A 115,343-nucleotide genomic window follows, 5' to 3' on the forward strand; every position below is an offset into this window, starting at 1 on the left:
CCGGGTTCTCGCCGGCCAGATGCCATTTGCCGATGTACCCCGTCTTATAGCCGGCTTCGCGGAAATAATGCGCCAGCGTCTTCGTCCCTTCCGGCAGCGGGATCGAATTGCGGAAGCAGCCCGTCGTCGTAGGGTACAGTCCGGTTTGCAGCGCGGACCGGGCAGGTCCGCACACCGGCTGGCATGTAAAAGAATGGTACAAGTGCGTGCCGGTGGCCGCCATACGGTCGAAATTGGGAGTGAGACCGAGCGGGTTGCCGTGCGCGCCGGTCGTATCCCAGCGCTGTTGATCGGTAAAAAAGACGATGACATTCGGTTGTGTATTTCTTTTCGCCATGACCCGTACACTCTCCTCTACCCGTTTGCTATTATTTTACATCAATCCGTCTATCCATGTAATAACATGGAGCATAACTCTTACGCATCCCGCGCGCAGCGGAAGCCAAGATTGCCGGTTGAGCTGTCCGGCGTATTGGAGCTGCGCGCCGCCACCCGGTACCGGTTGCAGTACGACTTGTGGCACAAATACGATCCGCCCCGCATGACGCGATTCGTGCCGCTGCCCGGGCCTTTCGGGTTGCTCGCCGAGCCGGCCGCTGCCGCCGGTTTCGGGCTAAACCAGTCGGCGCACCATTCCCAGACGTTGCCCACCACGTTGTACAAGCCATAACCGTTCGGAGGAAACGAACGCGCCGGTGCCGTGCCGATGTAGCCGTCGCTCGCGTTATTTTTGTCCGGGAACTTCCCTTGCCATATGTTGCACAAGTACTCGTCGCCCGGTTTCAGCAAATCGCCCCACGGATACCGCTTCTGCACCAGTCCGCCGCGGGCGGCGTATTCCCACTCCGCTTCCGTCGGCAGCCGCTTGCCCGCCCACTCGCAATACGCGGAGGCATCGTTCCACGACACATGGATAACCGGATGGTCCATCCGCTCCTTGATGCGCGAGCCCTCGCCCTCCGGCTGCCGCCAGCTTGCCCCTTGGACGCCGAGCCACCAGGGGATGCCGAGAACGCTTGCGGCATCCGCCTTGCGCACGGCGTCCGGCACAAACAAATGAAACACATAAGACCATCCGAAGCGTTCCGCCTCGGTCACGTATCCCGTATCCTGCACGAAATCCGCGAATTCGGCGTTGGTCACCGTCGTTGTATCGACGTAGAACGGGGAAAGCTCCACCTCGCGGACCGGTCCTTCGCCGTCGGCCGGAAAGCCTTCCGCATCGTCGGTGCCCATAAGGAAGGTGCCGCCGGCAACATACGCCATCGACGGCGCTGGACTCTCAGCGATGCCAGCGTCGGTTACTCGGGAGGGCGAAGCTTCAAGATTGCGCTGAAGCTCTTCCCCGTTAAGCCGTTGAATCTCGGCAGCAGCCGCCGGCTCGGCTTCCATTCCTTCATTTATATGACGATGACGTCCGACGGAGCAGCAGGAATGCTGATGTACATGTTCCGCCACGGTCAAGCCCCCTCCTTCGCCCCTGCGATTTCCCGATGCGCAGCGCCGTGTTCTTGAGCGCCTCGAATCTCCGGATTCCATACCTCATGCCGCTCCAGACCGATTTGTTTGCCCCATTGGGCGAGCAGGGCCTGATCCGCATGCCGCTGCAATGAAGATGAGATCAGCGAATCCGGGTCCCAGCCCTGCAGCACAAGTCCGGTCAGCCGCTGCACAAGATCCCGGTACTCTTCGCGCTCCGCCAAATTCGTCGTCTCCTGAGGATCGCTCCGAAGATCGAACAACTGCACCGGCGGATAATTATGGAAGTAAATCAGCTTGTAATCGCCCTGCCGGACCATGCGGATCGCGGAGTCCTGCGGCGTCAGCAGCTCGACGAACACCGGCGGTTCCTGCTCCCACACCGTGCCTGCCCGATCGTCGCCGAACAGCAGCGGTGACAAGTCGTTCCCGGCCAAGGAGGACGGCGCCGGCGATTGCGTCGCTGCGAGGAAGGTCGGTGCCAGGTCGACGAGACTAACCGGCGTATCGATCGCTGCGCCCTTGACGATTACGTCCGAACCGCCGAGCCGCAGCGGATGCCAGATCATCGGTACGCGCAATGCGCCTTCATAGAAGCTGCGCTTCCAGAACATGCCCTTGTCTCCCGCCATCTCTCCGTGATCGGATACGTAGACGATCCAGGTGTCGCCCGGCAGCGCCGCCGACGCTTCGACGATTCTCCCGACCAACTGATCGAGCCGGTTCACGAGACCGATATAGTTGGCCCTTGCCTCGAACTGCAGCTCCGGCGTTATTTGCTCCGCCTCAAGCCGGCGGAACCAATGCTCCAGCCAAGGATGGCGCGGGAGCGAGTCGGGAGGCATCGGCGTGTCGTTCACCTTCATGGCCTGAACCGCCTGCTCGTACTGCTCCCGCGGGCTGATGAACGGGTGATGCGGGCCATACAGCCCGACCGTGATGAACAAAGGCCTCTTCGCATCGCTTGAGCGCTCGGATACGTATTGTTCATACGCCTGCGTCACCTGCTCGTCGTAATGGATCACGGGACTGTTCCCGGGCCCAGCCGTCACGATGGAGCGCAAGCCTTGGCCGGAGGTCCCCTTCAAGTCGCCGTACGCCGTAGACGGCCCTCCCAAATACGTCGGCGTTATATCGCCGACGAGCCGGCGCTCGTACCCGTGCCGCTGATCAGGCCCGACGAAGTGCATGCGACCGCACAGCACCGTCTCATAGCCGCCGAGGCCAAGGCCGTGCACAAACGTCGGAATGTCCGACGCCAAGTGGTCGCTGTTGGCGAACACGCCGGTCTGATGCGGGTAACGTCCCGTCAGCATCGACATGCGGGACGGGACGCAAAGCGGCGCGTTGCAGTACGCATTCGTAAACCGCACCCCTCCTTCTGCCAGATGGTCGAGGTTCGGCGTACGGACGACGCGGTTGCCCGCGCTGCCCATAAAGTCGCCCCGATGCTGGTCGGATACGATAAATACGATATTCGGCTTGCTCATCGAACGGTCTCCTTCCGTCAATCCCTGTTTATTTCAACGCTTTGTAGTCGTCCGCCGTATAGTCTTTCTTCGGGTCCCAGTTCGGAAATTTGAAATCGTTCAGACTGACGCTGCCGCCGGCCGCTTTTACTTTGGTCACCGCTTCCTCCAGTCCTTTGTTTAGCTTGTCGTTATACGCTTTGAGCGAACCGGCCGCATCCTTTTGCGCCCCGGACAGCACCGATTGCAGTATATCGTTGAAGCCTGGCTTCACCTTCGGCTGATCGAGCGAACCTAGCTCCACGATGACTTTGGCGGTTTGCGCATTCCGCACCGCATAATCCGGTCTCACCCTCAATAAATCTTTATGAAGCTGCATGAACGTATTGAACTCGGGATAAGGATACAGCGCCTTATTGTTATTGATACTGTCGATCGGCGTCAGCGCCACGCCGCTTTTCAGATAGCGCTCGTAGAACATCGGGGCCGTGAACCCATTCTCGAGAAAAATTCCGACTTCCTTCGGGTACTTCGTCTTCGACGAAATCATATAGCCGGTCGGGTTGACCGGGACGTAGTAGTACGTCGGCTTGCTGCCATCCGGCGTCGGCACTTGGGCGAGGCCGAAGCTCGCTTCCGGCGTATCGCGCTTGACGATCCACATCCGCGCCCTGCCGTCGATGAGAAACGCCGCCTTCCCTTGGCCGAACAGGATCCCGGCTTCCGCCCCTTTCAGCGTAAACGACGAAGGCAAAATGCTGCCGTCCTGCTTCAGCTTAAGCAGAAAATCGAACGAATCGAGCGTCGCCTTGGAATCATAGGCGTATTGGCCGGATTTGTAATTGAAGCCGCCGGCTACCTCAGGAGACACCCCCGCCGCCAAAGCGTTGACGAAGTTCACGACGCCGGAGCTGCCGCCGGATTCGCCGCCGCCGAACACGACGCCGTAGACGTCGCCTTTTCCTTTGGCCGTTATCGTCTTCGACATGTCCCTCAGCTCGTCCCACGTTTTCGGCGGCTTCTCCGGATCGAGTCCCGCCTGCTTCAACACGTCCTTGTTGTAATACAAAATCGAACCGAGCTGCGGGCCTGTAAGCGGCCAGCTGTACGTTTTTCCGTCGATCACGTTGACGCCTTCCACGAAGCTTCCCGGGAAAAAGCGGTTCTTCCAGCCGTCCGACACGAGCCCGTCGAACGGAAGAACGTGCCCGTTCGCCACGAATGCGCGAATATCCGAGCTCGACGGCGTCTGATATATATCCGGCATATCGCCCGAGGATATCGCCGCCTGAATCGCCGTATTGTACTCCGCAGCCGGCATAAAGCGGGCCTCTACGCGAATCTTCCCTTTATATTTCTCGTTGAACTCTTTGACCATCTGCTGTCCGGGACTTTCATCCCCTTTCAAAAAGTCGCTGAGGCCCCACAACGTGATCAGCGCTTCTTTCCCATCTCCGGCCGCTGCGCCGTTCCCATCCGCAGAACCCGAGCAGCCCGCCGCGATCAGCAGAGCTGCGCCGATCATACCTGCCATAACCGATGTTTTCCAGTTGTTATTCATACTCTCTCCATACCTCCGCATGATTCGTTTTGTGTCTGTTATGCTTTTACCGCACCGGCGACGCCTTCGATAAAATATTTTTGCAACAGCAGAAATACGATTAAGATCGGTATCAGCGAAATGCTGGCCGCCGCCGCCATTCCCGTCCAGTCGAGCGTATTCTCCCCAACGAATTGAAACATGCCGACCCCGAGCGTACGCAGCTTCGGCTTCCCCAGCGTAAAGACGAGCGGCATCAGGAACGCGTTCCAGGTGAACATAAACTGCATGATCGCGGTCGTGGCGATAATCGGCTTGGAAAGCGGCAGCATAATTTGGACGAACGTCCGGATAAAGCCGCTCCCGTCCACCTCTGCCGACTCTTCCAACTCCTTGGGCAAGCCGCGGAAATAGGCGACGAACAGTAAAATAAACAGCACGTGCCCCCCTCCGGCCTCGGCCAAAATGACGCCCCACAGCGTATTGTTCAAACCGAGCTGATTGACCAGCGTATAGATGGGAATGATCGTATAGCCTTTGGGCATGAACATGGTGGCGGTGATGGCCGTAATAAAGAACAGCCTGCCCTTGAAGCGGTACCTTCCGACCGCATAACCCGCCATCGAGCAGACGACGATCACGATCGTGACGACCGCCACCGTAACGAACACCGTATTCCAGAAGTAAACGGAGAAATGCGCCGTTTCCCATGCCCTGTGGAAGTTAGCGAACTGAAACTTTTCCGGCAATAGCGATAAGCCTGAGCTGATATATTCTTTGTTTGTTTTGAATGAAGCCATCATCATCCATATAAACGGATAAATCCAGACGAGCCCGAGCCCGATCAGCAGCAGATGGACGAGAAGGATCAGCGGCGAACGTTTGGCGCGTTGTTTGGTCATGTTGTTCCCTCCCCTTGGGTTTTGCCGGCCTTGCGTCCCCCCGCCAGCTTAACGAGCAAGCCGAGCGCGAGCGAGATGAGCATGACGACGATACCGTACAAGACGCCAGCCGCCGAGGCGAACCCGACCCGCGCTTCGCCTTTGCCGGAAAAAGCATAGCGGTATATATACACGTCGACCATATCGGTCTTGAACGCCGGTCCCCCGTCCGTCATCGCTTTGACGAGATCGAACACATGCAGCGCATTGACCGACGACATGAGCAAGATCACACTCCCGACCGGCAGCAGCAGCGGAATCGTAACGTAGCGCAGCATTTGCAGCGGGCCGGCTCCGTCGATTTTCGCTGCCTCGAACACATCCTTCGGCAGCGATTGAATACCGGCCAGCCAATAAATCAGCTTCATCCCGAAGCTTTTCCATATGCCTACCAGCACAACGACCAGAAACGCCGTATCGACCGATCCGAGCCAATCGACGGGAGCGCTCAGCAGTCCGATCCGCATCAGCACCTCGTTGACGAGCCCTTTATAAGCGCCGAATATAAACCGCATCACCAGACCGACAACCGCCGTCGTCGTGACGACCGGCAAGAAGTAGATCATGCGGTAAAAGGCCTTTCCCCGCAGCCAGCCGGCATTGAGCAGCAGCGCCATCAGCAGCGCCAGCGGCACCTGAATGAGGACGACGTACAGCATGAACGTCAAGCTGTTGCGGAACGCATTCCAGAAGATCGGATCCAGCAGTGTCTCCTTGAAGTTGGCGAAACCGACGTAATCCCGGAGCGGGCCGAAACCGCTCCAATTGAAAAAGGCGTACACATAACTCATGATGATCGGATACAACGTGAACAGTAAAAATAAAACGAGCTGCGGCGCAATGAACAATAAGCACCATAGCTGCCTGCGCGTCCGATAATGCACAGGCTGCGGCTTCCTGTCCGCTGTCTTTCTTTCCAACACGTAAGCCATCGGATGTCTCCTTCCCCTTCGAGCAAGTAATACAAAAAAAAGACGCAGCTCCACTAAGGGAAGCGCGTCTCCGGCGGTCCGGTCAACTGCACATTAAATTCGTTAATTCCTATATGCATTATCGGATTTTATATAGGGAATGGTAGCACCACCGCCGCTTGTTTGTCAACAACTTTGCAAAAAACTTTTGTGCCGCCTTGGAATCAGCGCACGATCCCCTCTTGCGCATGCGGCAAAAAAACGAAGGGATTCTGTCATTCATCATGACGAAACCCCTTCCTGTTCTTGCTTCCTGTGCTGCCGCCAGCATGTCTGATCGCATTATTTCGTTGTATCCGGCTTCCCGACGACTTTCAGTTCTCCCATCCGCAGCGTCTGGCCGCCGGCGTCTTTGGAATTTTCGGCGACGACCCGGGCGTAGACGCGATTCTCGTAGTATCCCGTTGATTTGGCCACATTGAGCAGCGGCAGCGGCCACGTTCCGCCCCAAGCGTACCCGTTGCGGCGTTCGTCCTCGATCTCCATGACGCTGTACTTGATGACGCCGTCCCGGCCGGAGAACATTCCCTTGTTCGTGCCGATTTCGTAGAACCGGTACCACACGGAGCTGTTCGCCGCCGGTACGAAGTTGTTGCCGCCGGCCGTCTTCTCCCACTTCGTATCTTTGACCCGCGCCGCCTCAAACCATTGCAGCGCCGCATCGATCGACTTGCGCACCGCCTCCGGAGGGTTCGGGATCGACATCAAGTATTTGACGATGGCCGCCGACTCCGAGCCCGAGATAGAAGGATGCTCGTAATCTCTGCCTTTGCGCGGCTCGTACGTGACCGGATCATGCTGCGCGCACCAGGCTGTCAACACGTCGCCAGCTCGGATCTGCGATTTCAAGATGTACTCGGTGGCGCGGTCCAGCGACTTCTGAATGCGGCTCTTCCGCTCGGCATCGATCACATCCGTATCGAACGGATACTGGCTCTGCCCGATGAACTGCAGTACCTCCACGACGTGCATCATCGCGTTATCGTTAAACGTGACATCGTCGGAATAATTGCCTCTAGCGGGATACACTTGCGGCCAGCCTCCGCTCGGATACTGCATGTTCAGCAAGAAATCGACGCCCTTGCGAACCGATTCTTTATATTTCGCCTCTTGGGTCTCCTTGTACATCAGAGACAAAAACAGGAGCTCGTTCGTCGTCCCATCGTTGTCGATCGTCCCGAGGTCGCCGCCGCTTTTCGAGTGCCACGTCGATTTCGGCCCGCTGCTCCACGGCTGTCTGCTGCGCTCCTCCAGCGCCTTGTCCCAACCGCCCTCGGCCGTCTGCCACGTGAGCAGGTTGTCCGCGCGCTTCCGGTCGGCGGCTTCGCTGCCGGTATAGTATTTGGCGGTTAGCAGCGCAATTTTCCGCGGATCCTTGACCTCCGGCCTCGGGAGGGTCGCATCGGCGTTCAGCTGCTGCTCGATGTCGAAGACGGCAACTGTGCGGTTGTCCGCATCAGCCCGTGTGCTTGTTTGCCGGACCGTCAAAAACCGGGTCAGCTTCGGGTCAAGCTCGCTCCACGTGCCTGCCGCTCCCACGAGCGAAATATCTTTCGGATCGAAGCTCGCCAGCTTGCCGCTGAACGTCACCTCGACCTTGCTTGCGCCGACTGCCTCCGCCTTGACGATGTGCAGCGGCTCCTTCGGCCCGCCGGCCGCGCTCCCGGTTTCCTGCGTGACCGTGCCTTGGCATGCCGACGCCGTCAAGCAGAACGCGAGCAGCGCGCCGATCCATTTGGCTGCGCGAAGCGCGCGCAGCCCTTGCTTAGATGTTTCTATCACAAGACCGCCCCTATTCGTCACATCATTGAAATCCCTTGCAAGCCCTTTCATCTTTTCCAATGCAGCGAGGGCCAGCGGCCTGCATCGGGCATCCGTTGCGCCGCCGCTCGGCAAGGTATTTCCATTATAAAGTACATGTTGCCGATAATCTTTACAGATCAACGTCCGAATCGGGCAAAAATTTCAAATCTTTGTCTTGATGCAGATCCGCCTCCCCGTACCACGCCAAACAGCCTCCTGCAGCCACAATGACGTGGAAGCGGGAGGCTGTTCGACCTTATCCTCTCTCCAGGCCGCTCGGAAATCCGCGCGGATCTTCGTTTGTCGGAACGACATCCGACGTATGAATATACCAGTCGAGCAGCCGGGATTCAAGCTGCGCCTGCACCTGGCCATACGCTTCCTTGCCGTACACGTTGTCCAGCTCCCGCGGGTCGCGGTGCAGATCGTACAGCTCATTCGTATCCGCAGTCCGGCGAACGAGCTTGTAGTCCGCCGTTCGGATCATCGAAGCGCGGCATACGCTCTCCGGATGATCCTGCTGCTGCTTGCCCTTCGGGTAATAAATATGGCCCTTATCCCGTGCGATGCCGCCGAACATCCGCTGCGGATCGCCTTCGAAGCAGTGCGGCTCCCGCGTATCGTAGCCGCCTTCGGCGAATACGGCCCGGTCCGGGTCGCCCGCCTCCCCTTGCAGCTGCGGCACAAGCGATTGCGCGAAATGATTATGCGCAGCCGGGATGCCGGAAAGGTCCAGCACCGTCGCCATGATGTCGAACAGCTCGACCTGCTCCTTCACGACATGGCCGGCCGCGCCGCCGGGGCTGCGAATGATGAGCGGCACTCGCGTCAGCGTGTCGTCCAGGCCGCTCGGCCACTTCTCCACAAGCCCGTAATCGCCGGCCCAATCTCCGTGGTCCGAAGCGACGATGACCGTCGTCGTCTCCGCCAAGCCGCTCTCTTCGAGCGCCCGAAGCAGCTCGCCCAGCCAATGATCCGCATGGCTGATCATGCCGAGGTACACCGCATGAATTTTTTTCAACAGCGCGTCGTCCGCCCGGTCCAGCCGCCGGTATTCCCGAATGAGCCGGTAAAAGCTCGGCTTGCCTTCCAGCTCCGCCGGGCGCAGCTCCGGAAGCGCATCCGGATCGTACAGATCGTGGTACGGCTGCGGCGCGGCATACGGCGGATGCGGCATCGCCGTCGGCAAATATACAAAGAACGGGCTTTCCTGCGCCTGCGGGGAATGCAAAAAGTCGATCGCTTGCTTGATCTTGACCGCCGTTTCCGTTCCGGCTTCATCCCCGCCTCTCGGCTCGAACAAGAAGCTGTAATATGCCGGATCGTCCGCCGCGTGCGGGTTATCCTTGCGGAAATGGCCGCCCTGCCCCGTCAGGTGCTTACCCGCATCGTCCGCTTGATTCGGCTCGCCCACTATTTCACGGATGTATTCCGGCGAATACAGATCGTTTTTACCGAACCATTCGATCCGGTAGCCGACTTCCTTCAAGTAGCGGAACAAGCTCGGCTCATGAGGGCGCAGCAAATGCCACAGCGTCCGGTGCCCCGCTGTGTGCGGATACCATCCCGTCATCAAGCTGCACCGGGACGGCGTGCATACCGTATGCTGAACGTGGCACTGCTCGAAGCGCACCCCCTCTGCGGCCAAACGGTCCAGATGGGGCGTCCGGACAACCGGATGGCCGTAACAGCCCAAGCTTTCGGCGCGCATTTCATCGGGAAAGAATAACAAATAGTTCATTTTCGGCTTCGACATCTTCTTCATCCTCTCCTTCAGGTGTAGGCGTATTCAATGTTTTCGTGGCGAATCGCTTTATTTGGCGCCGGTCTGCGTCCGGTCCGTATTTTTCAAGGAGGCGATCTCTTTATCTATATTGTCCGCAGCGCTGCGCAATGCCGAGTTCACATCCGCACGGCCCGCGGCGACATCTTTGGCCGCTTCGTTGATCCGTTTGATCGCCACGTCTTTATCGAACTCGCTCGGCGGGTGGAGGAGACGGGGCTTCGTCTTGAATATATTCGCCGTCCGCTTGCCGGCCAAGCTGTCCAGCTCCTTGCCGAATTCGTCGTTCAACTGAGCGTTGTCGAGAACCGATTGGCGGCCCGACCGCGATACCGTCTTCTGCACTTCGTCGGACAGCATCAAGCTCATAACTTGCCATGCCTGATCCTGCTGTGCGCCAATCTTGGACAGCATCATCGAATGAATATCGATTTCCCGGCCGGTTCCGAGCGCTTCCGGGAAATTCGGCAGCGGCGCAACATCCCAGTTGAGCGGATTCCCCTGCTTCGCCAGCTCGTGCAAAGGCCCGATCAGCCCGCCGAGCCAGTTCGGCAGCATCGCCAGGTTACGCTCCTGCATGAACGCTTTATTGCCGTAAGCATACCGGTCCCCCTCGCCGATGTAACCCGGAATGCCGTACGATTCCTGCAGCAGCCGGAACACTTTAACCCATGCTTCGCCTCCGACCGCTGCTTTGCCGCTGGCCGGATCGATTAAGGGCAGCGACAGCCCCCGTGCGACGTTCATCGGTTCCGTCAGGTCGATGCCAACGTACTTCGTCCCGTTATCGGAACGGGTCAGCTGCCTGCCGAGCTTAAGCGTCTCATCCCATGTCAACCCCTCTCCCGGATACTCCAGGCCGAACTTGTCGAAGATATCTTTATTATAAAATAAAGCAGCCGTGTTTAACGAGAACGGAAGCGCAACCAGCTGCCCCTGATCCGAATACAGCCGTATGGAGTCCGTGATCACTGGCTGGATCCGGCGCAAATCGAATGCGTTTCTTTTGACGGCATCGTCCAGGCTTTGCACGACATTCAACCCGAGAAAGCGGAAATACGACGGATTGCTCGTAAAAATAATATCGGGGAACGTCCCAGCTGCCAGCAGCTCTTCCGGCGTCGCTCCTTTTTCGTCTGCGATCAGGCGCAGCGTATACTGCGGGTATTTCTTGCGGACCGGCTCGACGAAAAATGTCTGAAATTCGGTATCGGTCAAATTCAATCCCGACTTGTATACGGTAATCGTCGCAGGGGCGTCTTGTGTGCCGCTTGCCGCCAGCTCCCGTGCAGACTCGCCGCCGCAGCCGAGAAGCGGCACCATCATCCCCGTCATCATCAAACCGGCCGCTATCGTCATTTTCATATAACCGCGCCTCCATAATTTATTATTCTTATTTGTTTACTTGGTATAAAGGCCGTAAAAAATCCCCGTTTCCTTGTGACGCACTTCCTGTACGCGGTAGCAGCGATGCCGTCGGAACGAAAAAAGACGCTATCCCCTGAGGGATAACGTCTCCAATGGATTGGTCGACATGTCATTTCAAACGGTACCAATGTTCATGAACTTGTTAGGATCGTAGCACCCGCGCCGATCCGTTGTCAATATGTTTTTGCAAACACTCTTTATGGAATAGCCATTCGAGGACAGATGTTCGTTTCGACATGATTTCTGTAAAATATTAGAGGATAATAGCGAATGATGTCGAATCTTTATCCAAAGAAGATAACCCCGACGGGAGAACAAGCGATGATCCTTCATAAAGGCAAACGAAGAATCCGGCTCGTATATTTATTAACGGGACTTGTATTCTTATCAGTACTCGGAACTTCGCTGGTTCAAATTTTCGCCGCGTATCGAGCCGAGAAGCTTTCGCTTTACGAAACGACGCTCGGCATGAACCACGAAAGCGCACAAAAAATGGCTGTTACGATGAACACACTTTTTTTGACGATGAAAAACAGCCTTCGCGTCACCGCGGCTCAACTGGAAGTCGAGCAGCCCCAGATATTGCAAAAACAACTGAATCTATTTACCGATAGCAGCGGCTATTTCAACTCGGTCGTCTATGTGGATAAAGCCGGCACGCTTCAAGCGATATCGCCGGTATCTTCCGGCAATACGGGGCTGTCCCTGACTTCCGAAGCGGTAAAAACCGCTTTGGAGCTTCGCATGCCGACCATATCGAGGCCGTATATGAGCACGACCAATCGCCTGATCGTCCTCATGACGAACCCGATCTACAATGACCGCGGGGAATACATCGGATTTTTGGGCGGCACGATTTATTTGCGCGAACCGAATGTGCTCAGCAGCATATTCGGCACGAATGTGTACAGCGATTCCGGAAATTATGTATTTGTCGTCGACGGCACCGGCAATATTATTTACCACCCCGATCAAAGCCGTCTTGGAGACAATGTGAAAGGCAATGCGGTTGTCGAAAAATTGATGCAGGGGCGGCATGGTGAAGAGCTCGTCGTCAATTCCAAGGGCGTCTCGTTCCTCGCGGGCTACGCCAACTCCAGCGAGAACGGCTGGGGCATCGTCGTACAGACGCCCCTCTCCGAGATCGAGTCTATCTCGCTCAAGCTTATCGGCAATATGCTGCTGTACTCGCTGCCGCTGTTCGTCGTCTTTTGGCTGATCACCTTATGGCTCGCCAAGACGCTGGCTGCTCCGTTCTCTTCGCTGACCGATATGGCGCGTGACCTATTGAACGGCAAACGGTATGATCGTTTTCCGAAAGAAAGTCATTGGAACTACGAAGCGCATCATCTGAATAAAACGATACTGCTGGCGATCGAGGCGTTCCAGCGGCAGGAAGCGCACTTGCACAGCGAAGCGCAGACCGATTCGCTGACCGGCCTGGCCAACCGACGAACGATGGACGCACGGATGGGGCAATGGGTTCAGGATGGCGTTCCGTTCTCCGTCATCGCGATGGATATCGACGATTTCAAAAAAATCAACGATTCGTACGGGCATCCCGTCGGCGACGAAGTGCTGAAGCTGCTCGCCAAAATCATCGTGTCGCTGGCGCGCAAGGAAGATTGCTGCTGTCGGACCGGAGGCGAGGAATTCATCGTACTGCTGCCGGATGTACCGATCGACGCCGCCTTCCGGATAGCGGAAAAAATACGTCAAAAGCTGCGCATCGAAGACAATCCGACCGGCCTGCCCGTCACGATCTCGCTTGGCGTGGCTGCCTACCCGGATGGCGCGGCGAGCGCGAAGGACGCGATCCGCAACGCCGACTCCGCGCTGTATGCCGCCAAGCGAAGCGGCAAAAACCGGACGGTGAAGTATACCGCCGGTTCCGCCTTCGGCGAAAATTCCTGAGCCGTATAAACAAGCGAGCGCTTCCCGCCGGATCATGCCCTGGCGGGAAGCGCTCGCTTCTTGTTGATACCGATAAACGGCTAGACGACAGGCGCTTCCATATTCATGAGCGCCCATTCTTCGCGGGAAGGGCCGTATACGCCGGGAACGGCAAGGCCCGCCTGGCGCATCAGCACCGTCATCTGTCCGCGATGGTGCGTCTGGTGGCTCAGGATGATCGAGAGCGTCAGCCCATTCGGCCATTGCTCGCCGAACATATTGCGCATCTCGCGCAGCGAAGCGTCGGTCCATTGCGTCTTGACTGCTTCAAGGAAGGCCGAGCTGGCCTTCCGGTAGCTGTCCGCGATCACTTGCGCGGAAGCCGGTACCGCCGTCCCTTCGTCAGGCGCTTCGAACGCCAGCCCGGCGTGGGACGCCATGCCGTGCACGGACGTCACGATATGCCAGGCGATGCGCCCCAGCGTCCGGTCCTGCGGCGATACTTCCTGCGCCAGCGAAGCATCCGTAAGCGCGTCCAGTATTTTCTGGGTCGAAGCGCTCTCCACGCTCCAGCTTTGCTCGAAATCCTGTATCGAATGAATCATCTCACAACAACCTCCTCGGATGGGCATATGAAACAGGTTCTCCTATTTCCATATACTTGATTCGACGCGAACGTACTTTCTCCTTCTTATCTGCCCTTTGTTTCTGCATCATTTATCCAAACTTGATGCTTCGCCGCTCAAATCCAAGAACCGTCCATGACCGGACGGTTCTTGGGCTAAGCTTATTCATACATAGGAGGGGATGGAACCATCGCTGCCTGCCCGCTTGTCCGGCCGGATTGGAACCGGCCTTCCTTCATTCCTTAGGCGGAGACGATCTTCCCGCAGCCCTCGAACGGGTAATCGATCGTTATTCTTCCCGCTTCGCAGTCGCCGATGCCGCTGTACAGATCCGCCCGGCCGTCTGCCCGCATGACGATGCCCGATGTGAAGGCGCAATCCGTCAGATGCGGCTTTTTGGCCGGCCCGTCCGGATAGCATGCCCGGGTGCCGATCAGCTTCAAATCCTTCGCCTCGTGCTTGGCCGGGTCGAACACAAACGAAATGTTCGTATACGTCTTGATTTCCTCTCCGTCCGGCTGCGTCCACTTGCAGCATTTGTGCCCGATCACACCGATCATCCCGCTCTCCAGCAAGTACGCCTGATTGCACCCGCCCCATTCGTCCGGGCCAAAGAGACCGGTGATATACGGCGCGGATTCGATGACCTCGCCGGTCAGCGCCTCCAAGCTGTCGATGACGGTGAAGCCGATCATCGACTCGCTGCCGTACCGCCTGCGCGTTTCTTCGCCGCGCGGCCGCGAGAAGACGCCGATCCGGCCGCTGCCCATGTCAACCAGGCGAATGTCCTTCATCCGCTGCGGTCCTGTCGTAAAATAGTACATGTCGGCGAGGTCGTCGCCTTTATAAAAATAGCCGAAATACGTATCCACCTTGCCCCCGTTGTAACGCACATGCGTTCCGCCGAGCACCAGCTGCCCTCCGACGACGCTGACGTACGGATCTTCCAGCTGGTAAATCGTGGAGTCCGGGACAAGGGTCCATTCGTCCTGCCCCGTCCGTTCGAACAGCCGGACCCAAGAGCGCGCCCATTCGCCTCTCCGTTCGACCCGGCCGTATATATACAGCTTGCCGTTCCACTCGAACGGAATGGAAGGATTATATACATCGTATCCCTCCACCCCGCGGAACGTCAGCTTTACGCTATCGTAAATTCGCTTCTCGCGTTCAAATTGTTTCTGCTGTTCCAGCAGCTTCATTGGCTATCTCGTCCTTCTATGGAAGATTTGCCGGATGCCCCTCTCCATTCCCGGAACTGCCTTACATACTCCGCGACCACCCGGTCCAGACCGGCTGACTTCATCCGGTCAAGAGCCGCCGGGAACGCCTCGTCGTAGGCCAGCACCCCCATGTAGATCGGCGTGACGCTTGCGGCCGCTTCCGACATGACGTTCGCGTATTCCGCCTTGACCGGCGTCGGATCGAAGATGAAATTGGCGGCGACGCTGTTCTGCGCCTGATCGTTCGGCTGGTACAGCACCCGGTTGTTGGCAGGCAGACCGCTCACCTTATTGGTGCGAATGAAATGAATATTGCCCAGCTGCGTCTCCGAGCCGCTGTATCCTTTCAGCTTCTGCACGTCCCGTTCGCCGTCCGTCGTGTAATGCCTGCCTTCGAAGCCGTATTGAATCAGATCGTAATTGTCCTGACTCGCATAAATCCAGTCCAGGAATCGGACCGCCTCATCCGCATGCTTGCTCGTCACCGGCACCGCGTTCGAGTTTTTGATCGTCAGCGGCCGCAAATAAGGCTTCTCGGGGCGAAAATAAACGGCGTCCACATCTGTATTGACCGCAGCCGGATTTACCTTCCGCAACGCGCCGAGGCTTCCGCCCGTGCCGAAGTATACGAACCATTCGCCGCTGTCCAGCTGCGCTTTGACCTGCTCCTGCTTCATGACGAGCAGATCGGGATGAAGCAGCCCCATCGTATACGCCTTGCGCATAAATTCGGCGTCCTTGCGGAACTCCGGCGTCTCGATCCAGGACAGCACGTCGCCGGACTGGTTCACGTAGAAGAGCTTGTCCTTCACCGTGAACGGGAATGAATCGTAAGCGCGGTGCAGCACCGTCGTATGCACGGCGATCGGGTCAAAATCACCCTTGACCGGCAAATACGGCTTGCGCTTCCCTTTCCAGTTGTTCATGACGACCTGCATCGTCTGCAGCAGTTGTTCCGGCGTTCGCGGGACGTCCAGATGATTTTGCCTGAGCATATCGAGTCGAATGTCGAATTGCCCTTCGCTCGCCATCTCTACCCAATACGTCGGCACGGTGTACGTCTTCCCTTCCGCTTGCGCGCCGTCCCACATGTCCTGTGGAATGGCCTTCTTCAGATGACTCCCGTACTTCTCGACCGACGCGGTAATATCCGCCAGCGCGCCTTTACCCATATAAGTCGAGAAGGGCACCCGGTCCTGCATAATATGAAACAGATCGAATTCCTCTCCCATGGAGAGCATCAGATTAATTTTTTGCTCCCAGACGTCGGGCGGGATAAACCGCTGCTCCACCTCGACGCCGATACCGTCATCGGCCAGCTTCCTGTTCACGGCGGCCATCACTTCCATGTGGTCCCGCGATTCCACGCCTGGCACCACGTATTTGATCTTCACCGCGCCTCGGGGCGATTCCCCCGCCGGAACGTTCCCGGCGCGTCTTGCCGGCTCCGAAGCATCGCCGGAGCAGCCGGACAACAGCGTAAACACAAGTACCGCGGCTATTGCAATCGATATAATTCTGCTCAATCGTAACGCCTCCTTGTCAGGCTGTCCTTCCGCTCCGGCGTACTACCGGATTTCCTGCTTGCCGGGGCGGCCATAAGCCCCACCCGGACTGTCCAGCAGCTAAAGCTGCGTGATTGTTGGAACGGCCGTCCACAGCCCCCGTCCCTGGAAGCGCATCGCCATTCTATTTACCGGCCTGCAATATCATCTCGGCAACGACCGGATAATGATCGCTCGCATACAAGCCGTTTCTCCTGTAATCGTCTATCCCCGCCTGTACGGGGGTTACGTTCCCCCGATACAAGATCCAGTCAATCCGGTTGCCGGGACCTCCGCCCTCCGGAGACTGGAAGCCGTTAAATGTCCCCAGCTTCTCCCCACTGATAACCGGTGCAGACTTCAGCGCATCGGTGAAACCGGCCGTTTCGATCAAATAACGGTAAGGCGGATGGATCAACTTGCTGTTGAAATCTCCGGTTAGAATCACGGGCAGCTTCGCATCGAACGCTTTGGCTTTCTCCGCGATGAGCTGTGCGCCTTTGCTCCGGGCTTCGGCCGAAATATGATCAAGATGCGTATTTACAAAATAAAACGATTGCTTCGATGCCTTCTCGGACAGCTTGACCCAAGTCACCATCCGCGGAAGCGTGTTCCCCCATGACTTCGAACCGATCTGCTCCGGCGTATCGGACAACCAATAGTTGCCGGATTCCAGCGCGTCGAACCGTTCCTTATTGTAGAACACAGCCACATGCTCGCCCTTCTGCCCACCTTCGCGGCCTACCCCGATGCGGCCGTATCCGCGCAGCGCCCGTTCCAAGTCCTGCACCTGGACGAGCTGGCCTTCCTGGGTGCCGAGGATGTCCGGCTTCTGCTTCTCCAGCAGCTCCTTGACTAAGGGAAGCCGCTTGGCCCACGACTGCTCGTCATTATTGTTCATTACCCGCAGATTGAACGTCATCGCTTTGATCTTGAGGCCTGCCGCAGCCCCGCTCCAATGCGTCCCCTGCAGCCATAGCAGCGAGGCGCAGGCACACAGAACGATCGCCGCGGCAGCAGCGTAAACAAGTGTCATCCTTCGTCTTTTCATCTGGACCTTCCTTGCTTTCCGCTTACTTTAACAGCATCGTTTCAATTTTTTTATTAACCGACTCCTCGGCTTCTCTCAGGGCGGTATTGACATCTTTCCCTTTCGTTACAACGTTATTTAGGGCTGTCGCCAATCCGTTAATTGCTTCCGTATCATATAGCGTCGCATCGTAAATCGCCATTTGCGTCTTGAATACCGCCTGGATATTTTTACCTTTCATATATTCCAAATCCTGTGCAAACGCGCCTTGAATTTTTGGATCCTTCATCACGCTCGTTCTGCCGTTTTTGGACATATCCATCTGCACTTCGTCGGAAAGCAGGCTTGAGATCACACGCATCGCATCATCTTTATGCTTGCTTACCTTCGATACCACCATAATATGCTCGTCAGGACTCATGCCGATCTTCGGTGCTTCAGGCCATACAGGAATCGTGACCATATCCCAAAAATCCGGCGTCTCGGACAAAGATTTCAATAAATTCCCATCCGGTGTCATTGCCAATATCCGTTCTTTGACGAACTGATTCGTGCCTTTGCTCTTTGGCGCGATAGTTCCATTTCCCGGAATTTCATAAATGGAAACCATTTGGTTCATTACTTTTCTCCATTGCTCCGAATTGATCAATGTACGATTCGTCTTGCCATCGACGAGCGGCAAAGATAGCTGTGCTCCGAGTCGTTCCGTTACGTTCGGCTCCAGACCTCGGTATTGAACGCCGTTGTCGAGCTTGGTTAATTTTCTCGCAAGCTCCGTCGCTTGCGGCCAAGTCATGCCATCCTTCGGATAAGGAACGGCAAACTTATCGAATATTTCTTTACTGTAATATAATACCGCAAAATTTCGATAATAGGGAAGCGCGGTAAGGTCGGAACGCCTCGATCCAGCCTTGACCGCCTCAACCGCGCCCGCCTCGAACCGGCTCAAATCGATTCCGTGCTTTTGGATAAGCGGTTCAATCGAATCGAGCAAATCGAGCTGGGCAAGCTGCGGGAATCCGTTAATATTGTTCGTGATGATCAAGTCCGGCGTTGCGCCCGAAACGACGATACTTTCAAGCGTATCATTCCCATAAATGACTCTTTCCGCTGTAATCCACGGATATTTCTTCTTGACCGGCTCGGCAATATAACGGTTGAACTCATCCTCCGAGAAATAACCGGAAGATTTGATCCCTACCTGAATCGTAACCGGATCATGCTTTTCTTCCTCCTTCGCGCCCGCTGCCGGTGTCGGTGCCGTGGACTTGCTGCATCCCGCGAACAAAAGCGCGCTAACCGATAACAAACATATCCCCGCCGACCACCTGATACTTATAAACGGCATTTTGTTTTTTACTGACTGATCCATTCGATGACACTCCCTTTTCTCATTGTTTGCCAACCATGTGAATCACGATGGAGTCATTTGCATCCCGGTCTACAGCCCCTGCGCGTGTTGCGGTTGCCCGGTCAGTATGAAGCATGCTTCTGCACGGAGCTCCGCCTGTTTCGTTAGGCTGTGCCCTCGCCGGTCAGCGGAATCTCGACGTCCAGCTGTACCGGATAATGATCGGAAGGGTATCTGCCGTTCTCGTTGTAATAATTGATCTCCACCGAGTGAATCTTGCCCGCGTTTTTGTGGAAGATCCAATCGATATGTCCGCCTGTCGTCTTGCCCTCAAACCGGCCAAACGTGCCGTCGTTCACGAAGCTCTTCCCGGCTTCGACCCAAGTATCGCGAAATTCCGATTGGCTCAGGATGCTGTAAGCGTTACCCGTTTCCTCCGTATTCAGATCGCCGCCGATAAATACAGGCACCTCGGGCGAGCACACGATCCGGGATACGCGTTCGAGAATAAGTCTGGACGCCTGCTCCTGCGCCGCCTGCTTCAATGCATAATGCGTATTGAAATAGTAAAATTCAGCCCGTTCGTCGCTCGTCGTCCGAAACCTCGCCCAGGTGCAGATGCGGGGATAATCCGCGTCGAGCGTACTGCGGCTGCCGGCGGCATCTGGTGTCTCGCTGAGCCAAAACTGGCCGGACTCCAGCACGTCGAACCGATCCGACCGGTACATGATGTTGCAGTATTCATTGTCCGTGTTGCCCATACGCGATTCACCGATCGACGCATATCGTCCCGCAAGATGGCTGAGAAAATATTGAATCTGCACCTCATACGCCTCCTGCATCCCGATCAGATCGGGAGCGAACCCGTCGATCGCCTTCACAGCGATGTCCTTCCGGTTGTCCCAGCTGTTGATCGTACCGGCATCGCCCTTTACGTTGCGAATGTTGAAGGTCATCAGCTTCAAGCGCACCGGTTCGCCTCCTTCCGTCTGTGCTGCCTTGCTTTCCATACTTCCGTTCCCCCTTTGTTTCGTCTTGCGGCTTTGCATTCACAGCGTATCCAACCCGCTGCGCCAAGTAAATTATGAATGCCTGCACTCGCTTCCATTTATCCGTTTTACCGCTTTTAATTCGAAGCACTTGCTTTCAAAATCCGGCAAACAGGCGTTTTTCCCGCTCCAAGTATTGTGTCCTTCCCGTCCTGTGCATTAAAATGGTCTGGAATCGCCGATGCCGCATCCCGCCTTCCGGGACCGCCCATTATTCCGACAGGAGGGATTGGCCTTGTTCCAGTGGAAACGAATGAGACAATACAAGGTATACCGCAAGCTGATCGTTTCCTATATTTTGCTGGTCACCTTGACGGTGTCGCTCGTGTGCAGCCTGCTGTTTTATGTGTTCTCCTCCAATGCCGTCAAAGAGAAAGACCGGCAGGCCAAAACGCTCTTGACGCAAATCAGCTACGCATCCGACGTGGTGAACAATCAGATCATCAACATCGGCAACGAAATGATTAATGATCATACGGTTATCTCCTATTTCAACGAGGATGACGATAAAATACGCAACTACGAAATATTCCGGCAGCTCTCCAAAATTCAGGCAATCTACCCGTTTATCAAAAGCATCGGCATCTACAAGCCGGCAAACGGCTCCTTGCTCGATACAGCTGGCATTCCCGTCGATACCGAGGCGCTGGCGCAAAATACGAAAAAATATATGAGCTTCTACCCCCGGAAAGTAACGGTGGAGGGAGCGAACGGCAATATGCCGTACAGCCTTATCACGTTCGTCCTGTACCCGGACTTTTCGATGACCTCTCCTTCCAAGTCGGTTATTTACATGAACATGGACGAGCAGTATATATTGAACACGATCCGCAACATTAGCAAAATCGATCACGACGTAAACACGTTCGTCATGAATACGCAGGGACAAGTGCTGTCCCATACGGACTCCTCCTTATTCCTGCAGGACTTGTCCGGCGAGAGCTACATCAAGCGCATCTTGAGCGAGCAGCAAGACGAGCACAGCTTCATCGCAGAGATCGAGAACCAGAAGCAGCTTGTCACCTACGTGAAGTCGGAAGGCTTGAACTGGTATTTCGTCAGTGTCAACCCGTATAACCAAATCGTGGCCAACATTATCGAGCTGCGCAACATTACGCTGTTGACCGGCCTGCTGCTTGTGCTGGTCGGCTTCGTCATTTCGCTCTATTTGACCCGAACGATCCATAACCCGATCAAATCGCTGATCGGCGGCGTCGCCCAAGTGAACGAAAGCGCCGGCACGTATTCGAAGCTGGATGAATACCAGATTTTGGCCGATGCGTTCTCGCAGTACAAAGAAAATGAAGAATCGATGAAATTCAATCTGCATAAATCGTCACGGGCGATCAAGGAAACATACTTGCTGCATCTGTTTAAAGGAAGCATGGCGGAAACGTTCGCGCCGGAGGAATGGATTCAGCGGATCGAGGACGAGCTTGCGGGGCCCTTCTATGCGGTCGTCGTCTTCAAGATCGACAACTTCGCCAAATTCAAGGAAAGGGAAGATTTGAAGGATCAGGCGCTCATCCGCTTCGCGATCTGCAATATTGCTCAGGAAATAATGCAGCAGCGCGGACAAGCCGACCTGCTCGTCACCGAGGAGAACGAAATCGCCATGCTGAAGCCGTATGCCAAGGAGGAGACGCAGCGCGAGCTGCCGGCCGTCGTCGCCGACATTCAATCGGTCGTCAAATCGTACTTCAAGCTGTCGATCTCGGCCGGCATTGGGGATACGGTGGGCGCCAGAGGCGCCGTCCATCTCTCGTACAAATCGGCGCAGCAGTACGTGAAATTCCGTCTGTTCTACGGGCATGAATGCATCCTGGACGCGAAGCGGACCAAGCAGCATTTCATGGTGACGGTCAAATACCCTTATGCACTGGAGAAGCAGCTCACCGAAGCGGTCATGCTGTGCAACGAAGCTGCTATTAAGAAAAAACTCGGCGAATTCGTCCAGCATTTGTCGGCCGGAACGTATTATCAGGGGGTCAACTACTGCAGCCAGCTGATGATCTCGCTGTTCAAGCATTTTGAACAAACCCGTTCGCTGCCGGAAACGAATTTCAATCAATATTTGGAGAAGATCTCAGAGATTCACAGTTCGGAAACAATCGAGGATATTACGCAGATTATTACCGATTTCCTGTTCAAGGTATGCGCAGCGCTGGAGGAGAAAAACAACCACGCTAACGCGCAAAAATATAAAAGCCTCATCGAAGAGGTGCAAAAATATATTCGTAAGCAGTATACGAATCCGGGCCTCTCACTGGAGGTCGTTGCCGATGTCGTCGGCTTGTCCCCCGGGTACCTTGGCAAGCTGTTCAAGGGAAACACGCAAATGTCGTTCAACGAATACGTCAATAAAGTGCGACTGGAAAAAGCGAAGGAGCTGCTGTCGACGACCAGCGAGCCCGCTTCGCGTATTTGCGAGACGGTAGGCATATATAACGTGACGTATTTCTCCACCCTGTTCAAGAAAAACTTCAGCATGACGCCGTCGCAGTACAGGGAATGGGCCGCCGGCCGTCGTTCGTCCGGGGAACCGGAATAGCCCAGCACCGCCGCAGCCCGCCGGCTTAATCCATATAGAGGCCGCCATTCACATGCATGCATGTCCCTGTGACGAACCGGCTCTCCTCGCTGGCCAAAAAAGCGATCGCCCCCGCAATGTCATCCGGCTCGGCAATCCGCTGCAGCGGCGTCATCGCTGCGATTTGCTGCTTCACCGCCTCCGGCGTCACGCTCGACGCCTCCGTCCGGACCAGTCCCGGCGAGACGACATTCGCCGTTATGCCGTAAGGGGCGCCTTCCAGCGCGACATATTTGGCGAACGCGTTAAGCGCCCCTTTGGCCGTGCCGTGGGCTGCCATATAAGGCAGTGCGACGTCAGCGGCATCGCTCGAAATATAGATGATTCTTCCATAGTTTCGGGCCATCATAGAAGGCAATACGGCATTCGTTAACGTAAAGGCCACCTTCAGCTCATCGTTCATCTTTTGGGCGAACTCCTCCCACTGCATCGCCGTCAGCGGCTTCATCGCGAATGACATATGCGCGTTGTTCACCACAATATCGATGTCTCCCAGAGTCGCCTGAACGCGAGCCACCGCCGCCTTCACTTGTTCCGGGTCGCGCACGTCGGCCTGGACCGGCTCCGCTTCGCCGCCCGCTTCCCGGATCCGATCGACCAGCGCCTGAGCTGCATCGGCCTGCCGGACGTAAATCACGGCCACCTTGGCCCCCAGACGGGCCAGCGACAGCGATGCGGCCGCGCCGATCCCTCGGCTCCCCCCCGATACGAATGCGACTTTTCCATTTAAATAATTCATTTCTCGTTCCTCCCCAGTCATGTGTTAGTCTGTCGGCCAGCGTCGGAAGCGATGCTTATCCCGGCTTGACGATCATTAAAACAATCAATACCGTACCCAGAATCGATGCCGTGTTGTACAGCCGGTTCGCTTGGGCGAGAAGGGCCATATAGCCAAGCGGATTGCCCGGATCGGCCTCCTTCTCGTGCCCGTCGTTCAACGCCTGAACCAGCCGGGTTAATACGGGACCGAGCATGCCCACCGCGACGACCTGAATGAGCACGTACAGCACAAGGGACAGCCAAATCCATAAATCCGAAAATGTCCATCCCGATACGGCCACGAGCGCGAGACCCGACAGCACCGCAATCGACCCGCCGATTTTCGGAAAATAGTTCAGCAGTTTGAACATCGACAACGACTGCAGAAGCTGCTCCTTGCCCTGCTTCTTGCGGAGCAGCAGATGGCCGAAATACGTCGGCCCGATGCCGAGCACCGCGGAAAGCACATGAATCGTTATAAGCCATGCCAAGATTGAGTTCCTCCCTATCTTTTATTGCGACAAATTCGCCAACCGGCCATCCTCCCGTGAAGAGAAGCGGCCGCATCACCTGTCATTGAATGTACCATGTCGAATGTCGGTCCGATATTATACGATCGTATAGTTTATCGTGCGGGGCATATCAAAAAGCCCATACCTCGTATCAGGTATGAGCTTCTCCGTACAGGATGGACGCCAAGGCCCGCCCTTTCGGGCAATCGGCGAACGGCGCCGCCCGGAGCCGGCCTAGGATGGCCGATGACCGGCCAGCAGCTTGATCAACTGGCTTCGCCCCTTTACGTCGAGTTTGCCGTAAACGGAGCTGACATGTTTTTTGACCGTAATTTCGCTGACATACAGCGCTCTGGATATTTCCGCATTGGTCATCCCCTCCAGCACGAGGGCAGCGACCTCCCGCTCCCGGCTGGATAACCGCATTTCATATTCGCGGGGCATGCGCCGCTCTTCCGGAAATCCGCCCTTCTGCAGCAAAAATCGGAGAAATTGCTCCAGCTTCTCCCCGCGCGTATCGAGCACAAAGGTCGGCGTAGGCGTCCGTCCGTCATAATGATGATGCATAACCCCCGGCGCCTGCCGGAACCCGAGGCTCAAATGGGCATCGCGAAAAAAATCCATTGGCGGCGGGGATGTGATAAAAATACCGCCCGAGCACATGTATGAGAACATCAAATACATCGTTTCCGTGATCATATCGGGATTTTGCCAATCCCCGTAATCGATCGTCCGTATGAACCATCCCGCCGGGTCGGTCGGCTCGGCCTCCAGTTCCACGAGCTCCTTCGTCTTCAACGAGCTCAAATAAGGACTTGCGAACGGATCTTTGCGCAGCGCCGGAAGCGTCTCCTTATGAATCGGGACGATGACGGCCACCCCCATCGTTCTTCCGTCGGTGGAACGCAGCAGCATCGCCGCTCGCCCATCGAGCTCCGCCCAGGCCCGCAAATCGAGATGCTTGATCGTATAGGTCATCTCTTCCTTGCCGACAAACTCGTCAAAGGCTTGCTCCGTCTCCGGGTCCATTCCGCTCAGCGTCAGCGGAGTCGCCTGCTCCAGCCGGCGGCGCAAATAAGCCTCGCCTTCGCTCAAATTGGACAGCGTCAGCGGCTCCCACACGTACCGGCCTCGGGCGTAAGATAAAATAAGCGCGCGCTGCAGCGGAGTGCCGCTGTAATAAAACAGCTCACCCACCTCCCACGCGGTATTCCGGTAAGGGGCCGCATCGCGAATCCGGGCCGCATAATATTGCGCCGCCCGGCTCCGGAGTTTCTCGAAACGCGCGGGCATCCGCTCCTCCAGCTGCTTGCGCATCGCCAGGCGCATCAGGTCGTGAAGCATCCAGCCCCGTTCCGTCTTGCGGACAAACGACAGCGAGATCAGCCGGTTGAACGTATCGCCATCCAGCTCTTCATCCAGTATCGTCTGCAGCACCTCGTGATTCATGCGCAGCAGGACAGATGCCGCCTCGACCATCTTGCGCAGGCGGGGATCCGGCACTTCGCGCAGCCACGCAGCGGCCAGATGATCGAACCATTCCGACTCATCCGCTCCGTTTACCCAGTCCGAATGGGAGGATACATCGGCAGCGAGCGCCAGCGCCAGCGGATGACCGCCCGTTTTGAACCATGCATGCTCGATTTGCCTTACGTCCGTCATGCCGCATTGCCGCAAGTACACGGCGCTCTCGTCCTTCGTCAAATGCCCGAGCGGCATGAACAACAGGCGTTCGCGCAAAGCGGGAGACAGCGCCCACGCCCCCTTCAGCTTATACCGGCCTGCGATCAGCAGCATAATCCGATCCGGAAGCCACGGGATCAACCGATCCCGAAGCCAGCCGTCCAGCTCGCCCATTTCCTCATACGTATCAAGCGCAAGCACCACCTTCGTTTGCGAAGACAGCAGCTTCAGCCTGTTCAAGCAGGCGGTCAGCGCATTCGGATGCAGCGCCGGATCGCCCGCTGAAGCCGGCAGCCGCAGCAGCAGCAGCAGCTCCCGGCAGAACAGCTCTCCCTGATGAATAAAATCCCGGCTGTCCATATAGACCATGATGGCCCCGGCCCGCTGCGCCTGCCGGCGGAATGAATCGATAAGGAAGCTTTTGCCGATGCCGCCTGTGCCGTATATATTCCATATCGTCCTGCCTTCAGCGGATTCGCCTGACAAATACCGCTGAAACAGCGCAAGCTGCTCGCCCCGCCCGCAGATCACCTGATCCAAACGTTCATCCATCGCGCTCATCGGCTGCGGCGGAAGCGATAAAGCGGTTAACTCCCCGTCCTTTTCCATGTTCACCCTTCCTTCGCGAATCCAATGATCCCGGATGAAATTGCAACCCTATAGTAACACATTTGGGTGCAGGTTCAAGCGCATTTTGAACAGATTCGCGAAGCTGACGGAAGAACTGCTGAACATCCCTTCCCGGTCGTCAGCGTACGATGGAAAGGGATGCCGGATCGATCCTGCATGCTTATGAAAGTCGGCGTGCCGCCGTCCCTTGCTATGCCGTCAATAAATTTTGATCGAGGACGTTTTGTCGCTCCAGCCTTCCGGCGTCAGCGAGGAGTCATCCTCCGTCCTCGTTAGTACGGCTCCCTGGAATTGATCGTCCCAGTACAGCTCTACCGTCACGCCCCCGAATACCCTCAGCGACGTGATGTCATCGTTGCCGATGCCCGCTTCCTCCAGCTGCGCCAGCGTATAGCTGCCCTTCGGTAGTGTCACCGCATAGCCCCCATAGCTGCCGTCCTTGTAGAAGGTCGCCCCGGCCGTCAAACCGTATGCTTCCAGCTCATAAATGCGGGCGGACGTATCGCCGCTTTTTGCAGCCCCGTCCGTAATGTACAGCCGAATGTACCGGCCGAACGCATTCGCGCGATGCGTCGTCACGTTGGCGATATTGCCGGTGATGGCGACCGCATCCGTCCAGTTTGCCGCATCGTCGCTGACCTGGATTTTGTAGTCTACCGTATTCATGGCGGACGATTCGCCCCCGGCCCCCGCATGCTTGACAATAAAATGATACAGGTTGTGACGGCTCCCCAAATCGACCTGCAGCCAGTGAGGCTCCGGGCCGGTCGCCGCCCATTTGCTGTTCCCCGCCACGGCGCCGTCCACCGCCTTACCCGGGCTTTCGCCGCTTACCGCGCCGTCCGCTGTCGCACTCCGGTTCCGCGCGACGTTGACATGATCGTACAGCTCGATTTCCGCGATCTGAAACTTGGACCCGCCGCCGCTTGTGAAATCGAAACGGATATATTCGTAGCCGGCGCTGTTGTTGAACGTATATTCCTTCGTCTGAAAGCGCAGCGGGAACGATTCGTTCGTCCGCGTATCGAGCGTCGTCCAGTTCACGCCGTCATGGGAGCCCTTCACCGTCCAATCTTTCGGATCGCGGATCCCTGCATTATCGTTGGCCGACGTCAAGCGGTACCGGTTGATGGCGAATTGGCTCCCGTTAGCGAACCGGTACTGCACCCAGACCGAGCCGTGCGGCACGTAAAATTTGCTCGTCTTGGCGTCGTCGAACGCTTTGGCGACCTCTTCTCCGCTAGGGCTGTCGGTATATTGCGCCGTCGCCGTGCCCGCGCTTGTCCGGTCCGGCATCGGCTCGCCAGTCAGCGGAATATCGACGTTCAGCTGCACCGGATAATGGTCAGACGGGTATCGGCCGTTCTCATTGTAGGTGTTAATGTCCAAGGAGTTGATCTTCAGCGCGTTCCGTTGAAAAATCCAGTCGATATGCCCCCCTGTCGTAGAGCCGTCGTAATTGCTGAATGTAGAGTCGTTCACGAAGGGTTTGCCTGCATCGCTCCACGTATCGTTGAAATCAGAACCGTTCACAATCATGTAAGCGTTTCCGGTTTCCTCCGAATTGAAGTCCCCGCCGATAAAGACGGGCGCGTTCGCCGACGTTACATAGTGGGCGATGCGCTCCAGTATGAGGCCGGCCGCCTGCTCACGGGCTGCGCTTTTGAGCGATAAATGCGTATTGAAATAATAAAATACGGCCCGTTTGTCGCTCTTCGACTGAAATTTGCCCCATGTGCAAATACGCTCGTGATCGGCATCGTAAGAGCTTTTGCTGACGACATCGGGCGTCTCGCTGAGCCAGAACTGCCCCGATTCGAGCACGTTCAATTTATCCGACCGGTACATGATGTTGTTATATTCGTTGCTCGTATTGCCCTGGCGGGATTTGCCGATGGAAGTGTAGTTCGGGCCGAGCTGGTTAAGAAAATATTGGATCTGCACTTCGTACGCTTCCTGCATGCCAATAAGATCCGGACCGAAGGTGTTGATGGCGTTCACCGCTATACTCTTCCGGTTGTCCCATGCATTGACCGTTCCGTTGTCTCCATTCAAATTGCGAACGTTGAACGTCATGAGCTTCATGCCCATCGCCTCTTGGCCTGCCGCGTTCGCTTTCGGCGGCACTCCTATCATGCTGCATATCAATACGACGAGCAGTACCGCCATCCCAACAGGTTGTTTCCCTTTCCTTGCCATACGTCCACTCCTTCTGCTCAAAATTAGGCGGGTGCACCCCCACACTCCAAACCGTACTCAAACCATGGCAGCTTGTAAATTTCAAAACGCCGCACTCGCTTTCACAAATCGGCTGCCTGCCTTCCACTGGTCCGCACACATTATCGAATTTCGGCAAACCGCCATGCCTGGCGGTCCGCTCTATTGTGCCGCGGTCCGGCCTCGTTTATGATGTAGTCGAAATTGCCGCAAAGGCAACCTTCAATTCACCCGGAAAGCAGGAGAATGGGAATGAGACCGTATCCGTTACAATGTGCAGCGCAATGGAAAGAACGCGTATGGGGTGGCCAGTCGCTCGCGCAGTTCGGCTTGGACATGCCGAAAGGCACGATCGGGGAAGCGTGGATGATCGGCGATCATCCGAACGGCACGACGTCCGTCCTCTATGGCGAACTGGCCGGATGGAGGCTGGACCGCATTCGCGAATCGTACGGCGAAGCGGTCTTCGGAAGAAAGGGCATCTCGGAGAAGACCGGCCGTTTCCCGCTGCTGATCAAGCTGCTGGACTGCCAAGAGGATTTATCGGTCCAAGTACATCCGGACGATCTGTACGACCGTCTGCCCCCGGGTGAGCTCGGCAAAACGGAAATGTGGTATGTGCTCGCCGCAAGCCCCGGCGCCAAAATCATATACGGTCTGAAGGACGGGGTAACCCGCGAACGGCTTGCGGCCGCCATCGAGACGGACCGGATAATGGATTGCCTGAACGAAGTGCCGGTGGAAGCCGGCGACGCGTTCTACATACCGGCCGGAACGGTGCATGCGCTCGGTTCGGGCATGGTGGTCGCAGAAATCCAGCAAAATTCCGACAGCACTTACCGCCTATACGATTACGGGCGTCCGGGCCTCGACGGGAAGAGGCGGGAGCTGCATATCGACGATTCGCTCCGCGTGATCGCCTATGAAGGAAACGATGCGGCTTGCATGAAGACCGCGCTGCGGCGGGCCAACGAATGGCTGACGCTGGTCCGCTCGCCCTACTTCGTCACGGAGAAAGGACAAGTGGAAGGAGAATGGACGCTCAGTACAAGCCCGGACAGCTTCGTCATTCACATCATATGCGAAGGCGCGGGATCGATCCGCTATGCGGACGGCGAAATTCAAGTCCAGCCGGGCGAATGCTTCCTGCTGCCGGCAAGCCTCGGCGCCTATCGCCTGACCGGGAGGATGACCGTGCTTCGCAGCTATTTGCCGTAATCATGATAACAATAAAGGGGTGTATTGCATGAACTTGAAGGAACGCAGAATCGCATTCGAAGCGTCCAAACGAATCTACGAGAGCGCCACATTAACGTTTCGCGGGGCGGACGGCTACGACGTATACAACACCTCCATTCCATTCGAGTCGGACGGGAGACGGCTTCTGTTCGGCCGGGTTGAGCGGCGTGAAGAGCTGGCGCGTTCCTGGGTGCGATTATTCGAAGAGACGGGCAAGGACACCTGGTCCGTCGTGCCCGGCAGCATGGTCTATACGCTGGAAGATCCGTATATAAGCCGGATCGGGGACGAGCATGTGCTCGGCGGCACGCACGTCCAATACGAACGATGCCGCTTAAGCGGCTATTGCGGTTATTTTTATCGGGGAACGCATATTCACGATATGTATTACTTTACAACCGGACCGGAAAAAATGAAGGACATTCGTCTTGTCGAGTTGAGCGACGGGCGCATCGGCGTCTTTTCCCGTCCGAAAGGAGACGATCTGATCGAGAAATACGGCAGCCGGTCGATGATCGGATTTGCGATCATCGACAACTTGAACGATTTGTCGCCGGAGGTCATCGCCGGCGCCCCGTATATTCCCGGCATATTCGGGATAAACGAATGGGGCGGCGTCAATCAAGCTTACCTGCTCGACAGCGGGAAGCTCGGCATCATCGGGCATATATGCTACAAAGACCGGGACGCGAACGGCGTAGAGCTCAAGGTGTATTTGAACATGTCCTTCGTACTCGATCCGGCGAAACGGGAAGCTTCGCATCTCCAGATCATTGGCAGCCGCAGCTGCTACCCCGCAGGGCCCGCGAAGCTGCCAAGTCTGGAGGACTGCGTCTTCGCCTCCGGCATCGAGATGAGAACGGACGGGAAGGCGGATTTGTACAGCGGCATCGGCGACTGCGAGACCGGCCGCATCACGATCGACGATCCGTTTGCCGGCCATGGGGCGATCGCGCGGCGAGAGGAGCTGCGGCATGAACGGGTATAAGCTGCTGGCGCTGGACATGGACGGCACGCTGCTGAACCGGAAGCACGCCATCTCCGCCGATAATCGCAAATGGATTCACCGGGCCATCGACAGCGGCATTACGGTCATGCTCGCGACGGGCCGCGAGTCGCAAAGCATTAAGCCTTACGTGGAAGAGCTCGGTCTGACCTCGCCGATCGTATGCGTCAACGGCAGCGAAGTATGGCAGGCACCGGACCAGCTCATGAGACGCCATGTGCTGAAGACGGAATGGGTTGCCGAGCTGTACAGTCTGTCCAAGGAATATGATTGCCGGTATTGGGCTTATACCGTGGACGAAGTGTTCACGAAGGAACGCTGGCTGGAGCGGATCGACCCGCAGGATGGACGGCAATGGCTCAAATTCGGAATTCATTGCGACAACCCTGGCCGTCTGGCGGAGATCCGGGCAATCCTTGCCGCCGCCGGCCGGTATGAGCTGTCCAACTCGAGCGCATCCAACATCGAAGTCAATCCGGCGGGCATCAGCAAGGCGAGCGGCATCCGGGACATTTGCAAGCTTCTGGGCATCGGCATGGCGGAGGTTGCCGCCTGTGGCGACAGCTTGAACGATCTGGAGATGATTCGCTCCGTCGGCCTCGGCATCGCGATGGGCAACGCTCAGGAAACGGTGAAACAAGCAGCCAAGGCCGTGACGGGAACGAACGAGGAAGACGGCGTCGCTCAAGCGATCCGTACGTACCTGCTGCCAGATTAAACAGTACCGGCGCAACCGGCATCATCGCCGATGTCGGCTGGCCGCTCCGGGTACGGCGCTGCCGGGACGCTTAAACAAATAATGAAAAAAGACACTACCGAATAATCAGATAATGCCTTGAAGGATAGGTTTTCAATTCATTCCCGTAACCTTAAATTTTCGCTAATTCTTTCCTGTTCGGGGCGTGTGGCGGTTCTTCTAACCATCCCTTGTCAATCAAGATGTCCGCACCGTCCTTCCCGTACTGTATGATCTCAGGGATTAGCTTCAAGTATTCAGTTGCTAAATCTATTCTTGAAGAAACCGACAGGGCATGACCAACAAAGGTTACACCCTGACTATTCAGCACGGTGATAAGATTCATAATTAACCGATCCGAAAAAGGAGATACCGTTGAAACGGATACTTCTGTATTCACCATGATTGAACCCATGAGGTCTTCATTTAACAAGGTGTGATTCAGAAACTGTATTTGCTTTTGGGCTAGTTCTTTTCCCTGTTTCAAAAATTGCTGAATCGTAGGGTCCTTCGTAATTTGAATGAAACCGATGAGCAGCACAAGACCAAAGTAATTTCGTTCAATGTTAAAGAACATCTCGGATAGTTCAATCACATTCAGCGGACGTTTCGGTTCCAGCCATTTGGATAGAAACGTCTCTTTTTTATTTACAAATTCAACATGGTCCGGGTAAGGTATCATCGGCGGACGATCGTAAATACCTTTTTCAATCAAAAGACTGACAGCATCGTTATATAGGTCTAGCGTGGACTGCAGGCACTTGGAGAAAAAGGTTCGAATATCCTCGCGAGCAACATTGGACACAAACATGCCATAAGCGACCAAGCCCATGCGGCTCATGCCATACACATAACTCAATGGAAACAGATCGAAAAACAACGGAGGAGCATCCAAGTTAACGTCTTCATCCGTAAACCCTCTAGGAAGGGGGATCCCTTCCTTTGCGAAGATGTTCCTGATTTCCATCATGTGCTTCTCAGATAATTCAATGGACCGTTTGATGATTCCTTTTACGTCATCACGATTCGAATGATGCCAAAAGTGCTTGGAAATGCAAATCGACATGCTGTCATTGATATAGGTTGTCCATAATCCGGCAATTTCCGTTGAGGATAGGCCTACTGTATGCTTCATTTTGAATTGGACTCCTTAAACATTTTATAGGGAGTATGTACAATTCAAAGTATATTATGCATGTTCTATATCGATAGCCAATCACTTGCGGTTCTGCTCGATATATTTGTTCACCTTTTCGTCGTACTGGCGAATGGCCGTATTGACGTCCATGTTGTTTTTCACGATATTGCCCATGAGCGCCGTAATTTCAGAAAATGCATACCCCGCAAATTCCGTCGGCGGATATGCCTTGGCCGGCTTCGTCTTGAACGCCGCCTGAATGTTTTTGCCCTTCATGAAATCGAGGTTTTTGCCGAATTCATCCTGAAACTTCTTGTCTTTGAGCACCGAGCCTTTGCCCATATGCGCCATATCGAGCTGCACCTCATCCGAGAGGACGGTCGTCATGACCTGGAAGGCGGCATCCTTGTTTTTGCTATTGGGCGACAGCAGCATGACGTGCATATCCGCCTGCGTGCCGATTCCCGGCTTCTCCGGAAACACCGGATACGAGCCCATGTCCCAGTTCGTCCACTTATCCTTGATTTCCTCCAGGCGTCCGAGATTGTTCAAGCCGGCCAGCATCGCGATATTTTGATCCTTAATGAAGCTGTTGACGCCGGAGGCGAAAGCCTGCACCTTGTTGTTGCCCGGGATGCTGTAGATGTCCTTCCACAGCTGCAGCACGTTTCTCCATGAATCGGTATCGGCAATCGATTTGTACGTCTTCGGATCGATCAGCGGAAGCGACAGCTGGGAACCGGGACGGAACACCGAATCCGGCTCGAGACCGCGATACTGGATGCCGCCTTCGCTGCGCGTCAGCTTCTTGGCGATGTCGATCGTCTCCGCCCATGTCATCCCGTCCTTGGGATACGCCACGCCGAACTTGTCAAAAATATCCTTGTTGTAATACAGCGCATTGAACTGGACGACGTACGGGAATCCGACTAGGAAATCCGTCTGATTGTTCGTCTTCACGATATCGAGCAAATCGGCATTGAGCCTCGTTAGATCGTAGTTATGCTTTTTGACGATTTCCGTAAGATCCTGCTGCATGCCGAGCAGCTTCGTACTCTGAAGCGTCAAGGAATCGATGAAGTTGACGTCCGGCAAGCCGCCGGTGGCGAGCAGGTTTTGGAACGAATTCGTTTTATCGTCGATGCGGATGACTTCGATGGTCATATACGGGTACTTCTTTTGCACCGGATCGGTAAAATAGCGCTTGATTTCCGTATCGGTCAAGTAGCTTGCGCGAATGCCCAGCGTGATGGTTACGGGATCCTGCTTCCCTTGCGGAGGGGCGGCCGCCGGCTGCTTATCCGGGCTCCCGCTTCCCCCTCCGCACCCGGCCAGCATCGCTGCGGCCAGCGCGAAGACCGATATGACGCTTACGCTTTTATTCAACAAAAGTGCTTCCCCCTCGAATCGTAATCATGCGAGCCAATGCACGGCGCCGTCGCTTGCCGATCGGCTGCATCGCCTGCTGCCTTACCGCTGCGAATCGCTTGCAATCCGCGCGGCGCCGTCGCGGCACAACCGAATAATCATTACGCTTTCATCTGCACAAGGGCATGCGGGTACCGGGCTAGCATTTCCGCCGAATAATCGGTTTGCAGCATCGTAGCTCCGCGTTCGACGCACCAGTCCCAGCACGAAGGCTCGTCGGTCAGACCGCCCGCAAATTGCTTGAACATCATATTGATCCAGATTCTCGCTCCGGTTCGCTTAATGGCAACAATCGTCGTCTCGGCAATCGCCAAATCATCCATCGTTGCGAACACAAGCTCATACGCATCCGGTTTGACGGCGGTCATCATGCTGTCCAGCCCGCCGATGTTTTTATCGAGCACAATATGCATGTAGAGAGGTCTGGGCGATTTGGACGCGAGCCACTGCGCCACTTCCTCGTGGCCGGCGGTGCCTTTGAATATCGTCTGCGCCGCTGTCCCGGTCTCGCGGACGATGTCCCAGACGTCATCCTTGAACTTCCAGATTTTATCGACATTGACCATAATCCGGTCTTTGGCGGCTTCCATCGCCTCCCGCAGCGTGGGTACCGTTTCGTCGCTCAGCGGAGCGTTCTCTCCGCCGGACCCGTTTCGCAGACGAAGCGCTTTGATCTCGCGCAGCGTCAGCTCGGCGATCTTGCCCCGCCCGTTCGTCATGCGATCGACCGTCGCATCGTGCATCAGCACCAGCTCGCCGTCGCGGGTCCGGTGCACATCGATTTCGACGATATGCGCCCCTATAGCAATGGCCGCCTGGATCGCAGACAGCGAATTTTCCGGGGCAGCCGACCATATCCCCCGGTGAGCGGCCACCAGCACATCCCGCGTGGAACGGGCAAATAAAGCGATCATATGATTGATGCCTTGCATATCCATGTTGTTGCTGCCAGATGTAGACACGATGAACCTCCGTATACGTTTCATTAGAATTGCTGTATGTCGCGACGACTTCATTATAAATTCAGCCCGCTCAAAAAGAGATACCCGATTCCTTGAACTTTGTACCTGATTTTACGTTGTTACACTCGGCCCCATCGGTTTCTCCCGCCAAACGCCGAAAAAGACCCGCGGACGAATGTCCCGGATCTCCTGATTTGCCCTAAGGCGCTTACTTTCCCCATTCCATCATTTTTTTACGAAATTCCTTCGGCGAGCAGTCGTTAAATTTGCGGAATATCCGGTAAAAATGCCCCCGGTTTTCCATGCCGATCCGCACGCCCGCTTCCTCTACGCTGACATCCTCTGTAAGCAATATACGCTCCGCCATCTTGATCCGGTGGTAGTTCACATAATCGATGAACGACATGCCGATCGTTTTTTTGAAGAACGTAACAAAATGCGAATAGCTGATATTGGCCATTTGGCTCGCCTGCTTGATCGAAATTTTGGCGTTCGTATTTTTTTCAATGTAATCGAGCACAGGCTTCAGACGCGCCATGTCGAGCTGGTTTTTGATCGATAATATTTTGCGGGAGTCATACCGAAGCATCGTCAGCAGCAGCTGCCGAATATGCAGACTGACCGCCATTTCGTATCCGTAGCTCTTGTCCTGCATTTCCTTGAAAATGTCAAGAATGCAGGCGATGGCCGCTCGCTTGGCCTCCGCGCTTTCGAGGAACAAGTAATTGAGCTCATGCAAAGAAACGCTGCTGTCCATGAACAGCTTGAAGTAAGGCATCGTGGTCGGGTCGTAATACTGGTTGCAGTCGAACTGAAACACGATATACTCTGCCCCGTGCGAATGGTCCCGGTGCAGCTGGTTCGAGCCGATCAGAAGGACATCCCCGTCGCGCAGCGGGTACTGCTGCTTTTCCACGTAGACGTCCAGACCGCCCCGCAATATATACAGCATCTCCACCTGCTTATGGCAGTGCCAGTCGTTCCACACGTCGTCTACCTTCCGGTGATCGTATATTTTGAGCGGAACGAGCGGATTCTCGTAAGCGACTTTCTCATGGTAAATTCTCAAGCGGCTTTCCTCCCCTACGATCCCCAAAGCTTGCACCTCGTATTGGCTTCATTATATCATGACCGCCGCAAGCGACAACCGCCGCGGAAAGCCGGAAACAAGAACAGTGACATGTGTCACCATTTCGCCAGAAACGCTGTGACAGACATCACTTTGACTTTCTCCCGTTTCTGATAAGCTAATCGTTGTAAAAGAAACATAGCAAATCATCGAACGGAGGGCGCATCATGTTTTGTTACCAATGCGAACAAACACCAGACGGCGGCTGTAAGGTTATCGGGGTATGTGGAAAAGACGAGACGATCGCTAGCCTGCAGGATACAATCATATTTGCGCTGAAGGGAATCGCCGCTTATGCGACTCACGCCAGGCAGCTTGGTTATACCGACCCGGAAGTAGATAAAATCACACACGAAGCGCTTTATCTCACGTTGACCAACTCCAACTTCAATTTACAGGAACACCTCGATATGGCTATGAAGGTCGGCAATGCCGCAGTGCGGATCATGGATGTGCTCGACCGTGCGCATACGACGCATTTCGGCATTCCACAGCCGGTCACCATCCCGCAAAATAAGATCGAAGGCAAGTGCATCGTCGTGACGGGGCACAACCTGTATGCGCTCGAAGAGCTGCTGAAGCAGACGGAAGGCACAGGCATTAACATTTACACCCACTCCGAAATGCTGCCGGCCCACGGGTATCCGAAGCTGAAGCAATATGCCCACTTAAAAGGAAATATCGGAAAAGCGTGGTACGACCAGCGCCGACTGTTTGAGCAGTTCCCGGGCGCGATTCTGGCGACGACAAACTGTGTGATGCCGATCAAAGGCTCGTACGCGGACCGATTCTTCTCCTACGAGGTGGCTGGTCTTGAGAATGTCACGAAAATCGTCGGCGAAGATTTCTCACCGCTGATTGCGCGGGCGCTCGAGCTGCCGGAGGCTCATATCGATTCCGAGCAAGTGCTGACTACCGGCTACCATCACGAAACGGTCATCGGGCTTGCGCCGGAAATCATCCAAGCAGTCAAAGACGGCCTGATCAAGCGCTTCTTTGTCATCGCCGGCTGTGACGCTCCGGGCAAAGGCGGCGAGTATTACCGGGAGCTTGCGACATCGCTTCCGAACGACACGGTCATCTTGACGACATCTTGCGGCAAGTTCCGTTTCAACGACGTGGATTACGGCACGGTCGCAGGCACCGGGATCCCGCGGTACATCGATCTGGGCCAATGCAATAACTCCGGCTCCACGGTCAAAATCGCTTTGGCACTCGCCGACGCCTTTGGCTGTACTGTCAACGAGCTGCCAGTGAGCATTGTGCTGTCGTGGTTCGAGCAAAAAGCCGTCGCCATTCTGTTAGGCTTATTCAGCCTTGGAATCCAGGATATCCGGATCGGTCCGAAGGCGCCGGAGTTCATCAACGAAGGCGTGATGAACGTGCTCGTCGAGAAATTCGGCTTGAAGCTGATCGGCGATGCGCAAGAGGACATGGCAGCAATGCTTTCGCTGCACTAATCCGCATAAGGCATTATCATCAGACATCATCTTAGGCAAAGTCCTCCCGCTCCGCAGCCGCGCTGCAGCGGGAGGATTTTTTACATACCGCTTGAATTGAAAGAGAGGCATGCGTGCCCGATCAGTTGCCGTACATGCGCCATTCCCATTCTCCGCTCGGCACGAACTTGCTTTTGATGCGCGCCAGCATGGTGGAGGGCTGCCCATGGAGCGCGCCTTCCGCCGTCTGGTTCGAAGATACGCTTAACCGGAGGCCGCTGTTGCCGATATACAAGTAATTGAGCGCTTTGCCTTCAGCAGCCGTCACTAGCACATACACCCAGTCTCCGTCCGTCATCGTTTCGTGAGCCGATGTGCGGTTTTGATGCTCATTCACCTAGCGCCGAACCGATGGCGAAAGCCTTTTGTCGTCAAGGCTCAGCTTTTCGTAGCGAACCGTGTAACCGGGATTGTAAGACGCAGAAACAGGTTCGTCCTGTGCCTCCGCTTTGGCCGCCAGCCGTTCCAGCTGCTTGCCGGCATCCCGCGCCTGATCGCCCTCAGGATACTGCTCCACAATCTGTTCAAGCCAGCGCTTGTCTTTCGTGTGGGCGTAGATCAGCATCAGCGCGTCATCCGACAGCTCGGACTCGGGAAACGTTTCCTCCAGCAGCTTCGCATATTCCGTCACCTTCTCATTTAGCTTGGCTCCGGACATATGAAACGACACTTCTTCTCCATAATGAGCGAGCTTGCTGTAGCTCAGCGCGATGGAAAACAGCGTTTTGGCCGCCGTCTGCGCATTCGCCTCCTGAATGTCGATCTTTTGAAATTGTTCGATGGCTTGAACAAGATGATTGAACCGTCCAATATAACGGTCCAGCGGCTCGTTGTAATCCATATTTTTCACTCCGCCGAGCCAAAAGAAACTTTGCCGCTCCCTCCGCCATAGATGGTTGTAGTACAGCATAGGCTCCCGGTAAATCGCTGCCGCCAAAGCATACTGCCGGTCTGCTTTGGCCGGTCCGGCTGCTTGCTCCGCTTCTTCCGTCAGCTTCGCCATCCGCTCGGCCAACCGCAGCTGCTCCCCGACGTTCTCCCAGAACGGATACCGGCTTGCCGCGAGCGAGATTTCCTGCACGTGCCCTCCAGCTAAAGCGTCGGCCTCCGCAAACAAATCTTTCCCTTGATACGCATCGATAAGGGATTGCAGCGAACGGACCGCTTCCCGGTAACGGTTCTCCCTGATCAACTCAACCGCAAACGAATAATCCAGCCAAGGCTTTAACCATGCCGGCAGCCGATCCGAACGAACCGCTGTCAGCCGATCTGAGGACATCTCCACATCCAGCACAAACAGCAGCATCCCGCTTGCGGCGTAGCCCAAATCCCGGTCCCCGAGCTGCGAAGCCCGAGTCAGCCAGAGCATGGCGTTCTCTCCGTCCCCGGTCAGCTGGTAGCAGCGCGCCAGCCGGTAAGCGGCATCGTCAGCCCCCGGATGCTTCGGGTAACGCTCCAGAAAATCATTCCACAAGCCGATCGCTTCTTCCGGCGATTCATAGTCGTTTCCTTCCGCATTGTACCAGCCGTCGTCTTCGTAATAAAAATACGGTTTTCCGCGAATCGATTCGTAGAGGCGCGCTCCTTCGGCCAGCGCTCCGGCCGGGTACAGCTCCGTCAACGCTTTCTCCACCCGTCCGTTCAGGACAACGGTAAAACCGTCTTCGGTCCCGCTTCGATACAGCCGCTCCGCCGCCTCCCTATCGCCGCTCGCATACACCAGTATTTGATCGATCGTTTGCTCGATCGCCGAATCGTCCGTTACTGCTGCAAGCTGACGAAGCCATAGCGCCGTCTCTTCGTCCGGCTTCGGCCCGCGGATGAGCCTGTCGATGATCCGCAGCTTGTGAGCCGAGGTCAGGTCGTTTGCGTGCTTTTCGTACAATCGAATGAGACTCGCGCCGTTCTCGTAATCTAACGCAAAATCAATGATGCCTTCCTGTTGCGGCTTATCCTTGTAGACTGCAAGCCATTCATCCATGCGATCCGCATCCAGCCCGTTTTTGCTGCGCAACACGCGAAGCAGCGCCTGCGTTCCGTTGCGGTCCGCGGATTCCAGTCTTCGCAGCACGATCGGTTCATCGCCGTCGCGCAGCGTTTCGGCGACCAGCCGGATGTACGGCTCACTCTCGTACATTTCCAGCGGGAACGACGCCGTCCAGTCGAGCAGCGCCGGCAGCAGCCTCGGGTCGTTCCACAGCTGCGCTGTCACGGCCCAAAACCGCCAATCGGGAGACAAGGCGGCATCCGATTGCACCCCGCTACCCTTCCCCGCTGCGGCAGTGCGCAGCGTCAGCCGCTGCAACGCGGTCGGAAGCAGCAGCTCGCGCGCCTCGGCCAGCCGGTCGGCAAGCTCGGGCGGGATCGCATGATCGCGCTCGAACGCCTCCTTCGCAGCGCTGACCGCACGAACCAATTCCTCCGGCCAAGCCGATTCCTTCACCTGCTCCATCGCTTGAACGAAATGTCCGGCATCGTTCAGCGGAATGCTGGCTGCGGTCAGCGCAGCCGTAACCGCCAAAGCCATCCATCGGGATAAACGCTTCATCATCTTCACCTTTCCGTACGATAAGGTACACAGGTTTTTGACGTGAAGTGCAGGAAAAAGGTTCTAATTCTGTGCAGAAACTTTGCGGGCTTCCCTGAATCCCTGTGACAACGGCACGCCGATCACGGCAAGCGCGAGCAGGCAATAAAACAAGCTGTGATAATCGGCCATCAGACTAACCATGACGGAAGCGGCCATCCCTCCAATATATCGGAACGTGGAAAAGATGCCGGAAGCGACGCCCGACATGTCTCTGGACACGGATTGCAGCGACGCCGACTGCATCGACGGGGTGCCGATTCCCGCCCCGACGCCGCCCACCAGCAATACGGCGGCGATAAACGGAATCGAGGGGTACCCGTATATGCCCAAGCATCCGAGCAAAGCGGCGCCCTGCACGATAAAGGATATCCGGACCAGCCTCCGTTGTCCGAGCCGCTCGCTCCAGGAACCGCCGAACCAGGAGAATACCGACATGGCCAGCGAAAAAAGAAACAGCATCATCCCGGCCGCCTGGACGGAATAATGGAATTGCTGTTGCAGCAGCACCGGCATCACCAGAATCGTGCTGTACATCATCGCATTGCTGAGCAGGATGGACACATTGGCGCTGGCGAACATCGGCGACTTGAACAGGGCGAACCGGATCAGCGGTTCCGTGCAGCGCAGCTCCCGCCGAATAAACAACATGACCGTAACCACAAGCAAGGCTGCTGTCCATATGTTGAACCATTGCGGATGAGTCACGATCAAGGTCAACAACGTAAGCCCGATCGCAAGGTATGCGGAACCGGGAATGTCCAGCGACTGTCCGCTGCGAACCGGCGCACTCTTGGGCAGGTAAGCGAAGGCGGCGGCGAGACTGAACAGAGCGAACGGTAGGTTTACCCAGAAAATCGACGTCCACCCCCACAGCCCGATCAGCAGTGAGCCGGCTAAAGGTCCGATCGCCGCACCAAGCCCCATCAGCAGGCCGAACGTTCCGAATGCTTTGCCAAGCTGTTCCTTGGGGACGACCTCGCGAATCAAGGCGCTTGCGTTCGGCGCCGCAATCGCGCCGCCTACCGCCTGAATCGCCCGAAATACAATAAGCCACAGCAAATGGAACGAAAAGATGCAGGCGGCCGCAGCAGCGAGAAACAACCCCATCCCGAGCAAAAACATCGTCCGTTTCCCGTACAAATCGCCCAGTTTCCCGGCAATCGGCTGCACGGCCGCCATGACGATCAAGTAAATCGTAATGACCCACGAAGCTTGGGACAGCGGGACAGCCAGCGCTTCGCTGATCGTAGGCAATCCGACGGCGATCATGGTGGAATTGACGGGAACGAGGAACGTTCCCGTCAAGATGGACAGCAGGACGAGCCGCTGGCTAGGCTTGCCCAAAATGCACCACCCCTTTGGAGCCGTCCACCGTCACCCGGTCCCCGTCTTTCAGCACGGAGGTTGCCACTTTGGAACCGACCACCGCAGGCAGCTTATACTCCCGTGCAACGGTCCCCGCATGAGACAAGATGCCCCCCGTATCGGTAACGATCGCCCCGACGATCGAGAACAACGCGGTCCACGGCGGGGTCGTCGTTCTGCACACCAATATGTCGCCATGCTCTACTTTACCGAAATCGTCCGGCCCCGAAACGACTTTCACCGTTCCCGTATACACGCCTTGCGACGCCGCATAGCCGGTAAACGTCCGCTCCTGCTCACGAATGTCGGGAGCCTTTCCTCCGAAGACGCGTTCTAACGCCGGGTCGAGCGGCTGCTTCGGCGGTTCTCCGTAGAAGGGAGGCACCTTCTTGCGCTTGTTGGCTTCGTGCTCCTGCTTCCGCTGCTCTACTTTGCCCTGCTGCGCCGACGGTGTGGATAATACATCCAGCAGTTCATCCAGATACAAATGGAACACATCCTCGCGATCCGCGATTGCTCCGCATTCCACAAGCAGCTCGCCGACCTGGAGCAGGAACGGTCTCGATTTGGCAGGCAGCATGGCGTCAATATAAAAGTGGTGATCTTCGTCGAGTCCCCACGAATCGAGCGCCCATTGATACATCGCAGCGAAGCGTTCCTTCAGCTCCCCTTCGGGCAGCTTGGCTAGCAGCGCCTCCGCCCGTGCTTCACGCTCCTTCACGATACGGGCAAACTGCTCGTCGAAGTTGTAATCCTTCTGGAGATATGAGGCAATGATGCGCAGTGCATACTCCGGATTTTCCGCCCAGGTCTCGTCGGCGAACTCATGCGAATTGGCCGAGCGGTGGCCGTATTCCTCCAATACGAGCCGCAGCTGCCGAAGCAGCTCCCGCCCTCCTTCGGTCTCTTCCAGGCGAGCGGCATATCCCGATTCAGCCGGCTGCGCCGTCAATGCCGCCCTTGCCAGCGGATCACCTTTGGCCTGGTCAGCCAGTCTCCACAACGCCCGGTCCGTCTCCAGCGACTTGTTCATGACGCCTGTAAGCAGGTCGTAGACAACTGTCGTATCCGCTTCGCCGGTGAGCTGGCCGTACATGTGCTCCAGCGCCAGAAACCCGCCTCGAGGCATAACGATTTCGAAGTGAAGCTGCCACGCACGGCGGTAAAAATCGAATAATTCCATCACGCGCGCTCTCGCCACTTCCAGTGTCGAGGTCGTATTCCGGTAGTCGTCCAGTTTCCGGTAAAACGGCAAAAATTCATTTTCGACAAAGCCGGTCAGACGCTCCTTCTGAATGGGCAGCAGGGCAGCGACCACTTCTTTATGCGCCTTGTGCCGCTGCTCCGGATCGCCTGGAAACGGGACGTTCTGCTGATAAATGCGGCCGTCCGCCAGTTTAAACCGGAACTGTTCCAACGGGAACTGCAAATTGTGAAAGGCACGCTTCGTCCCTTCCGAGACGGCCGGTGCCATGAAGGAGGCGAATAAAGGCGTAATCGCATGCGGCAGATGGACGTCGTCTTGCACCCAGAATCCTTGCTTCTTGTCTTCCTCGCCTAACAGAAGTTCATTTTGAAACGATTGCGTAATTGCCATATGAAACCTCCCCATGAATTGAATTGCAGATTGGGACCGCCTCCGCTACGCAGTAATCGGACGTGCTTGCAAAATATAAATGCGACCTTGTTTTATCGCGAACTCTATATCTACCGGATTGCCATAGATCGCCTCGATCGTTTGGGTCTGTTCCGCAAGCAGCCGCACCTGCTCCTCCGTCAAACAGAAGCGGTTTTGTTCCTCCTCCGTCGTATCGGCTTCCACCGTCCCTTTGGCCGCAGCGACGATTTTCATTTCTTTACAGCCCAATTCCTTATGTATGCTGCCGCTTTGTTTGTCAATAGAGTACATATCCGGGGTAACGAGTCCCGAAACAACCGCTTCCCCTAACCCGTAGCTGGCGTTGATAACCATTTCCCTGTTATTTTGCGTGACTGGATTCATGCTGAACGCTACGCCGGACACCTCCGCTTGAACCATGAGCTGGACAAGCACCCCCATCGGCCAATCGCGTATGTTCCAGTCGATACGGCTTTGCAGCGCATAGCCTTGTACCCGGGCCGAGAACAGCGACGCCCAGCAGCGCTTCAAGCTATCCAGCAAATGAGGCAAATCCGTCACGTTCAATATCGTTTCATACTGCCCTGCAAACGAAGCTTCTTCCAAATCTTCGGCCGAGCAAGACGAGCGCACGGCTACGGCGATCTCGCTCCTGCCCTCCGACTCTATCAGCTGCGCATATGCGTCCGCGACCTCGCTGCGTACGTCATCGGGAACGGACGCTTCAAGGACCCGATCCTCAAGCCCGCTGTCCCCGGCGCTCAACTGCAAGCCGTTGTGGGACAAAAACCGGTCCAGCGCCTCCGATGTAACGATAAAACCGCCGGGGACCGCAATGCCGCGTCCGCTCATCCGGGCCAGCTGCAGCGCTTTCGAGCCGATTCGCCGCAGCGGTTCCCGATCGGCCTCGTTCAATACCACGGTGAACAACCTAACGCCTCCTTTTTCGTTAATTCCGCTACTGTCAGTAAGCGTACTTCATCATATATAGCATGGATCGGACCAATTATTAATATTTTGTAAATCTACTTTTTAGCGGGGCAAGATGGGCGGGACTTCGCCCTTGGCGCCGGCATGCGATTAAGCCTCCCCTCGTAATAGCGAAAGCCCCACAGCCGCTCCAGGCGGTTGTGGGGCTTTTTACAATCGGACAAACACATCAAGCTCAGACGGCGGAAGGTCGATTCACTTGCCGCCTTTTTCCGCGCTGACCATTTTGTCGATTTCTTCGTCGGCCTGTCTCAACGCCGTGTTGACGTCGAGCTTGCCGCTAACGACTTCTTTAAATTTTGTCGCGCCGATGCTTTCGGCTTTCGATCTGTACTGCGAAGCGACCGGATAAGCGACGGGGAGGCTTTTGAATATGCTGGGCAAATGTTTGTCTTTGAGCAGCGGATTGTCGCTGCCGAGCGCCTGCTTGACCTGAGTGCTTTTGAGTGGAGATAAGCGGGCGACCTTCGATAGCGCCAACTGCACTTCTTCCGAAGTAATGAGATCGATGACCTTCACCGCATCCTCTTGGTGCTTGCCCGTCTTGGTTGCAGTCATGACGTATACGCTGGCATTGCCGTACGTATTCGGCTTTTCCTTGTAGTTGGGATATTGCGCAATATCCCAGTCCAATCCGTCCTTCTGCGCCGTAGTGAGCTGTGTTAGAATGTTCAGATCCAGCAGAACCCCCAGCGTTTTGGTTTTCATAAATTGATCTTTCGGCGATGCCGAGATCGCCTCGTTCCCCGGAATGCTGTAGATGGCTTTCCCGAGCTCGAATACCCGCTTCCATGGCTCCGTGTTCATCGTCGCTTTATCGGTCTTCGGATCAATGGCGGCGATCCCGAGCGCCTGTGACATCCACACCTGATTGTTACCCGGATCCAGACCGCGGTACTGCGTTCCTCCATCCATGCGCGTGACTTTTCGAGCCAGTTCGATCAGTTCCTCCCAAGTCATGCCGTCTTTGGGGTAGGGAACGCCAAACTTGTCAAAGATACCCTTGTTATAATACATCGCGTGGTAGTTGACATTGATCGGAAGGCCGTACAGCTCGCCTGTTGGCGAAGCGTTCTTCACATCCGTCATGTAATTGTTCTCGAACCGGCCGACATCCACATTCGCCTTTTTGAACAAAGGCGTCATATCAAACAGCAGGTCCCTGTCCTTAAATCCGGCCAGCGCGCCGTTGTACGTTACGAAAAGATCCGGGACGGTGCCGGCGGCCAGCAAATTATCAATCTTCGTACTGCCGCTGTCGGGATTGTAATTGAGCGTAATGTGCGGGTATTTCTTTGCCAAAAATTGCTGCACGACCTTTTGAAATTCCTCATCCATTGTGGCGCCTATTCCGCTGCTGGCCACCTCGAGCGTTACCGGGCTGGCGTTGTTCTGAGTTCCCGGTTGATCACCTGCGGTCTGACCGCCTGTCGAGGTTGTGCTGCAGCCGGATGCAATAACACTGCTCAAGAACATGAACGACATCATCGTAATGATTTTTCGCATAAGTCGCTTCCCCCAATGATAACGTTTTCAAAATCCTGTACCAAAGCCGGACGGCTTCGGTATTTCTATTTTATTCACAACGGATTTCGATGATTCTCGCATGATCCAAACCGTTCGTCGCCATAACTTCCAGACGCAATCGGGATACATCCGTGAGCGCAACTTCGAATTCAAGCTGACGCTGGTAGTTATTCCGGATATGTGCCACTTCGGTGACCGTCCCTCCCGACTCCGCAAGCAGCTTGAATTCCTTCAGCGTCTCCGGCTGCGGCCCCCACACCTGCCTTGCATACACGGAGTCCTGATGCGAGAGCATTAACTGGCGATGAAGACCGGTATCGAGCACCAGCGTGATTGTGCGAAGGGCGACCGGTTCGTTCCAGCGCAGCTCCAGCCACGGCTGCTCATCCGTCGGCGCGGACATCCAGCGATGCAGGCCGGGCTCCGTCAAATCCGGCCGGACGCCGCGCGGGCCATGCACGGTGCGGGTATGGCGGTCGACGACCTGCGACGCCGCGCCGCCCTCCTGCTCGGAAGAAGCCGTAATTTGCGCTTCTGCGGCCAGGTTGCGGTCGGCGAGCAGCCTTCCGGGCAAGTAGGCACCCTGCCTGAGCAGCTGCTGCTGCGCCAGCTGCACCAGCTCCCGGTCGCGCCACGCCTCTTGCAGCGGCTTCCCGCGCGTTACCGCCGTGGCGGCGAACGTGCCGAGCCCTTCGCCGATGACGGCGCAGGTCGCCATCACCCGCGTGCTGGAGAAAGCGATGTGCGTAGCCGACAAGTTTCTTCCGGCAAACATCAGGTTGGCAATATTCGCGCTGACGAGCGACCGCAGTGGGACGCCGTACATGTAGGGCGTGAAAGGCTGGTTGCACGGCTTCGTATCCTTCGCGTCGATGCCTCCCGGCGGGTGCGTGTCCATCGACCAGCCGCCATAGGCGATGACATCGTCGAAATCGACCGCCTGCTCCAGGTCATTCTGCGTCAGCACGTGATGCCCGATGAACCGTCGCGATTCCCGCTTGCCCGGCAAAAATCCGAACCAATCCAGCGCCCAGTTCTCCGACTCCGGATGCTCCCCGCTATTCTTGATATGATCCCAGATGCCCATCAGGATCGACAGCAGCTCGTCGCGGATCGCCTCGTTATCCTTGATCGTATCCAGCATGCCGCCGAACTCGATCCACCAATAACCGTATTCCCACGAACGGTGACCGCGGAATTTGAGGTCGTCCTCCGTAAACTTGCGAGCCCACGGCGGAGCGGCAAAAGGCATCGGCCTGCCCATATTTTTGGCAGTGAACAGCAGAGAAGAGCCGAGCCGGTATGCATCCCGGATCGTCTCGGCGGCAGCCTCGCCGAACTCCTCGGCCGCTTCCCGTCCCGTTGTATGGCGCGCGCCGGCTTCAAAGCCAAGCCGGCCGTCACCGGTGCAATCGGCGAATATATCCGCTTCGATCTCGAAATGATCCTCTGTGCTCTCCCGGTTGGCGTACGCCGCCGCAATCCGGTCGCCGTCCATTTTGACACCGACCACCGTCGTATTCAACATCAGCGTCAAATTCGGTTCAGCCCGGCATTTCTCATACAAAATTAAATCCAGCATGCTGGCGCTTCGCTGCGGGTTGCGTACCGCACATTCCAGCGCGATTTCCTCCATGATACCGCTTTCTCTAGCCTCGGTCTGCAGCTCCTTGCCTCTTGGCGACGCTCCGCAAATATGCATCCGGATTTCCGACGACGCATTTCCTCCCAAGACCGGACGGTCCTGGCATAAAATGACGGACGCCCCGTTTCTTGCCGCAGCCAGCGCAGCCGCGACCCCGGTCATCCCGCCTCCGGCGATAAACACCTGTGTGCGAAGTGCGGTCCTGCTGCCATGATTGCTTTGATTCATCTCTGCCCCTCCTCGAAGTTTTCGTTAATTTTATCGTATCGGAACCGTCCCTCTGTTGAAATGCCGTTTTTTAAGTTACACTATATACAAAATTAAACGGAGTGCTTCACGCCCCGTGCGAAAGGACGATGCAAGATGAAAGCGTATGCACCCAGCGATTTCCTCCCTCGTCTGAACCATTCTTATTATTGGAAGCGGAAAGAGCGATTCAAATTTTACGAAGATACGTATAAGGAGTGGGTTGTCATTGGAGTGGAGGACGGGTCGTTCTTTTACGAGATTGACGGACAATCCGGAACGGCGACGCTCGGCGATCTGTTCATTTGTCCGCCTCATCTGAAGTTTCGCCGGGTCGTCGTTACACCGTTGACGTTCTTCTTCCTCCGGCTTGGCTGGGAATGGGTGCAGCCGAGCGAGCCGTCCGAGGATGAGCTGCGGGAGCTGCCGATCGGTAAAATCAGCATCCGCGACACGGCCCGCCTGAGCGCCAATTACGCGGTCATGAAGCAGGCGGAGTCACTCAATCTCGAACGCAAAATTCATATCCAAAATCATTACCTGCGCGATATTTGGCTCAAATATTGCTGCGAAACCGGCGAGGAATCGTGGACTGAAGGCCGGGAACCGGCTGCCGGCCGCGAAGCCGATCCGCTTATGGAGAAAGCGGCGCTGCTCATCCACAAATCCGCCTTTCAAAAGCTCGACCTGAAACAAATCGCAACCGAGCTCAACCTGAGCCCGGTGCGGTTGACGCAAAAATTTAAAGACGATTTCGGCGTCACGCCGATTCATTACCTGACGTCGATCCGGTTGAAAAAGGCGACGACGCTGCTGATCGAAACGAATTTGACGCTGGAGCAAATCGCCGAAAGCATCGGCTACCAGAGCGGGTTTTACCTGAACCGCGTGTTCAAAAACCAAATGAAGATGACGCCCGCCAAGTTCAGGGAAATGAACCGGGTATAAGGGCAGGGCGTACAGGCGTAAAGGGCGTCGCGCTCAGACGGCGAAAGCCGGGCTCATTTGCCGCCTTTTTCCGTGCTGACCATTTTGTCGATCTCTTCGTCGGCCTGTCTCAAAATCGTGTTGACGTCGGCTGCGCCGCCGATGAACTGCTTGAACTTGGCAGCGCCGATCCCTTCGGCTTTGGATCGGTATGTCGAGGCGATCGGATACGAGACGGGAACACTCTTGAATATGCTCGGCAGCCGCTTGTCTTTGAGCTGCGGATTCGCGCTTCCGAGCGCCTGCTTGACCTGCGGGCTTTTCAGCGGAGACAATCTGCCGAATTTGGACAAAGCCAGCTGCACCTCTTCCGAGGTGATCAGGTCGATGACTTTGACCGCTTCCGCATGATGCTTGCTCGTCTTCGTTGCGGTTATGACGGATACGCTGGCATTGCCGTATGTATTCGGCTTCTCTTTATAGCTCGGGTATTGCGCGATATCCCAGTCGAGGCCTTCCTTCTGGGCCGCCGCCAGCTGCGTCAGGATGTTCAAATCCAGCAGCATGGCCAGCGTCTTGCTCTTCATGAATTGATTTTTTGGCGATTCCGATATCATGCCGTTCCCCGGGATATCGTATATCGCCTTGCCCAGCTCGAATACCCGTTTCCACGGATCGGTATTCATCGTCGCTTTATCCGTCTTCGGGTCGTTGGCGGCGATGCTGAGCGGCTGCGACATCCACACCTGATTGTTGCCCGGGTCGAGTCCGCGATACTGCGTTCCTGCGTCCATCCGGGTGACTTTGCGCGCAAGCTCGATCAGCTCCTCCCAGGTCATCCCGTCCCGGGGATATTCGACACCGAACTTTTCGAAGATGCTCTTGTTGTAATAGAGCGCATGGTAGCTGATCATAAACGGAAGCCCGTACAACTCTCCTTGGGGGGAAGCGTTCTTGACGTCCGTGATGTAATTGTTTTCGAACCGGTTGATGTCCACATTCGCCTGCTTGAACAGCGAAGTCATATCGAATACGAGATCTTTGTCCTTGTAGCCGGCCAATGCGCCGTTATACGTTACGAACAGATCGGGCACGGTGCCTGCCGCCAGCAAGGCATCCAGCTTCGTACTCCCGGACTCCGGATTGTAGTTGACAGTAATATGCGGATATTTCTTTCGAATAAACTCGTTCACCACATTTTGAAAATCTTCGTCTACCACGGTAGTGGAGGCGTTGCTGGCCAGCTCCAGCGTAACCGGCGTCTTGTTGTCTTCAGCCGCCGTTTTATCGCCCGCAGCCGTGCCTCCGGGCGAAGTGGAACTGCATCCTGCCGCCGTTAAACAGCTCATGATGACTAACGATGAATATGCCATTATTTTTCTCATGAATCGCTTCTCCCTATTGATAACGTTTTCAAAATTGAATGCCAAAGCCGGCGGTTCCCACACCTGCCTTGCATAAACGGAGTCCTGATGCGAGCGCATTTACCGGCGATGAAAACCTATGTGCGATGCGCGGTTCTGCTGCCATGATTCCTTTGATCCTTTTTCGCCTCTCTTCTGATCCGCTTTAGCCTCTCTTCGAAGTTTCCGTTAATTTCATCGTATCGGAACCTTTCCCCCGTTGAAATGCCGTTTTTTAAGTTACACATATACAAAATTAAACGGAGCACATCCTTTGTGCGAAAGAATGTTACAGGTTGAAAGTGTATGCTTCCTTCACCCTGCACCCGCGTTGCATCAGACCACTACTGACCGTCCCTCGCTTCACCTTGCACCATTGCTTAACCGCACCCTCTTCGCTGTGCGACGATCTGGCCCAAGTATATGACCGCGAAGTAAGTAGGGGAAAATGAACTAATAGTAGGCTCAAAACAATTATTTTCGGATAAAATCATAGATTTTAGGTCAACAATAGCCCAAACTGAACTATTCAGAGCCATCTCCCTCTGAATAATTCGATTTGGGCTATAAGAATGCATTTTTGCATATTTCCGCCGCAAATTAACAGCTGCACCCCAATAAATAGTAGGGTTTCACGCACTGCATATTGCCAATGTACGACGTTGCACTTAAAGTAACCTTCCTCCCAGCCTTCCTCCCGCTCCCCTCTTTCCTCTCGCAGTTTGCCACTCTTACCTCTCCCCTCCTCTCGTTCTTCCCGCTTCGATTGGGAGGCATTGCGGCTGCTACCTCTTGCTCTCTCTTGCCACTCTCTGCTATCCTCTCGCCTCTTCCTGATTCGACTGGGAGGTCACTGCAGCTTGCTTCCTTTTGCAAGCTTGTCTTTTGCCGATTTGAGGACAAATGATGCCTTGCGCTCGCGGTGACACGATCCTATTTAACATAAAGAGAACCGCTCCGGTTCATGACGGAACCAGAGCGGTTTAGGGTTTATAGCTTACAGTTTATGGAAGGTGTGTGCTGGCGAAAATCCTCACCTCACGCCGGCAATCCGTTTACAGCATCGCATCGCCGCGTTTATACGTCTGCTCGAGCACAAGGCGATCTCCCTCGCGGCGGAACAGCACCAGATCGGCCGGCGCGCCTTCGGCGAGACCACCGGCTTGCGGCAAGTTCATGAACGAGGCGGGGCGGATCGACGCCATATCCCAGGCGCCGGGCAAGCTGCACAGACCGCCGGCGACAAGCCGCTCGATTCCCCACAGCAGCATTTGCGCGGAACCGGCCAGTATGGCCGGCTGCTCGGCCAAGTGCAGCTTGCCTTCCGGCGACTTGACGACTTTGCCGCCGATGTTTGTCTCATACGTCCCCGGCGGCATGCCGCTCAGCGATACGGCGTCGCTGACGAGCATCGCTTTGTCGCCTTTCACCCGCAGCGCCGTCCGGATAAAGGCGGGCGGCAGATGAAACCCGTCCGCGATCAGACAGGCGGACAAGGCGTCTTCGGCCAGCTGATCCCAGATGTAGTTCGGGTGCCGCGGCAGGACGGGATGCGCACCGTTGCCGAGATGGGTGGACAGGCGGGCGCCGGCGCGCACGGCGTCGCGAATTTGCTCCGACGTCGCCTTCGTATGGCCGATCGATACCGTGACGCCGCTGTCAGCGCATTTCTCGATAAAATCGGGCGCTTCCGCCCACTCCGGCGATACGGTGATGATCTTGATCCGGCCTTCGGCCGCCTCCTGCCAGCGCCGGAACAGGTCCCAGTCCGGCGGGCGCACGAACGACCTGTCGTGAGCGCCGCGCGGACCATCCTCCGGCGAAATGAACGGTCCTTCGACGTGGATACCGGCAATGCAGCCGGCAACTTCCGCATACCGGCTGCAAGCCCGCGCAATCGTGGCCACGGCCTCACGAATCGCTTCAGGCGCGTTCGTAATGACCGTCGGGAAATACGAGGTCACGCCTTCCGCCCACAGCTCCCTCGTGATGTCGCGTACCATCTCTTCGTCAAACGGCAGCGTGTTGAAGTCGCGGCCGCGGTATCCGTTGATCTGCAAATCGGTCAGCCCCGGCGCCAGCCAAGGCAAATCCGCCTCCGGACGCTCCAGCTCCGGCTTGATGATTTCGGCGACGACGCCGCCGGCGATACGGACCGCAACCGGCTCTCCCGTGCGGTAATGCCGCCCCTCAATCCAATGATCCCGGCTCATGCTGCGATCACGTTCCCCCATACGATAAGGCCACCTCCGATTAACATCACCTGCTCGGGCTATTTCAACTTCAATTCCCTGATGCTCTTAATCGCTTCCTCTTCGGCGGAGCGCAGCGCCGTATTGATGTCGATCTCCTGCTTCGCCAGTGGAACGAGCTTGTTATTCAAGATTTTCTCGATGCTCACGTCGTACACGCTCTTCGGGGAAATCGGGGCGAATTTGTTGTGAAAGACGGCGTTAAAGTTTTTGTCCTTGAACGGCGTATCCTGGCCGAGCAGCTTCTTGATCGACGCATCGCGGAGCACCGGCATCGTTCCTTTGCGTGCCATTTCCGTCTGGTATTCGTCCGAGCCGAGAAATTTGATGACTTCCATGGCGGCTTCTTTGTTTTTGCTCATTGCGGTCACGCTGAAGTACGTCGGATACGCTTGCGAGCCAACCCCAGGCATTTCGCTGAACGTAGGGAGCGACACCATGTCCCAGTTCAATGGCGCGATTTCGTCCGGCACCGTAAACGGCATGGAAGACAAGAAGACGAACATGGCCAAGTACTGTTCCTTGAGCAAAGCTTCCCGGTACGGCAGCTTATTCTTCAATTCGATGATCTTCTCCTTGTAGCCTTCGTCCGCCGCAGGGTCAATGATCGTCTTCTGCAGCAGCTTTTTCCACTGCTCCTGATTCACAGTCGGCGTATCTTTTCCCGGCTCGACATACGGCAGCGAGAACGAGTTCATCCGGAACAGATGCGTTGGCGACACGGTCAAGCCAAGGTACTGCCTGCCGCCTTCCGTTCGCGTCAATTTGCCCGCCAAAGCCAGCGCTTCATCCCACGTCATGCCGTCCTTCGGATACGGGACGCCGAACTTGTCGAAGATCGCTTTATTGTAGAAAAGCACCAGATTGCTGTTGTATACGGGCAGACCGTACATTTTCCCACCGGAGATTTGTTTCATCGCATCGATCAGCGTAGGTTCATACCGGTTGACATCGACGCCGCTTTGTTTCATCAGCCCAGTCATGTCGTATTCCAGCTGATATTTCAGCAAGCCATCCGAGAAGTTGCCGATCGAATCGAAGTAGATGTCGATAACCTGTCCGGCGGTAATCAATTCGGGCAGCGTCGTCCCCGGCTGGCTGCGAATGTACTTGATCGTGTACTGCGGAAATTTTTTGCGGATGGCGTTGCCGATTCGCTCGTTGAAGCCGTCCTCCGAATCTCCGGCCATCATGAAGAACGTAAGCTCGGCCGGCTTGGACACGATGCTCTCCTTCGGCTTTTCGGCTTCTTGGCCTCCGTTTCCCGTTTGACATGCTGTCATGAGTGACAAGAGCGCTGTACCGGCAAGGACCACCAAACGTTTCGTTTTCATTGCGGTTGCCTCCCCTTCTATGGATCAAAAGCCCATCTCCCTCGCTGACTCGACTCCGATGTCGGTTCAAATCTACTCAAGCTATTCGGGCCGGACGCCCCCGACGATCTTGACCAGCTGTCCGAACGGCAGCGATTGCTTCGAGGCGGACAAGGATTCGCCGCCGACCGTTTGCACGTACACCCGGTTTTCGTAATAGCCGGTCGCAGCCGCCGTCCGAAGCAGCGGCGCGGGCCAGGTGCCGCCCCAGCTGTAGCCGTTTCTTCGTTCATCCTCAATGTCCAGCAGATTGCGCTTGATCACGCCGTCGCGCCCGGAAAACACCGGAAGGTTCGTACCAATCTCGTAAAACCGGTACCAGACCGAGCTGCCCGCATCCGCAACAAAATTGGAGCCGATCGGCGTCCTTGTATCGTATTTCATCCCTTTCACCCGCGCCGCCTCCAGCCATTCCAGCGCCCCCTTCACCGTCGCAGACACGGCCTCCGGCGGATTCGGAACCGACATCAAATATTGGACGACCGCCGCCGTCTCGGCACTGTACACGGAAGGATGCTCGTACGGCCGGCCTTGCCGCGGCGCATAGGTGACCGGATCATGCTGGCCGCACCAGCCCGTGAGCTTGCCGTCCGCCACGATCTGCGACTTCAGGATATAATCAAGCCCCCGGTCGAGCGCAGCTGGGGCGCGGCGGCGTATGGCCGAGTCCACGATGTCCGTATCGAACGGATACTTCGCTTCCGCGACGAGGCGAAGCGTCTCCATCACCCTGGTCATGGCGTTGTCGTTAAACGTCACCTCGTCGGAATAATTGCCTCGGGCCGGATACACCTGCGGCCATCCCCCGCTCGCATACTGCATTGTCAGCAGGAAGCCGATCGCCTTCCGCACCGCTTGCTTGTATCGGTCGTCCTTCGTTTGGTCGTACATGATCGACAAAAATACCATTTCGCTCGTTGTCGCCCCGTTGTCGATCTCTCCGATTTCCACCCCGGATTTCGTCGTCAGGTCGCTTCGCTTTTCCGTTCCGTTCCACGGTCGGGCGTATTGGGCCTGCATGTTTTTGTACCAACCGCCATGGTCCAGCTGCCAGGTCAGCAAGCGGTCGGCTTGCTTGACGTTCGCTTCCCTGATGCCCGTATCATAGCCGTCGGTCAGCAATTTGAGCTTCGCCGGATCGCGGCTCTCCGGCACAACGAGCGAGCCGTCGGGATGGAACCGGTCGCTGACAGTGAACACCGCAACCGTCTGATTCCGTTCATTCGTGCGGGTCTGCACATGCTCCACCGTGAGGAAGCGGGTGAGCTTCGGATTCAGCTCGTACCAGGAACCGGCAGCGGCCACGAGCTTCACATCGGCGGCGACGAACGGATTCAGCTTCTCGCTGAACGTGACTTCCACGGCATGCGTCCCGGCCGTCTCCGCCTTCACGATGACGGGAGCACGGCGATCCGCATCCGCTTCGCCGCTTGCCGCCGGTTTCGATTCGCGGGACGCGGCGTTCAGACAAGCCGTTACCGTCAGGCTGGCGCCGCACAACAGCAGCCCGCCGAGCAACGCGTACTTGAGCGCAAATGAAGCGCTTGCTTGCTTCCATTGTACCAATTCCAGGCCGCCTCCTCCGCCCATTCATACGTACCGGATAAAGCGTCGTTGCGCACGCAGCAGCGCATAACCGCCCTAGATACCGCCAGCTTCACCGGCACGGCTGCAAAGCCGAATGCACAATTCGGCGTCGCATGGACGACGATCGGTCGCATCGCCCCTCGCCGCGATTACCCAGGTTCTCCAGCGGCAGCGTTCCCGTCACGAATTCGCGAAGAAAGAGGCAGGCCGGACTCCCGTATGCCTTGGATCACCAGCCGGGCCATCTCCGACGCTCCGTATTCGTTGAAATGCGTCAGATCGGCGGAACCGTCCGGATAATTCGGGTATTCCCCGGGCGCCAGCATCATGAACAATCTCTTGGTCGCCTCTTCACCCAACCGTTCGAACCGTTCTCTGGATTTCTCGTGCAAACGAATGACGGGAACCTGCTGTTCCTTGCCCAGTTGGATCATGGCCGCCGGGTAATCGCCGTGCGTCTGTCTGAGCCTCCCTTTCGCGTCGAAGCTGCCGCGCTGCATGGGAGTAACCAGCACGGGGATCGCCCCCTTCAAGCGTGCGCCGTCGATATACCGGCGAAGATACGATGGATAGGTTGTATCCGGGTCGGTACCGACATCAAGGTCCTTCGTCTTCTCGTCGTTATGGCCGAATTGGATGAATAAATAGTCGCCTTGCTTTATTCGGTCGAGAATCGGCTGCAGCCGGCCTTCATCGATAAAGCTTTTGGAGCTTCTTCCCGACGCTGCGTAATTATGCACCTGAACGCTGCTGTTAAAAAACGACGGCAGCTGCTGTCCCCATCCGGCAAGCGGAGCTCTGTCAGCAGAATAGCTGGCCACGGTAGAGTCTCCGGCCAAGTACACGCCGATGTTCGGTTGCTCCGATACCGTGGTTCCGTCACCTGCTTGGGATGAAGCGCAGCCCGTGACACCGCATGGAGAGAGCATCATGGCGGCTGCCAGCATAACCATCATGCTTTTCTTCGCCAACTCCATTCCTCCCTCCCTGCAAATTTGTAACGAAAAATCAATAGTAATCGATTTCTATCATAAAATAAAAACTTCGATTATACCGTGACCTTGCCGGCATCCGCCTTCGACGCCGAGTCCTTGTCAAGATACAAGGTCCATTGGGGATGGGTTTTCAAAATCGTGGAAGGAATCCGGTTCGTGACCTCATTTTCCAGTGTAAGCTTGATCGCGTTTGCTTTCACCTGGTACGGAACGCATGAGATGATGACCGCGCTTTTCAAAATTTGCCGGATGCTCATCGTAATCGCCTGCTTCGGCACGTCCTCAATCGAGCGGAACCAGCCTTCGCCGACCTGCTGCCGTTTGCACGATTCGACGAGATCGACGACGAGATACGGCTCCTCGGTATCGAAATCGGCCGGCGGATCGTTAAATGCGACGTGCGCGTTTTCCCCGATGCCGATCAAGGCGAGGTCGACCGGCGCTTCGTTCAAGCGGGCGTTCAACTGCTCGATATTGCGGCGAATATCGCCTTCGCCGTTGACCAATGCGTAGCGGCTGATCGGAACATGGGCGAGGAATCGTTCCTTCAAATAGCTGCGGAAGCTGGCCGGATGCGTCTCCGGCAAATCGACGTATTCGTCGAGGTGGAACATCTCCACCTTGCTCCAGTCAACGTCCGCTTGAACGAAATGCCGCAAAAATTCAAGCTGCGACGCGCCCGTGGACAGCGTAAGCCGCGCTCTGCCGCGCTCCTTGATTGCTGCGCGCAGCACCTCCGCCGCCTGTTCGGCCGCCGCCTTTCCGAGTTCTTCCGGGGTGTTCAGCACTTTGACTTCCATCGTGCAGTAGCCTCCTTCAATGTCGTTTAGTAAATGACTGTTAGTGAATGAATGTGGGGTTGTTGTGCAGCAGCTCTCGAATGACGACCGGTTTCTTGTCGGCGATCGATAGATTGGCGGCCGCTCCGATCAGCAGCGACATCGCGCCTTCCCAAGACCCGGCCTGCTGCCCGAGCGGGTCCTCGAGATCGCCGGCGAATAGCATGCGGCGCAGCCGTTCGTCGCCGCCTCCGTGCCCGCCGCCTGCTTTGCGCACTTGAACGGTAGTCAAGTCTCCCTTGCGGTCAAACAGGCGAACCGTGTTGTAAGACGTGCCGGACAGCGGACCGCTGGCGAAGTCTTCCGCTTCGAGTCTGCCCTTGCTGCCGACGAAAGCGATTCTCCACCCTTCCATCGGGTTATACGCCGTCAAGGAATAGGAGAGCGATGCGCCTTTCTCATACTTGGCCTGGACGGTCATCGTATCATAGATATCGATTTCTTTTGCAAAAACACATTGGTCGCGAATATATCCATCCTCCGCTTCGGCCTGATAATACAACTGATTGACCGTGTCGTTTGCTGTAATGTCGTAGTAAAAATCGCACGTATGGCGATGGTCGCACGATCGACATCGCTCGCCGGCATGCGCTCCGTTCCGCCCGTAAAACCGCAAATCGCCAAAGCCGTGCACCGTCTCCGGCACGTCGCCGAGCCACCAGTTGACCAAGTCGAAATGATGCGTCGACTTGTGCACCAGCAGCCCTCCGCTGTTGCTCATGCGGCGATGCCACCGGCGAAAGTAATCCGCCCCATGCCTTGTGTCCAGAAACCATTCGAAATGAACGCTGTGAATGTCGCCGACAGCTCCCGAGGCGAGAAGCTCCTTGATCCGCACCATGTACGGAATAAACCGGCAGTTGAACGTGACGGTGACGCTGCGCCCTGTCTTCTTCTCCGCCGCGAATATCGCGTTCATTTTGTCCGCGTCGATCGTCAGCGGCTTCTCCGACACGACGTCGCAGCCCGCTTCGAGCGCGCGGATGATGAACTCGTGATGATTGCGGTCGATCGTCGTCACGATAACCGTATCGGGCTGCGTCGCCTGCAGCATGCCATCGAAGTCGTCGAATAGGGCGATTCCGCTGCCGCCGCACAGACGGCTCATCGTCTCGGCCCGCTTCAGATTGACGTCGCAGATGCCGACAAGCTTGGCGAACGCCCCCAGCTCGGATACGAGCGGACGGGCAAACATGCTGAGCGCCCGTGCGCCGGCCCCCACGATTGCATAGCTCTTCATGCCTTCAGTCCTTTCCTGCACGGTATAGAAATCGATTTCTATTCGCAGAATATCACATCCGCTGCCGCTTTGTCATCAGGGAATTTTAAAAAAATGTAAATTCGCACGCTTGTGCGCTCATCGCACAGCCCGGAACGAGCGATTGACGATGACGCAGGTCATAAAAAAAGGTTCGGCGCCGCAAGACAGCGCTGAACCCTTATGCTACTTCACCGCAGTCACGGTGCTCCGCTGGACGAGCTTCGGCTGGAGGACGATGTCCATCTCCGCTTGCCCTCCGTTCATCAGCTCCATCAGCATGTTATACGCCAGCTTCCCCATCTCGTAGCTCGGCTGATTGATTGTCGTCAGCGGCGGCGCGATCATCTGGCTGAAATCGATATTGTCGAAGCCGACGACGGAAATATGCTCCGGTATTTTCACACCGTGCTCCGTCAGCTCGCTGATCACGCCGAATGCGGTCATGTCGTTGCAAGCGAAGATGGCCGTCGGCAGCTCGCTGAGCTCGAGCAGCTGCCGCGTCAGCAGCTTGCCGTTCTCGAACTCGCCTCTCGTTTCGTCCCCCCCGGTCGGCTCCGACACTTTGACCAGTTGCTCCTCTAGGGCGATGCCCGCTTCCTGGAGCGCGTCGAGGTACCCTTCATATATGCTCTGCCGGCTCGGGCGATCCAGGGGCGCCGTCACATATGCGATCCGGCGGTGGCCTTGGTCCGCCAAATATTTGGCCGCCATATAACCGCCTTTGCGGTAATCGAACTTGATCTGGAGAACGTCCGGCAGGTCGAGCGGCTGGTCGATGGCGATCACCTTCAGCCCCAGCTTGATCAGCCGGGTCATCAGCTTGCGGTTGAACGAGATCGAGGAAAGGATCACTCCTTTCACCTGATTCTCGAACAGCTTCTCCAAATACTCGTCTTCCTGCTTCGGATTTTGCAGCGAGTTGCACAAGAACACATGATAATTGTTTCGGCGCGCCATTTCTTCGATACCGAGAACGACCGAGGAATAAAACGGGTTGCTGATCGTCGGAACGATGACCCCGATCGTTGTGTTCGTATGCGTTTTGAGCTGCTTTCCGACCATGTTCGGGATATAGTCATGCTCTTCGGCCAGCTGTTCGATTTTTTGCCGCAGCTCGCTGCTGACCGGGTAGCTGCTCTTGCTGAGCACCCGCGAGACGGTAGCGGAGGACACGCCGGCGATGCGGGCGATATCATGTATGGTTACGCGTTTTTTCATCATGCAAGAACACGATCCTTTTGTTATAGTAATCGATTGCAGTGGTATGTATGGGTATTACTATAGCAAAAAACGCGCACCGGCGAAAGCCATCGCCGCAGGAGGCGTACTTTTCCGGCCGGTGATCCCCGCAGCAGCCTGTGGCATGACTTGCGATCAAGACGTGACCAACCGCTGTACAATGTAAATTTAATTTAATAAGCCCTTTCCATCCGCATGTGAAATAATTGGGCAGCAATCGGCATAAAGTCATGTTGAGCAAAGGAGGTGGGTATTGTTGGGAGCCAAATTGATCAAGATTGCTTCCGTTTATTTTGTCATCGGCGTCCTGTTCGGCATGTTCATGTCCATCGTACATAAGTTTGAGTTCGCGTCGGTGCATGCGCACATCAATTTGTTGGGCTGGGTTTCGCTAGCGCTTACAGGCTTCGTGTATCACCTGTTTCCGAAAGCGGCGGCATCGAAGCTGGCCGTAACGCATTTCTGGCTGCATAACATCGGCCTGCCGATCATGATGATCGGACTCGCTCTGCTGGTTAGCGGCGTGGGGAACATGGAACCGGTCATTGCCGTCGGCGGAGTGCTCGTCACGATCTCCGTTATCGTATTTCTCGTGAACGTGTTCAAGCATGTCGGCGACGCGAAGGATCAGAAGCCTTCCGCTGCGCAAAGCAAATCGAAGCCGCTGTAAGCCGTACGATCGCAACCCAGTATCCGTGAAGCGAGCTTCATGCGGGCGTCAAGACGGGCATCCTCGATGCTCGTCTTGTTCGTGTCGAATTGTCACGAATTTTATATGGCGCATTTGACTTGCTTCGTATATAATGCAATTCAGTATAAGCTTACGCTCGTATAAAAGCAGGAATGGGCCTGCTCGTCTCTACCCGGCCACCGGAATGGCCGGACTACGAGTGATACAATGCCATGGCGCGACGGTTTTGCTGCGCCGCTGTGGCTTGATGTCCGTGTATCACTCGAAGCATCGCTCCGCCGTCCGGAGCCGGTACTTCGAGTTTTTTTGTTTTTTGATACCCACTTTACCCTGCTCAGGAGGCCCACGTGAAGCTTTTACAAGACAAGATCATGCAAGAAGGGATCGCGCTCAGCGATCAAGTGCTGAAAGTAGACGCATTTCTGAACCACCAGGTCGATCCGGTCTTGATGGCCGAAATAGGCAAAGAATTTGCGGCACGATTCCGCGCGGAACGCATTACCAAAGTATTGACCATCGAGTCGTCCGGCATCGCCCCGGCAGTTATGACGGCGCTGGAGCTGAAGGTTCCGGTCATTTACGCGAGAAAAAGAAAATCGCTGACGCTCCGCGAGGATCTGTACACCGAGAAAGTGTACTCATTCACCAAGCAGGAAGAAAGCGAAGTCAGCGTATCCAAGAAGTTTCTGTTCGCAGGCGAACGCATTCTGATCATTGACGATTTCCTCGCGAACGGCGAAGCGGCCTTCGGTCTGGCGCGCATCATCGAACAAGCGGGCGCAACCGTGTCAGGCATCGGCATCGTCATTGAAAAGGCGTTTCAACCCGGCGGCGACAAGCTGGCGGCCGCGGGCTACCGCGTCGAGTCGCTGGCGCGCATCGCCTCGCTCGGCGAAGGAAGCATCGTCTTTGCGGACGAGCGGCAGCATCAATCCGTCTAAATAAAAAAAACTTGATATATCGCGAAAGGAACGATCCCATGTCCGCTCCCAATCAACCGCCTTTACGCCGATTTTCCCTCGGCTTGCAGCATGTGCTCGCCATGTACGCGGGAGCCGTCATCGTACCGCTGATCGTCGGCGGCGCGCTGAAGCTTACGCCGCAGCAGCTCGGCTATCTCGTATCGATCGATCTGCTCACTTGCGGGATCGCCACGCTGCTTCAAGTGTGGACGAACCGGTTCTTCGGCATCGGCCTGCCCGTCATTCTCGGCTGTACGTTTACCGCCGTCGGCCCGATGATCGCCATCGGCAGCGAATACGGCGTATCGGCCATTTACGGGGCGATTATCGTCGCCGGTATTTTCGTCGTTCTGTTCGCCGGATTGTTCGGCAAGCTGATCCGCTTCTTCCCGCCGGTCGTAACCGGCTCCGTCGTTACGATCATCGGGGTGACGCTCATTCCCGTATCGCTCAACGATATGGGCGGCGGCCAGGGCAGCCCGGACTTCGGCGCTCCGTCGAATTTGATGCTCGCTTTCGGCGTACTCGCCCTCATCATTATTATGAACCGGCTGTTCACCGGCTTTTGGCGTGCGATCTCGATCCTGCTCGGCCTGATCATCGGTACGATCTTCGCCGCGTTCATGGGCAAAGTATCGTTCGCTTCCGTCGGCGAAGCTTCGTGGTTCCATATGGTTCAGCCGTTCTACTTCGGCACTCCGACGTTCGAAGCATCCGCCATCATCACGATGATTCTCGTTGCGGTGGTCAGTTTGGTTGAATCGACGGGCGTGTTTTTCGCCCTCGGGAAAATGGTCGACCGCGACATCCGGTCGGAAGACCTCGCCCGCGGCTACCGTGCGGAAGGACTGGCTATCGTGCTGGGCGGCTTGTTCAACGCATTCCCGTATACGACGTACTCGCAAAACGTCGGTCTGCTGCAAATGAGCAACGTGAAAACCCGCGACGTCATCATTACGGCCGGCGGGATCCTCGTGGTCCTCGGCTTGATCCCGAAAGTAGCGGCCATGACGACGATCATCCCCGCTCCAGTGCTCGGCGGCGCATCGATCGCCATGTTCGGCATGGTCGTCTCCTCCGGCATCCGGATGCTCGGCTCGCAGGTAGACCTGAACCGGCACGAGAATTTGCTGATCATCGCCTGCTCCGTCGGCATGGGTCTGGGCGTAACTGTCGTTCCGCAGCTGTTCGACAAACTGCCGCAAATGGTGCAAATTTTGACCGACAACGGCATTGTCGCCGGCAGCATTACGGCGATCGTTCTGAACCTCGTATTCAATGTCGGCCGCAAGCAGAACGCCGCCGGCGTTCACGAATCCGCAGCCGTCAAGAAAGCGGGATAACCTATCTGTAATTTACAGAGCGTATTTCCACATACAACCCGAACCTCTATCGCAGGCGCGCAAGCTCGAAAGCGCTGCGATAGAGGTTTTTTTACTGTTTTCCATGACTATCTCCATGCCGTGCGGTTAGGAACGATTTCCTCTATAACGTTTCCAGATTCCGTACGTTTATGAATGCCCGCGCCAGCCGGCGATCACGCAATCGAATCCGGCTCACACGTAAAATGATTCGAACGCAAACTGTTCCATGAACTGTCCGATTTCGTCCCGTATACGGCGCAATTCCGTTTCGTTCTCCGCATGGCGGGTCGCGCGGATGATCCATTCCGCCACATGGACCATATCCTGATCGATCATCCCGATCGTCGTAATTGCCGGCGTCCCGAGCCGAACTCCGGATGGATACCACGGTCTCGTATCGCCCGGTATGGTGTTCTTGTTCGCCACGATGCCCGCCGTCTCCCACTGCTTTGCCAGCCAGCTGCCATCCTTTGCGCCCAGTCCGCCAGCGGAGCCGACGACGTCCAGCAGCAGCAAATGATTGTCGGTTCGGCCGCCCATCAGCTTGAATCCTTCCTCCTGCAGCAGCTTCGATAACCGCTTGGCGTTGCGCACCACCTGGCCCGCATACCGTTGATAGTCCGGACTCATCGCTTCTTTCAGCGCGACTGCCATCGCGGCGACCGCATTCATATGCGGTCCGCCTTGCAAGCCGGGGAACAACGCACGGTCGATCGCCGCGCCGTAAGGCTTCTTGCATACGATAAGGCCGGCGCGCGGGCCGCGCAGCAGCTTGTGCGTTGTCGTCGTGACGATGTCCGCATGCGGAAACGGATGCTCATGGCAGCCTGTTACGCATAGACCGCAAATATGCGCGATATCCGCCACCAGCAGCGCGCCGGTTTCACGAGCGATCGCTCCGAGCTGCCGGAAGCTGATCCGCAGCGGATACGCGGTCGCGCCGCAGAAAATAATTTTCGGCGCATGCTGCTTCGCCAAACGGCGAATCTCGTCGTAATCCAGCTCATAGCTGTCATTCAGCCGGTATTGTACGGCATTGTAATATTGTCCCGTGATGTTCACGCCGTGACCGTGCGTCAGATGGCCGCCGTAATCGAGCGCCAGCCCGAGGAACGTGTCGCCCGGCTTCAAGAAGGCGCTCAATACCGCGAGATTCGCCGGCGCGCCGCTCAGCGGCTGAACATTGGCATGGTATTCGCCGGGATCGGGGGTGAACAGCTGCAGCGCGCGCCGGATGGCCAGACGCTCCAATTCGTTCGTATACTCCTGCCCGCGGTAATACCGCCCGTTCCGGCGATCCTCCCGGCTGCCGTCTGACCATACATACGGGTAGCCTTCGGCGTATTTGTTCGCGTAAGCGGTGGCCAGCGCCAGCTGTACCGCCTTGGAAGTGTAATTTTCCGAAGGAATCAAGCTGAGTGTCCGTTGCTGCCGCTTGGCTTCGGCCGATGCCAGCGCACCGACCTCCGGGTCGTACTGCGTCAAATAGCGAACTGCGTTTTCCATACCATCACTCCTGTTTTTATGTTACAGCAAAACAAAAAGAGCACCTCATCTTTCGACAAAGTACTCGCCCAGGCGTTCGGCAAATGGATTCCGTGTGCTCCCCCATGGTTCCCCATGTTCCGCCAGTTACACACGGCCGTTTCACTTGCTCCTATAATATGGAATATTCTGAATATTGTCAATCTTTAATTAAGATGATGTGTAATACTAAGAAGCAGTCGCCCGCTTAGCCAAGAAACGCCGACAGCATCCAGCTATGCTTCTCCAGCGAGGAATAAATCGCCAGGAACATGTCGCCCGTCGTCTCGTCGCCCTCTTGATCGGCAAGCTGCATGCCTTCCTTCAGCTCGGCCAGCAGCCGCTCAAAATCTTGCACCGTCGCCGCGACCATCGCGTTCGCGTCTTCGCTTCCTGCCGCCTCGGCTACAGAAGCCAGTTCCAGCGCTTCGCGCATCGTCGCGACAGGCAGGCCGCGCAGCGCCAGCACCCGTTCCGCGAGCTCGTCGATATGAACCGCCGCTTCGGTGTACAGCTCTTCAAACTTGGCATGCAGCGTAAAAAATTGATTGCCCTTCACATACCAGTGGTAGTTGTGCAGCTTTACATACAATACTGTCCAGTTGGCAATTTGCTTGTTCAATGCCTGAATCATCGTCGTACTCATGGGTCATCCCGCCTTTGGTTTGGATTTGATTATACGGTTACTTGCGTATGAGCTGCTTCCCGCTCGTCCAAAAACTTCTCGCAATCAAGCGCGGCCATGCATCCGGTTCCCGCAGCGCTGATCGCTTGCCGGTAACGGCTGTCCTGCACGTCGCCGCAAGCGAAGACGCCGGGAATGTTCGTTTCCGTCGTGCCGGGCTTCACGAGAAGATACCCGTGATCGTCCGTCGTCAGCTGGCCGCCGAGAAAGCCGGTATTCGGCGTATGGCCGATCGCTACGAAGATGCCATCCGTCTCGATCACTTCCTCTTCGCCCGTCTCGTTGTTTCTCACCTTCAAGCCGGTCACGCCCCGGTCTCCGGCAACCACTTCCAGCGGCGTCCGGTTCAAGCTCCAGCTGATTTTCTCGTTGCCGCGGGCCCGCTCCTGCATAATCTTCGAGGCGCGAAGCTCGCTGCGCCGGTGGACGAGCACGACTTCCGACGCGAACCGCGTCAAATAATTCGCCTCCTCCATCGCCGAGTCGCCGCCGCCGACCACGATGATCTTCTTGTTGCGGAAGAAAAATCCGTCGCATGTCGCACAGGTGCTGACCCCTCGGCCCACATTTTCCTTCTCGCCGGGAATGCCGATATATTTGGCCGATGCGCCGGTAGAAATAATGACCGACTCCGCCACCACTTCGCCGATCCCTTCGACTTGAAGCGTGAACGGCCGCTTCGAGAAATCGGCTTCGTTCACCCAGCCGGTCTGAAACTGCGCGCCGAAACGCTGCGCCTGCTTCCGCATATTGTCCATCAGCTCGGGCCCCATGATTCCTTCCGGGAACCCCGGGAAGTTCTCTACTTCAGTCGTTGTCGTCAGTTGGCCTCCCGGCTCCGGCCCTTCGATGACGAGCGGCGCCAAGCCAGCCCGCGCCAAGTAAATGGCGGCGGTCAAACCGCCGGGACCGGTGCCGATAATTACGGATTTATACATGTATGCTCCCCTCCTGATCGATTATATTTATACTAAATCTAAATTTGTCTACAAATCGATTTTACCACTGCCAACCATTTCTTTCATGAAGAAACAATGAAACCTTCATGAAGAAATCATGAAGGTTTGTAGAGGTCCGCACCGTATGATGATGTTTTCTTTACGTACGTTTCAAGCGAGCCTGCGATCAACAGGACCAGCTCTTCAGCATGGCGAACGTTTCCGGCTTCGCTTTCTGATACACCACGATATACTCGTCCAGCTGCCTGCTGATTTCGAGCACTTTCTCATGGTGAAGACAGCCGCGCTCCGCCGCCTCCTTGACCATCTTGTAGCGAAGCGCCTCAATTTTTTCTTTCAAGAATAGTTCCATATCCCCACTCCGTTCTAACCACTGTTAGATCATAGTATAAAACAGAGCGATTGTAAGATGCTGTTACTTTTTGTCGACCATCAAAAAAATGCAAAAAAATTTCAGAAATTCATATTTTTCGTGAACATTTGTTTCATATTGAAAACAAACGAAAAAATTTGGCGCATCCTTGTCCCGATGCTACAAGGAATATACCTTCAAATTCGCATATTCGCCAATGAGCGGGGCCATCTGACGAAAACCGATCCGTCCTTCACCCAATACGTCGCCGAACGCTTCCCCGTCGTCTTCCCATTGCAGCACGGTCAATCCGTCGACGATAAACGTAATGCGCCCTTGCCGCTTCTCGAGCTGCAGCCGGTACGCGCGGGACGCGTCCTCCACGCCGGGAATCGGATCGGCTCCTTGCGCAACGAGATGGAAGCCGTAGCTCTTGCGCAAATTGCATGTATGGAAAGCCCGCTCCTCCGGATACCTTCTGCGGAAATATGACAGATGGTACGCGTCCATCTCGCCGTGGTGATACATGTCATACTCACCCGTGCGCCGCGCCAGCTTCGGCGAGAACAAATCTTCTCCATCCTTGCCGCTTGCCGCAAAAAACATAATGCACAGCCCCGGCTCCCGAATCGGCCGGAACTCCCATTCGATCCGAATGTCGGCCGGAAAGACGACGGGACACCAGAAGACATAGTTGGATTTTTGCCCTTCGGCCGGGTCTTTCACGCTCTCCAGCCGCATCCGGTTTAGCGGAAACGAGAGCGCCGCTTCGCCTTCCAGTATAAAATCGCGGACATCTTCGCTGGATGCCAGCGGATTTTCGTAAATCAACATGTGTTTCCCTCCTGACTGCTTTCATTTTCGTTGACTTCCAGCTTGGCTCAGACCCGTGTGAATGCCCAATCGACATCAAGCTCGACTAAGCGCGCCCTTCCTCGCACACGTGCCCGCTGCCCGCGGCCTCTCATGGCAAGAGAGCCTTCTCCTTGCCATGAGCCGGAGCAGGGGCACAGCCGCATACACGACCTGCCCCCCCGCCGTTCCCGTGTCACCGCGGCTGTGCCTTTTTTCGAAAAGCGCCCGGCGTGCACCCTTCTTTCCTCGCGAACAAGCGCGAAAAAAAGGAGCTGTCCGCAAAACCGACGGCAAGCGCGATCGCTTCGACGCTGCGATTCGATTCGAGCAGCAGATGCTTCGCCCGCTCAATGCGGATGCGGTGCAGCATCTCGGTGATGCTCATGCCGGTTTCCTGCTTGAAAATGCGAATGATATGCCGCTCGCTTAAATTAAACTGCTGCGCCAGGGAGGCCACTGTAATTTTTTGCGCAAAATAACGCTCCAGGTAGGTGCCGATTTTCCGGACGATAATTTCGTGGCTGAGCGGCATGGGCGGGACGTTCTGCTCCGTGCGTCCTTTGCGCTGGCTGAACCTCGACAGCAGGATGAGAATCTCGGTCAGCTTGTTACGCGCCATCACCTTATATCCGGGCGGCTCGTGCTTCACCTCGAGCAGCAGCTCTTCCAGCAAACCCAATACGGCAGACGATTCCCGGCTGCTGAGCGACAGGACCGGCACGAACGGTTCGTGATCATTGAATAAAGGGGTCAAATACGGAAGCGCCCAGGCGGAAGGCTGATCGGCCAGGCTTGCGCGGACAAACTGCGGCATGAACATGCAGTTGATAATTTCCAGCCCGCTGCCCTCCTCCACCCGGTACAGGTGAGGCTCCCCGATCGGGACGACATACACATCCCCCGCATGAATCGGGTAAGCGGCTTCGCCGATATGGTGCTGCCCGCTCCCGTGCACGACGTATACCAATTCGATAAATTCGTGCACATGCTGCGGCGGTGTATTATGCCGTTCGTGGGACGAGCGCTGAATCCAGAACAGACCTTCGTCTTTGGTGTAATCCTTGAGCTTTTTGACAATCACGCCTGCGCACCCCCTACCACCCACTATACCGCTTCTCGGCCAAGGATGTAAGGAGGTGCACGAATCATTTCAGGCTGTACGTCAGAAGCGACGACAGGAAGACGAGCGCCAGTCCCTGGCCCCAGCCCTGCACACGCTGGTTCGGCACGCTGCGGTAGCCTTCGGCATCCTTCATGACCGCCGTTCCTGCGGAAACCGACGTCACCGCACCGGCGGCCGTCACCTTCCCGAGAACCCCTCCGATCGCCTGCTGAATCGACTTGTTGTACAGCGGGCTGCCGATCGCTTCGTTGAAGCGCACGAGCCCCGCCGCGATGCCGGCCGAGCCGGACGTCTCCGTGTAGGACGAGGCGTCCTTCAGCAGCGTATGCCACAGTCCGTCTGCGGCCTGCAGCCGGACGAGCGAGCTGAGCTGGTCGCGCAGCGAATCGTGTATCTTCATGAAGGACGGGTGCGTCACTTCCACGTCCTTCAGGGCCATCGCCATCGTATAGGCGGCCCAGCTGTTGCCTCTCGCCCAGAACATAGCGGACATGTTGTTCTGCGCGAGGTGGTCCCAGCCGTGGTAATACAAATTCGTCTCCGGGTCCTGCAGGAACCGCTCGTGCCCGTGATACTGCAGCAGGCCGTCCTCGAGATAATCGGCGCGTCCGAGCAGCGTCCCCATGCGAATGAGGAAATAGCCGGCCATGAACATCGTGTCGACCCACGCCTGTTCGGGGAAATTGTAGTTTTGCGACACCGTATGCTGGAAGATGCCGTCGGCAAACCGCGGCGCGTCATGACGTAAAAAATCGGCCATCTGCACGGCGGTATCCAAATAAATATCATTCTGCGTCGTCTTATACAGATAGATCAGCGAGTGGCCGATCGAAACCGCATTAACGGTCAGCTTCGGCAGCCCTTCCTCCAGCTGGTTGTCGACCCAAGCGGCGAGCGACTGCAAGCAGCTTTCATCGCCCGTCGCCTCATGAGCCCGGCTCACGCCGTAGAAGGCGACGCCCGCCGGCCAGTCCCAGGTGAAATCCATCGCGAAGGTACGGTCCACGATATGGTCTATCGTCGTTCTGACTTGTTGTTCGTCGTAGAGTAAGGGCGGCACGCTTCACCATTCCTTTTGTCGATCTATTTTTTCTTCAAATCGTCCAGCGCCTTGTTCGCTTCTTCCTCGGCTGTCCGCAAATAAGTGTTAATGTCCATTTGGCCGGAAGCGAGCTTATTCAAGTTTTTCGTATACAGGGCCAAAATATTGGCTTTGCTCTCCTCGACCGACTTGTCGGCAATTTTCGGATATTTATTGTAGAAAAACGCGCCGTAGTTTTTGCCTTTGAACGCGCCTTCCGAGCCGAGTGCCTTTTGAATTTGCTCGTTTTTGAGCGTCGTCATCAAGCCTTTCTTGGATATGTCCATCTGGAATTCGTCCGAGGTCAGGAACTTGAGCACCTGCATCGCGGCGTCCTTGTTCTGCGCTTGCTTCGTAATGGCGAATATGCCGGGATACGACTGCGGACCGACGCCCGGCAGGTCGCTCATCGTCGGCATCGACACGATGTCCCAGTTAAAATTCGACAGCTCCGTTTTTTGCACCAGCGGCAGCACCGGGGACGACGGGAATGTCGCCAGTCTTTGCTCTTTCGAGAACGGCGCCAGGTCGAGAATTTTTTTATAGTCGGTCATCGCTTTCTGGTATACAGGGCTTTGCGTCGGATCGATCAGCTGCGTTTGCAGCAGTTGCTTCCACCTGTCGCTGTTGATCGTCGATTTCATCGTCGTTTTGTCGATCAGCGCCAGCGAATAAGGATTGACCAGGAACAAATGATTGACCGAAGGCGAGAATCCGGTGTAAGCGACCCCGTCCCTCTCCACGTTCAGCTTCTTCGTCAGCTCGTTGAACTGATCCCAGGTCATGCCGTCTTTCGGATAAGGCACGTTCAGCTTGTCGAACAAATCTTTGTTATAATACATCGCCATCCGCTCGTTATATACGGGAAGACCGTAGATCGCCCCGCCTCCGAGCTGCTTCATCATATCGATCAGCGACGGCTCGAACCGGTTCAGATCGACCTGATGCTTCTTGAGCAGATCGGTCATATCGAAGTTCAGCTCAGAGGCGATATTGCTCGTCGGAAACGATCCGATGGAATCCCACTGGATGTCGATCCGCTGCCCGCTATTGATCAAATCGTTCAAATCTTTGCCGGGAACGACGCGCTGGATGTACGTGATCGTATAGTTCGGAAATTTTTTGCGAATGGCGTCGCCGTACCGCTCGTTGAAGCTTTCCTCCGAATCGCGGCTCATCGAGTAAAAGATCAGCTCCACTTTCTCGTTTGCTGCTTTGGAAAGATCGTCCGCTCCAGACGCCCCGGCAGGCGCTTTCTCTTCTTTGCCGCCGCATGCCGACAGCGCCAGGCCTGCGGACAGTACAACCGCTGCAGTTCCCCATGATTTGCGTTTCATCCGAACCCCACCTCTATGGTTTAGTAGCAATCAGAACCCGGGGTTGCCGGCGAGGCTCCGCCTTCTTCGCATGAGCTATCCTTCCGGAAGCGAATCCGCCAGCAGCTCCAGGCTAAGTATCGTATTGAGCGACCACTGCGAGGCGATATTGGTACTCGCCATGCCGATTTCCTGTACCGGTCTTACATATTCGAGCCCGTCTACGGTATCGGGCTGTCCGATGCGCGCCATGAACGGCTCGCTCAGCAATATATCCCACACCTTGCCGGCCAGCGCCTTGTCCTTGCTGCGGTATGCGCCGTATGCAATGATTCCGGACGCCAGCACCGGGTGATCCCAGCTCCACTTGGCGATCGCGCCGCTGGTCTGCGCCGCCTTCTCTTCCCTGGACAGCAAGTAGAACGATCCGAACTCGGCCATCATCTCTTCCCACTCCGGATCTTCCAGCATCTCCGCCAGCTCGAACCATACTTGCGGCCCGCCCATGCAGACCGCCAAATGCCGGCCCCAGTTGTCGTCGCCGAAATGCGTCAGCCTGCCGGTCTTCGGATCGTAGCCGTAGACCGGACCCGACCGCAGCCGGAACGGCATGCTCTTAATATCGGCAATGCCCGTCAGCAGCTTATCGCGGTACGACGTATCCTCATACCGTTCCCAGCGGGTCATCCAGTTGGAGCTGAACGCCGCCCAGTCGGGGCCGACGCGAATATGGGTCGGGAATTCGTCTTTCGGATAGTACGAGCGCATCGGGTCGAGATGAACAGTCGTATAATCGGCGTCGGCCACTTCGTTCATGATGTCGCCGATGCGTTCGTCCACCGTCAAGTAATAATAGTAGCGGTGCAGCCCTGCCATGGCGATGCGCGCCTCCTTGCAGCCGCAGCCCCAATGAACGACGTTGTGCCGCGTGCCCAGACCCGCATATTCGCCGATATGATAGACGTCGACCTCGCTCGTATGCCGGGTCATCGCCTCGGCAAGCCGGAAGATGTCCTCCCGCCCCGAACGGAGGAACATGTACCACAGCCACATATTCGGCGCGAGCTCTGTATTTTGCCAGGCGCAGCCCCCGACGTCATAGCGCCATACATGCCGCGTCGGGTCGTAGCTGTGCATGAAGTCGCCGTAATCCCAGAAGCCGTACCATTTGCGCTGCTCGACCTCCGTTTTGTAAAAGTCGATGACCGCATCCAATCGTTCCTCGAGCTGCGCCTTCGCGGCCGTGCTCCGGTCGGGCAAGCTCCAGAGACCGAACGCCTTCGCGTCGTAATAATATTGCGGCTCACAGGCGAGCCGCGCCGGCGCTTCCGCTTCCTCGGCGAGCGCTTTCAGCATTTCGGCGCTCGGCGTGCTCTCCAAGCAATGCAGCGTCAGTTCGTTCGTATTCGCAATGCCGTAAGGCGTGCTGCGCAATTCGTCGAATCCTTCGTAGGCGGACAGCAAGTGCGTCTTCGTATCGTAATGGCGCAGGTCCATCGCCCGGACGTCCGGCGACCAGAACCATACGGTCATCTCCGCCGTATCGGCGGACAGATGGCGAAGCTCCAGTGCAGACGGGTATTTCCGCCAAAAGTTGCGGACGTTCGCCGCAATGCCGCCGCTTTCGCTCCCGGCATAAGCGACGCCGGACGAACGGCTGCCGCTGCCCGACTTGAGCCAGCAGCATCCCTCCTGCGTCCGCTTGGAAATTTCGTAATAATCCGGGGCGCTCTGCACCAGCTTGAAATCCTCCCAGACCGCAGCGTCCTCGAGCAGCCCGATGAAGGCCGCGTCCTCCTGCGGGTCGAAGGAGATCATCTCGCCCGCCGTCTGCCGGCGGAACAGTTCCTCGTACTTCCCTCTCGTGCGGAACGTCATCAAGTGCTTCGGCGATTCGGCGAAAAAGCCGGTATCTCCGCCGAGCCGGACATGGCGGTTATGAAGCGGCCCGCTCATCGGCAGCGAAAAAGCGATGCCGAGTCCCTTGATCGCATCCTGATGCGGATTGCCGTCGTAGACGAACGAGTGCATGATGCGCATTTGTGCAAGCCCGGCGTAAAAATACAGCCGCAGCGTAAACGGCAGCCAGGCGCGGCTCCCGGCAACCGCCTTGTGCCGGCCTTCCACTTTCACGACGGCGCGAACCGGACCGCTCTGCTCCACCGCCGCTTTCGTAATCTGGCTGACGAAATGCTGCTCCTTGAACACGCGGCCGCCGGCGTCGCTTCGCTGCTCTTCGCGGATGCACACCAGCTTGCCGCCGGAGCAGGCCAGCGTCTCTCCCCGGTACATCGCCCGGACGATATCGGCACCCGCCTTATTGATCTGGCATACGATCGCGCCCGTGTTCACCTCGAAATACGCATCCTCATCGCGCACATGAACCGGGGCTGCCGGAGCCGCCGGTTCTCCCTTCGACACGACGAACGAAGCGGCATCGCATACGCTTCCGCCGAGCGCGGCGGCGTGCGCGCTCCATTTGACGCTGCCGTCCGGCCAATAAGCGGTCGGCCAGCTTTGCAGCGGCACCGGCGTTCCGGAAGGACCGGTCATCGTCAGGCGTTCATCCCGCAGCAGCTCGCCTTTTTTCCACGGAATGCCCCATGTCGCCCCGCTTGGCACGAGTTTGTTCTTTGGCTGCCCAAGCCGGCGTACATTTACGGATATCGCATTGTTCATACGGTTTCTCTCATCTCCATCGTCTGTTTCTGTTCTCCCGCTCAAGACCCGGGGAGCCTGCATCGTCTACTTCCATCCGAATGGCATCGTACTGGATGCTCATCTACAGATCGCCGATCTGTGATCCGTTACTCGTTTCCCGCAGCCAGGGAAGCCCGCGCGATTATGCCTGCCTCTTTATTGAAACGCTTACATATTAGCGCCATACAAAGCAGAACGAATGCGGCAAGCGTCAACGCTTCGCCCGAACCGTCCGCCGTCACCCGAAGACCTCTCCTTCCGGCCGCCGGCCCGGTATATCGTCCGTTGGTACGGTTAAAACCATCATAATTGAATAACAATCAGATCGGATATGGCGGATTACGCCATAATACTTGCTGATCAGGACATTTTCAAATATATACAAATAAAATCAAAACGAATTTATCACCAAAACAAACATAAATCCAAAAAAGTGGTTGTTTCTTTGCGTCCGTTTTTATATGATGAAGACAAAAACAGGCGAGGTGTACGATGCACAGCAAACGATTATATCACGGCGCTGCCTATTACCCCGAGCTTTGGGACGAGCAGACGATCGAGCAAGATATTCGGCTTATGAAGGAGGCGGGTATCCATGTCGCCCGGATCGGCGAATTCGCCTGGATCCAGATGGAGCCCGAGGAAGGGAAAATCGATCTGCGCTTTTTCGTCGACATCATAAACAAGCTCCACGACAACGGAATCGAGACGGTCATGTGCACGCCGACCCCCACGCCGCCGATCTGGCTCACGCACGGCCACCCGGAACGGATGTACGTCGATGAGCAGGGCACAGTCATGGGCCACGGGTCCAGGCAGCACATCTGCACGAACAATGCGTACTTCCGGGAACGGGCAGCCATCCTGACGGACCGCCTCGCACAGGCGGTCGGCGCGCTGCCCGGCGTCATCGGCTGGCAGCTCGACAACGAATTCAAAGCGCATGTGGCGGAATGCATGTGCGCTTCTTGCCTTAGCTTATGGCATTCATGGCTTGAAGCGCGCTACGGCGACATCGACAAGCTGAACGAAGCTTGGGGGACGCAAATTTGGAGCGAATACTACCACCGGTTCGATCAGGTGCCGCAGCCGGGTCCGGCGCCATTCCTGCACAATTCGTCCTTGAAGACGATGTATCAGCTGTTCTCGATGGAGAAAATCGCCGAATTCGCCGACGAGCAGGCGGCAATCATACGTCGGCACTCCGACGCGCCGATCACGCATAACAGCAGCATCGCCTTTCACGTCGACAACGAGCGGCTGTTCCGCGGTCTCGACTTCGCCTCATTCGATACGTACGCGAGCTCGGATAACGTCCCCGCTTACCTTGTCAATTGCGATCTGTGGCGTAATTTCAAGCGGGACCGGCCGTTCTGGATCATGGAGACGAGCACGTCGTTCAGCGCATCGCTGGAAAGCTACGCGAAGCCGCATCCGAGCGGGTACTTGAAGGCGGAGGCGGTGGCCGCCTATGCGCTTGGCGCGGAAGCGTTCTGCTACTGGCTGTGGCGGCAGCAGCGCACCGGCTGCGAGCAGCCGCACGGCTCGGTGATCAGCGCCTGGGGCAAGCCGACCGTCGGCTTTGCCGCCGTGCTCGAAGTCGAGCGGGCGCGACAAGAAATCGAGGCGCCTCTGCTCGCTACCCGCGCCGCCCAAGCGGAGGTGGCCATCACGTATTCGGACCGGGCGAAGGCGTTCCTCAAGACGGAGCCGCACCGCAAGCTGAACCATCGCGGTCTGATGACCTCGTTCTACGAGCGCATCCTGCACATGGGCATCCACCGCGACGTCATTCCGGAAGGCGCGGAGCTGAACGGCTACAAGGTGCTGTTCACGCCGTTTATGCACTATGTGTCCGATGACTACAGGAAACGGGCGGAAGCGTTCGTGGAACGCGGCGGTATCTGGATCGTCGGGCCGCTGACCGGGGGCAGAACGGAGCAGCACACGATTCCTACCGATGCCGCGTTGGGTAGGGCTTTGGAGCAGCTGGCGGGCGTCGAGACGCTGTTCACTTACCCGATGGACGGCACCGGCGCGATCGGCCGAGCGTTCGGCCTCTCGGCCCCGCTATCCTTGTGGAGCGCCGTATTCGAACCGAAGGAAGCGACGGCCATCGGAGTTCTGGAGGGTGGACTCAGCGCGGGGAAAGCGTTCATCACCGAATGCAAACGGGGCGGGGGGAAGATCGTCATGCTCGGCTCGCTGCCGGCGGGGGAAGACGGGGACCGGCTGCTGCAGCGGCTGATCGGCCATTACGCCGACGAAGCCAGGGTTGCGCTGCGGACGGACGTGACGAGAGGAACGATCGTCGCCCCCCGCCAAGGAGACGGCTACACGCTATGGGTGATCGTCAATATGGACGGCACCGGCGGGAGCGTTACGCTTCCGCAGGAAGGGCTCGATGTGCTATCGCACGGACCGGTGGCTCCGGGACCGCTGCATCTCGGTCCATATGAGCACCGGATCATTCGAATCGACGAAAATTAAGCTTTGCTCGGCACCGGAAGCGATGATTCCCATAAAGGAAAACCACCGGCATTCGAAAATGCGGGTGGTTTTCCTTATTCCGGTCGATGGTTCAGCTCGGTTAGCTACGGTTCGGATCGGTTACGGGAGGGCCAAAAACGCAGGAGTGAAACGAAATGAAATGAAGTTACTCCTGCCGGTCGCAATCGATCAGCACTGCCTGCTCGAGTCCGGGCATCGTTTCCGGATGCCGGATATGCTCGAGGGTGACGTGATCAACCAACTGCAAATAAAACCGCCCGCGGTCAAGCAGCTCATTCCCGCTCCGGTTGAACACCTTCCAGTTGCTGACAAGCAGCCCGTCCACGTGGATGGCGATGAGTTGATACGGGTGTACCGCATAATTGATCCGATTCGGATCGATTTCGATCCTCCGCGCCCCGTCCGGCTTTTTGACATCGCTTGTTTTGCACGGTCCGGTAATGTTCCAGGTGATATTGCGAAGCGTCAGATCCGAGATCGGCGCTTCCTCGGCGCCTTCGATATACATCCTGCCTTTTCCGGTGAACATCATGTTGTCGAATACGATGCCGCGAATATGTCCGATGGCCGGCTCCTTGTAATACCGCGGCGTGACGTCGATCACGACCGGGAATTCATTGTACGCTTCGACGACCATGTTGCTGAACATAATATTTTCGTAGCTGCTGCCGTCCTTCATATATAGCGCCATCGCTACATTCGTCTGGTTGATGATACAGTTGTTGAACGCGATGTTGCGGATCGGTCCGATCGCCTCGGTACCGAGCTTTAAGGCGGCGTGCCTGGAGCTGAGGATACAGTTCGTGATCGTCATATTTTCACATGCATCGCCCTCCGTGCTCTTAATAACGATGCAATCGTCGCCTGTTTTTATCATACAATCGCTTATAATGACATTGCGGCAGCCGTCCGGGTCGATCCCATCCGTATTGATGCGCTCCCGATGCGCCAAAATCGTCACGCCGCGAACGAGCACGTCGCTGCAGCGAAGCAAATGAAGCGTCCAAAAGCAGGAATATTGCAGCGTAATGTCGAGAAACTTCACGTTATGGCAATCCCGGTAAAAGATCAGCGCCGGCCGGAACCGTACATGAACCGCTTCGTTCGGGGACAATGGCGAATTGCCCCCTCCGTCGATGATGCCCTGCCCGGTAATCGCCACGTTCGACACGCCGTCAGCCCAGAGGAGCGCCTGAATTTGACCCGGCAAGTTGCCGTAAGGCGTTTTGCAAATTTCGGGATATAAGGCGGCGTCTTCCGATCCGGCAATGACCGCCCCTTGTTCCAGATGCAAATGTACGCCCGACTTCAAGCGCAGCGTGCCGCATAAGTAAGTGCCGGCCGGGAAGTAGACCGTTCCGCCGCCCGCGTCCGCACACGCGTCGATCGCTTGTTGTATCGCCTCATGCGCTAAGTCAGTCCCGTTCCCAACAGCTCCGAATCGCACCACATCGAATATCATCATCTGCCGCTCCTTTCTCCCCTGACGTACCTCGCATTACGGATGCGACTCGATCCACTTGTCTGCCTCTTCCTGCAGCTCTCTTAATATCGTATTGATATCCTTGCGGTCGATCGCCAGCCTTTGCTTAGCCCCTCTGATGATGATCCTCACCTGATTTTCATACTTGGAATGCGCCGGGAACGCCGTCGGCGTCAGCTTGAACAGCGCCGCAACATTTTTTCCATTAAAGGAGGCGTTCGACTGCAAATAGTTTTTTTGGAACGACGAGTCCTTCAGCGGACTGATTCTCCCCGCTTTGGCCATCATCATCTGCACTTCGTCGGAGGTGACTTCCTTGATCACGGCGAACGCTTCGTCCTTATGCTTGCTTACTTTGGACATCATCAGCATATGGGTATCCACATTGCGGCCTTTTCCTTCGTAGCCCTTTACATACGGAATTGAAACGAGGTCCCAGTTTTTCAGCTTGGCTACCGTCGGATCGGTCAATTTACCTACCAAATCCGTCGCCCACATCGGAGCCATCGCCAGATTGTCTTTGAAAAAATCATACTCGAACTTACCGTTATTGACATAGCCGGGCATATCCGTCACTTGCTTGAACAGCTCCAGCACGCGGCCCCAGCCCTCGATATTGATCGTCGACTTATTCGTCTTCGGATCAACGACCGGCAGCGTCATTTGGCTTCCTACCGATTCTACCCGCCACGGGTCGATTCCGATGTAGCTTGTGCCGCCGTCCGTTATCGTCAATTTTTTGCCCAGCGCGATTACGTCGTCCCACGACATCATATCTTTCGGGTAAGGAACGCCGAATTTATCGAAAATATCTTTATCGTAAATCATGGCCGACATATTCATCGTTAAGGGCAGTCCGACTAATATTTTGCTATCGTATCCTTTCATCATCTCGAGGCCCGTGTCCTGGAATTTGCTCAAATCGAGTCCGTGTTTTTTGATCAGCGGGTTCAAATCCTCGATAATGTCCAAATCTTGAAACACCGGTATGCTCGGATTGCTCGTATAGATCAGGTCGGGAAAGTTGCCGCTCGTCAGCAGCTCCTCCGGGCTGTTCCCTTTCGCGCCGTCCCGGACCAGCTCCAGCGTAATGTTCGGATATTTTTTGGCGACCGGCTCGACAAAATAGTTTTTAAATTCCTCGTCGGAGATCGTTCCCCCTTTATGATACATCTTGATCGTTACCGGATCCTTCGTAACGGATGCCGGCACATCCTTCGCTTGGGGAGACTCCGGCTGCGGAGCGGCGGCGTCTTTTCCCGCACAGCCCGAAAAAAGCAATGCCAGACTTAGGAAGGGCACCAGTATTTTGTTTCGTTTCATAGCCATCCTCCTTCGTTTGTCGCAGGTTGCAGCGGTCCAAAGCGCCGCCCGATCAACTCTTCCGTCGCCGTCCGCGCAATCCGGGTTGCGATTAACCCGTCGCTGCCTGTCGGCACATCGCCGGGCAGACCGCTGCGAATCGCTCCGGCGAAAGCCTCGTACATGCCGGAAAAGTTTTTTTCCTTGGCAAAAGGAAACCGGGTCGTGCCTGTAGAATTTCTCATTTCGAATATTTTCGCTTCCCGGTCGTAATAAACGATGCCTTCCGTCCCGATCAGACGATACGTAAAATGCGAGACCGGCTCCTTGGCGGTAAAGCCATAAGAGTAACTGATCTCCACGAGCGTATGCGCCTCGTTTGCATGACGCATATGGAGATACATATGATCCGGCGCTTCATATTCATCGACCCAGGCGCCCTCCGCGCGGCAGCTTGTCACTTCGGAATCGAGCCACCATCTCGCAAGATCGATCTGATGTACGCCGCAATCCACCATCGGACCGCCCTCGAGCATGCGGCCGGCACGGCGCATATTCAGCTGGCGGGGCTGATCGGGCGAAGCCGGGTCCGGATCGGCAAACTTGCCGTGCATATTCCATATATAGCTCAGCCGCAGCGAGCGAACATCGCCGACACGTCCGTCTTGTACAATGCTCTTGATCGTTTGGGCGGCCGGACTGAAACGGTAATCGAACGCGGTGAATAAGAGCAGGCCGCTTCGCTCCATGACGGCGATCATTTCCGCCGCCTCCCGCTCGTCTGTGGCCAGCGGTTTTTCGCACAGGACATGCTTGCCGTATCGCGCTGCCTCCAGAACATTGGTATAATGACAAGGGGCGGGCGACGTAATGATGACCGCATCGAAGCCGGCGTGAAAGAAGTCGTCGGTGTCCGTAAATACCGGTACGTTGTGTTCGGACTGCAATACGTTCGTACGGGAAGCGTCCGGCTCGTACATTGCCGTCAGTTCAAAATGGGGCGATGCCGCAATGGCAGGAATATGCCCGTAACGGGCTACGACCCCGCATCCCATCAAGCCAATCTTGATCAAATCTTCTCCCCCTTTGCGCCGGTTCAACGGCATTTCGCTCTTTATGATAGCGCTTACTTATATGTTTATTGTAAGGCTGCTGCGGGAGAAGCTCCAGATACAGAACTGTCTAATCATCGTACAAAACTGTCTTTTGTGAAAGGGAGGCGTTAGCGATGGAGGAAACGGCAAGGAACGAACACGTCAATTACCATCATCCGCTGCTGCGCTACAAAATTTGGGACTTGGAGTTCCCCGCTCTGCCGTCCGACCCGTGGAATCGATGGCATTATCATAAAGAGGTGGAAATGATCCTCTTGCTGGAAGGCATGATGCTGGTGGAAACGGTCGAACGCACATATAAGCTGCAGGGCGGCGACTTGCTATTGATCGGCTCTACCCGGCTGCACCGGACCCGTCGGACGGAACAAGTCAAACAAATTGTACTGCAATTCGATATGCTCGCTCAGCTGGATTCCTACGCCAAAGATTTTGCGCCGCTGTTATTAGAGCTGTCGGAACCGCTCGATTGCGTAAACGATGCTCTGAATGACAAGCCAGCCGCAAAGGAAGCGATGTTCCGGCTGCTGCTCGGCATTTATAACGAAGCGAGCGAAATGGGAGCGGGCTACGAGCTAGCCGTCAGCGGTGCATTCAAGCAGCTGCTCGCCCTGATCGTACGCCACGCGGTCTCCCCCGCCCCCATGTCTCCTCCCGACTGGCAAAGGTTGAAGCCTGTGCTCGATTATGTGGAAGCCCGTTACACCGAACCGATTCGCATCCAGGACGTGCTCCCGCTGGTCCATCTGGAATATCACTACTTTATCAAATACTTCCAGCAGCAGATCGGCATGTCGTTCGTCGATTATTTGCATTTGCGGCGTATTAAAGCATCCGAGCGCCTGCTGCTGACCAAGCCGCTCGGCGTCGCCGATATCGGCATCCAATCCGGCTTTCCGAACGCGACCCAGTTCATCCGCATTTTCAAGCGGTACAATGACTGCACCCCGTCCGAATTTCGCAAAAAGCGGCTAACGGCCCATGAGCCGGATTCGCCGGAGCAGGCGACCTTGCCTTAAGAAAACAAAAAACCTTCTCGCTCCTTAGTAGGTAGAAGGTTTACTTTACTTGTATAGCGTCTCTATCTTTGATCACTGATCGTTGCATTACTATTATTATTACTTAAAGCTGTTAGTGGATCGTATGGCGCTCCAGTTGGTGTACCGATCAATAATGCAATATCGACGGCATTTTCTGGAATTCCCCACGAGTTACCTGAGAATACAAATATGGCCCTATCAACGACCCAGCCTCTTGAATTAAAGACAACGTTATTGATGATAAACCCTGTTGAGTTCGGATTTAGATAAGCAGGCTGTCGAAGAGAATACAATATATTATCTTGTACTATTAAGTTCGTCACATTTCCTTGAGAAACAAAGCCGCGATTGACGACCCAGTTGGATGAATCTCCTGCCTGTGGCGGACCATAAATCACATTGTCAATCAATTTATGATTTGTTCCGGCAAACTGTATAAACTCAATAGCATACGGATTATCACTCGTAACCGTCAGCCCTTGAATCGTGACCCCTTCCCCCGTAACCAGGAATGCAATAACAGCCGCTTGCAGTACAATCAGAGTATCAGGATATCCTTTAATAATTACCCCTTGTTTATTGACAGTTATAGTCGAGCTAACGAGGTAAGTTCCTCCCAAGATGTGAACCGTTCCAGTCGGAGATACCGCTGTAACACCTTCTTGAATCGTTCCAAACGGATTTGCTTGCGTCCCGTTGCCACCTACGGCTCCCGCCTGAACATACACATGAAACGGATTTGGTTCTACTGACCCCGTAGGACCTGTCGGACCTTGCGGACCTGTTGCTCCTGTTGCTCCCGTCGCTCCTCCTGCTGGACCTGTTGCCCCTGTCACTCCTGTGACTCCTGTAGCCCCTGTAGCCCCTGTGGCTCCGGTGGCTCCTATTGCTCCTGTCGCTCCGGTGGCTCCTGTCGCTCCTGCCGCTCCCGTTGCCCCTGTCGCTCCCGTGGCTCCTGCCGCTCCCGTTGCCCCTGTGACTCCTGTAGCTCCTGTCGCTCCCGGTACTCCAATCACATTCACTTCCAACAACTCAACATCGTCGGTTAACACATCTGGGCTTCCGGCTTGAGGCAGCTTATTAATTAATATAAGCGCTTGTGTTGCTCCAGCCGGTGCAGCACTCGTATTCCCGTAGATCTCCAACCACTCGCCGTTGTCTGCGATAGGAAGCCTGCCTGATGGTATAGTAATAATCAACCCGTAGCCAAGAAAGGTAGACGCGGCATCGTAATAACCCACCGAGATGCTAATAATTGGGCTAAGTGCTGCTCCAATCTTTGAAAGTGAAGCGATAAATTCATACCGATTATTAGCTTGTACAGGGACAAATTGGAATACAAAGGAATTCGCATTGCCACCTGCCAGTCTTGCAGAATAAGAGCCTGCATGGGAATATTGACTTGTAATCGACGCACTGGATCCGGTCCACGGGGCTAATGTCCCGGTTTCAAAGCTACCGTTTATAATTAAGTCATCAATAGACATACTTTCACCCTCCTTTCTGTATCGATATTCCAGCTTCATGCATCCTACCTTCAAACGCAGAAGCATGCTACATTCTACGTTTATGCTTTTCAATCTGATAGGACTCTTGTAACTACTCAGAAACCATTTTAAAGATTCCCCTATGGCATTGGTTCAGACGAAAGTTGAGTTATCATATAAAACGCAAAAAACCGGCCGCCGGCCGGGTTTTTGCGAATGACGCGTATCGTTGCTTCCTTACTTTGACTTTTCTTCCTCGACATTTTTGAGTGCACGTTCCTGCGCATCTTTAAGCGCCGTATTGACGTCCTTCAGCCCGAGCGCCATGTTCTTTTGCTCCTCGCGAACAATGCTCGACGCTTTGGAGCCGTAATTGGACGATTTTTGCTGCGGCGTCTGCTTCGTCAGGAAGATGTTCTGCACTTTTTTCCCTTTGTAGCTTTCAAAATTTTTGGCGTAGTTCGCCTGGATCGTTTTGTCCGGTATGGAGCTGATCCGAGCATTGGCGCTGACCCGCATTTGCGTTTCCCGGGAGACGGATTCGAGAATGACCTGGAACGCTTCTTCCTTATGCTTGCTCGATTTGGAAATGAACGTCATATGCGAATCGACCGGCCGCCCGTTACCGAGCTTATCTTTGAAGTTCGGCAGCGCGGAAATATCCCAGCTGTTGAAGCCGGACTTCGACGCTTCTTCCAGCGGAGCGGCGGCATCGTTCGTCCACTCGAGGAACATCGCCAGGTTTTGATCCTTCAGGAATCCGTTTCGGCCCCAGTTATGCTTGCCGTTCGGACCGATTTGGCCGGGCAGGTCGTATACCTGCTTCAGAAAATCGAACACTCTCTTGTACTCGGGCTTATCGAAATTCGGCTTGTCGTCGGCGCCAACAGCCGGAATGCCTAGTTGGCCTGAAATCGTATCGGCATTTTGCGGTTCAAAGCCGACATATTGGATTCCGTTTTCCGTCCGGTTGATTTTTTGCGCGATGGGAAGAATTTCTTCGAAACTCATAATGTCTTTCGGATACGGAACACCGAATTTATCGAAAATATCTTTGTTGTACAGCATCATGCCGTAGTTGAGCGAGAACGGAATCGAGTACAGCTCGCCCTTGTCCCCCGCCTGTTTGATCCGCTCCAGAATCGGCTGATCGTAAATGGACAAATCGACCTTATATTTTTTCACATATTCATTCATGTCCTGCATAATGTCGAGCTGTTTCAGCAGTGCGAAGTAACCGTTGCTGGCGAAGATGAGGTCCGGCGTTTTGCCCGCGGCGATCAGGTCCTCCAGTTCCGTCCCCTTGTCCGGCTTAATATATTCGAGTTTAATGTGAGGGTATTTTTTGGCAACCGGCTCGACGAAATACGTCTGGAAATCTTTCTCGGTAAATCCTACGCTCTTATGATTGGTGATGGTCAAGGTGACGGGTTCCGGCGGCGCCGGCGGTTTCGTATCTTCCGGTTTTGCCGTTCCCTTCGTCCCTTGTCCGGACGGTGCGCCGCTGCATGCTGAGAGTGAAATGAGGACTAGCGGTAATGCCAGCTTCAGTAAGCCCGCTTTCTTTTTCATTTGTTTACCCCTCCAATAATGATCATCGTATGCTTTTCGTAATCATGCGATCGCTCCCGCAATCATGAGCTACATACCACCACCTCCGATTTTGTAAAGGCTTACATTTATTCAAAGGGCTGTGTCCGGATGCTATCCGGCACTTGGAGAAGGCCCGGTCGTACCCCGAACGACCAGCTTCGGCTCGTAACCGACTCGCTGCGGATGAAGCTCCAGCTTCTGAATGAGACGGTTCAGCATATGCACGGCATCGCGTCCCATCCGATCCTTCTCGGTATGCACCGTCGTAAGCGGCGGATTGGAGTAGCTTGCGAAATCGATATTATCCGAGCCGATCACGGAAATGTCTTGCGGTATGCGCAGTCCTCTCTCCTGCATGACCCGCATGGAGCCCAGCGCAAGCATGTCGTTGGTCGCAAAGATCGCGGTCGGCAGCGCACTGTGGGAACGTTCCCACATTCGGTGAAAACAAGCTGCTCCTTCGTCGAATGTCGACTGCGAAGAAAATGCGACATGCCGCTCCTCTGCGGTGCAGCCCAGCTCGCGGAGCCGCCGCATAAACCCTTCATAGCGCAAATGATGGCTTCGATGGTCCTGCGGTCCGGCAATGACGCCGATCTTCCGGTGGCCCAGCGCATACAGATGATCCGCAGCGATCGCGCCGCCTTTCCGGTCGTCGTTGACGATCTGGATCACGCTGTTGTTCTCCACCGTCCCGTTCACCATCACATACGGAATGCCGAAGCCGTCGATGTAACCGATCATTTCCTGGCTCAGCCGGCTGATCAGGACGAGCCCGTCGACCCGCTTCTCGAGCATGTAGTCGGCGGTGCGCTGCGACATCTCTTTGTCCGTGGAGACGAAGACGGAATAGTTCAAGGACTCGGCGGCCGCCAAAATGGCGTCGACGATTTTACCGTAGATCGGGTGCGACACGATCGGATAATGTTTCCTGTAAATGATGATGCCGATATTGAATGTCCGTTGGGACACCATCGCCCGTGCCAGCGCGTTCGGCTTATACTGCAGCTCCTCGGCCGCATGCAGCACTTTCTCGCGCACCTCGGGACTCGTATAGCCTTTCCCGGAAATGACGCGCGAAACGGTCGACTTGGAAACGCCTGCATGCCTCGCAATGTCAATAATCGTGGTGTTCATCGGTTCCCTCGCTCTTGCCTGGTTGGATTGACTTGTTGGTGAACTTGTTCGCCAGTTGACGAAAGCGCTTACCCTAGTCCTTTGATAAAAACCTTCGTTCAATCCAACCGAGCAATTAAACAAAGGTTAGTTAAGCGCTTTCCTCACATTGATTATACTATACGCCTTTATACTTGACAATAGCTTTTTATCGCACTAGCGGGCCTGATCGCAGGCACAAGGCTTGCATTCAGGCCTCCCGCGCAAGGCGCCAGCTTATTCCGCTTGCTTGAGCAGCTCGATGACCTTGGACTTCATGAAGTCGTAGCTTGGCTTATGGTCCTTCTTGGCATAAAAGCGCAGCCCGTCCAGCCCTTTGAACAGCTGATAGCACACCAGCCGTTCCTCGAAATGGGGGATTTCCTTCCCCTCCCGCTCCCAATGCTCCAGCAGCCGCTGCGGAAACTTGATCTGGGGAACCCACAAATGCAGCACCGCCGCGTCGAACATGAAATCGCCGTACATCGCCATCTCCCAATCGACGATCGCCGTTATCCGGCCATTATCCGACAGCATGTTGCCGAGATGGAAGTCTCCGTGAACGAGGTACCGCTCTTGGGGCGCATATTGCGCAAGGCCGATCATCGTCTCGTACACCCGATCGAATACGTCCTTTTCCAGAAAGCTGCTCTCGAACAGCGCCGTCCAGCCCTCATGAAATCCTTCCTGCTCTTCCTTAAACGAGGACGCGAGCCAATCGGCCCACGCAGCCGATGATGATTCTCCCGAAGGCGTGATCCAGCCGAAGCCGCTCGTATCGTCGACGCGAATCCGGTTCATCGCGGCGAACCGCTGAATCAGGTCCGGGATGACGCGGATAATTTCTTCTTTGCCCTGCGCAATGACCGGCGCTCCGGCCGCTTCTTCCGTTATCGTATAAGGCAGTCCGTCGCAGGTGCCGACCTTGACGATCCGCGGGATCGGCAGTTCCGGCGAATAGCGTTCGGATATGAGCTTAACTTTATCGACCGTCTCTTGACTGCTTTTAAAATGAATGACAAAGCTTCGCGTCCCTGCCTGATAGCGGAACACTTTGCTAAGCTCCCCCATTTCAATCGGGGCGAGACCCTCAATCGCCATGGGCTCGATCGTCTGCAAATGGTGCCGGGCGCGTTCGATCGTCATTTCCGGCTTGAATGATTTCACTATGTATCTCCTCCTCCGGCATGGATGATATTCAGCCGTTAACGCAGATGCGTCAAGGCTGTCACCGTTTTTAACCAGTATACCCTATATGCCGCTTCGCCCGGTCGTTCCAAAATGACTATTACTCATTTTTTCCCTGGCTGACGAACCACGCATAGACACAACGTAAAAAGCTCCCCATCGGTTCTGCAACCGAATAGAGAGCTTGGCCGTACGTGCTGTTCCCCCGCCCTGCGGTGGCGCAGCGGTCAAGGGGACCGGCTTATGCGTATGTACAATTACCGTCTTCTGCCTAATAAAAATGTGCGGTTTACTTTTTTCTTGGCCAGCGGCACAAGCCTCTCGCTTCGCACCATCGCGCTTTTGCATAATGGGCATGCAGGCACAGCCTCGGTGACGAATTCCTCGCGAACCCAGGCAATGCATTCTTTCTCTACGCATTCCCAAATTCGTATGTTCTGCGTTGGCTGTTCCAGTGTTGACGTTGGCGTTTCCACTTCTTTTCCCCCCGGTGATTGTGTTTTCTTATTCATGTGATTGCGGTCGCTCACGTTTGGATGACGTTTTATTATAATACCGTTTTGCCCCAATATTCAACCCTTTAGACGAAATCGGAATATTCCGCCTTTGAGGACCAGACCTGGGACAAAACCGTTCGCATGTTCATACAAGATGCCATGGAGCGTGCCTTTCTCATTATAGTTCAATCCGGCCGATTGAACAACGGCTACGCCGTCATTAAATGCGCCGGCAGCGCTTGATCCCGGCCGAACGGCAAAAGAACGCCTCCGCCCTCGTCTTGAAGAGATGTGGGAAGCGTTCTTTCGGCTAGTTGCGTATCGTCAGGCCACACTTCGCTCAGTACCGCTATTCGCGCTTGACGCTCCAATCTACGGCATCGATGCGAATCGTCACGGGCCTTGAGCCGCTGCCGGACGGTTGAATTGTCACGAGAGAGTTCAAGCCGCCGGTCCCGGCCGTCTGGACCGAGATGCGGGCAGCCGTATCGGCAGCCGCTTCTTCGGGCGCATGCGGCACCAGCACCGACACGAAGGTGACCGGCTGCCCCGCGTGCACAGGCTGCTTCGCGTACACGGTCGCAGCGGGCGTCGGATTATTGGTGACCGACGCCTTATGTATGCCGAAGGCGCGCTCTTCCGCCCGCTCGAAGTACGTCAGCACGTTCCGTGCCGGAACCGACGTACCGTCAAGCGCCTTCCACGGGAGACGCTGGCCGGCGGCCGTCTTCATCTCGCCCTGCGAGTCGAACCAGTTGTCGCCCCGGTCGCCCGCGGAATATTGCTGCCAGACAGGGCCGGCGGCATAGCCGTCCGTCGACTTGCCCGGCTGCAGCCGGTCCTGCACGATCAGATAGCCTTCCGCCGTCAGCACGATTTTTCGCGTAAGCGTCGTATCGAAGCCGAAATAATTGTTCAGCGTATACTCACCATAGCTGTCCTGCGCCTTGTCTTCAGCACGCGGGCTTAAGACGGCCGGCATGATATTGAGGTCGCCGGGCTTCGTGTCGAGGCCGGAGTCGTTGTTCGGCCGGAAAATGAACGAAATCGTCCGCGCCGGCGCTTTGTACTTCCAATCGTACTTGATCGTCGTGTAATCTCTTACGTCGAACGTTAAGTCGTACCGTTCCCGCGTCGAGTAAAACAGCGAGGCTTTCGGCTTGATCGTCACTCGAAGCGCCGCCTGGCCGCTTGTGCTGTCCGGCGATAGCGCATACGGCTGATCCGGACGCGTCCACCTGGCGCCGAGCGTCTCGAAATCGTCGATGATCCGTACGCCGGCCGGCCCTTCCAGCCGCAAGTTATCGATGATCAGCTCGAACGGCTGGCTGGCATCGCTCGTCCCCGCATCCAGGCGCAGCGTCAGCTCCTTGAAGGTCGCCTTCGTGCTACCTTCCGCTCCGTCCGCTTCTTCATACAAACGGAGCAGCTGCGAAGGAATCGACTCGGTGTACCACGTATCCGGCTCGAACTTCGTTTCGCCGTAAGGATAATTATGCGAGCTGATCTGCGGCAGCATCGCGACGATGTTCGAATCGGTCGCTCCTTTATTGTGGCGGGCCATCCCATGATAAAGCGGGATGCCGCCCGTCTCGTAATATTGAATCGCTCCCGTGCGATTCGTATGGGCATGGCTTCCCCGGCCGAACAGCTCGCTCATGACGAATGGAGCGCCGGGCTTGCCGGAAGCGGATAACATAAGCTTATCCGCGGCTTTCGGGTTGCCGGGCTCGCTTCGATGCAGCACGGCGCTTGCCCGCGGCCACTCCGCCGGCTTCAAGCTCGCCGGTTCGAGATACAGCAGGTCACTCATCCAGAACAGCGAGGTCAACTGATCCAGATTCGCGCTGAAGTCGGACGGATGACTGGCAAGCGGATAATGGGCGGTTCCGAACCGGAAGACGTTCGCCGCCGCCGTCAAGAAGCTCGGGTCGTTGTACAAGCGGGCCGCACTCTCGAAGACGTACATCCAGTTCGTCCATTCCATAAAATAATCGTCCCCGTATTCCGGTATCGCTCCCGACGGGGCGATCATATCGCGATAGCGGGTAAACATATGGCGCACCTCAGGGTTCTGCAGCTCCTGCTCTGCTCCCCGCAGCTTGGCGATCTTGATTACCTGCATCAGACTGATCGACATGTAGCCGCTAGCATTCTCCGTAATGTCCTTGTTGCGGTACCAGTTGTTCCAGCCGCGCTCCACGTTGCTCCGCCAAGCTCCCGCATCCGGATGGCCCGGGAAGGCGGCCAGCGAACGAAGCGTGCCGACGATGCGCGATAACGCCTGGTTATGGTCGCCCGGCTGGTATACGTTCGTCACCTTGAGGGCGTCTTGGAGCATCGCTTCGTCTTCCGCAGAAACGAGTCCCTTCTGCTTCAAGCCTGCGTAGGCGATCATCAGCGATTCGCCGATGAAAAACGAATTGTACGGCGATTTCTTATACAAATCGGGATGTTTGCGCCATTCCTCGAACAGCATATCCCATGTTTTTTTGCTGTAATCGAGATAGTCCTGCTTGCCGGTCAGCGCATACATCCGCCACGATAACGCAGCGAAATTAGTTGATTTGCGCGTATCGATCGAGGCGGTGCTCGACTGGTATATTCGTTTGCGCACCACCTCGAAGTCCACTTTCTTCGTCAAATCCTCGAATGTTTCTGTAATGTACCTTGCATAATCCGGCTGCATAGCGCCATCCCCCTTCACCGCCGCCGGCTTCTCCCGCTGTCCGGCCCATAGCAGCGCCAGCAGGCACATCGCCGCTGCGGCCAGCAGCGCGATCGCGCCTCGCCGCTTGTTTCGTCGTCCGACGCCGTTCATCACCGTTCCCCTTTCCGGAGCATCGATTCATCGAAATACCGCTGATCTCATTATAATGAATCCGCCCGGTCCCTTCTCTCGCTGCGTTGTGCAATATTACAACAATATTGCTGTCCGCAGCGCATCGGCAAGCAGAATCATCTCGCCATGCCGGCGACCCGGCTGTACAGCCGAAGCAGCTGCCGGGTGACGGCGCGGCGGTCATGATGCGCTTCGGCATAGGCACGCCCCTCGATTCCTTTCTGCCTCCGGAGGCTCCCCGACCGGAGCAGCGTCTTCAACACGTCGTACAGGGTATCCGGATTCGCGCTGCAGATCGGCGGGGAGCCCCCCGGGAATGTGCCGAGCAAGTCGTCCCGCACGAATGCAACGGCCGGCTTGCCGAGCGCCATCGCCTCCACGCTCAGCAGGCCGTAGGAGCCGCATAACAGCTGGTCGATGACGATATCGGCCTCGCGGTACAGCGCGACCGCCTCCGCATGCCGCATCCGCTCGATGCGCCGGTAGCGCAGCGGGCATTCCCGCTGCAGCTCCCCGACGATGCGCTCGACGATGGCCGTCCCCTTGAACGCCGGATCGGTCGGCGCATGGACGACGAGCGGACACTGCTCTTCCTCCTTCGGATACGCCGGCCGGAGCCGATCCAGATCGACCGCCAGCGGCAGCACGTGAACCTCGTTGTAATACGGCTTCACGTAGTCGTACACTTCATAATCCTGCACGATGCCGACCGGAATGACCGCGCCGACCCGCGACAGCCGCTCATGAATTTGCTCCTCCTTCGGCGAACGCCCTGTAACGACATACGGATTGCGCAAGGAGGCGATGCTGCTTCGTCTCACGTCATTGCCCCAATGATGCATGACCATCGGCTTTCCCGCCTTCGCCAGCAGATCCAGATCGCCGTAGCCGGGTACGATCGACATCGTAAAATGAAAATGAAATAAATCGAAGTCGTCCATCAGCTCGCCGAACAGGCTCATCAGCTCGTATTGATCCGTAGGGACGATATGGTCGGTAAAGCCGTGAAACGTCCGGTAAAATTGAAAACCGACCGCCTGATGCCCCTCCTCGTTCAACGTTTTGCAGAACAAGCCGATCTGACCGCCGATTTCCATAGGCGCGTGCACAATCTTCAATCTGCTCCCCCCGTTATCCGCGGATTGCGGTAAAACCTTTTTGCTTCTCCGCACATATACTGTAGACGTAAATCCAATTCGGGAAAGGCGTGAACCTTCGTATGTCGACCGCATCCCCCGGCGGTTATTTCTCTCCGGCATCGCTTGCGTGGCGCAACCATCTGTGCGTGCTGCCGCTTGGCGGACGTACCCCGCACGACGTAAGCCGCTGGACCGCGTTCGACCTTGCGCCATATGTATGCTGCACGCGATCTGGAAAGCCTGCAGAGCCCATGTTCGGCGGCTTTATACTCAGCGGCATCCGCTCCAGACCCGGTCGTTTTCTGTATCCGATGTATGCCGCTTTCGGCACGCCTGCGGATCGGGACGATTGGCTGCAATGGATTGACGACATCTTTGCTCCCGGCCATAATTTGGACGCTCTATGCTCGCTAGCGGACGGGCCGCCGTTCGACGTATGGGTGTCGATCCCTTATCCACACCCGCAGCAGTCGGATTTCGGCCTGGTGGGCGGGAAGCGCCTGGACTTTCGAACGGAAGAGGAGCGTTATGCGGCCGTTGCGTGGTGGATCGACCGCTTCTCGGATCGGTTGGCAGGCGAGGCGGGACTTGCCGGCCATATCCATTTTCGCGGCTTTCTTTGGCCAAGGGCGTCGATCGACGCCGGCGACGAGCCTCTGGTCAAACGGACGAATCATGATGTTCATGCCAAAGGATTCCAAGCGATATGGCTCCCCCATTACGGAGGGCAAGGTGCCTTGAAGTACGCACAGCTCGGTTTTGACGCTGCTGCGGTCCATCCGAATTATTACGGCAATGCCGGTTATGGCGTCGAATGGCTCGATCAAGCCGCGTTGTTCGCCAAAATGACGCGTGCGGGGTTTCAGATCATTTGCGGGAAGGGCGTTCTATATAACGATACGCATCTGCTCGATTACTTGAACCACGGCCTCCCCGAAAAAAACGGCTATATGCATGACGCTCTTCTTGTCTACCAGTTTCCGAATCAAACGCTGCGCGACCTGATCGAGTCGCGGCCTGACGATTACGAGCGGCTGCATGCGTTCATTCGCGGAACGTATACGAAAGCCCACTATCCGGGTATGGCTTATTAACTCGATGCTTCCCAGCGGAACCGGACATATGAAAAACCGCTCGAATGCAGCATTCGAGCGGCTACCATCAGATTACAGTACGGCAAGCGCTTGGACGCGAAGGTTGCCAAGATAAGAACCGTCCGACTCGAACGGATACGGTACAACCTCCGGCGCGGTTACCGTCGTCGTGACCGTTATCGTCATCGTCTCCAGCGTCGGCAGCAGCGTAGCCAGCAACAGGGCGTCACCGGATCCGATGGCTACATTCTGATTGTTCCCGCCGTTCGTTACGCCAGTGAACAACGGAACCGTCAGAACGACAATACCGAGCAAGTTGACCGCTTCCAGAACAGCAGAGCTGGTCGCCGTCAAGTTCGCAGCATAGGCGAAATTGACGGTTATCGGAAGTCCAACCGTAAAGATCGGAAGCAATCCCGGGCCGATCTCAAATACGGATTCCAGCGTTACCGTTGCCCCCGGGCCGTCGAACGGAGAGAAGATATATGTTCCGTTTCCATCGATGAACGGCATTTCGGGAGCTTTGGTTACAACAACCGCCGGCGTTGGCAGAGATCCTGGAGGCGCTCCCGTATCGGCGATGATCGTTGTATTGGCGGTGGTGGTGTAAGCATTCAATATAAGTGGCATGTGCATCACCTCCCTTCTCTGCAGAATCTGTATACAATATGTCGCACTGCCAATGGCTGCTTGAGTCAAATCAGCCAATATTTGAAAATTGGATGTTTGGTGGTCAAGCTTACAACGCCCCTTCGCCGGCTCCCATCCGAATCACGTTCCCGTGATGAGGCACGCCCGAAGTGGCGTTGCGGGTATCGAATACAAGCCGCGCCGCGGCCACGATCGCTTCCACCGGGATAACCGAATGGTCCGTAAAAATGATGACGCAATGCGCGCTGCGCAGCGTATCCTCATTCATATCGACACTTCGATACGTGCGGCCGGCCGCTTCGATTTCCGGAATGTACGGATCGTGATAAGAGACGTCGTATCCCGATTGTACGAGCAACGGAATGAGCTCAAGCGCCGGCGATTCCCGCACATCGTTAATGTCCTTCTTATAGGCGACGCCATAAATAAACACATGGGCATGCTCCGGCGCCGAGTGCCTGACCAGCAAGGCTTTCACACGGTCCGCCACATAGGCCGGCATGGACCGGTTCACTTCATCGGCAATTTGAATAAACTTGCTCCATACGCCCGACTTTTGCGCTTTCCACTGCAAATAAAGCGGATCGACGGGTATGCAGTGTCCGCCGATGCCCGGCCCCGGATAATACGGCGTAAATCCGAACGGCTTCGTCTTGGCTGCCGCAATGACCTCCCATACGTCGATGTTCAGTTCATCGCAGATCGAGGCAAATTCGTTGATGAAGCTGATGTTGATCAGACGGTGCGAGTTCTCCAGTAGCTTCGTCAGCTCCGCAACCTCCAGCGAAGAGACGGTCACCACCTCGTCGAAGATGCGGCTGTAGAGGGCGCCGGCATATTCAAGACACTCCGCGCTGAGCCCGCTGACAACCTTCGGAATTTGTTCGACGCCGAATTTATCATTGCCCGGATCGATCCGCTCCGGCGAGTAACCGATGAAGAAGTCGATGCCCGCCGTCATGCCGCTCCCTTTCTCGAGCGCCGGCCGAACGACGTCGCGCGTCGTTCCGGGAAATGTGGAGCTTTCCAGAATGACAAGCTGCCCCCGGCGCAAATAGGTTCCGAGCTCGCCAACCGCTTTTTCCAGTATCGTAAGATCGGGAGAATGCTGGGTATTCAGCGGCGTAGGCACGCAAATCACGATCGCATCGGCTTCCGTTACGTCGCTGAAACGGTCGGTCGGATAAAACTGACCCGCGCTTATGCTCGATTCGATCTCTTCGTCCCGCACATCGGGCAAGTAGCTTTGGCCCTGACGCAGCGCTTCGATCTTGCGCGAATCCACGTCAATCCCTAGTACGGTGAAACCTTTCTTGGCAAACAGAAGGGCCAGCGGCAGTCCAACGTAGCCTTGGCCGATGACAGCTATTTTACGAAACAAACGCTCTGCGCTTCCGGTCATCGCGATACATCCTCCTTCTCTTATTGTGAGATGACGTTTCACTTACTTGATCGGCCTTGCCGGGTTGCCCACATAGGTCATTCCCGGAGGAACATCTTTGGTCACGACCGCTCCGGCGCCGACGACCGCATGCTCGCCGATCGTAATGCCCGGAAGCAATGTGGCGTTATTGCCGATCCGCGCCTGAAATTTGATCGTCGGCCCCTGATGATGGTAATTTCCCGCTCCCATGTACTTGTCGTTCGATGTGGAGCAGCACGGGCCGATAAACACCTGATCCTCAATGATCATGTCGCTTGTAATGTAAGACGACGTTTGCACCGTAACGCGGCTGCCGATCGCCGTCTTCGGCTCCACTACGACGCTGCGGCCGATAATGCTGCTTTCTCCGACCGACACACGCTCCCTGATGCTCGCCATGTCTCCGACAAGCACGTCATCCCCGAGCGTCACGCCGCGGTAAATGACAACGCTGCACCCGATCTTGACGCTGCTGCCGATGTTCAAAGGATCCAGCTCCGCCGGAGGCTTCAGCGCCATTTTTTTGTTGGCGAACGGTACTCTGCCGAGTACGGTCAAGTCGCCGATTTGAACGCCGCTGCCGATTCTCGTGCCGCGCTTGATCACGACAAAGTTCCCGATCGTGACATTGTCGCCGATCACCACATCCTCCTCGATGACCACATGTTGTCCGAACGTAACGCCTGATCCATACACCGGCTCCTTCCGGCCGTCCATACTACTCGCCCCCTTTCATGACCCCATCGTAAATGCTAATCAGTTGATCGATGACTTTATCCGCAGCATGATGGTTTTGTACGTACGCCACCCCCTGCCTTCCTTTTTGTTCCCGCAGCTCACGGTTCAACAGCAGCGGCTTCAGCCCTTCGTACAACGTATCCGGGCTGCACGAGACAATCGGCAAATCAGGCGGATACTTGCTCTTCAAATCGTCGCGGATATAACAGACGACCGTTTTGCCAAGCGCCATCCCTTCGACGCTCAAATTGCCGTAAGCGCCGCAGAGCACCTGGTCAATGACGATGTCCGCCTCGCGGTACAGCTGCATCGCCTCTTGATGGCTCAGTCCTTCTACAAGCCGGAACCGAAGCGGCACTTCCTTCTGCAGCCGTTCCATGGTCCGGATAATAGGCTCCGACCCTTTGAAATCACGGCTCGTCGGCGCATGTACGACAAGCGGAACCGCCGAAGGCGCCTGCGGGGCGGGAAGCTCGACCTTGCCGGGATCGAACAGTCTCGGCAGCACGTACACCGGCTTGCCTTCGGCAGCATAATAGTCGGCCACGTAATGGTACAGTTCATAGTCCTGTACGATGGCGGCCGACATCGTTTTGGCGAAGAAACGCAGGTTCCGGTCGATTTGTTCGTCCGGAAGGGAGCATTCCGCGTTCACGTAAGGATTGTGATAGCCGTTATGGCGGGAAGCGCGCGTCCGCGAACGCACATCGTTGCCCCGATGATGCATGATCATTTTCTTCCCGCTGCCCGCGATCATTGGGATATCGCGAAATTCCTCCAGAAACGTATAGCTGTTGTGGAAATGAAACACATCGAACTCCCTCACCGCGTAGTCCAATATTTTCATAAGCTCGTAAGAATCCGTATTGATCACCCGGTTATACGCCAAATAGTTCGGGAAGTAATTGTAGCCCACACTGCGAATCCCGCGCTTCTTCAGAAATTCGCAAATGAGTCCGACCTGTCCGGCGATTTCCAAAGGCGCGTGAATAACATTCAGTTTGTTCATCCGCCAACTGTCCTTCCCTCGATTTTCGAATAAATGCCGAGCAGCTTCGGAACGACTTTGTCTACCGAATGGAAGCTCTCCACGTAGGCACGCCCGGCTTTTCCAACTTTTCTTCGCCGCTTCGGGTCTTCGATCAGGCTGCGGAGCACGTCGCGAATCGTATCGGGATTGGCCACGACGATCGGCAAATCATCGGGAAATTTCGCGAGCACGTCATCCCTTACATACGCGACGACCACTTTCCCCATCGCCATCGCTTCGACGCTCAGCATGCCGTAAGTGCCGCACAAGATTTGGTCGACGATAATATCCGCCTCCAAATACATTTGCATCGCCTGCTGATGGTTCATCTTCTCAATCGCCCTATACGTGAAGGCATGGGTCCGCTTCAGGTCGTCGATCGCCTTCTCGACGTAGGCCGAGCCTTTGAATTCCCGGTTCGTCGGAGCGTGAATGATCATCGGATTCTTGTTATCCGCCGACGGATAGGCATAAGGAATTTCCTCATGCATGCAGGCCAGCGGCAGCATATGAACATGCTCGTAATAGTCGGCGACATGCGGGTACAGCTCATAATCCTGCACGATCGCGTGCTTTATATATTGGCTGATGTAGGTCAAGTTCTCATGAATGCGCTCATCCGTATGATAGCTCGGAGGAATCGGGTACGGGTTGAGCCGGGCCGTTGCGTTCTTAGAGCGCACGTCGTTTCCCCAATGATGCATGACCATTTGTTTGCCTTTGCCGTGCAGCATGGGCAAATCCGCATTTTTGACGAGCAGGCTGTTGCTGTTATGAAAATGAAACAGATCCGCATAGCCCGCAAGCGGCTCGATCATCTTGATCAACTCGTACGCATCCGTATTAATGATATTTCCGCTGTATTTCAAGTACGTATGAAACCAGTTATAGCCGTTAACCTGGTGTCCCGCTTGCCGCAGCCCGCCTACAAGCGTGCGCATCTGCCCCGATATTTCCGTGGGCGCGTGAACGATTCTCATACGGTTCCTCCTTATTCAGAGTAACAACAATCCGATACTACGATTTATTCAGATGGCATAACCATTGCCAGTGTTTTGGTCAAAAATGGATTTCCGTTTAGGACATTGCCTTTTCCGCAAACATACTATTGATAATGAGCAAGCACCAACCTTCATGAAGGAGTGAAACCATGATTCCTGCATCGTCCAGCGGATTTTTGTCGCCTACGGCATATCAGCTGCGCAATCATGTATGTGTGCTCCCCTGCGGAAGCTTACTGGATGATACGCCGCTCAAGTGGACCGACGCGCAACTGCAGTATTATGCAAAATATATATTGAACGGACAACCGATCGACTCTATGTTCAAGGGCTTCATATTCAACGCCGTCCGCACGAGAGACAGTCATTTCATTTATCCCTTGTACGTCGGCTTCGGCGAGCCCTCGGAACGGATCGACTGGCAGCAATGGATTGACGCATTGTTCGCGCCCGATGCTAACTTTCAGGCGCTGCATCGTGTGACGGGAACCGAGAAGGTCGATATTTGGGTTTCGATCCCGTACCCTCACCCGTATCAGCGAAGCTTCGGCGTCGTACAAGGACGCAATCTTGATTTTGAGGTGGCAACGGACCGGTTCGCCGCCGTCATCTGGTGGATCGATCAATTCATGAACCGTTGGAACAGCAGGAAAGACTTGCACGACAGGCTGGAGTTTCGCGGATTTTTGTGGCAAAGGGAAACGATCGACGCCAGTGACGAGAATCTCGTCAAATGGGTGAACGGCGCCATCTCGGCCAGAAAGCTGCTCAGCATGTGGCTGGCGAATTACGGTTCGGGCGGCATTATCAAATGGTCCGAGCTCGGCTTCCATTTGACCTTGCTGAATACGAACTACACCGGCAACACCAGCTACGATACCAGCTGGATCCGGAACGCCTGCTTATTCTCGCGACACTATCATACGGGAATCCAGATCACTTGGGGCAAAGGATTAATATACAACGCTACGCATCAACTCGATTACTTCAATCTCGGTCTCGCGAGTATGAGCCGGTACATGAACGAATCGTTTCTCGTCTACCCGTTCCCGAACCAGACGCTGGATACGCTCTACCGGGAAAAGCTGATCGATTATATCCGTTTATACACGTTCGTCAAAGGTCTTTATGTGAAAACGAATTATCCCGGTATCGCGTACTGATCCGCCAGCCGCAATGATCCTGCGCGCAAGACTGCCGCAACGACAAAAAACGGCCGTTCCGTCTGTAGGCGGAGCTGCCGTTTTTTTATTGGCGATACTTCGTTGCATCGCTTGGTAGGCCTCTAATTGATTACAGCGTGCGTATGAGAATGTAGGGCATGTGGCTTACAGTGAACGGCGCCGCTCCCGGCGATTCCAGTATGATATGCACGCCGTGGTTTTCCAGGCTGCGGAAGCGCCAGGAATAAGCCAAATGCGTCAGTACGCAGCTGCCTTCCTGCAGATCGGCAGGGGTCGGAATGGCGCTCATGGACAGCGAGTGCGCGGGACGCGCCGTTTGAATGAGCTGTTCATCCCAACCCTGCGTAATTTCGTGCAAATGAAGCATGCCGCTCGTATGCTCGGGCAGCGGAATCATGATCGTCATGGCGGTAACTGACATATCCCGAGGAATGCCCGCAATATTGAAGGAAACGTACATCTCATGCCCATCGGCAAAAAAACGATTCGGCACGAACAACATCGATTTCTCCAGCATATTCACTTGAATTCGCTCCTTTCCCGTGGCTAGCCGGAAGGCAGATTCGCGTAAATCCGCTCCAGCATATCCACTCCGATTTCTTTGGCGTGGTATTTTTCGGCATACGCCCTCCCTTTTTTTCCAAGCTCGTTCCGAAGTTTGGGATTCTCGAGCAGCGTCTGGATCGCCGTCATCACCGTATCCGGGTTCGCATTCCAAATCGGCAGCTCCGCGGGAAACTTGTTGGCTACGTCGCTTCGAACGAAAGCGATGACCGGTTTGCCGAGCGCCATCGCCTCGACGCTGAGCAACCCGTACGAGCCGCAGCGAATTTGATCGACGATCAAGTCCGCTTCCTGATAGAGCTGGATCGCCGCTTCGTGATTCATCTTCTCGATGCGCCGGTATTCGAAGTCGTATGATTTTTTGAGCTGCCGGATGGCCGCTTCAATCGCCACCGTCCCTTTAAAGTCAGGATTCGTCGGCGCGTGCAAAATTAAAGGACGCTTGACGTCTTTTTTCGGAAAGTGCGGCTCGAACGGCGCAAGGTCGATGGAAATCGGCACCACGTGAACTTTCTTGTAGTACTTCTCCACATACGTATACACTTCGTAGTCCTGTACAATCGCTTCATCCACATACTGGCTTATAGCGTTTAATCGGTTGTGCATCACTACGTTGGCTGGCGAGTCGCCCGTGTATACGTACGGGTTGTTCTCCCGTGCCTGCTCATGAAACCTCACGTCGTTTCCCCAATGGTGCATGATCATTTTTTTGCCCTTGTCTTTGATCATCTCCAGATCCTTGTACTGCTTCAACAGGCTGCTGGCGTAATGGAAGTGGAACAAGTCGAAAAAGTTAATCAGGTGCTTGCTCATTTGTTCCAGCTCGACGACATTCGTATTGTACAAATGATCCTTATAGCCCAAATACGAGTGAAAGATGTTGTAGCCGTTCGCCAAATGCCCTCTTCGTTTCAATTCGCCGCTCAAGATGCCCATTTGGCCGGCAATTTCAATCGTTCCGTGAAAAATTCTCATGCGGAACGCTTCCCCCTTTTCTCCACCGATTGGTTAACCGGAGTCCTTCGGTCAAGCCGACTTGGGGCTCCCACCCTAGCGTCCGGCGCAGCAGCGTCGCATCGAGGCACCGGCGGTATATCGTATCGACGGTTCGTTTCGGCTGATAAGCAAACTCGGGATGCGCCACGCCGCAAGTCTCGGCTACCATCTCGGCCAGCCGGTTCACGCTCGTTTCCACGCCGGTCCCGACATTGAATAGGCGGCCGATCGCATCGGGATGCATGCCTGCCGATAGAAGCGCTTCGACGGCGTCGCCAATGTAGGTGTAGTCGCGCGTCTGCGTACCGTCGCCGAAAATGTTGAATGCCGCCTCTCGATCGGCCGACTCGAAAAATTTGGCCACGACGCCGCAGTAAGGGTTGGTCGTTAACTGGCCGGGTCCGTACACATTGGACAGCCGGAGTACGGCAATCGGCATGCGATACATGCGATGATACACCTGACAATAATGCTCCATGGAAAATTTGCTTGCCGCATAAGGCGTCGTCGTCTCGTAACAGCCTTCGGGCGTCGGCAGCACGGCGGCGTTCCCGTAAATCGATGCGGTCGACGTGTATACGAAACGCTGCAGCCGGCCGCACAGCTCCTTCGCTTTCCCCAGCAGCAGATAGCCGCCGTATAAATTGACATGGAAATCGTCATCCATATGTTGCGCGGACAGCACCAAGTTTTTGCAGGCAATGTGGTAAATGTGCGTGACGTCCGGGAGCACCCGCTCCAGCAGCCGGTCATCGACATAAGACGCCTGGATGAACGTCAGCCGTTCCGACACGGGCACGTTCTCCGGCCGGCTCGTCGAGCAATCGTCAATGACCGTCATGCGTTGCGAGAGTGGGAGCAGCCTGAGCAGCAGCTGCGAGCCGATAAATCCCGCTCCCCCCGTTACGAGCACATGGCCAAACGGGTAGTTCATTTCCATTCCTCCCAATCCGCCATCATCTCTGTTGAAAAATTCGCCAAAGGCAGCGGCACCGCCTTGCACGTCCGCACCGACTCATACAGCGCGAAGATCAGCTCCAGCGCCTTCTTACCTTCCGCTGCATCAATCATCATCGAAGCTTCGCCGCCCGCCATGGCCCGGATGAATTGCTCATACATGAGAAGATGCTCGTCGGCATCGCCGTTGTCTTCCGGGGCGGGGACGGTCGCGTCGGCGAACGCCCACTTGCGGATTTCGTTCAATCGAATGCCTCCGATGCTGATCGTTCCCTTCTCTCCGAACAACGTCAGGCTGTTATCGAGATTGCCGGGAAACGTGAGCGTATTGGCTTCGACGATCCCGATCGCGCCGCCTTGGAACGTGACGATGCCGGCGGCGACGTCCTCCGTCTGCTTCGGGATCGGCCCGCGCTGCATGCTGCCGTACACGTCGAGACCGTCCCCCATGAACCATTGCAGCAGATCGATCAAATGAATGCCCTGGTTCAGCAGCATGCCGCCGTCCTGATCCCAGGTTCCCCGCCATGGAGCGGCTTCGTAATAGGCGCCGGACCGCTGCAGCCTCATGGACACAACGCCCAGATAAAGCCGTCCCATCGCTCCCGCGTCGATGAGCCGCTTGGCCTGCATCATCACGGGCTTATAGCGCAGCTGGTGGCATACCTGCACGACCACCTGCCGCCGCTCCGCTTCGCGCACGATATGTTCCGCGTCGCGCAGGGAGAGCGCCATCGGCTTCTCCAGGATGACGTGCTTCCCCGAGGCGATCGCCTGCTTCGCCAGCTCGGCATGAAAGGCCGATGGCGTCGCGATAACGACCGCCTGAACGCGCTCATCCTGCAGCAGCGGCTTGACATCCCGGTACGCGGCTATGCGGTGCTGCGTCCCCGACAGCCTGCGGTATTCCTGCTCCGCCGCCGCCATACGCGCATCCTGAACGTCGCAAATCGCGGTCAGCCGGCCTCCCGCCAGCTTCGCCAGCGAAGCGATGTGCCGTTCGGCGATTCGGCCGCAGCCGATGAGTCCGAATCCGATCATGGCGCTACGTCTCCCTGAGCGGCGGCGATGGCCTCGATCACCCGGTCCTGCTCGCTGTCATACAAGAACGCGCTCATCGGCAGCGCCAAGATCCGCTCCGACAACCGCTCCGATACGGGCAAATCGCCGGGACGGTAACCCAAGTGCGCGTAGGCGGCCTGCAGGTGAAGCGGGAGCGGATAGTAGACGCCGCTGTGAATGTCCCTGCCAGCCAGCGCCTGCTGCAGCACGTCCCTTTGGTCGGACTCGATGCAGAACAAATGATAAATATGGGTCCGGTCCGGCTTCTCTTCGGCGACGCGCACATGCGGGGCGTTCGCGAAGGCGGCCCGGTAGCGGCCCGCGAGCCGGATACGCTCGCCGTTCCAATCGTCGATCTTCGTCAACCCGATCCGTACAATCGCCGCATGCAGCTCATCCAGCCGGCTGTTGTAGCCGATCTCGCTATGGTAATACTTTTGGCGGCTGCCGTGCTGCCGGAGCGTCCGAATGCGCTCGGCCATCCGTTCGTCCGAAGTGGCGATGAGTCCTCCGTCGCCGATCGTCCCCAAGTTTTTCGTCGGAAAGAACGAAAAACAAGCGGCGTGGCCAAGGCTTCCCGCACGCCTCCCCTTATACTCCGCGCCGAATGCCTGGCAAGCGTCCTCAATGACGATCAAACCGTGCTTTTCCGCGATACGCATCATTTCATCCATATCGGCGGGCTGTCCGAATATATGCACCGGGATGATCGCTTTGGTGGCCGGCGTAATCTTCTCTTCGACGCGGACCGGATCGAGACAGTACGACTGCGGGTCGATATCGGCGAACACCGGAATCGCGCCGACCCGGGACACGGCTTCTGCGGAAGCGAAGAACGTGAACGGCGACGTGATGACCTCGTCCCCCGGCCCGATCCCGCAGGCGTCCAGCACGAGCACCAGCGCGTCCGTCCCGTTGGCGACACCGATCGCGTGATCCACCTGCAAGTAATCGGCAATTTCCTGTTCCAGCCGCTGCACGTTCGGGCCAAGTATATATTTGCCCGAGTCGATCGTATCCGCAAGCGCCTGCAGCATCTCCTGCCGAATCGATTGAAATTGTCGTTGTAGCGGTACCAGTTCGATCATTACGTTACTCTCCTTTTTTGGTTTACGGATTGTTGAACCGCCGGCCACAACTGCTCCAGGCGGTGCAAGAACGTATGGCCGGCCATCACTTTCGCTCTGGCTCTGCGCCCGATCTGCAGCCGTTCTTCCGGCCGGGGCAAGTAATACTGCACCCGCTCGATCGTTTCTTCGGGGCTGGAGGTAAGCACGACTTCTTTTCCGTCCTCGAACAGGCGCTCCAGCTCCTCCGTCCGGCTAGCGATCATGAAAGCGCCGGAGCCCAGTATTTCAAACGTGCGCTGGGAAACTTGATCGCGGGCATTTTGCACGCCGAGCATAATTTTGCTTTGCCGATACACGCGCGACGTTTCTTTGTACGGCAGCAAGCCGTGAATGCAGGACGGCGGGACGGTCACGCCGAATTCCTTCTCGATCATGGCGGCGTTATCGATCCAGCCGTTCCCCCATATATCGACCCGGATGCCCGTATCCCCTGCAAACAGCGGGAACAGCAGCTGCCGCAAGCTGTCATAACGGAAGGTCCTCGTATCCAGATGGGTCGTTCCAACCAAGGCGACATCGTATTTCTCCTTTTTCGCGCCGTCATCCGGTTTCGGCGGGAACAGACGCGGGTTGAATGCAAAGTTCAAATAATCCGACAGCTTGCCCAGCGCACGGTACTTGGCCACGCAATCGGGATGGATCGTCCAGACGGCATCCGGCTTGACGAGACGGACGAACGGAAGCGAGATGCCGTCAAAATGAATTCGGTCCTCCGTCGCCCAATAAATATGGTACATTCCGTACTTGTCGCATAGCTCCGGAATGACGCTTAACGCCGGATCAAACATCATCACATCAATCCCCGTGGTGATCAGCACATCCGGCCGAAAATAAGTGATGCCGGCTTCAATTTCCTTCATATTCCAGGACGTTTGATAACATAACTTATGCCCCATCTGGCACAATGCGTCGCCCAAACTGTTAATGTAATGGGACAGATGATTCAGAAAAAAAATTTTGCAAGGCTCCAATGCCGTTTTCCCCCCCTATCACGAATTTGCCGGAGCAAAAGACGACATGGCAGCCCAAGGAACCGGCGTATGCCGTTTCCTTGGGCTATTCGCTTCGAATGTGCGGCAACGGTTCCGTATGCCGGGCATGATTCAACGTCACTTTGCCCGTCGTCATGTTCCGGTACCCGACCTGATCTGCGCGATCGGCATAATCATCGAATACATTGTCTTCATAGACGGGCGATTTCTGAAGATAACCGACATGGCCGAGCAGCTCGCGGCGAAACAGCATGCAGGCTTGATGAACCTGCTTCTCGCGCGGGACGGATGCGATGACCGGCGTTTGCTTGATCGCCTCGATATGCGCCGGACGCACAACACCGGCGTCTCGCCACTTGTACAGGCTGTGCAGCATCTCCTTGAGCCAGCGGCGCGATACGAGCACGCCCGGCATCATCAGCAGTATATTGTCCCCGGACGCCAGCCTCAGTCCGGCGTTCCCTGCCGCCGCCAGCGAGCTGCTCCAGGGCAGCGTGATCAGCGTAAGCTGCTCTTTACGGCAGTAAGCATCCGTCCCGTCCTTCGAGCCGTTGTCTACGACGATGACTTCCACATCTTCATCCACTTGCCTGCGGATGGAGGCAATGCTCTCAATGAGAAGGTCCCTGCTGTTGTATGTCGGAATGATCAGGCTTGTATTCGACGTATCCACTATCTCTCCCCCCTTGAATATAGTGGCGCTGGCGCATGTCGTCAGGGAACTGCAGTCTCGGACTCGCCTGCTCCATCAGGACGAATAACGCTTCGAGATGATCTCCGATAATAAGCTGTTCGACCTGATTGCCCGATCCGGTATTCTGCTCCTTCCGAACACGGTTCATCGCAATGACGTTCACCGGAAGCGGCGAGCGGGCTATCGTTAATCTTGTCTGAATGGCCCTGGCGTAGGCAACCGGAGGAACGGCGAGCATGCTCGTTCCGATGTGCTCGATCGCCCGGCGCGTCAGCGCATGGGGAACGGCCGTCAGCGAATCGACTTGCAAATCTTTTCTTCCCGTGCATATATTCAAAAACTGCTTGACATGGGATACCATGTCCCGGCGATCCGCCGGCGGCAGCAGCGGCGAAATCGGGTTCAGGACGAGGTCCGCCCCTTTCTCGGCTTCGTATATAAACGGCAGCAGCAAGTCAACGCCGACGGACATATCCGCATCGAGGAACAGCAGGATGTCGGACATGGATACTTTGGCTCCGACCGCGCGCCCGACATCGTAGCCCAGCGCCGCATCGAAATGAACGATCGTCGCCCTGCACGGATGATTGCGGACCACCTCGTAGCTGTCGTCGGACGACCCGTTGATGACAACGATAATTTCTTCGAAAGGCAGGCGTGCCAGTTCATTGAGCTGGCTGTTCAGCGTCACGCTTTCGTTCATTGCCGTAATGACGCAGCCTACCTTCTTCGTTGTCGGCAGCAGCAGATCGTTATGGATTTGAATGTTCGCCGTTTCGCAATATCCGCGAATAAATCTTTTGCAGGCAAGCGGGTAAGTCGACTGCGGAATCTCATTGAACCGGTGCTTGCCGAACCATTCGGCCCAGCATAAGTTAAGCTGGCGGGCCCACTGGACGCTGCTCGGCGGCTCGCCGGCGGCAAGCTTCGGCCAGAACCAGCCGACCGACCGTGCGCCGGCCGCATAAGCCTTCTCTTCCCAGTCCTTCTGAGGATCCTTCGCCGGTGCGCGCTTGCGCGAAAGCTTTGGCTTGCTCGCCGAAGCTTTCTTCCGGGCCATTCTCATCTAATCCACCACCCTTTCGCGTTTCCTTCCAAGATCCGAAAAGTTGGCGCGAGGTCCCTCTTGGCTAAGCAGCCAATGAATCGCTTCGAGATGGTCTCCCGTGATCAGCGGCACCAGCGGGTCGGGCTTTTTCCTTCGCTTTGGATTGACCGCCCCGACATCGACGAAATGTACCGGCTGCACCAGGAGCCCTTTCGTTATCGCGATCGCTTGCGCTTTAGGCGGCACGGCCAGCGACTCCAGCCCGATGATATTCAGCGCTCTCCGGCTCATCGCGTGCGGAATGGTCGTCAGCGACGATCCGCCCAAATCGGATCTTTGCAGCATGGCATTCAATACCTTCTTGCATAAAGCGACAGTCGTAATCTCGCTTGAGCGCAGCTTGCCTTCATACATGTTGAGCGCCACGTCCACCCCGCGATCGACCGCCTCGACAAACGGAATCAGGTTATTGGCGCCGATGACGATGTCCCCGTCCGTAAATAATATAATATCCCCCCTAGCCTCTCTGGCGCCGATGCTTCGGCCGACGTCATGACCGAGCGCAGCGGCATAACGGATCACCCGCGCACCCGCTTGCGCCGCAATCATCGCCGTCCCGTCCTGGGATCCGTTATCAATGACAATGACTTCGGTTAGGGGGTGAACGCTCCTCGCCTCGTGAACGATCTTGTCGATCGTGCGCATCTCGTTCATGGCGGGGATCACCACGGATACTTTCGGCTTGGTGTCGATCTCCGCAGACGCCGAAGCAAGCGGCTCACTTATTCGGTCATCCGGTTGGTCCGTATGTTGCGTCATTCAACCACCCCAAATCGAATAATTTTACGTTATCTTATGGAATGTGCCAGGGAGAGGAGACGGCTAGTGCACAAATTGAATTGGACAATTGTGGAAAAGAGGGGGCATTTGCGGCTTTATGCGCAGAAATGCAAAGCGAGCCTGCCGTGGCAGACTCGCTGGAGAATACAAAGTTATTGAAACGAACCGGTGATCAGCTTGTCCGGGACTTTGTCGAACAGCGGGCTGATGGATTCCCTGTTATGTATTCGGCTGATGGCTTCGCCGAATAACGGCGCGACGGAAACGACCTTGATCTTGGAACAGCCGGCAATATGCGGATTATAGATCGAATCGGTGCCGATGAGCAGTTCAATCGGGCTGTCCTCGATTCGCTTCACCGCTTCCTCGCTCAGCACGATATGGGACAGACAGGCGATGACTCGCGCAGCCCCGCGTTCGACCAGCGTCTTCGCCAGCTCGACCAGCGTCCCGCCGGAGATGGAGAAGTCGTCGATCATGACCGCCGTCTTCCCGCGCACATCGCCGATCAGCTCCATGATCTCGGCCCGCTCGCTGTGGTCTTTCCTTGTCTTGTCCCCGATAGCGAGCGGCGCTCCAAGGTAATCCGCGTACTTGCGCGCTTGCTTGGCAAACCCGGCATCCGGGGACACAATGACCGGATCGGACAGCTGCATGCGCAATAGCGTCTCGCACAGGACGGGGAGAGCAAATAAATGATCGACCGGCTTCTTGAAAAATCCTTGAATCTGATGGCTGTGCAAATCCATGGCGACCACCCGGTCGGCTCCGGCGAGCTCGATCGATTCCGCGCATACTCTCGCCCGGATCGATACCCGCGGTTCGTCCTTCTTGTCCCCCTTCGCATAACCGAAGTAAGGCATAATGACAGTAACCGTGTTGGCGCTCGCCCGCTTGAAAGCGTCGATCCAGAACAAAATCTCGACAAACTCGTCATTAGGGCGAAGGCCGATCGATTGCACCAGATATACGTCCTTATCGCGTACCGTCTCGCCAATCCGGACAAACGTATTCCCGTCGGAAAACGTGAACGATTCCGAACGGCCGACCTCCGCTCCCATATACCGGCACATGCTGTCGGCAAAAGCTTTGCCGGTGCTCCCGGCAAAAATCTTGATCTCACCCATGGACATTCGCGCCCCAATCCTTCCGCTATGAAATGGATACCCTTTCCCATTATTCCACAGCCCGGCAGCGAATGGGGTGACAAAATAATGAACCTTGAGACGGGCCGCTACCACGCCCAGCTTTGCATCGTCCAATACCCGATGAGCGTCAGCAGTCCGAAGCACACATTGAGCCATCCGACGAAGCGGGTCACTTTCTTCTCCTTCATCATCTTCGACAATTCATACGCGCTGACATCCAGCCATAGAATAATGATCCCCGTTACGAGCCATAACGAGATCGCATAGCCGATATAACCGATCGAACCGGTGCCGACCATCCGCGTTCTCCCCTCTCCTTTACGCTTCAAGCGTTATCTGGCTTTCATGCCTACCCGTCGAATTTTAACGTCGATATGCACGTCGATCGCAACTTCTTTATACATCTTTTGCCATTCCCCTTTGTTCCCGACATGCTCGTTCCAAAATTTCGGCTCCTTCGCCCGCACATATTCGCCGAAGCCGAATATGTCGGAGCCGATTTTTTGCGTCGCCTTGATCAACCCTTCATGCAGCTTTTGGGCGCCCTGTTCGTCTTTCCGCTCGATTTCCTTAATGACCTCCGGATTTTCAATACGAAACGCGTCGCTTATTTTTTCCTCAATGTTCAGCTCGTTGAGAATCGTAACTGTAAAATGAGGAAGGCCGTCGCGAATCGAGACGTCGATTTTCGATTTGCGGTGGGTTGCATACAGCGTCACCGTGTCCTCCGGCCCATCTATGCTAATCGTGCCCCGATAGCCGGCCGGGTTCAAGCCCTTGACCCCCATGTAGGCGCCGATCTCAAGCGGCTGCGTGACGCCGACCAGCTTGTCGTTCTTGAACATCGCCAGACCCGAAATTTCTACGTTCTCCGCTTTCATGAGCTCTACATACGGAAGAAGGCCTTCCTGTCCTTTCTTGGACGAATTGCTCCAGAAGTTCCCTGCGAAATCATTCGGAAATTTCCCCATCTTGACGGCGCTGTCCATCGTCGACATCAAGTACAGCGTCGGCACCCGCTCCAGCTTGGGCGACGCTGCCATGAGCTCTCTGGCTTCGCCTTTGGATATCAGCATCCAGGCCATCCGCCGCACCTCGGAGTTGCGCCGGAAATAGTCGTTCAAATTTTGCAATCCTTTTCGCGCCACGGCATCGGAGACGACGATGACGCGCAAATGCCCGAAGAAGAGACGTCCCGACATTTGCTGCTGCAAATTCATGATCGCATCGTCGATCGTATGGCCAACGACGTCAACGACCCATACCGATGATTCGGCTCCGCTGCCCCCGCCGCCGCTTTCACCCGGACCGAGCGGAATTCTTCCGGGAATGGCGATCTGGACGGTGACGCGAATCATTTCTTTTTGCGGGGCGGGGAAGCCCCCTTTGATATGGGAGACCTCATCCTCTTCCTTCTCCGCTTCCGGCTCCGCCTCGTCGACCGAAATACCCAACACCACGGCGCGCTCCTCGATTTCGAGACGGTCCCAGCAACCGGTCAGCAGCGGTACGAGCAGCAGCATGACGCAGAGCAGCTTAACCGCTACGATCCATCGGGGTGTTCCCAACGCGATCCCCTCTCTTCTTGCGGATAATCGAGATTAGCAACAGCGCGCCCGGATAAGCAATCGTAAGAATAAGCCCGATGCGGCCGACATTCTGTATAATTTCGTACATGTGCAAAATGTTGAGCGGCAGCATCGCCATGACGAATACAAGCGGCAGAAGGAAAAGGGAAAACATGCGATGATCGCGCAAACGGAACAGCTTGCTCATGGAGTGAATCGTCAAATAATAGCTTGAGAACAGCGTGGTGAACACGGCGGTTACCCAGACGGCCAGAAACGCCGCATCAAGCCGTTCCAGTATGTTCGCGGGCAGCGACGTCGCTTTGGCCAGCTCGAGCGTCGGCCACAGCAGCACCTTGCTCTCCTCGGCCCCGAACACGCTGACTGTTGCCGTCACGATTGCGACGTACAGCAGGCCTGCTATCAGTATGCCGACGATGCTCGCCTTCATCGCTTTGTCGGGACGGCGCATCGACGGAATGACCGCCGTCAATATGAAAGAGCCTTGGAACAAAGCGGCGATTGTCAGCACCCCGCCGGTCATCCCCTTCGGGTCATTACCCCAGATCGGCTGTAAATTGATGATTTCCGCGTTTTTCAAGGAAAGCGCGACGATCAGCAGGGCTGGACCCAGAAGTGCGGGAAAGTAAAAGTGGTGAATATAGGCAAACGTCGTCATGTCATTGCGCGTGGAGATGGCCGCCAGCACCAGCATGACAATAACGGTCACTTCCACGGGCGTTGTCTTCAATACGGACGTTACGACCACTTCGCCGAACTCGCGCGCCGTCAGCGACGTCAGCACGGCGAAGAACCCAATGATGCACGCGCTGCCGATCCAGGCCGGCCACTTCCCAAGCACCTCTTCGCTGTATTCGATAATCGATTTATCCGGAAAACGCATCCCGAGCAGCGCCACCAGCGCCAATCCGACAAAAGCCAGCAGCATGGCCAGCAGCGTGACGAGCGGGGCGCCCGAATCCGCTGCGCGGACGGCGAACAGCGGGAGCGGGAGCACGCCGACGCCGATGATGGTGCTGACCAGAATGGCGGCCGCCTGGATGGTCGTAATTTGTCGTGAATACTGCATATGTGATCATTCCTTCGATTCTTTGAATTTTAACGGGTCGAGCACATTGACCGGCGGTTGCTTGAGCTGTTCCAGCGTCTTGTCGCTTATTCTCGTCGGGTCGGAAGGGTGGAGAAACGTCGGTCGCTTGTTCATCCACCAGAGCGGGCCGCGAACGACAAGGTCTTTCATTCCTTCGAAATTCCCCGGCACGAGCGGGCTCATGTACGGAACGCCGAACGATTTGAGCGACAGCAAATGATTGGCGATGAGAATCAGGCCGATCATCACGCCGTACAGCCCGAATATGCCGGCCAGCACGATGAGCGGAAACCGCAGCAGCCGCAGCGCAAGCGCCGCGTTATACGCCGGCGTGGCGAATGATCCGATCGTCGTCAGCGCAATAGCGACGACCGTGATGGGACTGGCGAATCCCGCCGCGACCGCGGCCTGGCCGACGACCAGCACGCCGACGATGGAGAGCGCGCCGCCGACTTGCTGCGGCAAGCGGATCGTCGCTTCCCGCAGCACCTCCATCGAAATTTCGATGACGAGCACCTCGATAATCGCCGGGAATGGAACGCCCGCCCGTCCGCCTGCGACCGCGACGGCGAATTCGGTAGGAATCAGCTCCGGGTTGAACGAGATGATCGCAACGTAAAGTGACGGGAAGACAAGCGAGAAGACGAGCGCGACAAGACGGGCAAGCCGGATCGCGCTCATCAGCAGGAACCGTTCCGTGTAGTCCTCCACCGTCTGATAAAACTGGCTGAACACGGTCGGAACGACAAGCGCCAGCGGGGAGCCGTCGACCATGATCGCGACCCGGCCTTCCAGCAGGTTGGCGGCCACTTTGTCCGGGCGTTCCGTATACTGCACCTGCGGGAACGGAGACAGATGGTTATCTTCGATAAACTGCTCCAGATACCCCGAATCCAGAATGGCGTCGATCTCGATGATGGAAAGACGCCGCTTCACCTCTTCGACCAGGTCGGGATTCGTGATGCCGTCCATGTAGCATATCGCGACCTTCGACTGGGTCCGGCGGCCAATTTCCATCGTATGGATACGTAAATCCGCGGTTTGCAGCCGGTAGCGGAGCAGGCCGATATTCGTATCGATCATCTCGATAAAGCCCTCGCGCGGCCCGCGAATGACCTGCTCGGTTGCCGGCTGATCGACGGCCCGCTGCTCGATATGGCGCGTGCCGATGATGAAAGCCTCCGTCAAACCTTCGACGATGACGACCGTATTGCCGCGCAGCACCGCAGAGATCAGTTTGTCGAACCGGCCCTCCGTCGTCACTTCGCTATGAAACAGCGAGTCGTTCATCAGCGTCTCTTTCAACCGGGACCGTTCAATAGACTTGCCTTCCAGATGGGGAGGCGTGTACATAAACGGTTTTAAAATATCCGCGTTGATCATCACCTGATCGGTCATGGTAGAATAATAGAACATGGCGGCAGGGTACGTGCCGAATACGTGAAAACGGCGAATCCCCAAGTCGTCGTTGTTCCCCAATACCCGGTTAACGGACGCGAGTGTCTCTTCGACGCTGCCGCTGATCACCGTACTCTCGGCTTGGCTTGAAGCCGTGTCCGGCACCCGCAGAGGCGGACGCCTTCTCTTAAATTTGTTCAACCATTTGAAAATGGACATGGGTTGGTTTGCACCTGCCAATCTGCCTCTATCGTTTCGAAGAAGCTAGAGTATCTGCGATATTAGTAGAATGGTCATTTTCCTGGCGGTTTAAACGATCATTTCAAAAAAAAGCCGTCGGAACCATCATTCGGCGCGTAAATAAAGAAAAACCGTCCGGTTATCAAACACCGGACGGTCCTTCGCTGTGCGCTCCCTGACATCATTCGGGATTCAGGTACTGCTCCCAAATATCGGTCGACCTCTCATCGGAGAGGACGAGGCCAGTTATAGATTTACTTTTTGCAATCGAACCAATGAATCCCTATAGGGCTCTGCCTTTAGGACAAAATTGAACTTATCCAAGCTTAAGCACAGATCAAAATCTCGGGGAGGAGCGGACGCCGGATCGCGCGTATCCAGAAACGTTCCTGTTCTGCTTTCGTGACGCATAAAGTGTGCGATGGCATTGAAATCTCCCGGCTGTCCTTCCAGGACCTTCTTCACATATTGTGCAAACAGCGTATCTTCATCCGCTTCTTCCTTCGCCTCCCACCCCATGCATACTAAGGATACGCTGGCCGGCTTTTTCATACGGATGTAATCGATGATGGCTTGCGCGTTGACAAAGCTGCCTGTAATGATTTCATCCGCGCCTACTGCATTCGCGATTCCTTGTGTACCCGCGCTTGTTGTATGCACGACCGTCTTACCTGTAAAGTCCACGAATTCAATGGAAGAAGGGGAATTCCCGTAGTCGAAGCCGGGCTGAATGAGCCCTCCCCTTTCTCCCATTAGAATGTAATCCGGATTTTCCTCTTTTAACCTGTATGCCGTCTGGATATCTCCAACCGGAATTAAATCCTTGACACCGCTAGCTGTTACAAAGCAGGCAACCGAGAAAGCCCGGAAAACATCGATGATAACGGTCAGCCCCTTGGCCTTGCGTGCTCCCTCGATTAGCTGATAGATATGGATCTCCATAAATGAGCGCTACCCTTTCTCCGGCATGAATGAGCTGAGGCCACTTGCCTATTGACCCGATTTAATGACTTGATCAATGTTCCCTTTGGCCACATCCGCTTCTTTCCGTAATGCGGTGTTCAAATCGGTGGATCCCGTTACAATCGCCTCGACGGCCCTTACCGCCGCCGTTACGACATAATCCATGTGTATACTTGTTTCTTTCGTTGGAGCGGGCTCCAGGGCCGTAATCGCGTTAATATTTTTCCCATCCAAATCCTTAAGGTCCTTGAAAATTTGCTTTTTGATCGCTTCATCCTTCAGAACGGTCATGACTCCGCTCTTGTTCTGTTCGAGCTGGACCTCGTCGGAAAGAAGATGAGCAATGACTTTAAAGGCGGCATCTTTATTCTTAGAGGTGGGGGTAATGGCTAACAGTCTTGTATATTCCTGCGTGCCCAGGTTCGGAAGATCCTTAAAGACCGGCATTGTCACTAAGTCCCAATCCATCACGCCTTTTTCAAGACGGGCTACGGTATCCATATGTGCCAGATGGCCAACATACATCGCCACATCCTGATCCTTGTAGAAAGAATTGAGCGAGCCCAAATTTTTGCCGGTTGGACGGTTCCCGGGAACCTCGTATATTTTCAACAGTTCACTCAAATAATCGGCCCAAGCATTGTTTGCAATCAATGGAGTATTGGTCTTGTTGTCCACCAGCGGAATGGATCTCTGATTGCTGTGAATTAAGAAGTTCGGGGTGATATCCAAGCCGCGGTACGTTTTCCCGCCTTCGTTACGGGTAAGCTTTCCTGCCAAGGCCCGAACTTCCTCCCAGGTCATCTTATCCTTCGGATAAGGAACGCCGAATCGGTCGAACAACCCCTTGTTGTACATCAGAACTAGCGTTTCTCTGGATACGGGCATAAATTCGATTTTTCCCGGATCGGAATACGCTTTCATTTGGGCAGGCAGTGTAGGCTGCAGACGCTGCAGGTCAAAATTGTATTTTTTTATTAATGGCGTAAGATCGTCGAATACCTCCATCGGCTTCTGCTTGCCGAACCATGCCGGTGTCGTGTAGAACAGGTCGGGCGTTTCGCCTTGAGCAATCAGCTCCTCCATACCGGCCTTGCCGGTAGTCGCTTTAGGCGTCAGCCGAACCAAGTTTACATTGGGGAACTTCTTTGCGATGGGATCGGCAAAATATTGTTTGTATTTGGCGTCATCCAGCGTAGGGATATACGCCTTCAAAGTGACCGGTTCATTGATCGTGTCGAGCAGATTGCTCTTGGGCTCCGGACTTGCTGACGGAGCAGCGGATTCGCTGGCACAACCGATTGTCACCTGCATGGCGATGAGAACTGCGGTACTGATGCTAGCTGCTTTAACTAGGTTCATCGTGTCCACCTCATTTATTCATATGGTTTGCCTTGCTATGCGATTATTCCTTAAAGAACGAGCCGCCGATATATCGGGTGCCGTTGACTTGGAATATGCGGAGCCCTTTCGTTTCCTCGGGATCGGCGAATATCACCTTCTCCAAGCATTGCGGTACGTCGTCTACGCCCTTGAATCCTTCATAAAGAACGCGTCCATCAAAACCGTTCTCCGATAGCCCCAAGAGATGACAAACGGTCGGGGCAATATCTACAATCCCGCAGGGGATGTCAGATACAGCGTTTTCCTTAAAATCCGGACCGTATCCGACGCAGAAAGCTTTCATCTCGTAGGGACTCGTCGATCCGTGAGTAGACCGCCTATCCTTGGAAATGTTGTGTAACATACCCGGAACGCCAAACGGATTAGGGGAATCACTCCACACGGGATTCACGGCAAGCACGGGAATTCGGTTATGCTCAATAGGTCCCAGCAGCTCCTCCATACTGATAACGCCCGAAAGCTCATTCGAATATTCAGGATGGGCAAATACAAGTCCGCACCAGATCTGACGATTTAACCAATCCGCCAAATGCTGGAGCTGCGACCGTTCTGGGCGCCCTTGGCCGAAGTAATACACATAATAATCCGACGTCCCCCACGTTTTGGGTAAATGATTCTCCTTCTCGTACTCCTTCAGCCAATCGCCTAGATGCTTTCGGGGCTCTACGCTGACGTGGCCGTGATCGCTGATCAGAAGCAGGTCGAGCTGATCTTCAAGAGCTAATCTCTTTATGGATGCTACGACATCCGCTACGCATTGATCAACAAACTTCAGCGCTTCGATTGCTTCCGGAGACCCTAAGCCATAAGCATGGTTGGCTGCATCCGGCTCTGTGATCCAAAGCACCATAACCTCGTTGTCCGGATCGGGCAAAATCATCTCGGTCAACACGTTGACGGCCCACAGCGTCTTTTCTTTCTTGAGCGCCGAAGTCTCTTCCGCGGGAGGGCCCATCCGGCGGTGTGCTTCAACGAGACTTGGACTGCCATAGGTCGAGGCGGAATTCATAATATGTTCCGGATTGTTAAAATCCCAAATGAACGAAGCGCCTGGCGAGCTGGAAGCGGCAGCGGCAAATCGTTTCCCGTTAGCCTTCAATCGGTCGCCCAATGTCGGCAGCAGTAATAAAGGACCTCCCGTCTCTTTATGAAAAGCTCTCAAATGCCGGTCGTTGCCGGTTTGGACCCACCCATCGTCCAACGGAAAGCCCGGGATGTGCATACAGTTGCCAAATACGCCGTGACGGCCGGGATATGCGCCTGTCGTTAACGTGCTCATGCTTATGCGGGTTGCCGAAGGGTAGGAGGAATGAAAGGATGAGAAGCGTGTCCCTTTCTTCAAGATTTCGCAATAGGCGGGCATATGATCGGCACTTATGTTGTCTGGCCTTAATCCGTCTGCTCCGATAATGAGTACTCTGCGTCGCTTTTCCATTTGAAGAACGTCCCTTCTGGATTTGCTCTTTTATTGTATAATAATTTTATTGCAACTTCATTGTATCAAGAGGAATACATGTTTACTATTTACGATACTTTTATTTTCTTGTACGATACTTTAATATCATTTCGATATTGAAACCCAAGGCGGGGGGAATGGGAATGGCGATTAAAAATGTAATTCTGCTGGATTTCTC

General features: G+C 55.8%; 94 protein-coding genes and 2 riboswitches (2 of these 96 cut by a window edge). Of the genes, 15 read left to right on the top strand and 79 right to left on the bottom strand.

Going from position 1 to position 115,343, the window contains the following annotated elements; translation table 11 throughout:
* The 9 genes from KXG62_RS12290 to KXG62_RS12330 form a co-directional block, all read right to left on the bottom strand.
* A protein-coding gene (locus KXG62_RS12290) for a sulfatase family protein (protein WP_218092268.1) crosses the window boundary here: on the bottom strand, positions 1-337 show its start. Its footprint begins 1,013 nt before the window's first position; only the first 337 of its 1,350 coding nucleotides appear in the window; it begins with the start codon at positions 335-337; its stop codon lies off the left edge, out of view.
* 80 nt (positions 338-417) lie between these two features.
* Positions 418-1,458, bottom strand: coding sequence for a formylglycine-generating enzyme family protein (locus tag KXG62_RS12295; protein ID WP_246627411.1), 1,041 nt, complete (start codon positions 1,456-1,458; stop codon positions 418-420).
* Between the two features lie 2 nt (positions 1,459-1,460).
* Complete coding sequence (locus KXG62_RS12300; RefSeq protein ID WP_218092269.1) at positions 1,461-2,969, bottom strand: sulfatase family protein; 1,509 nt, start codon at positions 2,967-2,969, stop codon at positions 1,461-1,463.
* A 28-nt stretch (positions 2,970-2,997) separates the two neighbouring features.
* Complete coding sequence (locus KXG62_RS12305) at positions 2,998-4,509, bottom strand: ABC transporter substrate-binding protein (protein WP_218092270.1); 1,512 nt, start codon at positions 4,507-4,509, stop codon at positions 2,998-3,000.
* 38 nt (positions 4,510-4,547) lie between these two features.
* The gene (locus KXG62_RS12310) at positions 4,548-5,390 is read right to left on the bottom strand and encodes a carbohydrate ABC transporter permease (RefSeq protein ID WP_218092271.1); all 843 of its coding nucleotides are present in this window, start codon (positions 5,388-5,390) and stop codon (positions 4,548-4,550) included.
* On the bottom strand, positions 5,387-6,361 hold the full coding sequence (locus KXG62_RS12315; protein ID WP_218092272.1) for a carbohydrate ABC transporter permease: 975 nt from the start codon (positions 6,359-6,361) through the stop codon (positions 5,387-5,389). Before KXG62_RS12315 ends, KXG62_RS12310 begins: the two co-directional genes overlap by 4 nt.
* Positions 6,362-6,682: 321 nt before the next feature.
* Positions 6,683-8,182, bottom strand: a complete 1,500-nt coding sequence (gene pelA, locus KXG62_RS12320) for a pectate lyase (RefSeq protein ID WP_218092273.1) — start codon at positions 8,180-8,182, stop codon at positions 6,683-6,685.
* Positions 8,183-8,459: 277 nt separating this feature from the next.
* The gene (locus KXG62_RS12325; RefSeq protein WP_218092274.1) at positions 8,460-9,959 is read right to left on the bottom strand and encodes a sulfatase family protein; all 1,500 of its coding nucleotides are present in this window, start codon (positions 9,957-9,959) and stop codon (positions 8,460-8,462) included.
* 57 nt (positions 9,960-10,016) lie between these two features.
* Positions 10,017-11,351 carry an ABC transporter substrate-binding protein gene (locus tag KXG62_RS12330; protein WP_218092275.1) on the bottom strand — a complete coding sequence of 445 codons (1,335 nt, stop codon included), beginning with the start codon at positions 11,349-11,351 and terminating at the stop codon, positions 10,017-10,019.
* A gap of 384 nt (positions 11,352-11,735) precedes the next feature.
* Between KXG62_RS12330 and KXG62_RS12335 the strand changes: the two genes are divergently transcribed.
* On the top strand, positions 11,736-13,328 hold the full coding sequence (locus tag KXG62_RS12335; protein ID WP_218092276.1) for a sensor domain-containing diguanylate cyclase: 1,593 nt from the start codon (positions 11,736-11,738) through the stop codon (positions 13,326-13,328).
* 80 nt (positions 13,329-13,408) lie between these two features.
* Here KXG62_RS12335 and KXG62_RS12340 read toward each other — a convergent pair whose 3' ends face one another.
* From KXG62_RS12340 to KXG62_RS12365, 6 genes are all read right to left on the bottom strand, one after another.
* Positions 13,409-13,912: a DinB family protein gene (locus KXG62_RS12340; RefSeq protein ID WP_218092277.1), complete on the bottom strand. Its 504-nt coding sequence runs from the start codon at positions 13,910-13,912 to the stop codon at positions 13,409-13,411.
* A 263-nt stretch (positions 13,913-14,175) separates the two neighbouring features.
* Positions 14,176-15,132, bottom strand: coding sequence for an MTP-1 family protein (locus KXG62_RS12345; protein WP_218092278.1), 957 nt, complete (start codon positions 15,130-15,132; stop codon positions 14,176-14,178).
* Complete coding sequence (locus KXG62_RS12350; protein WP_218092279.1) at positions 15,129-16,679, bottom strand: extracellular solute-binding protein; 1,551 nt, start codon at positions 16,677-16,679, stop codon at positions 15,129-15,131. The genes KXG62_RS12345 and KXG62_RS12350 overlap by 4 nt, the downstream gene beginning before the upstream one ends.
* Before the next feature lie 163 nt (positions 16,680-16,842).
* Complete coding sequence (locus tag KXG62_RS12355; RefSeq protein WP_218092280.1) at positions 16,843-17,748, bottom strand: endonuclease/exonuclease/phosphatase family protein; 906 nt, start codon at positions 17,746-17,748, stop codon at positions 16,843-16,845.
* Positions 17,749-17,770: 22 nt separating this feature from the next.
* A complete protein-coding gene (locus tag KXG62_RS12360) occupies positions 17,771-19,099 on the bottom strand; it encodes an ABC transporter substrate-binding protein (protein ID WP_218092281.1) in 1,329 nt (442 codons plus the stop codon).
* 143 nt (positions 19,100-19,242) lie between these two features.
* The gene (locus KXG62_RS12365; RefSeq protein ID WP_218092282.1) at positions 19,243-20,088 is read right to left on the bottom strand and encodes an endonuclease/exonuclease/phosphatase family protein; all 846 of its coding nucleotides are present in this window, start codon (positions 20,086-20,088) and stop codon (positions 19,243-19,245) included.
* 274 nt (positions 20,089-20,362) lie between these two features.
* On the opposite strand from KXG62_RS12365, the gene KXG62_RS12370 reads away from it, so the two are divergent.
* Positions 20,363-22,678 carry a helix-turn-helix domain-containing protein gene (locus tag KXG62_RS12370; protein WP_218092283.1) on the top strand — a complete coding sequence of 772 codons (2,316 nt, stop codon included), beginning with the start codon at positions 20,363-20,365 and terminating at the stop codon, positions 22,676-22,678.
* 25 nt (positions 22,679-22,703) lie between these two features.
* On the opposite strand, the gene KXG62_RS12375 is transcribed toward KXG62_RS12370, so the two are convergent.
* From KXG62_RS12375 to KXG62_RS12390, 4 genes are all read right to left on the bottom strand, one after another.
* Positions 22,704-23,456 (bottom strand): SDR family NAD(P)-dependent oxidoreductase, encoded by a 753-nt coding sequence (locus tag KXG62_RS12375; protein WP_218092284.1) that lies wholly within the window; start codon positions 23,454-23,456, stop codon positions 22,704-22,706.
* 55 nt (positions 23,457-23,511) lie between these two features.
* Entirely contained in the window at positions 23,512-23,967 is a 456-nt protein-coding gene (locus KXG62_RS12380; RefSeq protein ID WP_218092285.1) for a DUF2269 family protein, read from the bottom strand.
* Positions 23,968-24,222: 255 nt separating this feature from the next.
* Positions 24,223-26,280, bottom strand: coding sequence for a helix-turn-helix transcriptional regulator (locus KXG62_RS12385; protein ID WP_218092286.1), 2,058 nt, complete (start codon positions 26,278-26,280; stop codon positions 24,223-24,225).
* A 219-nt stretch (positions 26,281-26,499) separates the two neighbouring features.
* The gene (locus tag KXG62_RS12390; RefSeq protein ID WP_218092287.1) at positions 26,500-28,500 is read right to left on the bottom strand and encodes a discoidin domain-containing protein; all 2,001 of its coding nucleotides are present in this window, start codon (positions 28,498-28,500) and stop codon (positions 26,500-26,502) included.
* Between the two features lie 270 nt (positions 28,501-28,770).
* Here KXG62_RS12390 and KXG62_RS12395 point away from each other — a divergent pair, with 270 nt between their 5' ends.
* The 3 genes from KXG62_RS12395 to KXG62_RS12405 are packed head-to-tail and all read left to right on the top strand — an operon-like array spanning position 28,771 to position 31,481.
* Entirely contained in the window at positions 28,771-29,736 is a 966-nt protein-coding gene (locus KXG62_RS12395; RefSeq protein ID WP_218092288.1) for a type I phosphomannose isomerase catalytic subunit, read from the top strand.
* Positions 29,737-29,764: 28 nt separating this feature from the next.
* Positions 29,765-30,745, top strand: a complete 981-nt coding sequence (locus tag KXG62_RS12400) for a DUF1861 family protein (protein WP_218092289.1) — start codon at positions 29,765-29,767, stop codon at positions 30,743-30,745.
* Entirely contained in the window at positions 30,732-31,481 is a 750-nt protein-coding gene (locus tag KXG62_RS12405; RefSeq protein WP_218092290.1) for a Cof-type HAD-IIB family hydrolase, read from the top strand. Before KXG62_RS12400 ends, KXG62_RS12405 begins: the two co-directional genes overlap by 14 nt.
* 151 nt (positions 31,482-31,632) lie before the next feature.
* Here KXG62_RS12405 and KXG62_RS12410 read toward each other — a convergent pair whose 3' ends face one another.
* The 4 genes from KXG62_RS12410 to KXG62_RS12425 form a co-directional block, all read right to left on the bottom strand.
* On the bottom strand, positions 31,633-32,634 hold the full coding sequence (locus tag KXG62_RS12410; RefSeq protein ID WP_218092291.1) for a DUF3231 family protein: 1,002 nt from the start codon (positions 32,632-32,634) through the stop codon (positions 31,633-31,635).
* Positions 32,635-32,715: 81 nt separating this feature from the next.
* Positions 32,716-34,023 carry an ABC transporter substrate-binding protein gene (locus KXG62_RS12415; RefSeq protein ID WP_218092292.1) on the bottom strand — a complete coding sequence of 436 codons (1,308 nt, stop codon included), beginning with the start codon at positions 34,021-34,023 and terminating at the stop codon, positions 32,716-32,718.
* Positions 34,024-34,166: 143 nt separating this feature from the next.
* Positions 34,167-35,027, bottom strand: coding sequence for a glycerophosphodiester phosphodiesterase family protein (locus KXG62_RS12420; protein ID WP_218092293.1), 861 nt, complete (start codon positions 35,025-35,027; stop codon positions 34,167-34,169).
* A gap of 208 nt (positions 35,028-35,235) precedes the next feature.
* Positions 35,236-36,096, bottom strand: a complete 861-nt coding sequence (locus KXG62_RS12425; RefSeq protein WP_218092294.1) for an AraC family transcriptional regulator — start codon at positions 36,094-36,096, stop codon at positions 35,236-35,238.
* A gap of 227 nt (positions 36,097-36,323) precedes the next feature.
* Between KXG62_RS12425 and hcp the strand changes: the two genes are divergently transcribed.
* Positions 36,324-37,616, top strand: a complete 1,293-nt coding sequence (gene hcp / locus KXG62_RS12430) for a hydroxylamine reductase (protein WP_218092295.1) — start codon at positions 36,324-36,326, stop codon at positions 37,614-37,616.
* Positions 37,617-37,737: 121 nt separating this feature from the next.
* Here hcp and KXG62_RS12435 read toward each other — a convergent pair whose 3' ends face one another.
* The 7 genes from KXG62_RS12435 to KXG62_RS12465 all read right to left on the bottom strand — a co-directional run bounded on the left by KXG62_RS12435 (position 37,738) and on the right by KXG62_RS12465 (position 47,618).
* Positions 37,738-37,992, bottom strand: a complete 255-nt coding sequence (locus KXG62_RS12435) for a hypothetical protein (RefSeq protein WP_218092296.1) — start codon at positions 37,990-37,992, stop codon at positions 37,738-37,740.
* Positions 37,993-40,206 (bottom strand): outer membrane protein assembly factor BamD, encoded by a 2,214-nt coding sequence (locus KXG62_RS12440; RefSeq protein ID WP_218092297.1) that lies wholly within the window; start codon positions 40,204-40,206, stop codon positions 37,993-37,995.
* A 60-nt stretch (positions 40,207-40,266) separates the two neighbouring features.
* Positions 40,267-41,589, bottom strand: a complete 1,323-nt coding sequence (locus KXG62_RS12445; protein WP_246627412.1) for an MFS transporter — start codon at positions 41,587-41,589, stop codon at positions 40,267-40,269.
* A complete protein-coding gene (locus tag KXG62_RS12450) occupies positions 41,576-43,207 on the bottom strand; it encodes a PEP-utilizing enzyme (protein WP_218092298.1) in 1,632 nt (543 codons plus the stop codon). Before KXG62_RS12450 ends, KXG62_RS12445 begins: the two co-directional genes overlap by 14 nt.
* Positions 43,208-43,252: 45 nt before the next feature.
* Entirely contained in the window at positions 43,253-44,149 is an 897-nt protein-coding gene (locus tag KXG62_RS12455; protein ID WP_246627421.1) for a PEP/pyruvate-binding domain-containing protein, read from the bottom strand.
* Between the two features lie 264 nt (positions 44,150-44,413).
* Complete coding sequence (locus tag KXG62_RS12460; RefSeq protein WP_218092300.1) at positions 44,414-45,724, bottom strand: ABC transporter substrate-binding protein; 1,311 nt, start codon at positions 45,722-45,724, stop codon at positions 44,414-44,416.
* Positions 45,725-45,794: 70 nt separating this feature from the next.
* A complete protein-coding gene (locus tag KXG62_RS12465) occupies positions 45,795-47,618 on the bottom strand; it encodes an FAD-dependent oxidoreductase (RefSeq protein WP_218092301.1) in 1,824 nt (607 codons plus the stop codon).
* 135 nt (positions 47,619-47,753) lie between these two features.
* On the opposite strand from KXG62_RS12465, the gene KXG62_RS12470 reads away from it, so the two are divergent.
* Complete coding sequence (locus tag KXG62_RS12470) at positions 47,754-48,584, top strand: helix-turn-helix domain-containing protein (protein ID WP_218092302.1); 831 nt, start codon at positions 47,754-47,756, stop codon at positions 48,582-48,584.
* A gap of 53 nt (positions 48,585-48,637) precedes the next feature.
* Here KXG62_RS12470 and KXG62_RS12475 read toward each other — a convergent pair whose 3' ends face one another.
* The 8 genes from KXG62_RS12475 to KXG62_RS12510 all read right to left on the bottom strand — a co-directional run bounded on the left by KXG62_RS12475 (position 48,638) and on the right by KXG62_RS12510 (position 59,494).
* Entirely contained in the window at positions 48,638-49,948 is a 1,311-nt protein-coding gene (locus KXG62_RS12475; protein ID WP_218092303.1) for an ABC transporter substrate-binding protein, read from the bottom strand.
* Positions 49,949-51,021: 1,073 nt separating this feature from the next.
* Positions 51,022-52,200, bottom strand: a complete 1,179-nt coding sequence (locus KXG62_RS12480) for an N-acetylglucosamine-6-phosphate deacetylase (protein ID WP_246627413.1) — start codon at positions 52,198-52,200, stop codon at positions 51,022-51,024.
* Between the two features lie 38 nt (positions 52,201-52,238).
* Positions 52,239-53,552, bottom strand: a complete 1,314-nt coding sequence (locus tag KXG62_RS12485) for an ABC transporter substrate-binding protein (RefSeq protein ID WP_218092304.1) — start codon at positions 53,550-53,552, stop codon at positions 52,239-52,241.
* 81 nt (positions 53,553-53,633) lie between these two features.
* On the bottom strand, positions 53,634-55,157 hold the full coding sequence (pelA, locus tag KXG62_RS12490) for a pectate lyase (RefSeq protein WP_218092305.1): 1,524 nt from the start codon (positions 55,155-55,157) through the stop codon (positions 53,634-53,636).
* A 170-nt stretch (positions 55,158-55,327) separates the two neighbouring features.
* Positions 55,328-56,149, bottom strand: coding sequence for a rhamnogalacturonan acetylesterase (locus KXG62_RS12495; protein WP_281426774.1), 822 nt, complete (start codon positions 56,147-56,149; stop codon positions 55,328-55,330).
* Between the two features lie 77 nt (positions 56,150-56,226).
* Positions 56,227-56,973, bottom strand: coding sequence for a glucosamine-6-phosphate deaminase (locus tag KXG62_RS12500; protein WP_218092306.1), 747 nt, complete (start codon positions 56,971-56,973; stop codon positions 56,227-56,229).
* Positions 56,974-57,013: 40 nt separating this feature from the next.
* Positions 57,014-58,252 carry a Gfo/Idh/MocA family protein gene (locus tag KXG62_RS12505; RefSeq protein ID WP_218092307.1) on the bottom strand — a complete coding sequence of 413 codons (1,239 nt, stop codon included), beginning with the start codon at positions 58,250-58,252 and terminating at the stop codon, positions 57,014-57,016.
* Positions 58,253-58,456: 204 nt separating this feature from the next.
* Complete coding sequence (locus tag KXG62_RS12510) at positions 58,457-59,494, bottom strand: LacI family DNA-binding transcriptional regulator (protein ID WP_246627414.1); 1,038 nt, start codon at positions 59,492-59,494, stop codon at positions 58,457-58,459.
* Positions 59,495-59,768: 274 nt separating this feature from the next.
* On the opposite strand from KXG62_RS12510, the gene KXG62_RS12515 reads away from it, so the two are divergent.
* The 3 genes from KXG62_RS12515 (at position 59,769) to KXG62_RS12525 (ending at position 62,508) form a co-directional block, all read left to right on the top strand.
* The gene (locus KXG62_RS12515; RefSeq protein WP_218092308.1) at positions 59,769-60,182 is read left to right on the top strand and encodes a cbb3-type cytochrome c oxidase subunit I; all 414 of its coding nucleotides are present in this window, start codon (positions 59,769-59,771) and stop codon (positions 60,180-60,182) included.
* Between the two features lie 137 nt (positions 60,183-60,319).
* Positions 60,320-60,419, top strand: a riboswitch (purine riboswitch).
* Positions 60,420-60,550: 131 nt separating this feature from the next.
* Entirely contained in the window at positions 60,551-61,144 is a 594-nt protein-coding gene (locus KXG62_RS12520; RefSeq protein WP_218092309.1) for a xanthine phosphoribosyltransferase, read from the top strand.
* A gap of 38 nt (positions 61,145-61,182) precedes the next feature.
* On the top strand, positions 61,183-62,508 hold the full coding sequence (locus tag KXG62_RS12525) for a nucleobase:cation symporter-2 family protein (protein ID WP_218092310.1): 1,326 nt from the start codon (positions 61,183-61,185) through the stop codon (positions 62,506-62,508).
* Between the two features lie 213 nt (positions 62,509-62,721).
* On the opposite strand, the gene KXG62_RS12530 is transcribed toward KXG62_RS12525, so the two are convergent.
* The 9 genes from KXG62_RS12530 to KXG62_RS12570 all read right to left on the bottom strand — a co-directional run bounded on the left by KXG62_RS12530 (position 62,722) and on the right by KXG62_RS12570 (position 73,103).
* The gene (locus tag KXG62_RS12530; protein ID WP_218092311.1) at positions 62,722-64,035 is read right to left on the bottom strand and encodes a serine hydroxymethyltransferase; all 1,314 of its coding nucleotides are present in this window, start codon (positions 64,033-64,035) and stop codon (positions 62,722-62,724) included.
* 59 nt (positions 64,036-64,094) lie between these two features.
* Positions 64,095-64,175, bottom strand: a riboswitch (ZMP/ZTP riboswitch).
* A gap of 86 nt (positions 64,176-64,261) precedes the next feature.
* On the bottom strand, positions 64,262-64,699 hold the full coding sequence (locus KXG62_RS12535; protein ID WP_218092312.1) for a Dps family protein: 438 nt from the start codon (positions 64,697-64,699) through the stop codon (positions 64,262-64,264).
* A 29-nt stretch (positions 64,700-64,728) separates the two neighbouring features.
* Complete coding sequence (gene trxB, locus KXG62_RS12540; RefSeq protein ID WP_218092313.1) at positions 64,729-65,676, bottom strand: thioredoxin-disulfide reductase; 948 nt, start codon at positions 65,674-65,676, stop codon at positions 64,729-64,731.
* A gap of 187 nt (positions 65,677-65,863) precedes the next feature.
* Entirely contained in the window at positions 65,864-66,049 is a 186-nt protein-coding gene (locus KXG62_RS12545; protein ID WP_218092314.1) for an aspartyl-phosphate phosphatase Spo0E family protein, read from the bottom strand.
* 180 nt (positions 66,050-66,229) lie between these two features.
* The gene (locus KXG62_RS12550) at positions 66,230-66,883 is read right to left on the bottom strand and encodes a DUF1961 family protein (RefSeq protein WP_218092315.1); all 654 of its coding nucleotides are present in this window, start codon (positions 66,881-66,883) and stop codon (positions 66,230-66,232) included.
* Between the two features lie 214 nt (positions 66,884-67,097).
* Positions 67,098-67,985, bottom strand: coding sequence for an AraC family transcriptional regulator (locus tag KXG62_RS12555; RefSeq protein ID WP_218092316.1), 888 nt, complete (start codon positions 67,983-67,985; stop codon positions 67,098-67,100).
* A 64-nt stretch (positions 67,986-68,049) separates the two neighbouring features.
* A complete protein-coding gene (locus KXG62_RS12560) occupies positions 68,050-69,087 on the bottom strand; it encodes a glycoside hydrolase family 88/105 protein (RefSeq protein WP_218092317.1) in 1,038 nt (345 codons plus the stop codon).
* 23 nt (positions 69,088-69,110) lie between these two features.
* Positions 69,111-70,445 carry an ABC transporter substrate-binding protein gene (locus KXG62_RS12565; protein WP_218092318.1) on the bottom strand — a complete coding sequence of 445 codons (1,335 nt, stop codon included), beginning with the start codon at positions 70,443-70,445 and terminating at the stop codon, positions 69,111-69,113.
* Between the two features lie 75 nt (positions 70,446-70,520).
* A complete protein-coding gene (locus KXG62_RS12570; protein ID WP_218092319.1) occupies positions 70,521-73,103 on the bottom strand; it encodes an exo-rhamnogalacturonan lyase family protein in 2,583 nt (860 codons plus the stop codon).
* A 513-nt stretch (positions 73,104-73,616) separates the two neighbouring features.
* Between KXG62_RS12570 and KXG62_RS12575 the strand changes: the two genes are divergently transcribed.
* A complete protein-coding gene (locus KXG62_RS12575) occupies positions 73,617-75,614 on the top strand; it encodes a beta-galactosidase (protein WP_218092320.1) in 1,998 nt (665 codons plus the stop codon).
* Between the two features lie 166 nt (positions 75,615-75,780).
* Here KXG62_RS12575 and KXG62_RS12580 read toward each other — a convergent pair whose 3' ends face one another.
* Genes KXG62_RS12580 through KXG62_RS12590 form a run of 3 tightly spaced genes read right to left on the bottom strand, consistent with a single transcriptional unit; the run spans position 75,781 to position 79,520 of the window.
* Positions 75,781-77,100: a glycoside hydrolase family 28 protein gene (locus KXG62_RS12580; RefSeq protein WP_218092321.1), complete on the bottom strand. Its 1,320-nt coding sequence runs from the start codon at positions 77,098-77,100 to the stop codon at positions 75,781-75,783.
* Between the two features lie 33 nt (positions 77,101-77,133).
* Entirely contained in the window at positions 77,134-78,441 is a 1,308-nt protein-coding gene (locus tag KXG62_RS12585; protein ID WP_218092322.1) for an ABC transporter substrate-binding protein, read from the bottom strand.
* On the bottom strand, positions 78,438-79,520 hold the full coding sequence (locus tag KXG62_RS12590; protein WP_218092323.1) for a Gfo/Idh/MocA family protein: 1,083 nt from the start codon (positions 79,518-79,520) through the stop codon (positions 78,438-78,440). Before KXG62_RS12590 ends, KXG62_RS12585 begins: the two co-directional genes overlap by 4 nt.
* A 128-nt stretch (positions 79,521-79,648) precedes the next feature.
* On the opposite strand from KXG62_RS12590, the gene KXG62_RS12595 reads away from it, so the two are divergent.
* Positions 79,649-80,551, top strand: coding sequence for an AraC family transcriptional regulator (locus KXG62_RS12595; protein WP_218092324.1), 903 nt, complete (start codon positions 79,649-79,651; stop codon positions 80,549-80,551).
* A 62-nt stretch (positions 80,552-80,613) separates the two neighbouring features.
* Here KXG62_RS12595 and KXG62_RS12600 read toward each other — a convergent pair whose 3' ends face one another.
* From KXG62_RS12600 to KXG62_RS12630, 7 genes are all read right to left on the bottom strand, one after another.
* Entirely contained in the window at positions 80,614-82,059 is a 1,446-nt protein-coding gene (locus KXG62_RS12600) for an NTTRR-F1 domain (protein WP_218092325.1), read from the bottom strand.
* A gap of 237 nt (positions 82,060-82,296) precedes the next feature.
* Entirely contained in the window at positions 82,297-83,631 is a 1,335-nt protein-coding gene (locus KXG62_RS12605) for an ABC transporter substrate-binding protein (RefSeq protein ID WP_218092326.1), read from the bottom strand.
* A 132-nt stretch (positions 83,632-83,763) separates the two neighbouring features.
* Entirely contained in the window at positions 83,764-84,912 is a 1,149-nt protein-coding gene (locus KXG62_RS12610; RefSeq protein ID WP_343223470.1) for a LacI family DNA-binding transcriptional regulator, read from the bottom strand.
* A gap of 132 nt (positions 84,913-85,044) precedes the next feature.
* Complete coding sequence (locus KXG62_RS12615; RefSeq protein WP_218092328.1) at positions 85,045-85,974, bottom strand: phosphotransferase family protein; 930 nt, start codon at positions 85,972-85,974, stop codon at positions 85,045-85,047.
* Positions 85,975-86,252: 278 nt separating this feature from the next.
* Entirely contained in the window at positions 86,253-86,507 is a 255-nt protein-coding gene (locus KXG62_RS12620; protein WP_218092329.1) for a cold-inducible protein YdjO-related protein, read from the bottom strand.
* A gap of 334 nt (positions 86,508-86,841) precedes the next feature.
* On the bottom strand, positions 86,842-89,313 hold the full coding sequence (locus KXG62_RS12625) for a hypothetical protein (RefSeq protein WP_218092330.1): 2,472 nt from the start codon (positions 89,311-89,313) through the stop codon (positions 86,842-86,844).
* A gap of 137 nt (positions 89,314-89,450) precedes the next feature.
* The gene (locus KXG62_RS12630; protein ID WP_218092331.1) at positions 89,451-90,452 is read right to left on the bottom strand and encodes a glycosyltransferase family protein; all 1,002 of its coding nucleotides are present in this window, start codon (positions 90,450-90,452) and stop codon (positions 89,451-89,453) included.
* Between the two features lie 101 nt (positions 90,453-90,553).
* Between KXG62_RS12630 and KXG62_RS12635 the strand changes: the two genes are divergently transcribed.
* Positions 90,554-91,567: a DUF4855 domain-containing protein gene (locus KXG62_RS12635; RefSeq protein WP_218092332.1), complete on the top strand. Its 1,014-nt coding sequence runs from the start codon at positions 90,554-90,556 to the stop codon at positions 91,565-91,567.
* A 72-nt stretch (positions 91,568-91,639) separates the two neighbouring features.
* On the opposite strand, the gene KXG62_RS12640 is transcribed toward KXG62_RS12635, so the two are convergent.
* The 5 genes from KXG62_RS12640 to KXG62_RS12660 all read right to left on the bottom strand — a co-directional run bounded on the left by KXG62_RS12640 (position 91,640) and on the right by KXG62_RS12660 (position 96,389).
* A complete protein-coding gene (locus KXG62_RS12640; RefSeq protein WP_218092333.1) occupies positions 91,640-92,197 on the bottom strand; it encodes a hypothetical protein in 558 nt (185 codons plus the stop codon).
* 109 nt (positions 92,198-92,306) lie between these two features.
* A complete protein-coding gene (locus KXG62_RS12645) occupies positions 92,307-93,620 on the bottom strand; it encodes a nucleotide sugar dehydrogenase (protein ID WP_218092334.1) in 1,314 nt (437 codons plus the stop codon).
* Positions 93,621-93,662: 42 nt separating this feature from the next.
* The gene (locus tag KXG62_RS12650; protein ID WP_218092335.1) at positions 93,663-94,358 is read right to left on the bottom strand and encodes a DapH/DapD/GlmU-related protein; all 696 of its coding nucleotides are present in this window, start codon (positions 94,356-94,358) and stop codon (positions 93,663-93,665) included.
* A 1-nt stretch (position 94,359) separates the two neighbouring features.
* On the bottom strand, positions 94,360-95,388 hold the full coding sequence (locus KXG62_RS12655; protein ID WP_218092336.1) for a glycosyltransferase family protein: 1,029 nt from the start codon (positions 95,386-95,388) through the stop codon (positions 94,360-94,362).
* Positions 95,385-96,389, bottom strand: a complete 1,005-nt coding sequence (locus tag KXG62_RS12660) for a glycosyltransferase (protein ID WP_218092337.1) — start codon at positions 96,387-96,389, stop codon at positions 95,385-95,387. Before KXG62_RS12660 ends, KXG62_RS12655 begins: the two co-directional genes overlap by 4 nt.
* 170 nt (positions 96,390-96,559) lie before the next feature.
* On the opposite strand from KXG62_RS12660, the gene KXG62_RS12665 reads away from it, so the two are divergent.
* A complete protein-coding gene (locus KXG62_RS12665; protein ID WP_218092338.1) occupies positions 96,560-97,573 on the top strand; it encodes a DUF4855 domain-containing protein in 1,014 nt (337 codons plus the stop codon).
* Between the two features lie 130 nt (positions 97,574-97,703).
* On the opposite strand, the gene KXG62_RS12670 is transcribed toward KXG62_RS12665, so the two are convergent.
* The 17 genes from KXG62_RS12670 to KXG62_RS12750 all read right to left on the bottom strand — a co-directional run bounded on the left by KXG62_RS12670 (position 97,704) and on the right by KXG62_RS12750 (position 115,144).
* A complete protein-coding gene (locus tag KXG62_RS12670; RefSeq protein ID WP_218092339.1) occupies positions 97,704-98,117 on the bottom strand; it encodes a hypothetical protein in 414 nt (137 codons plus the stop codon).
* A 23-nt stretch (positions 98,118-98,140) separates the two neighbouring features.
* Positions 98,141-99,133 carry a glycosyltransferase gene (locus KXG62_RS12675; protein ID WP_218092340.1) on the bottom strand — a complete coding sequence of 331 codons (993 nt, stop codon included), beginning with the start codon at positions 99,131-99,133 and terminating at the stop codon, positions 98,141-98,143.
* Positions 99,108-100,088, bottom strand: coding sequence for an NAD-dependent epimerase/dehydratase family protein (locus KXG62_RS12680; RefSeq protein WP_218092341.1), 981 nt, complete (start codon positions 100,086-100,088; stop codon positions 99,108-99,110). The genes KXG62_RS12675 and KXG62_RS12680 overlap by 26 nt, the downstream gene beginning before the upstream one ends.
* Positions 100,085-101,152 (bottom strand): Gfo/Idh/MocA family protein, encoded by a 1,068-nt coding sequence (locus KXG62_RS12685; protein WP_218092342.1) that lies wholly within the window; start codon positions 101,150-101,152, stop codon positions 100,085-100,087. Before KXG62_RS12685 ends, KXG62_RS12680 begins: the two co-directional genes overlap by 4 nt.
* Positions 101,149-102,261 carry a DegT/DnrJ/EryC1/StrS family aminotransferase gene (locus KXG62_RS12690; protein WP_218092343.1) on the bottom strand — a complete coding sequence of 371 codons (1,113 nt, stop codon included), beginning with the start codon at positions 102,259-102,261 and terminating at the stop codon, positions 101,149-101,151. Before KXG62_RS12690 ends, KXG62_RS12685 begins: the two co-directional genes overlap by 4 nt.
* Positions 102,261-103,274 carry a CgeB family protein gene (locus KXG62_RS12695; protein WP_218092344.1) on the bottom strand — a complete coding sequence of 338 codons (1,014 nt, stop codon included), beginning with the start codon at positions 103,272-103,274 and terminating at the stop codon, positions 102,261-102,263. The genes KXG62_RS12690 and KXG62_RS12695 overlap by 1 nt, the downstream gene beginning before the upstream one ends.
* 85 nt (positions 103,275-103,359) lie before the next feature.
* Positions 103,360-103,968 (bottom strand): glycosyltransferase family 2 protein, encoded by a 609-nt coding sequence (locus KXG62_RS12700; protein ID WP_218092345.1) that lies wholly within the window; start codon positions 103,966-103,968, stop codon positions 103,360-103,362.
* A complete protein-coding gene (locus KXG62_RS12705; RefSeq protein WP_218092346.1) occupies positions 103,907-105,055 on the bottom strand; it encodes a glycosyltransferase in 1,149 nt (382 codons plus the stop codon). The genes KXG62_RS12700 and KXG62_RS12705 overlap by 62 nt, the downstream gene beginning before the upstream one ends.
* Positions 105,056-105,856 (bottom strand): glycosyltransferase family 2 protein, encoded by an 801-nt coding sequence (locus KXG62_RS12710; protein WP_218092347.1) that lies wholly within the window; start codon positions 105,854-105,856, stop codon positions 105,056-105,058.
* Positions 105,857-106,029: 173 nt separating this feature from the next.
* On the bottom strand, positions 106,030-107,010 hold the full coding sequence (locus tag KXG62_RS12715) for a ribose-phosphate diphosphokinase (protein WP_218092348.1): 981 nt from the start codon (positions 107,008-107,010) through the stop codon (positions 106,030-106,032).
* 101 nt (positions 107,011-107,111) lie between these two features.
* On the bottom strand, positions 107,112-107,324 hold the full coding sequence (locus KXG62_RS12720) for a CLC_0170 family protein (RefSeq protein ID WP_218092349.1): 213 nt from the start codon (positions 107,322-107,324) through the stop codon (positions 107,112-107,114).
* Between the two features lie 33 nt (positions 107,325-107,357).
* On the bottom strand, positions 107,358-108,593 hold the full coding sequence (locus KXG62_RS12725) for a Ger(x)C family spore germination protein (protein ID WP_246627415.1): 1,236 nt from the start codon (positions 108,591-108,593) through the stop codon (positions 107,358-107,360).
* A complete protein-coding gene (locus KXG62_RS12730; RefSeq protein WP_218092350.1) occupies positions 108,562-109,683 on the bottom strand; it encodes a GerAB/ArcD/ProY family transporter in 1,122 nt (373 codons plus the stop codon). Before KXG62_RS12730 ends, KXG62_RS12725 begins: the two co-directional genes overlap by 32 nt.
* A gap of 6 nt (positions 109,684-109,689) precedes the next feature.
* Complete coding sequence (locus KXG62_RS12735) at positions 109,690-111,321, bottom strand: spore germination protein (protein WP_218092351.1); 1,632 nt, start codon at positions 111,319-111,321, stop codon at positions 109,690-109,692.
* A gap of 267 nt (positions 111,322-111,588) precedes the next feature.
* Entirely contained in the window at positions 111,589-112,284 is a 696-nt protein-coding gene (locus tag KXG62_RS12740) for a 2-phosphosulfolactate phosphatase (RefSeq protein WP_218092352.1), read from the bottom strand.
* A 48-nt stretch (positions 112,285-112,332) separates the two neighbouring features.
* Entirely contained in the window at positions 112,333-113,667 is a 1,335-nt protein-coding gene (locus tag KXG62_RS12745; RefSeq protein ID WP_218092353.1) for an ABC transporter substrate-binding protein, read from the bottom strand.
* A gap of 43 nt (positions 113,668-113,710) precedes the next feature.
* Positions 113,711-115,144, bottom strand: coding sequence for an alkaline phosphatase family protein (locus KXG62_RS12750; protein WP_218092354.1), 1,434 nt, complete (start codon positions 115,142-115,144; stop codon positions 113,711-113,713).
* 164 nt (positions 115,145-115,308) lie between these two features.
* Here KXG62_RS12750 and KXG62_RS12755 point away from each other — a divergent pair, with 164 nt between their 5' ends.
* Positions 115,309-115,343, top strand: the beginning of a protein-coding gene (locus tag KXG62_RS12755) for an AraC family transcriptional regulator (protein ID WP_218092355.1). It continues 739 nt past the right edge of the window; 35 of the gene's 774 nt are visible here — the first part of the coding sequence; the start codon lies at positions 115,309-115,311; its stop codon lies off the right edge, out of view.

The organism is Paenibacillus solanacearum, assembly GCF_910593845.1.
In the GTDB taxonomy this organism is placed as follows: Bacteria; Bacillota; Bacilli; order Paenibacillales; family NBRC-103111; genus Paenibacillus_G; species Paenibacillus_G solanacearum.

What these genes read in the sequence shown, in the direction of transcription:
- KXG62_RS12475 (WP_218092303.1), bottom strand. Translation starts at nt 49,948, where the DNA reads ATGAGAAAAATAATGGCATATTCATCGTTAGTCATCATGAGCTGTTTA.
- KXG62_RS12550 (WP_218092315.1), bottom strand. Translation starts at nt 66,883, where the DNA reads ATGTTGATTTACGAAAATCCGCTGGCATCCAGCGAAGATGTCCGCGAT.
- KXG62_RS12745 (WP_218092353.1), bottom strand. Translation starts at nt 113,667, where the DNA reads ATGAACCTAGTTAAAGCAGCTAGCATCAGTACCGCAGTTCTCATCGCC.
- KXG62_RS12480 (WP_246627413.1), bottom strand. Translation starts at nt 52,200, where the DNA reads ATGGGGGAACGTGATCGCAGCATGAGCCGGGATCATTGGATTGAGGGG.
- KXG62_RS12325 (WP_218092274.1), bottom strand. Translation starts at nt 9,959, where the DNA reads ATGTCGAAGCCGAAAATGAACTATTTGTTATTCTTTCCCGATGAAATG.
- KXG62_RS12460 (WP_218092300.1), bottom strand. Translation starts at nt 45,724, where the DNA reads ATGCGAAAAATCATTACGATGATGTCGTTCATGTTCTTGAGCAGTGTT.
- KXG62_RS12635 (WP_218092332.1), top strand. Translation starts at nt 90,554, where the DNA reads ATGTCGACCGCATCCCCCGGCGGTTATTTCTCTCCGGCATCGCTTGCG.
- KXG62_RS12360 (WP_218092281.1), bottom strand. Translation starts at nt 19,099, where the DNA reads ATGGATCAGTCAGTAAAAAACAAAATGCCGTTTATAAGTATCAGGTGG.
- KXG62_RS12645 (WP_218092334.1), bottom strand. Translation starts at nt 93,620, where the DNA reads ATGACCGGAAGCGCAGAGCGTTTGTTTCGTAAAATAGCTGTCATCGGC.
- KXG62_RS12575 (WP_218092320.1), top strand. Translation starts at nt 73,617, where the DNA reads ATGCACAGCAAACGATTATATCACGGCGCTGCCTATTACCCCGAGCTT.
- KXG62_RS12580 (WP_218092321.1), bottom strand. Translation starts at nt 77,100, where the DNA reads ATGATGATATTCGATGTGGTGCGATTCGGAGCTGTTGGGAACGGGACT.
- KXG62_RS12685 (WP_218092342.1), bottom strand. Translation starts at nt 101,152, where the DNA reads ATGATCGGATTCGGACTCATCGGCTGCGGCCGAATCGCCGAACGGCAC.
- KXG62_RS12705 (WP_218092346.1), bottom strand. Translation starts at nt 105,055, where the DNA reads ATGAGAATGGCCCGGAAGAAAGCTTCGGCGAGCAAGCCAAAGCTTTCG.
- KXG62_RS12655 (WP_218092336.1), bottom strand. Translation starts at nt 95,388, where the DNA reads ATGAACAAACTGAATGTTATTCACGCGCCTTTGGAAATCGCCGGACAG.
- hcp (WP_218092295.1), top strand. Translation starts at nt 36,324, where the DNA reads ATGTTTTGTTACCAATGCGAACAAACACCAGACGGCGGCTGTAAGGTT.
- KXG62_RS12500 (WP_218092306.1), bottom strand. Translation starts at nt 56,973, where the DNA reads ATGGAAGTCAAAGTGCTGAACACCCCGGAAGAACTCGGAAAGGCGGCG.
- KXG62_RS12365 (WP_218092282.1), bottom strand. Translation starts at nt 20,088, where the DNA reads ATGGAAAGCAAGGCAGCACAGACGGAAGGAGGCGAACCGGTGCGCTTG.
- KXG62_RS12605 (WP_218092326.1), bottom strand. Translation starts at nt 83,631, where the DNA reads ATGAAAAAGAAAGCGGGCTTACTGAAGCTGGCATTACCGCTAGTCCTC.
- KXG62_RS12405 (WP_218092290.1), top strand. Translation starts at nt 30,732, where the DNA reads ATGAACGGGTATAAGCTGCTGGCGCTGGACATGGACGGCACGCTGCTG.
- KXG62_RS12740 (WP_218092352.1), bottom strand. Translation starts at nt 112,284, where the DNA reads ATGGAGATCCATATCTATCAGCTAATCGAGGGAGCACGCAAGGCCAAG.
- KXG62_RS12585 (WP_218092322.1), bottom strand. Translation starts at nt 78,441, where the DNA reads ATGAAACGAAACAAAATACTGGTGCCCTTCCTAAGTCTGGCATTGCTT.
- KXG62_RS12305 (WP_218092270.1), bottom strand. Translation starts at nt 4,509, where the DNA reads ATGAATAACAACTGGAAAACATCGGTTATGGCAGGTATGATCGGCGCA.
- KXG62_RS12310 (WP_218092271.1), bottom strand. Translation starts at nt 5,390, where the DNA reads ATGACCAAACAACGCGCCAAACGTTCGCCGCTGATCCTTCTCGTCCAT.
- KXG62_RS12675 (WP_218092340.1), bottom strand. Translation starts at nt 99,133, where the DNA reads ATGAGAATTTTTCACGGAACGATTGAAATTGCCGGCCAAATGGGCATC.
- KXG62_RS12335 (WP_218092276.1), top strand. Translation starts at nt 11,736, where the DNA reads ATGATCCTTCATAAAGGCAAACGAAGAATCCGGCTCGTATATTTATTA.
- KXG62_RS12510 (WP_246627414.1), bottom strand. Translation starts at nt 59,494, where the DNA reads ATGATGAAAAAACGCGTAACCATACATGATATCGCCCGCATCGCCGGC.
- KXG62_RS12345 (WP_218092278.1), bottom strand. Translation starts at nt 15,132, where the DNA reads ATGAAGCTGCTGGAACAGCAGAAACAATTTGAACGCGAGAAGCGAATT.
- KXG62_RS12625 (WP_218092330.1), bottom strand. Translation starts at nt 89,313, where the DNA reads ATGAACGGCGTCGGACGACGAAACAAGCGGCGAGGCGCGATCGCGCTG.
- KXG62_RS12710 (WP_218092347.1), bottom strand. Translation starts at nt 105,856, where the DNA reads ATGACGCAACATACGGACCAACCGGATGACCGAATAAGTGAGCCGCTT.
- KXG62_RS12375 (WP_218092284.1), bottom strand. Translation starts at nt 23,456, where the DNA reads ATGAATTATTTAAATGGAAAAGTCGCATTCGTATCGGGGGGGAGCCGA.
- KXG62_RS12315 (WP_218092272.1), bottom strand. Translation starts at nt 6,361, where the DNA reads ATGGCTTACGTGTTGGAAAGAAAGACAGCGGACAGGAAGCCGCAGCCT.
- KXG62_RS12680 (WP_218092341.1), bottom strand. Translation starts at nt 100,088, where the DNA reads ATGAACTACCCGTTTGGCCATGTGCTCGTAACGGGGGGAGCGGGATTT.
- KXG62_RS12440 (WP_218092297.1), bottom strand. Translation starts at nt 40,206, where the DNA reads ATGATGAAGCGTTTATCCCGATGGATGGCTTTGGCGGTTACGGCTGCG.
- KXG62_RS12570 (WP_218092319.1), bottom strand. Translation starts at nt 73,103, where the DNA reads ATGAACAATGCGATATCCGTAAATGTACGCCGGCTTGGGCAGCCAAAG.
- KXG62_RS12665 (WP_218092338.1), top strand. Translation starts at nt 96,560, where the DNA reads ATGATTCCTGCATCGTCCAGCGGATTTTTGTCGCCTACGGCATATCAG.
- KXG62_RS12300 (WP_218092269.1), bottom strand. Translation starts at nt 2,969, where the DNA reads ATGAGCAAGCCGAATATCGTATTTATCGTATCCGACCAGCATCGGGGC.
- KXG62_RS12660 (WP_218092337.1), bottom strand. Translation starts at nt 96,389, where the DNA reads ATGAGAATCGTTCACGCGCCCACGGAAATATCGGGGCAGATGCGCACG.
- KXG62_RS12535 (WP_218092312.1), bottom strand. Translation starts at nt 64,699, where the DNA reads ATGAGTACGACGATGATTCAGGCATTGAACAAGCAAATTGCCAACTGG.
- KXG62_RS12640 (WP_218092333.1), bottom strand. Translation starts at nt 92,197, where the DNA reads ATGCCACTTATATTGAATGCTTACACCACCACCGCCAATACAACGATC.
- KXG62_RS12470 (WP_218092302.1), top strand. Translation starts at nt 47,754, where the DNA reads ATGAAAGCGTATGCACCCAGCGATTTCCTCCCTCGTCTGAACCATTCT.
- KXG62_RS12650 (WP_218092335.1), bottom strand. Translation starts at nt 94,358, where the DNA reads ATGGACGGCCGGAAGGAGCCGGTGTATGGATCAGGCGTTACGTTCGGA.
- KXG62_RS12750 (WP_218092354.1), bottom strand. Translation starts at nt 115,144, where the DNA reads ATGGAAAAGCGACGCAGAGTACTCATTATCGGAGCAGACGGATTAAGG.
- KXG62_RS12450 (WP_218092298.1), bottom strand. Translation starts at nt 43,207, where the DNA reads ATGGCAATTACGCAATCGTTTCAAAATGAACTTCTGTTAGGCGAGGAA.
- KXG62_RS12620 (WP_218092329.1), bottom strand. Translation starts at nt 86,507, where the DNA reads ATGAATAAGAAAACACAATCACCGGGGGGAAAAGAAGTGGAAACGCCA.
- KXG62_RS12340 (WP_218092277.1), bottom strand. Translation starts at nt 13,912, where the DNA reads ATGATTCATTCGATACAGGATTTCGAGCAAAGCTGGAGCGTGGAGAGC.
- KXG62_RS12545 (WP_218092314.1), bottom strand. Translation starts at nt 66,049, where the DNA reads ATGGAACTATTCTTGAAAGAAAAAATTGAGGCGCTTCGCTACAAGATG.
- KXG62_RS12355 (WP_218092280.1), bottom strand. Translation starts at nt 17,748, where the DNA reads ATGAAAAGACGAAGGATGACACTTGTTTACGCTGCTGCCGCGGCGATC.
- KXG62_RS12720 (WP_218092349.1), bottom strand. Translation starts at nt 107,324, where the DNA reads ATGGTCGGCACCGGTTCGATCGGTTATATCGGCTATGCGATCTCGTTA.
- KXG62_RS12330 (WP_218092275.1), bottom strand. Translation starts at nt 11,351, where the DNA reads ATGAAAATGACGATAGCGGCCGGTTTGATGATGACGGGGATGATGGTG.
- KXG62_RS12400 (WP_218092289.1), top strand. Translation starts at nt 29,765, where the DNA reads ATGAACTTGAAGGAACGCAGAATCGCATTCGAAGCGTCCAAACGAATC.
- KXG62_RS12385 (WP_218092286.1), bottom strand. Translation starts at nt 26,280, where the DNA reads ATGGAAAAGGACGGGGAGTTAACCGCTTTATCGCTTCCGCCGCAGCCG.
- KXG62_RS12465 (WP_218092301.1), bottom strand. Translation starts at nt 47,618, where the DNA reads ATGAATCAAAGCAATCATGGCAGCAGGACCGCACTTCGCACACAGGTG.
- KXG62_RS12390 (WP_218092287.1), bottom strand. Translation starts at nt 28,500, where the DNA reads ATGGCAAGGAAAGGGAAACAACCTGTTGGGATGGCGGTACTGCTCGTC.
- KXG62_RS12730 (WP_218092350.1), bottom strand. Translation starts at nt 109,683, where the DNA reads ATGCAGTATTCACGACAAATTACGACCATCCAGGCGGCCGCCATTCTG.
- KXG62_RS12485 (WP_218092304.1), bottom strand. Translation starts at nt 53,552, where the DNA reads ATGAAAACGAAACGTTTGGTGGTCCTTGCCGGTACAGCGCTCTTGTCA.
- KXG62_RS12395 (WP_218092288.1), top strand. Translation starts at nt 28,771, where the DNA reads ATGAGACCGTATCCGTTACAATGTGCAGCGCAATGGAAAGAACGCGTA.
- KXG62_RS12565 (WP_218092318.1), bottom strand. Translation starts at nt 70,445, where the DNA reads ATGAAACGCAAATCATGGGGAACTGCAGCGGTTGTACTGTCCGCAGGC.
- KXG62_RS12715 (WP_218092348.1), bottom strand. Translation starts at nt 107,010, where the DNA reads ATGTCCATGGGTGAGATCAAGATTTTTGCCGGGAGCACCGGCAAAGCT.
- KXG62_RS12600 (WP_218092325.1), bottom strand. Translation starts at nt 82,059, where the DNA reads ATGTCTATTGATGACTTAATTATAAACGGTAGCTTTGAAACCGGGACA.
- KXG62_RS12595 (WP_218092324.1), top strand. Translation starts at nt 79,649, where the DNA reads ATGGAGGAAACGGCAAGGAACGAACACGTCAATTACCATCATCCGCTG.
- KXG62_RS12530 (WP_218092311.1), bottom strand. Translation starts at nt 64,035, where the DNA reads ATGGAAAACGCAGTTCGCTATTTGACGCAGTACGACCCGGAGGTCGGT.
- KXG62_RS12690 (WP_218092343.1), bottom strand. Translation starts at nt 102,261, where the DNA reads ATGATCGAACTGGTACCGCTACAACGACAATTTCAATCGATTCGGCAG.
- KXG62_RS12505 (WP_218092307.1), bottom strand. Translation starts at nt 58,252, where the DNA reads ATGAAGAGCTATGCAATCGTGGGGGCCGGCGCACGGGCGCTCAGCATG.
- KXG62_RS12735 (WP_218092351.1), bottom strand. Translation starts at nt 111,321, where the DNA reads ATGTCCATTTTCAAATGGTTGAACAAATTTAAGAGAAGGCGTCCGCCT.
- KXG62_RS12410 (WP_218092291.1), bottom strand. Translation starts at nt 32,634, where the DNA reads ATGAAGCATACAGTAGGCCTATCCTCAACGGAAATTGCCGGATTATGG.
- trxB (WP_218092313.1), bottom strand. Translation starts at nt 65,676, where the DNA reads ATGTATAAATCCGTAATTATCGGCACCGGTCCCGGCGGTTTGACCGCC.
- KXG62_RS12525 (WP_218092310.1), top strand. Translation starts at nt 61,183, where the DNA reads ATGTCCGCTCCCAATCAACCGCCTTTACGCCGATTTTCCCTCGGCTTG.